The 112,507-nt window shown below is 65.8% G+C and carries 108 protein-coding genes, 2 tRNA genes, 1 pseudogene and 1 other annotated feature (2 of these 112 running past the window's edge); of the genes and pseudogenes, 47 read left to right on the top strand and 64 right to left on the bottom strand.

Going from position 1 to position 112,507, the window contains the following annotated elements; all coding sequences use genetic code 11:
• Together LWE61_RS02525 and LWE61_RS02520 are read left to right on the top strand one after the other, a co-directional pair.
• Positions 1-666, top strand: partial view of a helix-turn-helix domain-containing protein gene (locus tag LWE61_RS02525; RefSeq protein ID WP_234148424.1) — the 3' portion only. Its footprint begins 309 nt before the window's first position; 666 of the gene's 975 nt are visible here — the last part of the coding sequence; its start codon lies off the left edge, out of view; the stop codon is at positions 664-666.
• A gap of 158 nt (positions 667-824) precedes the next feature.
• Positions 825-900, top strand: a tRNA-Val gene (locus tag LWE61_RS02520).
• Between the two features lie 58 nt (positions 901-958).
• Here the strand turns inward: LWE61_RS02520 and LWE61_RS02515 are convergent.
• Positions 959-1,716 (bottom strand): IS5 family transposase gene (locus LWE61_RS02515; RefSeq protein WP_234148423.1). Its coding sequence is split into 2 segments (ribosomal slippage): positions 959-1,383 and positions 1,383-1,716, totalling 759 coding nucleotides; the frame shifts between segments, so codons are not numbered across the junction.
• Between the two features lie 455 nt (positions 1,717-2,171).
• Positions 2,172-3,335 (bottom strand): citrate synthase, encoded by a 1,164-nt coding sequence (locus tag LWE61_RS02510; protein ID WP_234148422.1) that lies wholly within the window; start codon positions 3,333-3,335, stop codon positions 2,172-2,174.
• Between the two features lie 37 nt (positions 3,336-3,372).
• Between LWE61_RS02510 and LWE61_RS02505 the strand changes: the two genes are divergently transcribed.
• Positions 3,373-4,452 (top strand): DUF2332 domain-containing protein, encoded by a 1,080-nt coding sequence (locus LWE61_RS02505; RefSeq protein WP_234148421.1) that lies wholly within the window; start codon positions 3,373-3,375, stop codon positions 4,450-4,452.
• A gap of 144 nt (positions 4,453-4,596) precedes the next feature.
• Here LWE61_RS02505 and LWE61_RS02500 read toward each other — a convergent pair whose 3' ends face one another.
• Positions 4,597-5,169, bottom strand: coding sequence for a TetR/AcrR family transcriptional regulator (locus LWE61_RS02500; protein WP_234148420.1), 573 nt, complete (start codon positions 5,167-5,169; stop codon positions 4,597-4,599).
• A gap of 116 nt (positions 5,170-5,285) precedes the next feature.
• Here LWE61_RS02500 and LWE61_RS02495 point away from each other — a divergent pair, with 116 nt between their 5' ends.
• The gene (locus tag LWE61_RS02495) at positions 5,286-7,316 is read left to right on the top strand and encodes a molybdopterin-containing oxidoreductase family protein (protein WP_234148419.1); all 2,031 of its coding nucleotides are present in this window, start codon (positions 5,286-5,288) and stop codon (positions 7,314-7,316) included.
• Positions 7,317-7,557: 241 nt separating this feature from the next.
• Here LWE61_RS02495 and LWE61_RS02490 read toward each other — a convergent pair whose 3' ends face one another.
• A complete protein-coding gene (locus tag LWE61_RS02490; protein ID WP_407696184.1) occupies positions 7,558-8,694 on the bottom strand; it encodes an aldose epimerase family protein in 1,137 nt (378 codons plus the stop codon).
• A gap of 8 nt (positions 8,695-8,702) precedes the next feature.
• A complete protein-coding gene (locus tag LWE61_RS02485) occupies positions 8,703-10,331 on the bottom strand; it encodes an alpha-N-arabinofuranosidase (RefSeq protein ID WP_234148417.1) in 1,629 nt (542 codons plus the stop codon).
• A 233-nt stretch (positions 10,332-10,564) separates the two neighbouring features.
• On the opposite strand from LWE61_RS02485, the gene LWE61_RS02480 reads away from it, so the two are divergent.
• On the top strand, positions 10,565-11,638 hold the full coding sequence (locus tag LWE61_RS02480) for a phosphotransferase family protein (RefSeq protein ID WP_234148416.1): 1,074 nt from the start codon (positions 10,565-10,567) through the stop codon (positions 11,636-11,638).
• 31 nt (positions 11,639-11,669) lie between these two features.
• Positions 11,670-12,989, top strand: a complete 1,320-nt coding sequence (locus LWE61_RS02475; RefSeq protein WP_234148415.1) for an acyl-CoA dehydrogenase family protein — start codon at positions 11,670-11,672, stop codon at positions 12,987-12,989.
• Between the two features lie 326 nt (positions 12,990-13,315).
• On the opposite strand, the gene LWE61_RS02470 is transcribed toward LWE61_RS02475, so the two are convergent.
• The 14 genes from LWE61_RS02470 to LWE61_RS02405 form a co-directional block, all read right to left on the bottom strand.
• Entirely contained in the window at positions 13,316-14,197 is an 882-nt protein-coding gene (locus LWE61_RS02470; RefSeq protein WP_234148414.1) for a helix-turn-helix domain-containing protein, read from the bottom strand.
• A 324-nt stretch (positions 14,198-14,521) separates the two neighbouring features.
• Positions 14,522-15,307 carry an enoyl-CoA hydratase-related protein gene (locus LWE61_RS02465; protein WP_234148413.1) on the bottom strand — a complete coding sequence of 262 codons (786 nt, stop codon included), beginning with the start codon at positions 15,305-15,307 and terminating at the stop codon, positions 14,522-14,524.
• The gene (locus LWE61_RS02460; protein ID WP_234148412.1) at positions 15,304-16,464 is read right to left on the bottom strand and encodes an acetyl-CoA C-acetyltransferase; all 1,161 of its coding nucleotides are present in this window, start codon (positions 16,462-16,464) and stop codon (positions 15,304-15,306) included. The genes LWE61_RS02465 and LWE61_RS02460 overlap by 4 nt, the downstream gene beginning before the upstream one ends.
• Before the next feature lie 2 nt (positions 16,465-16,466).
• Positions 16,467-17,255 carry an enoyl-CoA hydratase/isomerase family protein gene (locus tag LWE61_RS02455; RefSeq protein WP_407696177.1) on the bottom strand — a complete coding sequence of 263 codons (789 nt, stop codon included), beginning with the start codon at positions 17,253-17,255 and terminating at the stop codon, positions 16,467-16,469.
• Positions 17,246-18,328: a phosphotransferase gene (locus tag LWE61_RS02450; RefSeq protein WP_234148410.1), complete on the bottom strand. Its 1,083-nt coding sequence runs from the start codon at positions 18,326-18,328 to the stop codon at positions 17,246-17,248. Before LWE61_RS02450 ends, LWE61_RS02455 begins: the two co-directional genes overlap by 10 nt.
• Positions 18,325-19,515: an acyl-CoA dehydrogenase family protein gene (locus LWE61_RS02445; protein ID WP_234148409.1), complete on the bottom strand. Its 1,191-nt coding sequence runs from the start codon at positions 19,513-19,515 to the stop codon at positions 18,325-18,327. The genes LWE61_RS02450 and LWE61_RS02445 overlap by 4 nt, the downstream gene beginning before the upstream one ends.
• The gene (locus LWE61_RS02440) at positions 19,512-20,276 is read right to left on the bottom strand and encodes an SDR family NAD(P)-dependent oxidoreductase (RefSeq protein ID WP_234148408.1); all 765 of its coding nucleotides are present in this window, start codon (positions 20,274-20,276) and stop codon (positions 19,512-19,514) included. The genes LWE61_RS02445 and LWE61_RS02440 overlap by 4 nt, the downstream gene beginning before the upstream one ends.
• 33 nt (positions 20,277-20,309) lie before the next feature.
• Positions 20,310-21,425 carry an NAD(P)-dependent alcohol dehydrogenase gene (locus tag LWE61_RS02435; protein ID WP_234148407.1) on the bottom strand — a complete coding sequence of 372 codons (1,116 nt, stop codon included), beginning with the start codon at positions 21,423-21,425 and terminating at the stop codon, positions 20,310-20,312.
• Positions 21,426-21,448: 23 nt separating this feature from the next.
• Complete coding sequence (locus tag LWE61_RS02430) at positions 21,449-22,246, bottom strand: SDR family NAD(P)-dependent oxidoreductase (protein WP_234148406.1); 798 nt, start codon at positions 22,244-22,246, stop codon at positions 21,449-21,451.
• A gap of 27 nt (positions 22,247-22,273) precedes the next feature.
• Positions 22,274-22,699, bottom strand: a complete 426-nt coding sequence (locus LWE61_RS02425; protein WP_234148405.1) for a GFA family protein — start codon at positions 22,697-22,699, stop codon at positions 22,274-22,276.
• Entirely contained in the window at positions 22,696-24,174 is a 1,479-nt protein-coding gene (locus tag LWE61_RS02420) for an aldehyde dehydrogenase family protein (RefSeq protein ID WP_234148404.1), read from the bottom strand. Before LWE61_RS02420 ends, LWE61_RS02425 begins: the two co-directional genes overlap by 4 nt.
• A complete protein-coding gene (locus LWE61_RS02415; protein ID WP_234148403.1) occupies positions 24,171-25,046 on the bottom strand; it encodes a helix-turn-helix transcriptional regulator in 876 nt (291 codons plus the stop codon). Before LWE61_RS02415 ends, LWE61_RS02420 begins: the two co-directional genes overlap by 4 nt.
• Complete coding sequence (locus LWE61_RS02410; RefSeq protein ID WP_234148402.1) at positions 25,046-26,296, bottom strand: cytochrome P450; 1,251 nt, start codon at positions 26,294-26,296, stop codon at positions 25,046-25,048. The genes LWE61_RS02415 and LWE61_RS02410 overlap by 1 nt, the downstream gene beginning before the upstream one ends.
• A gap of 14 nt (positions 26,297-26,310) precedes the next feature.
• Positions 26,311-28,551 carry a TonB-dependent receptor gene (locus LWE61_RS02405; RefSeq protein ID WP_234148401.1) on the bottom strand — a complete coding sequence of 747 codons (2,241 nt, stop codon included), beginning with the start codon at positions 28,549-28,551 and terminating at the stop codon, positions 26,311-26,313.
• Between the two features lie 250 nt (positions 28,552-28,801).
• Between LWE61_RS02405 and LWE61_RS02400 the strand changes: the two genes are divergently transcribed.
• The 6 genes from LWE61_RS02400 (at position 28,802) to LWE61_RS02375 (ending at position 38,596) form a co-directional block, all read left to right on the top strand.
• Entirely contained in the window at positions 28,802-30,349 is a 1,548-nt protein-coding gene (locus LWE61_RS02400) for an acyl-CoA synthetase (protein ID WP_234148400.1), read from the top strand.
• A gap of 197 nt (positions 30,350-30,546) precedes the next feature.
• Positions 30,547-31,764, top strand: a complete 1,218-nt coding sequence (locus LWE61_RS02395; protein ID WP_234148399.1) for an efflux RND transporter periplasmic adaptor subunit — start codon at positions 30,547-30,549, stop codon at positions 31,762-31,764.
• Positions 31,761-34,997, top strand: coding sequence for an efflux RND transporter permease subunit (locus tag LWE61_RS02390; protein ID WP_234148398.1), 3,237 nt, complete (start codon positions 31,761-31,763; stop codon positions 34,995-34,997). The genes LWE61_RS02395 and LWE61_RS02390 overlap by 4 nt, the downstream gene beginning before the upstream one ends.
• On the top strand, positions 34,994-36,460 hold the full coding sequence (locus tag LWE61_RS02385) for an efflux transporter outer membrane subunit (protein ID WP_234148397.1): 1,467 nt from the start codon (positions 34,994-34,996) through the stop codon (positions 36,458-36,460). Before LWE61_RS02390 ends, LWE61_RS02385 begins: the two co-directional genes overlap by 4 nt.
• Positions 36,461-36,511: 51 nt before the next feature.
• Entirely contained in the window at positions 36,512-37,201 is a 690-nt protein-coding gene (locus LWE61_RS02380) for a winged helix-turn-helix domain-containing protein (protein WP_234148594.1), read from the top strand.
• Between the two features lie 3 nt (positions 37,202-37,204).
• On the top strand, positions 37,205-38,596 hold the full coding sequence (locus LWE61_RS02375) for a sensor histidine kinase (protein ID WP_234148396.1): 1,392 nt from the start codon (positions 37,205-37,207) through the stop codon (positions 38,594-38,596).
• Between the two features lie 149 nt (positions 38,597-38,745).
• On the opposite strand, the gene LWE61_RS02370 is transcribed toward LWE61_RS02375, so the two are convergent.
• The 10 genes from LWE61_RS02370 to LWE61_RS02325 all read right to left on the bottom strand — a co-directional run bounded on the left by LWE61_RS02370 (position 38,746) and on the right by LWE61_RS02325 (position 47,934).
• Complete coding sequence (locus tag LWE61_RS02370) at positions 38,746-39,261, bottom strand: thioredoxin family protein (RefSeq protein ID WP_234148395.1); 516 nt, start codon at positions 39,259-39,261, stop codon at positions 38,746-38,748.
• Positions 39,262-39,331: 70 nt separating this feature from the next.
• Positions 39,332-40,159, bottom strand: a complete 828-nt coding sequence (locus LWE61_RS02365; protein ID WP_234148394.1) for a CmcJ/NvfI family oxidoreductase — start codon at positions 40,157-40,159, stop codon at positions 39,332-39,334.
• Positions 40,156-40,812 (bottom strand): peroxiredoxin, encoded by a 657-nt coding sequence (locus LWE61_RS02360; RefSeq protein ID WP_234148393.1) that lies wholly within the window; start codon positions 40,810-40,812, stop codon positions 40,156-40,158. Before LWE61_RS02360 ends, LWE61_RS02365 begins: the two co-directional genes overlap by 4 nt.
• A gap of 26 nt (positions 40,813-40,838) precedes the next feature.
• A complete protein-coding gene (locus LWE61_RS02355; RefSeq protein WP_234148392.1) occupies positions 40,839-41,477 on the bottom strand; it encodes a 3'-5' exonuclease family protein in 639 nt (212 codons plus the stop codon).
• Positions 41,478-41,646: 169 nt separating this feature from the next.
• Positions 41,647-42,978, bottom strand: a complete 1,332-nt coding sequence (locus LWE61_RS02350; RefSeq protein WP_234148390.1) for an LLM class flavin-dependent oxidoreductase — start codon at positions 42,976-42,978, stop codon at positions 41,647-41,649.
• Between the two features lie 243 nt (positions 42,979-43,221).
• Entirely contained in the window at positions 43,222-43,965 is a 744-nt protein-coding gene (locus tag LWE61_RS02345) for an ABC transporter ATP-binding protein (protein ID WP_234148389.1), read from the bottom strand.
• Positions 43,962-44,855, bottom strand: coding sequence for an ABC transporter permease (locus tag LWE61_RS02340; RefSeq protein WP_234148388.1), 894 nt, complete (start codon positions 44,853-44,855; stop codon positions 43,962-43,964). Before LWE61_RS02340 ends, LWE61_RS02345 begins: the two co-directional genes overlap by 4 nt.
• A 13-nt stretch (positions 44,856-44,868) precedes the next feature.
• Positions 44,869-45,987, bottom strand: coding sequence for an ABC transporter substrate-binding protein (locus LWE61_RS02335; protein ID WP_234148387.1), 1,119 nt, complete (start codon positions 45,985-45,987; stop codon positions 44,869-44,871).
• 3 nt (positions 45,988-45,990) lie between these two features.
• Positions 45,991-46,968 carry a TauD/TfdA dioxygenase family protein gene (locus LWE61_RS02330; protein ID WP_234148386.1) on the bottom strand — a complete coding sequence of 326 codons (978 nt, stop codon included), beginning with the start codon at positions 46,966-46,968 and terminating at the stop codon, positions 45,991-45,993.
• 39 nt (positions 46,969-47,007) lie between these two features.
• Positions 47,008-47,934, bottom strand: a complete 927-nt coding sequence (locus LWE61_RS02325) for an aldo/keto reductase (protein ID WP_234148385.1) — start codon at positions 47,932-47,934, stop codon at positions 47,008-47,010.
• Between the two features lie 416 nt (positions 47,935-48,350).
• Here LWE61_RS02325 and LWE61_RS02320 point away from each other — a divergent pair, with 416 nt between their 5' ends.
• The 7 genes from LWE61_RS02320 to LWE61_RS02290 all read left to right on the top strand — a co-directional run bounded on the left by LWE61_RS02320 (position 48,351) and on the right by LWE61_RS02290 (position 55,437).
• Positions 48,351-50,687, top strand: a complete 2,337-nt coding sequence (locus LWE61_RS02320; protein ID WP_234148384.1) for a TonB-dependent receptor — start codon at positions 48,351-48,353, stop codon at positions 50,685-50,687.
• A gap of 74 nt (positions 50,688-50,761) precedes the next feature.
• The gene (locus tag LWE61_RS02315; RefSeq protein WP_234148383.1) at positions 50,762-51,850 is read left to right on the top strand and encodes an LLM class flavin-dependent oxidoreductase; all 1,089 of its coding nucleotides are present in this window, start codon (positions 50,762-50,764) and stop codon (positions 51,848-51,850) included.
• Between the two features lie 33 nt (positions 51,851-51,883).
• Positions 51,884-53,146 (top strand): sulfite dehydrogenase, encoded by a 1,263-nt coding sequence (soxC, locus tag LWE61_RS02310; protein WP_234148382.1) that lies wholly within the window; start codon positions 51,884-51,886, stop codon positions 53,144-53,146.
• Positions 53,139-53,816 (top strand): c-type cytochrome, encoded by a 678-nt coding sequence (locus LWE61_RS02305; RefSeq protein ID WP_234148380.1) that lies wholly within the window; start codon positions 53,139-53,141, stop codon positions 53,814-53,816. Before soxC ends, LWE61_RS02305 begins: the two co-directional genes overlap by 8 nt.
• 115 nt (positions 53,817-53,931) lie before the next feature.
• Positions 53,932-54,786 (top strand): NADPH-dependent oxidoreductase, encoded by an 855-nt coding sequence (locus LWE61_RS02300; protein ID WP_234148379.1) that lies wholly within the window; start codon positions 53,932-53,934, stop codon positions 54,784-54,786.
• 131 nt (positions 54,787-54,917) lie between these two features.
• Entirely contained in the window at positions 54,918-55,100 is a 183-nt protein-coding gene (locus LWE61_RS02295) for a hypothetical protein (RefSeq protein WP_234148378.1), read from the top strand.
• A 10-nt stretch (positions 55,101-55,110) separates the two neighbouring features.
• On the top strand, positions 55,111-55,437 hold the full coding sequence (locus tag LWE61_RS02290) for an antibiotic biosynthesis monooxygenase family protein (RefSeq protein WP_234148377.1): 327 nt from the start codon (positions 55,111-55,113) through the stop codon (positions 55,435-55,437).
• Between the two features lie 862 nt (positions 55,438-56,299).
• Here LWE61_RS02290 and LWE61_RS02285 read toward each other — a convergent pair.
• From LWE61_RS02285 to LWE61_RS02255, 7 genes are all read right to left on the bottom strand, one after another.
• Positions 56,300-56,629, bottom strand: a complete 330-nt coding sequence (locus tag LWE61_RS02285; protein ID WP_234148376.1) for a hypothetical protein — start codon at positions 56,627-56,629, stop codon at positions 56,300-56,302.
• A gap of 70 nt (positions 56,630-56,699) precedes the next feature.
• Positions 56,700-57,047, bottom strand: coding sequence for a hypothetical protein (locus tag LWE61_RS02280; RefSeq protein WP_234148375.1), 348 nt, complete (start codon positions 57,045-57,047; stop codon positions 56,700-56,702).
• Positions 57,048-57,359: 312 nt separating this feature from the next.
• Positions 57,360-58,175 (bottom strand): ferredoxin--NADP reductase, encoded by an 816-nt coding sequence (locus LWE61_RS02275; protein ID WP_407696176.1) that lies wholly within the window; start codon positions 58,173-58,175, stop codon positions 57,360-57,362.
• Positions 58,172-58,660, bottom strand: a complete 489-nt coding sequence (locus LWE61_RS02270; RefSeq protein WP_234148373.1) for a hypothetical protein — start codon at positions 58,658-58,660, stop codon at positions 58,172-58,174. Before LWE61_RS02270 ends, LWE61_RS02275 begins: the two co-directional genes overlap by 4 nt.
• Before the next feature lie 283 nt (positions 58,661-58,943).
• Positions 58,944-59,144 carry a TonB-dependent receptor gene (locus LWE61_RS02265; protein WP_234148372.1) on the bottom strand — a complete coding sequence of 67 codons (201 nt, stop codon included), beginning with the start codon at positions 59,142-59,144 and terminating at the stop codon, positions 58,944-58,946.
• A 13-nt stretch (positions 59,145-59,157) separates the two neighbouring features.
• Positions 59,158-59,772, bottom strand: coding sequence for a hypothetical protein (locus LWE61_RS02260; RefSeq protein WP_234148371.1), 615 nt, complete (start codon positions 59,770-59,772; stop codon positions 59,158-59,160).
• Positions 59,773-60,583: 811 nt separating this feature from the next.
• Positions 60,584-61,093 (bottom strand): hypothetical protein, encoded by a 510-nt coding sequence (locus LWE61_RS02255; RefSeq protein ID WP_234148370.1) that lies wholly within the window; start codon positions 61,091-61,093, stop codon positions 60,584-60,586.
• 533 nt (positions 61,094-61,626) lie between these two features.
• Here LWE61_RS02255 and LWE61_RS02250 point away from each other — a divergent pair.
• Complete coding sequence (locus tag LWE61_RS02250) at positions 61,627-62,259, top strand: tyrosine-type recombinase/integrase (RefSeq protein ID WP_234148368.1); 633 nt, start codon at positions 61,627-61,629, stop codon at positions 62,257-62,259.
• Positions 62,260-62,334: 75 nt separating this feature from the next.
• Here LWE61_RS02250 and LWE61_RS02245 read toward each other — a convergent pair whose 3' ends face one another.
• From LWE61_RS02245 to LWE61_RS02210, 9 genes and pseudogenes are all read right to left on the bottom strand, one after another.
• A complete protein-coding gene (locus LWE61_RS02245; protein WP_234148366.1) occupies positions 62,335-62,736 on the bottom strand; it encodes a type II toxin-antitoxin system VapC family toxin in 402 nt (133 codons plus the stop codon).
• 3 nt (positions 62,737-62,739) lie between these two features.
• On the bottom strand, positions 62,740-62,973 hold the full coding sequence (locus LWE61_RS02240) for an antitoxin (RefSeq protein WP_234148364.1): 234 nt from the start codon (positions 62,971-62,973) through the stop codon (positions 62,740-62,742).
• Between the two features lie 151 nt (positions 62,974-63,124).
• Complete coding sequence (locus LWE61_RS02235) at positions 63,125-64,606, bottom strand: SulP family inorganic anion transporter (protein ID WP_234148363.1); 1,482 nt, start codon at positions 64,604-64,606, stop codon at positions 63,125-63,127.
• Entirely contained in the window at positions 64,603-64,728 is a 126-nt protein-coding gene (locus LWE61_RS20535; RefSeq protein ID WP_267961542.1) for a hypothetical protein, read from the bottom strand. The genes LWE61_RS02235 and LWE61_RS20535 overlap by 4 nt, the downstream gene beginning before the upstream one ends.
• Positions 64,674-64,729 (bottom strand) — a sequence feature (sul1 is cis-regulatory element that is thought to sense ions involved in sulfur or methionine metabolism; They are found in Alphaproteobacteria). Its footprint overlaps the gene before it by 55 nt.
• 61 nt (positions 64,730-64,790) lie before the next feature.
• Positions 64,791-64,976, bottom strand: a pseudogene (locus LWE61_RS02230) (IS5 family transposase); the annotation flags it as partial.
• A 130-nt stretch (positions 64,977-65,106) separates the two neighbouring features.
• The gene (locus LWE61_RS02225; protein WP_234148362.1) at positions 65,107-65,454 is read right to left on the bottom strand and encodes a c-type cytochrome; all 348 of its coding nucleotides are present in this window, start codon (positions 65,452-65,454) and stop codon (positions 65,107-65,109) included.
• A 114-nt stretch (positions 65,455-65,568) separates the two neighbouring features.
• A complete protein-coding gene (locus tag LWE61_RS02220; protein ID WP_234148361.1) occupies positions 65,569-66,090 on the bottom strand; it encodes a GNAT family N-acetyltransferase in 522 nt (173 codons plus the stop codon).
• Positions 66,087-66,575 carry a response regulator gene (locus tag LWE61_RS02215; RefSeq protein ID WP_234148360.1) on the bottom strand — a complete coding sequence of 163 codons (489 nt, stop codon included), beginning with the start codon at positions 66,573-66,575 and terminating at the stop codon, positions 66,087-66,089. The genes LWE61_RS02220 and LWE61_RS02215 overlap by 4 nt, the downstream gene beginning before the upstream one ends.
• Before the next feature lie 25 nt (positions 66,576-66,600).
• Positions 66,601-67,614 (bottom strand): L-lactate dehydrogenase, encoded by a 1,014-nt coding sequence (locus LWE61_RS02210; protein ID WP_234148359.1) that lies wholly within the window; start codon positions 67,612-67,614, stop codon positions 66,601-66,603.
• Positions 67,615-68,022: 408 nt separating this feature from the next.
• Between LWE61_RS02210 and LWE61_RS02205 the strand changes: the two genes are divergently transcribed.
• Genes LWE61_RS02205 through LWE61_RS02195 form a run of 3 tightly spaced genes read left to right on the top strand, consistent with a single transcriptional unit; the run spans position 68,023 to position 71,488 of the window.
• On the top strand, positions 68,023-69,093 hold the full coding sequence (locus tag LWE61_RS02205) for a sensor histidine kinase (RefSeq protein WP_234148358.1): 1,071 nt from the start codon (positions 68,023-68,025) through the stop codon (positions 69,091-69,093).
• Positions 69,090-70,145 (top strand): L,D-transpeptidase, encoded by a 1,056-nt coding sequence (locus LWE61_RS02200; protein ID WP_234148357.1) that lies wholly within the window; start codon positions 69,090-69,092, stop codon positions 70,143-70,145. Before LWE61_RS02205 ends, LWE61_RS02200 begins: the two co-directional genes overlap by 4 nt.
• A complete protein-coding gene (locus tag LWE61_RS02195) occupies positions 70,142-71,488 on the top strand; it encodes an APC family permease (protein WP_326490593.1) in 1,347 nt (448 codons plus the stop codon). The genes LWE61_RS02200 and LWE61_RS02195 overlap by 4 nt, the downstream gene beginning before the upstream one ends.
• A 5-nt stretch (positions 71,489-71,493) precedes the next feature.
• On the opposite strand, the gene LWE61_RS02190 is transcribed toward LWE61_RS02195, so the two are convergent.
• Positions 71,494-71,772, bottom strand: a complete 279-nt coding sequence (locus tag LWE61_RS02190; RefSeq protein ID WP_234148354.1) for a DUF1971 domain-containing protein — start codon at positions 71,770-71,772, stop codon at positions 71,494-71,496.
• A gap of 137 nt (positions 71,773-71,909) precedes the next feature.
• On the opposite strand from LWE61_RS02190, the gene LWE61_RS02185 reads away from it, so the two are divergent.
• The gene (locus tag LWE61_RS02185) at positions 71,910-72,629 is read left to right on the top strand and encodes a 1-phosphofructokinase family hexose kinase (RefSeq protein WP_234148353.1); all 720 of its coding nucleotides are present in this window, start codon (positions 71,910-71,912) and stop codon (positions 72,627-72,629) included.
• Here the strand turns inward: LWE61_RS02185 and LWE61_RS02180 are convergent.
• From LWE61_RS02180 to LWE61_RS02170, 3 genes are all read right to left on the bottom strand, one after another.
• Positions 72,598-73,020: a tyrosine-type recombinase/integrase gene (locus LWE61_RS02180; RefSeq protein WP_234148351.1), complete on the bottom strand. Its 423-nt coding sequence runs from the start codon at positions 73,018-73,020 to the stop codon at positions 72,598-72,600. The two genes, LWE61_RS02185 and LWE61_RS02180, sit on opposite strands and share 32 nt — an antisense overlap.
• 22 nt (positions 73,021-73,042) lie before the next feature.
• Entirely contained in the window at positions 73,043-74,095 is a 1,053-nt protein-coding gene (locus LWE61_RS02175) for a tyrosine-type recombinase/integrase (protein ID WP_234148349.1), read from the bottom strand.
• A 201-nt stretch (positions 74,096-74,296) separates the two neighbouring features.
• Positions 74,297-74,388 (bottom strand) — tRNA-Ser (locus LWE61_RS02170).
• Between the two features lie 298 nt (positions 74,389-74,686).
• Between LWE61_RS02170 and rpsM the strand changes: the two genes are divergently transcribed.
• The 4 genes from rpsM (at position 74,687) to rplQ (ending at position 77,271) form a co-directional block, all read left to right on the top strand.
• Positions 74,687-75,055, top strand: coding sequence for a 30S ribosomal protein S13 (gene rpsM / locus LWE61_RS02165; RefSeq protein ID WP_234148347.1), 369 nt, complete (start codon positions 74,687-74,689; stop codon positions 75,053-75,055).
• Positions 75,056-75,137: 82 nt separating this feature from the next.
• Positions 75,138-75,527 (top strand): 30S ribosomal protein S11, encoded by a 390-nt coding sequence (rpsK, locus tag LWE61_RS02160; protein ID WP_234148345.1) that lies wholly within the window; start codon positions 75,138-75,140, stop codon positions 75,525-75,527.
• A 118-nt stretch (positions 75,528-75,645) separates the two neighbouring features.
• Positions 75,646-76,710: a DNA-directed RNA polymerase subunit alpha gene (locus LWE61_RS02155; protein WP_234148344.1), complete on the top strand. Its 1,065-nt coding sequence runs from the start codon at positions 75,646-75,648 to the stop codon at positions 76,708-76,710.
• A 135-nt stretch (positions 76,711-76,845) separates the two neighbouring features.
• Complete coding sequence (gene rplQ / locus LWE61_RS02150; RefSeq protein WP_234148343.1) at positions 76,846-77,271, top strand: 50S ribosomal protein L17; 426 nt, start codon at positions 76,846-76,848, stop codon at positions 77,269-77,271.
• A 241-nt stretch (positions 77,272-77,512) separates the two neighbouring features.
• Here the strand turns inward: rplQ and LWE61_RS02145 are convergent, their stop codons facing one another.
• A complete protein-coding gene (locus tag LWE61_RS02145) occupies positions 77,513-78,322 on the bottom strand; it encodes an IclR family transcriptional regulator (RefSeq protein ID WP_234148342.1) in 810 nt (269 codons plus the stop codon).
• 173 nt (positions 78,323-78,495) lie between these two features.
• On the opposite strand from LWE61_RS02145, the gene LWE61_RS02140 reads away from it, so the two are divergent.
• The 5 genes from LWE61_RS02140 (at position 78,496) to LWE61_RS02120 (ending at position 84,866) form a co-directional block, all read left to right on the top strand.
• Positions 78,496-80,079 (top strand): acyl-CoA synthetase, encoded by a 1,584-nt coding sequence (locus tag LWE61_RS02140; RefSeq protein WP_234148341.1) that lies wholly within the window; start codon positions 78,496-78,498, stop codon positions 80,077-80,079.
• A gap of 148 nt (positions 80,080-80,227) precedes the next feature.
• On the top strand, positions 80,228-81,454 hold the full coding sequence (locus LWE61_RS02135; RefSeq protein WP_234148340.1) for an FAS1-like dehydratase domain-containing protein: 1,227 nt from the start codon (positions 80,228-80,230) through the stop codon (positions 81,452-81,454).
• A gap of 140 nt (positions 81,455-81,594) precedes the next feature.
• Positions 81,595-82,839, top strand: a complete 1,245-nt coding sequence (locus LWE61_RS02130) for a CaiB/BaiF CoA transferase family protein (RefSeq protein WP_234148339.1) — start codon at positions 81,595-81,597, stop codon at positions 82,837-82,839.
• A 45-nt stretch (positions 82,840-82,884) separates the two neighbouring features.
• Positions 82,885-83,811: an SDR family NAD(P)-dependent oxidoreductase gene (locus tag LWE61_RS02125; protein WP_234148338.1), complete on the top strand. Its 927-nt coding sequence runs from the start codon at positions 82,885-82,887 to the stop codon at positions 83,809-83,811.
• Positions 83,812-83,906: 95 nt separating this feature from the next.
• Positions 83,907-84,866, top strand: a complete 960-nt coding sequence (locus tag LWE61_RS02120) for an alpha/beta hydrolase (protein ID WP_234148337.1) — start codon at positions 83,907-83,909, stop codon at positions 84,864-84,866.
• Between the two features lie 53 nt (positions 84,867-84,919).
• On the opposite strand, the gene LWE61_RS02115 is transcribed toward LWE61_RS02120, so the two are convergent.
• The 4 genes from LWE61_RS02115 to LWE61_RS02100 form a co-directional block, all read right to left on the bottom strand.
• Positions 84,920-85,372: a MaoC family dehydratase gene (locus LWE61_RS02115; RefSeq protein WP_234148335.1), complete on the bottom strand. Its 453-nt coding sequence runs from the start codon at positions 85,370-85,372 to the stop codon at positions 84,920-84,922.
• A gap of 78 nt (positions 85,373-85,450) precedes the next feature.
• A complete protein-coding gene (locus LWE61_RS02110) occupies positions 85,451-85,990 on the bottom strand; it encodes a GFA family protein (RefSeq protein WP_234148333.1) in 540 nt (179 codons plus the stop codon).
• Between the two features lie 4 nt (positions 85,991-85,994).
• Positions 85,995-87,848 carry an acetyl/propionyl/methylcrotonyl-CoA carboxylase subunit alpha gene (locus LWE61_RS02105; RefSeq protein ID WP_234148331.1) on the bottom strand — a complete coding sequence of 618 codons (1,854 nt, stop codon included), beginning with the start codon at positions 87,846-87,848 and terminating at the stop codon, positions 85,995-85,997.
• Positions 87,849-87,853: 5 nt separating this feature from the next.
• A complete protein-coding gene (locus LWE61_RS02100) occupies positions 87,854-89,455 on the bottom strand; it encodes a carboxyl transferase domain-containing protein (protein ID WP_234148330.1) in 1,602 nt (533 codons plus the stop codon).
• A gap of 233 nt (positions 89,456-89,688) precedes the next feature.
• Here LWE61_RS02100 and LWE61_RS02095 point away from each other — a divergent pair, with 233 nt between their 5' ends.
• Positions 89,689-90,060: an STAS/SEC14 domain-containing protein gene (locus LWE61_RS02095; protein WP_234148329.1), complete on the top strand. Its 372-nt coding sequence runs from the start codon at positions 89,689-89,691 to the stop codon at positions 90,058-90,060.
• A gap of 116 nt (positions 90,061-90,176) precedes the next feature.
• Here the strand turns inward: LWE61_RS02095 and LWE61_RS02090 are convergent, their stop codons facing one another.
• Entirely contained in the window at positions 90,177-91,025 is an 849-nt protein-coding gene (locus tag LWE61_RS02090; RefSeq protein ID WP_234148328.1) for a thioesterase family protein, read from the bottom strand.
• Between the two features lie 111 nt (positions 91,026-91,136).
• On the opposite strand from LWE61_RS02090, the gene LWE61_RS02085 reads away from it, so the two are divergent.
• The 11 genes from LWE61_RS02085 to LWE61_RS02035 all read left to right on the top strand — a co-directional run bounded on the left by LWE61_RS02085 (position 91,137) and on the right by LWE61_RS02035 (position 102,127).
• Positions 91,137-92,471: a CaiB/BaiF CoA transferase family protein gene (locus tag LWE61_RS02085; protein ID WP_234148327.1), complete on the top strand. Its 1,335-nt coding sequence runs from the start codon at positions 91,137-91,139 to the stop codon at positions 92,469-92,471.
• Positions 92,472-92,567: 96 nt separating this feature from the next.
• Positions 92,568-93,245: a GntR family transcriptional regulator gene (locus LWE61_RS02080; RefSeq protein ID WP_234148326.1), complete on the top strand. Its 678-nt coding sequence runs from the start codon at positions 92,568-92,570 to the stop codon at positions 93,243-93,245.
• Between the two features lie 73 nt (positions 93,246-93,318).
• The gene (locus LWE61_RS02075) at positions 93,319-93,900 is read left to right on the top strand and encodes a cysteine hydrolase family protein (RefSeq protein ID WP_234148325.1); all 582 of its coding nucleotides are present in this window, start codon (positions 93,319-93,321) and stop codon (positions 93,898-93,900) included.
• A gap of 41 nt (positions 93,901-93,941) precedes the next feature.
• The gene (locus tag LWE61_RS02070; protein WP_234148324.1) at positions 93,942-94,241 is read left to right on the top strand and encodes a hypothetical protein; all 300 of its coding nucleotides are present in this window, start codon (positions 93,942-93,944) and stop codon (positions 94,239-94,241) included.
• 314 nt (positions 94,242-94,555) lie between these two features.
• A complete protein-coding gene (locus tag LWE61_RS02065) occupies positions 94,556-95,764 on the top strand; it encodes an FAS1-like dehydratase domain-containing protein (RefSeq protein WP_234148323.1) in 1,209 nt (402 codons plus the stop codon).
• A gap of 26 nt (positions 95,765-95,790) precedes the next feature.
• Positions 95,791-96,954 (top strand): CoA transferase, encoded by a 1,164-nt coding sequence (locus tag LWE61_RS02060; RefSeq protein ID WP_234148322.1) that lies wholly within the window; start codon positions 95,791-95,793, stop codon positions 96,952-96,954.
• A 3-nt stretch (positions 96,955-96,957) separates the two neighbouring features.
• A complete protein-coding gene (locus tag LWE61_RS02055) occupies positions 96,958-98,154 on the top strand; it encodes a CaiB/BaiF CoA transferase family protein (protein ID WP_234148321.1) in 1,197 nt (398 codons plus the stop codon).
• A 94-nt stretch (positions 98,155-98,248) separates the two neighbouring features.
• A complete protein-coding gene (locus LWE61_RS02050) occupies positions 98,249-98,956 on the top strand; it encodes an SDR family NAD(P)-dependent oxidoreductase (RefSeq protein ID WP_234148319.1) in 708 nt (235 codons plus the stop codon).
• 4 nt (positions 98,957-98,960) lie between these two features.
• Positions 98,961-99,905 (top strand): NAD(P)-dependent oxidoreductase, encoded by a 945-nt coding sequence (locus tag LWE61_RS02045; RefSeq protein WP_234148317.1) that lies wholly within the window; start codon positions 98,961-98,963, stop codon positions 99,903-99,905.
• Complete coding sequence (locus LWE61_RS02040) at positions 99,868-100,806, top strand: SMP-30/gluconolactonase/LRE family protein (RefSeq protein ID WP_234148316.1); 939 nt, start codon at positions 99,868-99,870, stop codon at positions 100,804-100,806. Before LWE61_RS02045 ends, LWE61_RS02040 begins: the two co-directional genes overlap by 38 nt.
• A 52-nt stretch (positions 100,807-100,858) precedes the next feature.
• On the top strand, positions 100,859-102,127 hold the full coding sequence (locus LWE61_RS02035) for an MFS transporter (RefSeq protein WP_234148315.1): 1,269 nt from the start codon (positions 100,859-100,861) through the stop codon (positions 102,125-102,127).
• A 124-nt stretch (positions 102,128-102,251) separates the two neighbouring features.
• On the opposite strand, the gene LWE61_RS02030 is transcribed toward LWE61_RS02035, so the two are convergent.
• The 5 genes from LWE61_RS02030 to sseA all read right to left on the bottom strand — a co-directional run bounded on the left by LWE61_RS02030 (position 102,252) and on the right by sseA (position 107,292).
• A complete protein-coding gene (locus LWE61_RS02030; RefSeq protein WP_234148314.1) occupies positions 102,252-102,833 on the bottom strand; it encodes a GNAT family N-acetyltransferase in 582 nt (193 codons plus the stop codon).
• Between the two features lie 102 nt (positions 102,834-102,935).
• Complete coding sequence (locus tag LWE61_RS02025; RefSeq protein ID WP_234148313.1) at positions 102,936-103,760, bottom strand: FAS1-like dehydratase domain-containing protein; 825 nt, start codon at positions 103,758-103,760, stop codon at positions 102,936-102,938.
• A gap of 228 nt (positions 103,761-103,988) precedes the next feature.
• Positions 103,989-104,774 (bottom strand): TorF family putative porin, encoded by a 786-nt coding sequence (locus LWE61_RS02020; protein ID WP_234148312.1) that lies wholly within the window; start codon positions 104,772-104,774, stop codon positions 103,989-103,991.
• Between the two features lie 449 nt (positions 104,775-105,223).
• On the bottom strand, positions 105,224-106,450 hold the full coding sequence (gene metC / locus LWE61_RS02015) for a cystathionine beta-lyase (protein WP_234148311.1): 1,227 nt from the start codon (positions 106,448-106,450) through the stop codon (positions 105,224-105,226).
• Entirely contained in the window at positions 106,447-107,292 is an 846-nt protein-coding gene (gene sseA, locus LWE61_RS02010; RefSeq protein WP_234148310.1) for a 3-mercaptopyruvate sulfurtransferase, read from the bottom strand. The genes metC and sseA overlap by 4 nt, the downstream gene beginning before the upstream one ends.
• Positions 107,293-107,751: 459 nt before the next feature.
• Between sseA and LWE61_RS02005 the strand changes: the two genes are divergently transcribed.
• Positions 107,752-108,405: an SgcJ/EcaC family oxidoreductase gene (locus LWE61_RS02005; protein WP_234148309.1), complete on the top strand. Its 654-nt coding sequence runs from the start codon at positions 107,752-107,754 to the stop codon at positions 108,403-108,405.
• Here LWE61_RS02005 and LWE61_RS02000 read toward each other — a convergent pair.
• Both LWE61_RS02000 and LWE61_RS01995 read right to left on the bottom strand, forming a co-directional pair.
• Entirely contained in the window at positions 108,293-109,090 is a 798-nt protein-coding gene (locus tag LWE61_RS02000) for an inositol monophosphatase family protein (protein ID WP_234148307.1), read from the bottom strand. The two genes, LWE61_RS02005 and LWE61_RS02000, sit on opposite strands and share 113 nt — an antisense overlap.
• On the bottom strand, positions 109,077-110,420 hold the full coding sequence (locus LWE61_RS01995; RefSeq protein WP_234148306.1) for a TldD/PmbA family protein: 1,344 nt from the start codon (positions 110,418-110,420) through the stop codon (positions 109,077-109,079). Before LWE61_RS01995 ends, LWE61_RS02000 begins: the two co-directional genes overlap by 14 nt.
• Before the next feature lie 134 nt (positions 110,421-110,554).
• Between LWE61_RS01995 and LWE61_RS01990 the strand changes: the two genes are divergently transcribed.
• Positions 110,555-110,962 carry a hypothetical protein gene (locus tag LWE61_RS01990; protein ID WP_234148305.1) on the top strand — a complete coding sequence of 136 codons (408 nt, stop codon included), beginning with the start codon at positions 110,555-110,557 and terminating at the stop codon, positions 110,960-110,962.
• Positions 110,963-111,065: 103 nt separating this feature from the next.
• On the opposite strand, the gene nudC is transcribed toward LWE61_RS01990, so the two are convergent.
• Positions 111,066-111,974 (bottom strand): NAD(+) diphosphatase, encoded by a 909-nt coding sequence (gene nudC, locus LWE61_RS01985; RefSeq protein WP_234148304.1) that lies wholly within the window; start codon positions 111,972-111,974, stop codon positions 111,066-111,068.
• Positions 111,971-112,507: the 3' portion of an A/G-specific adenine glycosylase gene (locus tag LWE61_RS01980; protein WP_234148303.1), read on the bottom strand. The gene runs 513 nt beyond the window's last position; only the last 537 of its 1,050 coding nucleotides appear in the window; its start codon lies off the right edge, out of view — the gene reads right to left on this strand; the stop codon is at positions 111,971-111,973. Before LWE61_RS01980 ends, nudC begins: the two co-directional genes overlap by 4 nt.

The raw sequence follows: 112,507 nt of genomic DNA, 5'->3' as shown, positions 1-112,507 counted from the left end.
GCGATGCTGCACCTGCCGTTCGAGCGGCTGCTGTGCGAACCGGCGCTGTCGGACATCGGGCTGGCGCTGTGCATGCTGGCGCGCGAGGGGGTGCCCCCGGCGGTGCTGCACGACATCGGGCGCGAATCGGACACCGCCCGGCTGGAGGAATTGAGCGCCGAGGTGCGGCGACTGGCGCAGACCATCGACCGGCTGACGCGGGACGACCAGGGTGACGGCGGACCGCGCCTGCGCGACATGGAGGCGGACTATGCGCCCCCGGCCGCAGGCGGCAAGGCGGGCGAGCGGTCGCGCAAGGGCAGCGCGGGCGGGACGACGGCCACCCGATCAGAGATTCGCACCCTGCTCCAGGTCCGGCGGATGCGCGACCGCTTCCTGCCCGGCGAACTGTTCGCCGATCCGGCGTGGGACATGATGCTGGACCTGATGGGCGCCCGGCTGGACGGCAAGGCCGTGTCGGTGTCCAGCCTGTGCATCGCCGCTGCCGTGCCGCCGACGACGGCGCTGCGCTGGATCTCCCAACTGACGGAACGGGGCATATTCCAGCGCCGCAACGACCCCGCCGATGCGCGCCGCGTCTTCATCTCCCTGTCGGACGAGGCGGCGGAACGGCTGACCGGCTGGTTCGTCGCGGTGCGACAGGCGGGCCTGCGCTTTACGGGGTGACGGGTCGGCCGGCGTGCGGGCATGGGTGAAGGGTTATAGAATAGCGGGCTTGTAGGATATTTGGAGAGAGACGGATTCGGCGTCGTAGCGCCATGGCTCCACCCAGACCGGCCTTGACCGGGTCCAAAAACGCCTTAAAAGCCCGCACATCCCTGCGGGGGCGATTAGCTCAGTTGGTAGAGCGCCTCCTTTACACGGAGGATGTCGGCGGTTCGAGCCCGTCATCGCCCACCATTCCCGGTCAGAACCGCGAACACCCGGAACCGTGATGCTTAGGGTCAGGACTCACTGATCAGAGCCAGAAGATGACGGTGGCGGCGGGGGCGATGGGGGAAAAGAAGGCTGTCGGACATCGATCATAGCGTGTGGCGACGCGGCGCCAGTCCTTCAGGCGTCCGAACATGATCTCGATGCGACTGCGGCGTCTGTACCGGCGTTTGTCGTATTTGACGGGCTGGAGCCGGGATTTTCGGCCCGGGATGCAGGGTTCGATACCCTTCGCCTGCAAGGCGTCCCTGAACCAGTCGGCGTCATAGCCCCGGTCGCCCAGCAGCCAGCGCGCCTTTGGCAGGTCGTCCAAAAGCGCTGCCGCCCCTGTGTAGTCGCTGACCTGCCCAGCGGTCATGAAGAAGCTGAGCGGCCGGCCATTGGCGTCAGTGACGGCGTGAAGCTTCGTGTTCATACCGCCTTTCGTGCGACCGATCAGGCGCCCGAGATCCCCTTTTTAACCCGCAGGCTCGATGCCGTGCGGTATGCCTTCAAATAGGTCGCATCGATCATGACCGTCTTCGGATCGGCACCCTCGGCCGCCAATCCTTCCATCATGTGGAGGAAGACGCCGATCTCGCCCCAGCGCTTCCAGCGATTATACAGCGTCTTGTGCGGACCATAGTCCTTGGGCGCATCCCGCCAGCGCAGCCCATTGCGATTGACGAAAACGATGCCGCTCAACACCCGCCGATCATCAACGCGGGGCTTGCCGTGGCTCTTGGGGAAATAGGGCCGCAGACGCGCCATCTGCTCGTCCGTCAGCCAGTACAGGTCGCTCATTATCACTCTCCTCACGGAGCCTGAATCAGATCGCGCCTCTCACATCAATGGGGCCTGACCCTAAATCACAACCCGGATAAGCTATCGTAACAATAGAAAAATCTGACGAATTCGGTGAAATCTTCATGGGTTTTCACGCTTTCGATGATACGCAGGCGATGCCGTTTCGCCCTGTTTCCTCCACAACGTCCGAACCCATGATGTCAGATTCAGGGTTTCCTGTCCGGGCCGGGTTACTCAAATTATAGGGCGCGCCTCTGGAGCGGCTGATAAACCTGTCCTGCCGGGATTTTCCGGGTGCGATCCAGTCACTCGACCCGTCGGTCCTCCCCCATTTTCACCGACAATCATCAGCAGCTTGCGATCCCTGCGAAAATCGGATCAGGCTCGGGACCGATACGGGAGCCTGACCGCGACATATCTTTCGACTGCCTCTTCATACCAGAGAGGGTCGATTATGGCGCAAGCGGTTCCGGGCCGACGTAGCGCGCCCTGGGCCGGATCAGCGTGCGGCTCTCGCCCTGCTCCACCGCATGCGCGATCCAGCCAGCGCACCGGGCGGTGGCAAAGATCGCGAAGGGGGCGTCTTCGGGCAGGCCCAGCGCATCGCAGGCGGCGATCATGGCGAAGTCGATATTGGGCTCGGCGTCGCACAGCAATCTGGCCATGGCCTGCAATTCGGCCAGAGGCCGGGGCACCTCAAACCGGTCAAGCAGCGCCCTCGCCCTGATATCGCCCAGAGGATAGAGGGGGTGCCCGAAGCCGGGAAGATGACGATCCTCGATCAGGCGTCCGCGGGCGGCCTCCTCCGTCCCATGCATTTTCGCTTCGGCCAGGAATCGCCGCACGACCGCGCTTTGCCCGCCATGGCGCGGTCCCGACAGCGCCGAAAGGCCCGCCAGCACCGATGCGGCCAGCGACGCACCCGTCGCCGCCGTCACGCGGGCGGCAAAGGTCGATGCGTTCAACTCATGATCGGCGACCAGCACCAGCATCCGCCGGATGAGGTCGGCCGCCGGGCCGGTCGCCGCCTGCCCCCAGCCCGTCGCCAGACGCTGATGAATCGGCCCGTCCCCGCACAAGCCGGACGCGGCGTCGGCCACGATGTCGAGCAGCAGCGCGGCCTCTGCCGCCACCATGGCCGCACGCGCACCGGGCATCGGCGGCGCTGTCGCAACCCGGTCCGCCAAGGCATGGAAAAGGCGGTGGCGGACGTCGGCGTGGTCGCTGGGAGGGGGTCGCGGTGCATCCGGTCGGGCATGGTCATCGCCCCCCAGCAACAGTCCGGCGACCTGTTCCAGCGTATGATCGTCCGCCAGTCGCGCCGCGTCCCGGCCACGGTAGTAAAGCCGCCCGTCCCGTACCGTCGTGATGGCTGAGGCCAGTACCGGTTCCCCCCAAGCAATGGCCGCCGACGCGACATCCGCCAGCTTCCGGCTGCGCCCCTGCCGTGCGGCGAGAGCATCGACATCGAGGGCGCGATAGAGACTGCGGCGGCTGTCGTCCGGATGCACACGCACCTGCACATGGCCCCGGCTGACATAGGCGTAGAGCGTCTGCGCCCGCACGCCGAGGCGGGTACGCGCCTCTGTTGCGGAGATCCATTCTTCCGGTTTCATATTGATTATGTTTATCAAGATTGATGAGCCTCTGTCGATGACCGATCTGTGCCTCCGTCATCACAAGGAGGCGAGCGTGGGCGAACATCTGGCGAAGGCCATTCATTTGCAGGCACAGGCCTGTGCGGACCTGGGCGCGCCCTTCAGCGCCGCCATCCTCCGCCATGCTGTCGCCGATGTGGAAGCCGGGGGCATCGTGGCCGGGCTGCTGACGCCCTGGAACGGGGTTGCGGTTGCCGATCTGGTCCGCGACGCGGTTGCGCTCCGATTGCTGGCGGCGCTGCACTATCTGGTGCTGGACGGACGCGCGCCGGCCCTTGCGGCACAATATCCGTCGAAGGGCCATAACCCCGACAGGGCATGGGCGGCCGCACAGGCAGCCCTCGCCGCCTCAGCCGACGCGGTCGCAGCGATGCTGACCCATGAGCCGCAAACCAATGAAGTGCGCCGGTCGGCCTGTATGCTGGGCGGTTTCCTGACCATCGGGCAGGAGACGGGCCTGCCCCTGCGCTGCTTCGAGCTGGGCGCGAGCGCCGGACTCAACAGCCTGTGGGATCGGTTCCGCTATGATATTGGCGGGGCGACATGGGGCGACCCGCTGAGTCCCGTGGTCCTGCCCTGCCGCTGGGACGGCCATGCGCCGTCGCTGGCGGCGGCGCTGACCGTCATCGAACGCTATGCCTGCGACCGGCGACCCGTCGATCTGCGCCGACCGGACGACGCCGTTCGCCTGCTGTCCTACTGCTGGGCGGAGCAGCATGAACGCATGGAACGGCTGCGGGCGGCGATCGCGCTGGCGCAGGCATCGCCCGTCGACGTCGACGCCTGTCAGGCGGCGCAGTGGGTTGCCGGAGCGGTCCCCAGGGACGGTACAGCCACGGTCGTTTTCCATTCCATCGTGTGGCAATATATTCCGGCGGCCGAGCAGGCCGCCATCCTTGCGACGATGCACGCCCATGCCGCCACCGCAACCGCGCACGCCCCGTTCCATTGGCTGCGGATGGAGCTGAGCGAAGCGGCCGGGCAGTTTGAGCTGCGCCTGTGGGACTGGCAAAGCCGTGGGGATCGGCGGCTGGCCGTCGTCCACCCCCATGGCGAATGGGCGCGCTGGTGTTGACGGAGGGCCGGCAGGTGGACAGATCGCGCCACCAATCGGCCAGACTGCACGGTAAGGATGGAGGAAGCGACCGACCCGGACCTGGGGACCGGGGACCGGGGCAACCGCCCGGTTCCTGAAGCAGAAAGCCCGGTGTCCGGTCCGCTACGCCGCGCTGTTCCCGCCTCCGTCCACAATCTCCTGCATCGCCTGTGCAGCCCATCTTGCCGAGGCGGGCGAGATATTGCCTGCGGCCAGTCCGTGGACCTGAAAGGTCAGCCCGGACATCAGGGCAAACAGCGTATTCGCGCGCCCGTCCGCGTCCGGTGGGCCAAGCCATTGTGCGAGCGGAGCGATCATATGTTCCTGCCAGACCCGCACCGCGACATCGCGCGATTCAGGGTCGGCCAGCGCGGACATCAGCATGGCGGTGATCCGAACATTGCTGTCGTCGTGGATGAGCCGCATCATCGTCTCGCCGAAATTCGCCTTCTGCCAGGTGAAGACCGAATTGGTGCGGACAGTCTCAACCAGCGCGGCTTCGAACAGCGCGGCCTTGGTCCCGAAATATCGGACGGGCAGCGATGACGCCACGCCCGCGCGGGCGGAAATATCGCGCAGACCGGCCTGCGCGTAGCTGAGCCTTCCAAAAACCTCGACGGCGGCGGCGAGGATGCGGGCGCGGGTGCGGACAGGATCGCGCCGCCGATCCTCCGGTTTCAGCTCTGCAATGGCCATCCGCCATCCCTATCGCGCGATTCCGCCCCGAACAAGTAAGCCACTGCTCTTTTATATTGAGCAACCGCTCACTTATGATAGCCTGCCCGCAAAGAGACGACGACCGAGGGAGAGAGATGCCCCATATTACGCGCACCCATTGCCGCATCTGCACCAACCAGTGCGGCATCGCCGTCGCCACCGAGGGCGACCGGATCGTGCAGGTCAAGGGCGACTTCGCGCATGACCTGAGCAAGGGATATACCTGTCCCAAGGGCCGGGCGGTCGGTCGGCTGCATCATCATGACCGGGCCATATCGGCGCCATGGATGATGCGGGGCGATGACCGCGTGACGATGGACTGGGATGCCGTCCTCGACGATCTGGCCGTACGGCTGCGCGCCATAATCGACGACCATGGTCCCAACGCGATAGGATTCTACTTTGGCAGCGGGCTGGGCATGGATGCGGCCGGTTTTCGCATGGCCGAGTCCTTTCATCGCGCGCTGGGCTACCCGCCCAAATTCTCGCCGCTGACGATCGACGGCACCGCCAAGGTGCTGGTCAGCAGCCTCGTCGGCGGCTTTCCGGGCCTGTCCGGCAAGACCGACAATGAGGCGGTGGAGATGCTCCTGTATGTCGGCGTCAATCCGATGGTCAGCCACGGCCACAACACCGGCATGTTCAGCCCGCCGACCTGGATCAGGGCCATCGCCGGGCGCGGCGAACTGTGGACAATCGACCCGCTCCGCACCGAGACCGCCGCCTATTCCACCCGGCACATCGCGCCGCTGCCCGGCAAGGATTACGCCATCCTGGCCTGGCTGGTGCGGGAGGTGATCGACGCCGGCCCGCTGTTCGCCGCGCAGCCCGTCCAGGGTCTGGACACCCTGCGCGCGGCACTGGCGGGTTATGACCGCGCCACCGCGGCCCGTGTCGCGGGCGTGGACGAAGAGGAACTTGCCGACCTGCTGGATGCGGTGATGCGCTTTGGCGGCGTCACCGTGGAAACCGGCACAGGCGTCACCATGTCAGAGGGCGCCAATGTGACGCAGTGGTTCGCATGGCTGCTCAACATCCTGACCGGGCGCATGAACCGCAAGGGCGGCGTGTGGTTCCACCCCGGCTTCATCACGCAATTCGACAGTTTCGAACTGCCGCGCATGGACAATCCCTTCACACCCGGCGCGCCCACCATGCCGGAGGTGAACGGCCTGATCGGCGACTGGCCCTGCGCCGCGCTGGCGGGGGAGATAGAGGCCGGCAATATCCGGGCGCTCATCAATCTCGGCGGCAGCCTCGTCCGTTCCTTTCCCGACGCCAATGTGCTGGTCCCCGCCCTTCGGAAACTCGACAGCTTCGTCACGTTCGAAGTGGTCGAGAATGAGACGACGGCCCTGTCCACGCATGTCCTGCCGACGAAGGACCAGACGGAACGGCCCGATATTTCACTGTGGGATACGCTGTGCGGCAGCCTGTCGATGCTCTATTCACCCGCCGTGGTGCCGCCGATGGGCGAGCGGCGATCGGCCTGGTGGATCCTGTCGCAGCTCATGACGCGCATGGGGCTGGAGACGCCCGCCGACCTGCCCGAAAGCGACCGGGTTGCGGGGGCGGATGACGCCATGCTGGCGCGACAGATGGCAGGCGCGCGCTGCACCTTCGAGGCATTGAAGGCGGCGGGCACAATATCCCGGCCGCTGGAGTTTCCCGCCGCATGGGTCGACCGGCATATCGAGCGGATCGGCGGGTGGATCGTCGCCCCGCAACCGCTGGTGGCGCTGTGGGCGCGGACCCGTGCGGCCGACGAGGCGCGAGGCGGGCCACCGCCGCTGAGCTTCATTCCCCGTCGGCAGCGGCGAAAGCTCAACGCCTCACTCTCCTTCCTCGGCAGTCCGGCGGACATCATCCTGCATCCGCGCGACGCCGCCGCGCACGGCATCGCCCATGGCGACCGGGTGCGCGTGACGACGGATAGCGGCGCAATCATCCTGATCGCGAATGTGACCGACACGATCCGGCCCGGCGTCGCGTCCATCCCGCATGGCCATGAAGGCGCGAACGTGAACCTGCTGACCAGCGTGCAATCGGTGGATGCGATGACGGGCATGGTGCTCTATTCCGGCATCCCGATTGCCATAGAGAAGGGTGAGCCGGTGGAGGCGTGACATCGCGGCGGGCTGTCCGGGCGATGATTGAGGGCTGAGGTTCCCTGCTGGCGATCCGGCGATCGCCCATACCGGTCCCGCGCCGGTCAGGCCGTCACCATCCGCGCGTCACCGCTTCACCGCCAGCACCGCGCCATTGGGGCAGACGGAGCCACCGAGCCTGCCGCCCAAGCGGGGACAGAATGGTGCAGTGTGCCGGTCTGGCGACCTGTAGCGCGTTGGGCAGGCACCACCCCTGACTCTAGCGCCCTTTCGCGCCGGGAAAGAATTTATAGACCATGCGGTTGCTGTAGGTCTGGCCGGGGTTCAGCCGGACGCTGCCGAAGTCCGGGCGGTTCACCGCGTCCGGAAAAGCCTGTGGCTCCAGCACGATGGCGTCGCCCTGTCGATACAAGCCGCCGGACTTGCCGCTGGTCGTCGCGTCGAGGAAATTGCCGGAGTAGAATTGCAGGCCGGGCTGGTTGGACCATAGCTCCATGGACCGGCCCGAATGGGGATCGCTCACCCGCGCCATCATCTGCATCGCGCTGGGCGGCGTCCGCGAGACGACCCAGTCATGGTCATAGCCCCGACCGATCCCGATCTGTGCGTCGGCCATGGTGCGAACCCGCTCCCCGATGCGATGCGGCGTGCGGAAATCGAAGGGCGTGCCCGTCACGTCGCGGAACTCACCCGTCGGGATCAGAGTCGCATCGACCGGCGAATAGTGGGCGGCGGGAATGGTCAGGACATGGTCCATCGCGCTGATCGGGGAGCCTTCGCCCCCCAGATTCCAATAGGCATGGCTGGAGAGGCTGACCACCGTCGGCCGGTCCGTCGTCGCGCCATAGTCGATGCTGAGCTGGTCCTTCTCGTCCAGCCGGTAGACCACGGTGCTGTCCAGCCGCCCCGGAAAACCCTGATCGCCATCGGGACTGACGTAGCGCAGCGTGACCGCCGCAGCGTCCGGGGTGGAGGTGGCGCCCACCACCTGCCAGACGACGGTGTCGAAGCCGCCCTTGCCGCCATGCAGCGCATTGGGTCCGTCATTCAGCGTGACCCGGTACGCACGACCGTCCAGCGTGAACGCGCCGCCCGCGATCCGATTGGCCACGCGCCCGACGCTGGCGCCCATGAACTGCCGTTTGGCCAGATATTCGCCCAGCGTGGCATGGCCGAGCGCGATGTCGGCCTTGCTTCCCTTGGCATCGGGCAGGATGACCGACTGGATCGCCGCGCCATAGGTGATGATCGTCGCGGAGACGCCATGCCGGTTGGTGAGGGTGATCGCCTCCACCCCATGGCCATCCGGCATGGTGCCGAACGGACGGCGTGCGATCTCCGTCGCGGATGCAGGCTGTGCGGCCAGCAGCGCCGCAGCCAGTACGACCTGTTTCATCATCCGCCTCACTCCTGAACCTGCACCACCGTGACGGACTTTGGCGGCAGGCGCAACGTCAGCCTGCCCGCCGTCGCCACCGCCCTGAACGGCACCGGACTCACCGCCTGGGGCGCGTCGAAGCTGTTGACCGCGTTGACGGTGGGCGCGGTCAGCATGTCCCCCACGGCGGCGGTGGCCGTGACGCCCGGAATGGCGACGTCGATCTCCGCCGGGCGGTTGGGATCGACATTGGTCACGGCCAGCCAGACCTTGCCGTCCGCACCCTTCGCCGCGATGGCGTCCACCCGTGGCAACGTCACAGTGTCGAACCGGTAGCTGCCGGCGGAGAGGGAAACGGGCAGGAAACGCGCATCCTGGAACGGCACATACATTCTGTAGACATGGTAGGTGGGCGTGAGCAGCATCTTCGCGCCATCGGTCAGGATCATCGACTGGATGACATTGACCATCTGGGCGATGTTGGTGAGGCGCACACGGTCCGCATGGCGGGCGAAGATGTTGAGGTTGAGGGCGGCGGCGATGGCGTCGCGCACCGAATTCTGCTGGCGCAGAAACAGGAAATTCTCGCCCTGCGGCCGCAGCCACAGCCCCCATTCGTCGACAGCCAGCGCCACCTTCCTGCCCGGATCATATTTGTCCATGATCGCCGAATGTTCGCTGAGCATATCCTCCATCTTGAGGGTGCTGGCGAGCATCCCGGCATAGTCCTTCTCGCCGAACTCGACAGAACTGGCCATCATCGGCAGGGGCAGGCCAGTGTAATAATGCAGGGACAGCGCCTGAATGTTCCAGCTATGGCCGGTGCGCTCCTTCCACGCCTTCATCACCGCCTCGGTATAGGCGGTCTCGCCCAGCCCCTGCCCCACCGCGACCCGGATCATCGGGGACTTGGCGGGCTTGATGAAGCTTTCGACCTGATCGGGATGATGGCTTTTCGTGAAGGTGGCGAACAGCTTCATCTTCTCGACATAGGCGTCGGCGCTCATCCCGCCCCCGCAACCCCAGCTTTCATTGCCGAGGCCGAGATATTTGATGCGAGAGGCTGGCTTGCGGCCGTTGGCGACCCGCTCCTGCCCCAGCGTGGTGGGCAGTTCGACAGTCATATATTCGAACCATTCGGCCGCCTGCTGCGGCGTGCCGCTGCCGACGTTGACGGAGATATAGGCCTCGCTGCCGATCTGATCGACGAAATCCAGGAATTCGTTGGTACCGAAGCTGTTCGGCTCGATCACATTGCCCCACTGGTTGACGTGGGAGGTGCGGCGCGGGCCGACGCCGTCGCGCCAGTCATAGGCGTCGGCAAAGCAACCGCCCGGCCAGCGGACATTGGGAACCCGCAGCGCCTTCAACGCGGCGACGACATCGCTGCGGATGCCCCGCACATTGGGGATTTTGGAATTTTTGCCGACCCAGACGCCGCCATTGATGCCCTCGCCCAACTGCTCGGCGAACTGGCCGAATATGTCGCGGCTGATCGTCGCGCCGGGCTGGTCCGCTCGGATCGACAATCGCGTCGGGTCGGCGGGCTGGGCAACCGCCGCCGAAGCCGTGGCGGCGAGGAGGATGCCGCCGATCATGGCGGAAAGGCGAGTCTTTTTCGATACCCGCGATGCGTTGGTCCCGTCCGTTGCCATCGGCAAATCCCTCTCCCTGTCGCGCCGGGCGACGATCCGGCCGCACGCAATAATGTATATATTATTTGTCTGAGTAATTATACGTTGTCAAGGCGTGCGCGCGCCGTCACCTCCTGTCCGTCCATCTCGCTTATGGCCCGGATTCTATCGAATGGCGGGTTGAGGCACCGGGGTTACGACTGACACAAAGGGGGCACGAACCCAGTCAGATCATCGGGACACAGGAGAGCGGCATGGCGGACAATGGCGTGGGCGAAACGCTCGACAGCTTTGATGGCCTGTTGCACTGGCCAGCCCTCAGCGACTGGATCGAGGCGCAGCCGGACGTGCCCGGACAGGGACCGGTGACGGCCGTGGCAAAGATGGCGGCGGGCCTGTCCAACGCCGTTTTCCTGCTGCACCGGGGCGAGACGTCGATCGTCCTGCGCAGGCCGTCGAAGCGCGCAAAGCCGCCCAAGAGCAACGAGACGATGCTGAAGGAGGCGCGCATATTGCGGGCGCTGGACGGCAGCACCGTGCCCCACCCGGAACTGTACTCCGTTTGCGATGACGAGAGCGTCACCGGGGCCTGCTTCTACCTGATGTCGCCGCTGGAGGGCATGGCGAAGTCGGGCGCGCTGGAAGGCGACTATGCGACCAACCCGGTCTGGCGGCGCGCCATGGGCGAGGAACTGGTCAAGGCGGCGGTGGCGCTGGGGAAGGTGGATTATGCGGCGGTCGGCCTCTCCGACCTCGGCAAGCCGGAGAACTGGCACGCCCGGCAGGTCGAGCGGTGGCGGTCGCAGCTGGAAGGCTATGCCGCGACCCCCGGCTATAATCCGAGCGACCTGCCCTATTTCGAGGAGGTCGGCCGCTGGCTGTCGGACAATATCCCGGACAACCAGCGCATCGGCATCGTGCATGGCGACTTCCAGTTTCCCAACGTGATGTTCTCACTCAAGGCGCCGAAGATTTCCGGCGTGCTGGACTGGGAGCTGACGTCTCTGGGCGACCCCCTCATGGACCTCGGCTGGATCTTGTCGAGCTGGTGGGAGGATGGCGACCCGGAGGGCAAGGGACCGATGGTCACGCCGTGGGACGGCTTCCTGTCGCGCGCCGAACTCATCGACCTCTATGGCGCGCTGAGTGGCCGGGATATGAGCTGCATCCCGTGGTATTTCGCCCTGTCCTGCTACAAGCTGGCCTGCCTGCTGGAAGGCACGACCGCCGCGTGGAAGGCGGGCAAGGTTCCCGACAAGGTCGGCGCGTCCGTCCACGCCTATGCGACATGGCTGACCACCAAGGCGCGCCGCGTCGCCTTCCCCTGAACAGTTTCAAACATGATGACGAGGTGGTGAAATGGACTTTTCGGTCGATCCCGAATTCCAGGAAAAGCTGGACTGGATGAGCACGTTCGTGCGCGAGAAGGTGGGGGCGATGGACCTGTTGTTCCCGCAAGGCAGCGAGCAGTTCAACACGAAGAACAAGGTCGCCCGCCATATCGTCAAACAGCTCCAGCAGGAGGTGAAGGACAATGGCCTGTGGGCCTGCCACCTGACGCCGGAGATGGGCGGCAAGGGCTATGGCCAGTTGAAGCTGGCGCTGATGAACGAGCAACTGGGCCGCACGAGCTGGGGTCCGGTCATCTTCGGCTGCGCCGCGCCCGACACCGGCAATGCGGAGATCGTGGCCATGTTCGGCACGGACGAGCAGAAGGCGAAATATCTGCGCCCGCTGCTCGATGGCGAGATATTCTCCACCTACGCCATGACCGAACCGCAGGCGGGGGCCGATCCCAAGGAGTTCACCTGCCGCGCCTGGCGTGAAGGCGACGAATGGGTGATCGAGGGGGAGAAATGGTACGCCTCCAACTACAAGAACTCCTCCTTCGTCATCGCCATGGTCATCACCAACCCGGACAATGCACCGCATGAACGGATGAGCATGTTCCTGATCCCGTCGGACACGCCCGGCATCATCGACGTGCGGGACGTGGCGGGCATGAACGACCCGGCGGACAATGGCCATCACGCCTATCTGCGCTTCGACAAGGTGCGGGTGCCGCTGGACGCGATGCTGGGCGGCCCCGGCGAGGGGTTCAAGCTGGCGCAGGCGCGGCTGGGCGGCGGGCGCATCCATCATGCGATGCGGGTCGTCGGCCAGTGCCAGCGCGCCCTCGAAATGATGCAGGAGCGCGCGGTGTCCCGCCGCACGCAGGGCCGCCCGCTGGGCGACCATCAGCTGGTCAAGGCCGACATCGCCAACTCCGCCATGGAGCTGGAGATGTACCGCCTGCTGGTGCTCAAGACCGCATGGCTGATCGACACCCAGCCGCATGGCGCGGCGCGGATGCACATCGGCATGAGCAAGGTGGCGATGGCGCGCGTCTATCATGACATCGTGCGCCGCGCGGTGCATCTGCATGGCGCGCTGGGCACCACGCATGAGACGCCGCTGGCCAAGATGTGGATGGGCATCCCCATGCTGGACGTGGCCGACGGGCCGACGGAAGTGCATCAGGTCCAGATCGCCAATGCGCTGCTCAAGGCCACCACGCCCGCCGAGGGCCTGTTCCCGTCCGAACATATCCCCACCCGCACGGCGAAGGTGCGGGAAGAATGGGCCGAGATTCTGGCGGAAGCGGAACAGGCCGTGGCGGTGCGGGAAGCCGCTGGATAATCATCTGGTCCGGGCGTCTGCATGGGCGCCCGGTGGCTGCGCCGGCGGGGGATGACGATAGATTGACCCACCTCGTCATGGCGAGCGTAGCGGAGACATGACGATTCAGAGGACAGTCATCCCATTCTGGTAATGGCAACAGATGATGGGGAAATCGTGGGCAACCCGGCATCCATCCGCCGCCCCTGCGCGCGAGGATAGCGCCTGCCTGTCGGGGACGCTACGCCACCCCGACGGTCGCGGTTATCCTGCCAAGGTTCCGGTCCTGCCGTTCATCGACGGGTAGCGGCTCTGCCACCACCAGCCGGGAGCGACGGCGCCGCCGCTCAATGCCGGACGCCGCGCTTTCGATGGGTGCTCGGCGGCTCGCCGAACTGCTCGCGGAACGCGCGGTTGAAATGGCTCTGGCTGGTGAAGCCCAGCATCTCCGCGATGACCGCGATGGACATGTCGCCCTGGCACAGGATCTGCTGCGCCCGATCCAGCCGCGCCTTGAGCAGATATTGGTGCGGCGACAGTCCCACCGCACGCTTGAACACCCGGCAGAAATGGGACCGCGTCAGGCCCGCCAGTTCCGCCAGTTCGTCAAGGCTATGGTCCGCCTCCGGCTTGCGCGCGATGGCGTTCAGGACGTTGTGGATGCGGTAGGAGGAGAAGGAGGAGGTCGGGAACTCCGCCGGTCCCGCGCTCGACGGGCCGCGCATCATATGGGCCTTGAGCGCGTCGATCAGCGCGGCGACATAGGCGTCCCGCCCGTCCGACGACGGCTTGTAGAGTTCCGCCAATATCTGCCGCGCCAATGCCGCGCCCAGCGGGTCGGAAAAGGCGAAGTGCATCTTGCCGAAATGCTCCAGTACCGAAGCGGCGCGCACATCGTCCCGGTCGATGCTGAAGGTGACGACGTCCAGTTCCCCGTCCACCAGCCAGCGCGTCGGCATGGTCGCGGGCACGATGGTCGCGGCGCCGGGAAAGGATGTCGTCTCGCTCCACCCGTCCCGGTCCCATGTCCGCACATTGGGCTTGCCGCCCAGATGCACCACGAACAGCGGTTCGGGCAGGCCGGGCAGGGTGTAGTTGCCGACGAAGCTGCGCCAGCGGGTGAAGCGCCAGCGCCCGTCGGACGAGGACACGGCCATTTCCGGGCCGCGTTGCAACGTGTCGGCGATGATCGCTTCGGAATGCCATGGCGGCGGCGGCGCGATCAGCATGGGCGGACCTGCACCGCCGGAACGGACGGCCTATGATCGGCCGCCATCGGATGGCCCCGGCCCTGTGTGGAAATCCTCACCTGCAACCGGGCCGCTCCTTGTATCTCTGGTCCCTGCGGCACCCTTATATCCTGCATCGCGGCCAATGCCTCGCCAAAAATTCGGGCCATTTTCCGATATGTCCCGGAGTATCCGAAACACCGACCCGTGGAGAGCGGGGAGGACGCACAGGCGACGGACGCAGCCCATCCCATGGCGATCCGCCCCGGTCTTTCGATGCTGCATTGTCCGAACCGTCGACCGTGGGGGCAAGCGGAAGGTCTTCTATCGCCCCCGCCATTCCGGCACTCGCTTTTCCGCAAAAGCCGCCGGTCCCTCAACATAATCCTCCGACGCCAGCATCGCGGCCATCGCCGGATAGGACCATTGCTCGACGATCGCCTGCTCGATCGGCGCGGTCTGGCCCCGGCGCACCGCATCCTTCGTCGCGCGGATCGACATGGGGCTGCACGCCAGTATCTCGCCGGCCCAGCGCCGCGCCAGGGACAGCAGGTCGCCATCCTCCGCCACCTCGTTCACGAAGCCCAGCACCAGCCCCTGCGCGGCGGAGAGGCGGCGGCCGGTGAGCAGCATCCCCATCGCCCGTTTCAGGCCGATCTCGCGCGGCAGCCGCTGGATGCCGCCGCCCAGCGCGGCCAGCCCCACCTTCGCCTCCGGCAGGGCGAAACTGGCGGTCGCGGACGCCACCACGATGTCGCACGCCAGCGCCAGTTCGAAGCCGCCGCCCATGGCCACGCCATTGACCGCCGCGATCACCGGCTTGTCGAGATCGAAGCGCGCGGTCAGCCCCGCAAAGCCGGTGGGCGGGTTGGTGAGGCCACCGCCCGCCGCCTGCTGCTTCAGGTCATGACCCGCGCAAAAGGCCTTCTCCCCCGCGCCGGTGATGATCGCCACCCATTGGTCCGGGTCGGCGGCGAAATCGTCGAAGATCGCCTCCAGCTCGTCATGCGCCTCTGCGCTCAGCGCATTATGCACTTCGGGCCGGTTGATGGTGACGATGGTCAGCCGCCCGTCCCGCTCCACCCCGACATGACGCCATGGCACGGTCACAGCGCCTCGACGATGGTGACATTGGCGATGCCGCCGCCCTCGCACACCGCTTGCAGGCCATAGCGCAGGCCCCGCGCGCGCAGGCTGTGAATCAGGGTCGTCATCAGCTTCGTTCCCGTCGCGCCCAGCGGATGGCCCAGCGCGATGGCACCGCCATTGACGTTGAGCCTGGCCGGGTCCGCGCCCAGCGCCTTCGTCCAGGCGAGGGGCACGGGCGCAAAAGCCTCGTTCACCTCATACAGGTCGATGTCCTCGATCCGCATGCCCGCCCGTTCCAGTGCCCGGCGGGTCGCGCCGATCGGCTCCTCCAGCATGATGATCGGGTCGCCGCCCGTGACGGTCATGTTGACGATGCGGGCGATAGGGGTCAGGCCATGGTCCCGGATCGCCCGGTCGTTCACGACCAGCGCAGCCGAGGCCCCGTCGCAAATCTGGCTGGCGTTGGCGGCGGAAATCACGCCCCCTTCGGTGAGCAGCTTCACCGAGCCGATGCTGTCGAGGGTCGCGTCATAACGGATGCCCTCGTCCCGGTCATGCACGCCGCCCTCCACCGCCAGCGGCACGATCTGGCCGTGGAACGCCCCGGCCTGCGTCGCAGCAGCGGCCTTGCGGTGGCTGTCCAGCGCGAAACGGTCGAGCGTGTCGCGGTCGAAGCCATATTTGGCGGCCAGCATCTCCGCCCCCTCGAACTGGCTGAACGTCTCGACGCCAAAGCGTTGCTTGATGCGGTCGCTGAACGGGCCGACGCCCACCCCGTCACGTTCATGATAGGAGATGTTGGTGAACATGGGCACGCGCGTCATGCTCTCCGCCCCCGCGGCGATCACCACGTCCTGCGTGCCGGACATCACGGCCTGCGCCGCGAACTGCACGCATTGCTGCGAACTGCCGCATTGCCGGTCCACGGTCACGGCGGGAACGCTGACCGGCAGGCGGGAGGAAAGGACGGCGTTGCGGGCAAAGGCGAATCCCTGCTCCCCCGCCTGCGTCACGCAGCCCAGCACCACATCCTCCACGGCGGCGGGGTCGATGCCGCTGCGGTCCACGACGGCGTCCAGCACCGCCCCGCCCAGATCGGCCGGATGCCAGTCGGCCAGCGCGCCCTTGCGACGGCCGCCTGCGGTACGGACCGCCTCTACGATATAGGCTTGTGCCATGGTCATGCTCCTGAAAAACGGGGTGTGCGTCGGCCGGCGAAGGCGGTGACGCCCTCCCGGCAATCCTGTGTGCCGCCCATCGCGGCGATGGCGCGCGCCTCCGCTTCGAGTTGCGCCTCCAACGGGGTGTGGGAACTGGCGAGGAGGAGCGCGCGCGCCTCGGCCACTGCAGCGGTCGGCGCGGCGGCGAGCGCCCGCGCCTCGGCCAGACCCTCGGCCGGCAGGTCGGCGGCGACACGGGTGACGAGGCCGATGGCGGCCGCCTCCTGCGCGCCGATGCGCCGGTTGGCGATGATGATCTCCTGCGCGCGCCGCACCCCGACCAGCCGGGGCAACAGCCAGCTCATGCCCCCATCGGGCGAGAGGCCGACACTGCCATAGGCGGCGGTGAAATGCGCGGTGTCGGCGGCCAGCACGACATCGCCGATCAGCGCGAGGCTCAGCCCCGCCCCCGCCGCCGGACCATTGACCAGCACCAGCAGCGGCCTGGCCATCCGCATCAGGCGGGCGATGGCGAGGTGCAATGTACCCGCCAGTTCGCTGAGGTAGGCGGGGATGCCCTGCCCCGCCTCCGCAAAGACGGACAGGTCGCCGCCGCCGCAGAACAGCTTGCCAGCGCCGGTCAGCACCACGCAGCGGAGGGACGCATCCTGATCGCAGACGATCGCGGCGCGCAGCAGCCCGCGCGCCATCGCCATGTCGACGACATTGCCCACCGCCGGGCGGTTCAGTGTGATCGTCGCGATGGGGCCGTCAATGTCGAGGAGGACGGGATCGCCGCTCACCGGCACCGCTCCATCGCTGCCCGCGCCAGGGCCACGACACGGGGATAGGCCGCCGCCCGCTCCCGCGCATGGGCCGATGCCGCCGTCCCCCGGATCACCCGCCCCCTGATGCCGTGGAAGATCGCGGCGAGGCGGAAGAAGTTGAACGCAACGTAAAAGTCCCAGTCGGCGATCTCGTCGCGCCCCGTGCGGGCGCAATAGGCGGCGACATAGCTGGCCTCGTCCGGGATGTTGAGCGCCACCAGATCCGCCCCGCCCAGCCCCGCCACGATGTCCGGCGGCATCTGGTACATCATCGCATGATAGGCGAAATCCGCGAGGGGATGGCCCAGCGTGGACAACTCCCAGTCGAGCACGGCGATGACGCGCGGCTCGGTCGGATGAAAGATCATATTGTCGCAGCGGAAATCGCCATGGACGATGCCCGTGTCGTCCCCCGCCGGGATGTTCGCGGGCAGCCATTCGACCAGCGCGTCCATGTCCGCATCGTGCCCGGCGTCGGCATCACCGCGATATTGCTCCGCCCAGCGCCCGATCTGCCGCGCAAAATAATTGCCCGGCTTGCCATAATCCTCCAGCCCCAGCGCGCGATAGTCGAGGCTGTGCAGGCGCGCGATGGCCGCGTTCATCGCGTCGAAATAGGCCGGGCGATCCTCCCGCGCGACACCGGGGAAGGTCGCGTCCCAGAAGATGCGCCCCTCCACCATCTCCATCACATAGAACCAGCTCCCGATCACCGCATCGTCGGTGCACAGGCCAAAGACCCGCGCGACCGGAAAGCCCGTGCCATGCAGCGCGCCCAGCACCCGCGCCTCCCGCTCCACCGCATGCGCGCCTTTCAGGATCGCGCCCGGCGGCTTGCGGCGCAGGACGTAACTGCGCGCCGGCGTGATCAGCTTGTAGGTGGGGTTGGACTGGCCGCCCTTGAACTGCTCAACGGTCAGCGGCCCGGCATAGCCGTCCACATGGCCTTCCATCCAGCGGGCCAGCGCCGCCTCGTCGAAGCGATAGGCGTCGCGCACCGGGGTCGTGCCCGCGTTGGCGTCCTGCGTCAGGGCGTCGTTGGAGGGCGCGCTCATGCCTGCGCCGCCTTCCAGTCGCGCTTGATCTTCTTGGCGAGCGACCATTTGTGGACCTCCGTCGGGCCGTCATAGATGCGGAAGGCGCGGATTTCCCGGAACACCTGTTCCACGATGCTGTCGCTGGTCAGGCCGGACCCGCCCATCACCTGAACGCAGCGATCCGCGACGCGCATCAGCGCCTCCGACACCGCGACCTTCGCCATGGAGCTTTCCGCACCGCCCGGCGCGCCCGTGTCCAGCACGTCAGCGCACCAGTCGATCATCAGTTCGGCCTGTTTCAGGTCGATGAGATTGTCCGCCAGCAGGAAGCCGACGCCCTCATGGTCGATCAGCACCTTGCCGAAGCCATGCCGCCGGTTGGCATAGTCGGTCGCGATCTCGTTCGCGCGGATGCACGCCCCCAGCCAGCGCATGCAGTGGGAGAGGCGCGCGGGGGCCAGCCGCACCTGCGCATATTGGAACCCCTCGCCCGCCTGCCCCAGCATCTGGTCGGCGGGCACGCGCAGGTTGCGGATGTCCACCACCGCATGGCCGCCGGGCATCGAACTGTCGAGCGTGTTGGGCACATGGACGACCCGGATCGCGGGATCGGGCAGGTCGACGAGGAACATGCAGGCCCCTTCGTCAGCCTTTGCCATCACGATGCCGACCTGCGCGCCCTGTGCGCCCGTGATGAACGCCTTGCGCCCGTCGATCACCCAGTGATTGCCATCGGGGCGGCATGTCGTCTGCATCATCGACGGATCGGAACCCGCGCCACCATCCTCCGCCGGTTCGGTCATGAAGAAGGCGGAGCGCGCCTCCCCCGCCACCAGCGGCTTCAGGAAACGGTCCTTGATCTGGGCGCTGCCCACCTTGCCGAGCAGATACATATTGCCTTCATCGGGCGCGGCCGTGTTGCAGGCCAGCGGTCCCAGCGGGGACAGGCCCGTCATGCGCAGCACCAGCGCGGTCTGCCGCTGCGACAGGTGCCGCCCGTCCGGCAGGATGTGGGGGCTGACCACCCCGGCGTCGCGCGCCAGCCCGCGCAGTTCCGCCACCAGTGCGTCGGTCGGGCAGTCATGATGGTCCCGACGCGGATCGCGCTCATAGGGGGCCACGACCCCGCGCACGAACCGCTCCACCCGCGCGGCGATGTCCCGCACCGTCTCCCCATCGACTCCGCCGGTCAGGGGCGCGCTCATTTCGGCGCCATGCGGATCGCGCCGTCGAGGCGGATGACCTCGCCGTTCAGCATCGGGTTGGCGACGATATGTTCGACCAGCGCGGCAAACTCGTCCCCCTCGCCCAGACGGTTCGGAAAGGGCACCTGCGCGCCCAGCGAGTCCAGCACATCCTGCGGCAGCGTGCCGAGTTGCGGCGTGCGGAAAATACCCGGCGCGATGGTCATCACCCGGACGCCCAGCCGCGCGAACTCCCGCGCCACGGGCAGGGTCATGCCGACGATGCCGCCCTTGGACGCCGCATAGGACACCTGCCCGATCTGCCCGTCATAGGCCGCCACGCTGGCGGTGTTGACGATGACGCCGCGCTCCTCCGGCCCGACCGGCCCAGCGCCCTGGAGCCGCGCCGCGAACTTGGACAGCATGTTGAAACTGCCGACCAGATTGACCGTCACGACCCGCGTGAAATCGGAAAGCGGCATCGCCTTGCCGTCACGGCCAATGATGCGTGCGGGCGCACCGATGCCCGCGCAATTGACAAGGATGCGGGCCTTCCCATGCAGGCCCTCGGCCTCGTCCAGCGCGGCCTCCACCGCTCCTTCGTCCGTCACGTCCAGCCGGATGAAATGCCCGCCGATCGCGCTGGCATGGGCGCCCCCCAGATCGGGGTTGAGGTCGAGGATGGTGACCTTTGCCCCCGCCTTCGCCAGCCGCGCCGCCGTCGCCCCGCCCAGCCCCGATGCGCCGCCCGTGACGATCGCCGCCAGTCCTTCGATGTCCATCTTCGTCCTTTCGCTATGCCGCCGCCGTCCCCGTCAGGGGATCAGCACGGCCTTGATGCAGTCGCCGCGATGCTGCGCCGCGACGGCTTCGTTGATGTCGGCAAGGGGGTATGTCTTCACCAGCCGGTCGAAGGGGAAACGCCCCGCCCGGTGCAGCGCGATCAGTTCCGGGATGAAGCCATCGAGGTCGCTGTCGCCCTCGATGATGCCCATGATCCGGTGGCCGAAGGTGATGAGCGAGGCGAGGTTGATCGCCACGCTGCTCTCCGGCCTGGGCGGAACCCCGACGAGGCCCAGCAGGCCATGGCTGCCCAGCGACGCCAGCGCCGCCTCCACCACCGGCTCCCGCCCGCTCGTCTCCAGCGCAAAATCGACACCGGCGGGCCGGATCGCGCGGATCGCCGCCGCCACGTCGCCGCCCGCACCGCCATCCAGCGGGTCGATCACATGGGTCGCGCCCAGTTCCAGCCCGATCGCGCGCCGCGCCGCCACCGGTTCGACCAGGATGATCGTGGCGCAGTCCCGCACCGCCGCCGCCATCACCGCCGCCAGCCCCACCGGCCCGCCGCCGAAGATCGCGATGGAGGAACCCGCCGGGCAATCCATGGAGCGCAGGACCGCCCCCGCCCCGGTCTGAAGCCCGCATCCCAGCGGTCCCAGCAGTTCGAGCCGGAGCCCTTCCGCATCCACCTTCACCAGATTGCGCTCCTCCGCCACGGCATAGGCGGCAAAGGAGGACTGGCCGAAGAAGCTGGCCGACAGCGCCCGGCCGTCGCGGCTGAGCGCGCTGCTGCCGTCGGACCGGGCGCCCGCATAGTTCAGCACGGGGAATTGCTGGCAATAGGAGGGCAGATCCTCCGCGCAGCGCGGGCAATGGCCGCAACTGCTGAACCCGATGACCACCGTGTCGCCGGGCTTCACCTTGGTCACGGCGGACCCGACCGCCTCCACGATGCCCGCCCCCTCATGCCCCAGCACGGCGGGCAGGGGGATGGGGATGAACTGGTCGCGCGCGACCAGATCGGTGTGGCACAGCCCCACGCCCATGATGCGGACCAGCGCCTCATGGGCGCGCGGTTCGCCGATCTGGACCGTGGCGACGGTGAAGTCGGCATGGGGCGCCTCGGCAATGGCGGCGATGATGTCCATGAGCCTTCGTCCTTCCTTCTGTGTCAGGCCGCGGTGTAGCCGCCGTCCGCGATGAACTCCGACCCGGTGATGAAGGCGGCGGCGTCGCTGGCGAGGAAGGCGACGAGCGGCGCGATGTCGCGCGCCTCGCCCAGCCGTCCCATGGGAATGAGCTTTGCCCACGCCGCCAGGGCGACGTCGGGCGGGATGATGGCGCCGTCCGCGTCGCGCGGCGGTTCCCAGTCGGCGCTGAGGTTGGTCGCGACCGGTCCCGGCATGACGCAGTTCACGCGGATGCCGCTGCTCGCCAGTTCGGTCGCCACCGCCTTGGACAGCGCCCGCACCGCGCCCTTCGTCGCGCTATAGGCGGCAAAGGCGGCCCCGCCGACCTTGCCGTAGATGGAGGAGACATTGACGATAGCGGTCGTCGCCGCACCCTGCGCCAGCCCCGCGCGCAGCAACGGCAACCCGCCCTGCATGCCCAGATAGACGCTCTCCACATTGATCCGCTGCTGGCGGCGCAGGATGTCGATGCCCGCCTCCGCAAAGGGACTGGCCATCATCACGCCCGCATTGTTGACGAGGATGTCGAGACGGCCATGGCGCGCCTCCACCGCCGCGAACACGGCGGTCCAGTCCGCCTCCGAGGCGACATCGTGGCGCAGGGCTATGATCCCCTCGCCCAGCCCATCGGCCACCGCCTGCACGCCGTCGCCATTGATGTCGGTCAGGATCAGCGTCGCGCCGAGCGCATGGAACTGCGTCGCGATCTCGCGGCCGATGCCGGACGCCGCGCCGGTGACAATCGCCACCTTGTCTTTCAGGTCATGGATGCTGGTCATGGGAGCCTTCTCACAAAAACAGGGGCGTCAGATGTTGGATCGGGGAAAGCGCGTGGGGGCGAGGACGGGCAGCCAGGACAGCGCGCTGTCGCAATAGGCTTCGGCATCGGGCCGCACGGCAGCGAAATCATCCATCGTCCCCGCCTTCACGATCACCATGTCCGGCAGCGCCTCCGCCACGGAGATGATGGGGGAACCGCAATCGGGGCAGAAATGGCGGGCCACGCCCTTGCCGCTCTCCCCCCGGTCGGCAAAGATGCGGGTCTCGCCGCTCTGTTCATAGGCGGCGGCCGGAATGGCGCAGACGACGGAAAAGGCGCTGCCGCCCTGTTTCTGGCAATGGCGGCAGTGGCAGACCGCCGTCAGCAGCGGCGCGCCCGAAAAACGGTATCGCACCTGCCCGCACAGGCATCCGCCCGATTGGGCGCCGTCATGGGTTTCGGTATCGCTCATAGCGCCATCACCACCGATTTGGGTTCGAGATAGGCGTCCAGCACCTCCGGCCCGTTCTCCCGGCCGATGCCCGACATCTTCATGCCGCCAAAGGGGAAGGCGGGGTCCGCCAGCATGATGCAGTTGACGAAGACGGTGCCCGCCTCGATCCGCTCTGCGGAAAGATGCGCGGTAGCGAGGTCGCGGGTCCACACATGGGCGGCGAGGCCATAGGCGCTGTCATTGGCCAGCGCGATCGCCTCCTCCATGTCGTCGAACGGCGTGGCGGCGAGGACGGGACCGAACACCTCCTCCCGTGCGATCTCCGCGTCGGGCGGCACGTCGCGCAGCAGGGTGGGGGCGAAATAATGACCCCTGCCCGGCAGTTGCGGGGTCGCTCCGCCCACAGGGCCGACCGCCTCGATCCCCGCCGCCCGTGCGCGGGTGGTGAAGCCTGTCACCTTCTCATGCTGGCGCGCGCTGATGAGCGGCCCCATCAGGCTGGCCCGGTCGCTGCTCGCGCCCATCACCTGCCCCGCGCCGACGGCCGCTATCCCCTCCAGCACCTGCTCATAGACGGAGCGATGGACATAGAGGCGCGTGCCCGCATAGCAGACCTGCCCGCTGTTGAAGAAACAGCCCATCGCCGCCTGCGGGATCGCCTGCGACAGGTCGGCATCGGCGCAGATGATCGACGGCGACTTACCGCCCAGCTCCAGCGTCACCCGCTTGAGGTCGGGGACGGAGGCGGCGAGGATGGACTGGCCCGTGGCCGTCGATCCGGTAAAGGCGACCTTCGCCACGTCGGGATGCCGCGCCAGCGCCGCGCCGGTCGCGCCGTCGCCGGTGACGACCGACAGCACGCCGGCGGGAAAGCCGACCTCCCGCGCCATCTCCGCCAGCCGCAGCGCGGTCAGCGGCGTTTCCGGCGCGGGTTTCAGGACGACCGTGCACCCGGCGGCCAGCGCGGGCGCGATCTTCCACATGGCCAGCACGATGGGGAAATTCCAGGGCGTGATCGCGGCGACGACGCCCACCGGTTCCCGGCGGGTATAGACATGATAGCGGCCCGGCGAGGCGCTCAGCGTGCCCGCCCGCCCCGCCAGCTTGCCCGGCCATCCGGCATAGCTGCGCAGCCAGGCGATGGCGGCCGGAATATCGACCGTTTCCGTGATCGCGATCGGCTTGCCGGTGTCGAGGGATTCCAGCGCGGCGAGGCGCGGCAGCTCCGCCTCCATCGCATCGGCCAGACGGTGGAGCAGCCGCTCACGCGCCAGCGGGGGCAGGTCGCGCCAGGCCGGGTCGCGAAACGCTTTCTTCGCCGCCCCGACGATGGCGTCGACATCGGCCGCGCTCGCCACCGGAATATCGGCGAAACGCTCCCCCGTGCAGGGGTCTTCATCCGCCAGATGACGGTCGGCCCGCAACAGGTCGCCCCCCGCGCGCAGCGAAAGGTCGGGCAGGACAAGGTCGGCAAAGCCCGCTTGCATCGTCATTGAACGGTCCTTCCCCGCTTGCGGAAATCGCTGGGCGGCTCGCCGGTAAATTGCCGGAAAGCGCGCGTGAAATGGCTTTGGCTGGTGAAGCCCAGGAAATCGGCGATGGTGGCCAGCGCCATGTCGGACTGCACCAGCAGGTGCTGCGCCCGGTCGAGCCGCGCCTTCATCACATATTGATGCGGCGACACGCCCGTCGCCTTGCGGAAGATGCGGCAGAAATGGGAGGGCGTGACCCCCGCCTGCGCCGCCATCTCCTCCAGCGTGTGATTGTCCTGCGGGCGCTGCTGGATGCGGCCCATGATATGGTGCAGGCGGTAGGCGGAGAAGGCCGTGACCGGAATCTCCTCCTGCGCCGGGGGGTTAGGACCGCGCAGGATGTGCGCCTTCAGCGCATTCACCATCGCGCCCACATAAATGTCCCGTTCCGGCGAGGCGGGGGCATAGAGTTCCGCCAGCACCTGCCGGGTCAGCGCCACGCCCAGCGGATCGGAAAAGGCGAAGCGCATACGCCGGAACTGGTCGGCGGCGGGCGCGGCGTTCAGGATTTCGGACGACATGCTGAGCGTCACCACGTCCAGTTCGCCATCGACCAGCCATCCCGTCGGCTGGCCTGCGGGAACGATGGTCGCGCAGCCGGGGACGCTGTGGATCTCACTCCACCCATCCCGGTCCCATGTCTTGACCAGCGGCTTGCCCGCGATATGCACGGTGAAGGCGGGATCGGGCAGCGGCGGCAGGCTGTAGCTGCCGACGAACTGGCGCCAGCGGCACAGGTGCCAGCCCGCCGACTCCGAACCCAGTTGCACGTCGGGCAGGCGGCCCAGCGCGTCGATGATGATCGCCTCATTGGTCTCGCGCGGCTGCACCATCAGGACGGCACCATCCTGACGTCGAGATTCTTGAGGCCGTTGATGAAATTGGACCGGAAACGGCGCGGCGGCGCGACCACCTCGAACCGCGCCACCGTGTCCGCCAGCAGCCCGAACGCGACCCGAAGCTGCATCTCCGCCAGCCGCGATCCGACGCAGACATGCTGTCCCGCGCCAAAGCCCAGATGCTGGATATTGCCACGCCCGACATCGAAACGGTCGGCGTCGGGAAAGACGCTCTCGTCCCGATTGGCCGCGATATACCACATCACCACCTTGTCGCCTTTGGCGATCCGCTGCCCGCCGATCTGCGTGTCGGCGGTCGCGGTGCGGCGCATGTGCATGACGGGGCTGGCGTGGCGCACCATCTCTCGCACGGCGGTCTTGAGCAGGTCGCGGTCGTCCCGGATGCGCTCCCATTCGCCCGGATGGTCGGAGAAGGCGCAGACGCTGTGGCTCAGCGAATTGCGCGTCGTCTCGTTCGCGCCGACGAGGGCGAGGATGAAATTGCCGAGGAACTCGCGGAACGCCACCGGCTGCCCGTCGACCTCCATCGTCGCCAGCAGGGTGCCGAGGTCGGTGCCGGGGCGGGCGCGCCGGTCCTCGAACAACCCCTGCGAGAAGGCGATGAACTCCGCCATGATCGCGCCCATGGCCTCCAGCGACTGGCGGAAATCCGGGTCGTCCTCACCGACGAACGCGTTGGTCCAGTCATAGAGCTTGACCCACATGTCCGTGGGCAGGTCGAACAATTCGCACAATGTCAGCAGCGGCAGCGGCGCGGACAGCAGGGGTACGAGGTTGACCGCCTCGCCCAGCGGAATCTGCGTGATGAGGTCAGCGCACCGTGCCGCGATCCGTTCCTCTATGCCCGCCAGCCGATTGGGGGAGACGGCGGGCATGATGAACTTGCGGTAATTATTGTGCAGCGGCGGATCGAGGGAGATGAAGGGAACCCCGATCGCGCTCTCACCGGCGCCGGTGAGGCCGACCTCATTCTCGTTGAAGATGCGGTGCCCGCCATTCTCATGCGCGGAGGAAAAGAGGTCGGGCCTCTTCGACACCTCCACGATGTCGGCATAGCGGGTCAACGCCCAGAAGCCGCTGCCATCGCTCTCCGGGTTCCAGTACACCGGCTGCTCCTGCCGCAGGCGGCGGAAGACATCATGGGGGACATGATCGACATAAAGGTCGGGGTCTTTCAGGTCCGTGACCGGGAAATCCGGGGGAGTGATGGCGGCGGCTGTCATGGCGCTCCCCTCCTTCAGAAGCTGAACCGTGCGCTCACGCCATAGGTGCGCGGCGTGGACGGGATCAGGAAGTTGTAGGGGAAGCCCGCTCCGCGCAGGTCGAGGCCATAGCTGTACACCTCCCGGTCGAAGAGATTGTTGACCCAGGCGCGAAGCTGCACCGGGCCATGCTCCAGCACCAGCGCGGCATTGACCTTGGCATAGCCCCGCTGGAGCAGCTCCGCATTATTCTGCGCCGTGCCGACCGCATTCTTCGCGTTGAAGGGCGAGAAGAACTGGCGGCTGAAATAATTGACGCTGGGCGAGAAGGTCAGCGCGTCCGACCCGGTGTCGAAGATCTTCCAGTCGACGCCCGCCTGACCGGTCCAGCGCGGCGCGAAGGGCAGGTCGTTGCCGGACAGGTTCGTGCCCTGGAGCGTCAGCTCCTTGTAGATGGCGTGGAGATAGCCGCCCGACGCGTTGAGGACGAGACCGGGCGCGATGCGCAGGCTGGCCTCCACCTCGCCGCCATACACCTCCGACTTGGGCGCGTTGACGAGGAAGGAGACAGGCCCCGGCCGCGTGTCCTGCACCTGCTGGTTGGTGTAGTCATAATAGAAACCGGCGGCGGACAGGGTCAGCCTGTTGTCCAGGAACCGCCCCTTGACGCCCGCCTCATAGGCATTGACCCGCTCCGGCGCGATATAGGTGATGCCGACGGAGGAGGTGTAGCCGCCACCGTTGAACGCGCCGGACCGATAGCCGCGGCTGTAGCTGGCATAGACCAATGTGCCGCCGTCGAACGTGTAGCTGAGCGCCGCACGGCCCGTCAGCGCATTATTCTGGCCGTCGATGGCATAGCGCGCGGCGGGGTTATAGGCGCAGGTGCCCGCAACGCCCGCACAGGGCACGGTCGTCGCCAGCGGCGTCATCGCACCGTTCACACTGCCCGCGAACAGATAGGCATAGCCATCGTCGTAGCGCGCCCGGTCCCAGGTGTAGCGCGCGCCCAGCGTCAGCACGAGCTTGTCGGTCAGATTATAGTCGCCCTGCAGGAAGGTCGCATAGGACCGCCGCGTCTGGCGATAATTCTGGAAGAACCCGCCATCGACGCCGGGGGCCAGCGCGCTGCCGATGTCGAAGCGATTGTCGGTGACGACCCGGTCCCAGCCATAGAAGACGCCGCCGACCAGCTTCAGCCGGTCGCCATCATAGTTGAGCCGGGCCTCCTCGCTGAACTGGCGGAAGTTCGACCGCCAGTTGATGTTGAGCACGTCGAGCGGCGATCCGTCCGATGCCTGCTGCAAATCCTGGCTGCCGCCGTCGTAGGAGGTGATCGAGGTGACGGTGATCTGCGGCGTCAGTTCCAGCGCGACATTGGCGGCGACACCCCAGGCTTCCGTGCGGTTGAGGCCGAGCCGGTTCTCGTTGACCTCGAAGAAGCCGACGCCGGAACGGAACGGCAGCAGGCCATGGACCGCCGCCTGCGCGCCCCGGTCACGTCCGGCATAGGCCCTGATCTTGATGTCGAGCGGGCCATTGCCCGGCCGGATGCGCAGGGACGCACGGCCTTGCAGCGTATCGACGCTGTTGCCGTCCCGTCCCGACCCGGAGACATTGCGGATCTGGCCGTCGCCCTTTTCATAATTGCCCGCAATGCGCAGGCCCAGTTCATCCTCGACCAGCGTGGTTTCCACCGCGCCCTGCACCTTGAGCGTGTTGAAATTGCCATAGCCCACCTCGGCATAGCCGTTGGTGTCCTTCAGCTTGGGCGCGCGGGTGATGAAGTTGATCGCGCCGCCCGTGGTGTTGCGCCCGAACAATGTGCCCTGCGGCCCGCGCAGAACCTCGATCCGGTCAAGGTCGAACAGGCCCATGCCATGGCTGGTCCGCGCGGCGATATAGACGTCGTCGATATAGACGCCGACCGGCGAGGCCTGATTACTGTTATATTCGTTGGCGACGCTGATGCCGCGCAGCGAGAAATTGGGCTGGGTGCTGCCATAGGGGCTGCTGACCTGAAGGTTGGGCACCGCGGTCGCCAGCGATGCGCTGTTGCTGATGCCCTTGTTCGCCAGGGTGTCGCCGCCGATCGCGGAGATGGCCAGCGGCACGTCGAGCAGCGACTGCGAACGGCGCTGCGCCGTCACGACGATGTCCTGCTTCCCCGCGTCCGCCTGCGCTTCGGCCTGCGGCGCCTCCTGTGCGAACGCCGGGGCGGCGGTGCCGCACAGCAAAGCCGCCACGATGGCGCGACTGGTGATCCGGTGAATCATAACCTCTCCTCCTGCAACTATCGCGACCCTCAGGGCCGTCGGTGTCTATGAGGATGGGTTTAGGGGAGTGGCGGGCAAAAGGCTTTACACAGGACTATCGCCGCTTTTGACATTTCTTGCGCTCGCCTTGCATCGGCAACGCCCTTCCGGCTTCTAACCCCCGACAACGCCATCACGGGCATCGCCCGGAATTTTCGGCGCAAAATTTCGGCAGCGGCGGCCCAGCCCCGCGCCCACAGGAGAGGTTATCATGCACCCCTTGCACCATGCGGCATCCCATCCGACGAAAGCGGCCTGCATCATCGCGGAGACGGGCGAGACGCTAAGCTATGATGCGCTGGACCGGGCGTCGAACCGGGGCGCCCATCTCCTGCGCGCGCTGGGTTTGCGCCGGGGCGATGTGGTCGCCACGATGCTCGACAATGAAAGCGCGATTTTTGAGATCGCCTGGGCGGCGCAGCGCAGCGGCGTCTATCTCACCAGCATCTCCACCCGACTGACCGCCGCCGACACCGCCTATATCGTGGCGGATTCGGGCGCGCGCCTGCTGATCGTCTCGGACCGGCTCATCCCGCTGGCGCGTGAGGCGCTCCAGTCGCTCTCTTCCGCCCCGTCCCCCTCCCCCGTCATCGCCTATGCCACCAGCGCCGCCGCGGACGGGTTCGCAAGCTGGCGGCTGGGGTGCGGCGAACAGCCGGACACCCCCATCGCCGATGAAAGCCCCGGCACGGACATGCTCTATTCCTCCGGCACCACCGGCAGGCCAAAGGGCGTCAAGCCGCCCCTGCCGGAGGGCGCGCTCGACGCCAGCACCCCGCTGCTGGAAATGGGGCGCGCGCTCTATGGCATGGACGGCGACACCGTCTATCTCTCCACCTCGCCGCTCTATCATGCCGCGCCGCTGCGCTGGGCCATCACGGTGCAGCGGCTGGGCGGCACGGTCGTCGTCATGACCAAATTCGATGCGGAGCAGGCGCTCCGGTTCATCGAAGACTATCGGATCACCCATTCGACGTGGGTGCCCACCCATTTCATCCGCCTGCTCAAGCTGCCCGACGCGATCAGGGCGCGCTATGACCATCGCTCCCTGAAAGCCGTCATCCACGCCGCCGCGCCCTGCCCCGTGCCGGTCAAGCAGGCGATGATCCAGTGGTGGGGACCGATCATCCACGAATATTATTCCGGCACCGAGACATGCGGCATCACCGCGCTCAGTTCGGAGGAATGGCTCAGGAAGCCGGGGTCGGTCGGCCGGGCGGTGCTGGGCGTGGCCAGGATCGTGGGCGAGGATGGCCGGGAGCTGCCCGTCGGCCAGACCGGCGACGTCTATTTCGCGGACGGGCCGAAATTCGAATATCACAAAGACCCGGCAAAGACCGCGAAGGCCCATAATGACCGGGGCTGGGCGACGCTGGGCGACATCGGCCACCTCGACGAAGATGGCTATCTCTTCCTGACCGACCGCCGCAACTTCATGATTATCTCCGGCGGGGTGAACATCTATCCGCAGGAGATCGAGAACCTCCTCGTCACCCACCCAAAGGTCGCGGATGTCGCCGTGGTGGGGGAGCCTGACGACGAGATGGGGGAGCGGGTCGTGGCGGTGGTCCAGCCCGCGCCCGACGCCAGCCCCAATGCCGCGCTGGCGCAGGAACTGAGCGACTTCGCGCGCGCCGCGCTGGGCGGCGTCAAGACACCCCGACGGTTCGATTTCAGGAGCGAACTGCCCCGCGAAGCCACCGGAAAGCTGCTCAAGGCGCGGTTGATCGCGGAATATAGGGGACAGCGGCCAGCCTGACCCGGCCCGCCTGACTTTGCGAGCCTGACTCCTCCCGCCTGACCCGGTCGCCTGACTCCGGCCCGGCGGGAGCGTCATTCCCGACCCCCGCCCGCCCCCTCCCGCCAACATGACGAAAATGTAATGTGCCCGTTGGGCTGCCGACAGGTGACTCTTCGTATCAGCGGATCAACTGCCCTGATCGAAAGTGCATCCCCGTGTCCGACATCGCCACCCTCCCCCCCGGCAAGACCCTTCCCCGGAAACAGCAAATCCGCCTGCTCGCCATCGCGGCGGGGATCGCCGTCCTGCTCTATGCGCTGATCGCGCTCGTCTCCTGGCTGATGCAGCCGGTGCCGCCGGTGGAGGAGAAGACCCCGGCGGGCGCCTTCCGCCCCACGACGGAGCAACGGCGGCAACTGGGTACGCAGGTGATCGGCACCGGACTCGACCCCAATGCGGTGCAGGCGACCGGCCTGATCGCGGTCAATGGCGACCATAGCACGCCGGTCCTGCTGCCCGTGTCGGGCCAGATCGGGGAGGTCTATGTGCAGGCGGGCCAGCATGTGGCGCAGGGCCAGCCGCTCTTCTCCATCCGCTCCACCGATTTCGTGGAGGCGCGCAACGCCATGCTGGCGGCCGCCGCCCAGCGCGCCACCGCCGCCGCGCAGCTCCAAACGGCGCAGCAGAATGCGACGCGCCAGCAGGCGATCTTCCAGACCGCCGGTGGTGCGGAGAAGGATTATCGGCAGGCGCAGGCCGACCTGATCGCCGCCCAGTCCGGGATGCGCGCCGCCGATGCCGCCGCCGCCGCGTCCCGCGACCGTCTCGCCATCCTCGGCAATCCGGCGGGCGGCGCGTCGATGACCAGCGTCTATCGCTCGCCCGTGTCCGGCACCATCGCCAGCCGCGATGTGGCGCCCGGCCAATATGTGACCGCGGGCGGCTCCGCCCCGCTGATGACCATTTCCGACCTGTCACGCGTGTGGCTGGTCGCGCAGGTGGCGGAGAATGACGCGCCTAACGTGCGGGTCGGCGACACGGTGCAGGTCACGACCCCTGCCTGGCCGGGCCGGGTGTTCAGCGCGACCATCGACAATGTCGCGCCCGAACTGGACGCCGTCACCCACCGCCTGCCGGTGCGCGCGACCGTCGCCAACCCCGACCTCGCCCTGAAGCCGCAGATGTTCGCCAGCTTCTCCATCCGCCGCCGCACGGCGGGGTCCGCGCTGCTGGTCCCCTCCACCGCCGTGATCCATGAGGGCGACAGCGCCCGCGTGTGGGTGGTAGGCCGCAAGGGCCTGTTGTGGACCCGCCTCGTCACCGTGGGCGACAGCGCCAATGGCTATGACACCATCGTCAGCGGCCTGAAGCCCGGCGAACGCATCGTCACCACCGGCGCGATCTTCGTCAATGAAGCGGGGCTGGGCGCATGAACGGGCTGGTCGGATTTGCGCTGCGCCAGCGCGTCCTCATCATCATCTTCCTCGTCGGCATGATCCTGGCGGGGGGGATCGGCTTCTACAACCTCAATATCGAGGCCTATCCCGACCCCGTGCCGCCGATGGTCGAACTGCTGACCCAGTCGCAGGGCACGTCGGCGGAGGAGATAGAGCGCAACGTCACCACGCCGATCGAGATCGCCATCGCGGGCATCCCGCACATCACGGCGGTCCGCTCCATCTCGCTGTTCGGCCTCAGCGACATCAAGATCCAGTTTTCCTACGACGTCGATTACCAGATGGCGCAGCAGATGGTGCTGGGCCGCCTCGGCCAGTTGAGCGGCACGCTGCCGCCCGGCGCACAGCCGCAAATCTCGCCCACCAGCCCGATTGGTGAAATCTACCGCTATCGCCTGCGCGCGCCCGCCGGTTATTCGGTCATGGACCTCAAGACCTTGCAGGACTGGGTGCTCCAGCGCCGGTTCAAGCGCATCCCCGGCGTGGTGGACGTCACCGGCTGGGGCGGCAAGCTGCGCAGCTATGAGATCAGCGTCGATAACGGCCGCCTCAACGCCCATGGCGTGACGGTGCAGCAGGTCATCGCCGCCATCGGCAAGTCGGACGGCAATGTCGGCGGCCAGACGATCAACTTCGGCCCGCAGGCCGCCATCGTGCGCGGCATCGGGCTCATCCAGTCCACCGACCAGATCGCCAACACCATGGTCGCCAACACCAATGGCACGCCCGTCTTCGTGCATGACGTCGCCACGCTGAAGATCGGCAACAGCCCCCGGCTCGGCATCGCGGGCGAAGGCTATGACAACGACGTCGTCATGGGTGTCGTCCTGATGCAACGCGGCGCCCAGTCCATGCCCACCATCAAGGCGGTGCAGGACGAGGTGAAGACGATCAACACCACCAACATCCTGCCTCCCGGCGTCAAGCTGGAGCGCATCTACGACCGTTCCGACCTCATCACCGTCACCACCCACACCGTGATGCATAATCTGGTCGAGGGCATCGTCCTGATCTTCATTCTGCAATGGCTGTTTTTGGGCGACCTGCGCTCCGCCATCATCGTGGCGGTGACGATCCCCTTCGCCCTCGCCTTTGCCGTCATCATCATCGTGGCCAAGGGGGATAGTGCGAACCTGCTGTCGGTGGGGGCGCTCGACTTCGGCCTCGTCGTGGATGCCAGCGTCATCATGGTGGAAAATATCTATCTCCACATGGTCCGCCGGTCCGAACTGATCCATCATGGCAAGAGCCACGCCAGCTTCGCCACGCGCTTCTCCAGCATATTGCAGGCGTCGAGCGAGGTCAGCCGCGGCATCTTCTTCGCCGCCGCGATCATCATCACCAGCTTCCTGCCGCTGTTCACCCTGACCGGGGTGGAGGGCCATATCTTCGGCCCGATGGCGCAGACCTATGCCTATGCCATCATCGGCGGCCTGATCGCGACCTTCACCATCTCCCCGGTGCTGTCCGCGATGTTGCTGCCCGACAAGCTGTCGGAGGCGGAGACATGGATCGTGCGCAAGATGCGCGCCGCCTATGCGCCCGCCGCGTCCTTCGCGCTGGCCAACAAGCTGCTGACGATGGGCGGGGTGGTGCTGCTGTTCCTGACCGCCATCGTCGCGGGCCGGTCGCTGGGCATCGAGTTCCTGCCGCATCTGGAGGAGGGCAACATGTATATCCGCGCCTCCCTCCCCGCCTCCATCTCGCTGGAGGCCGGACAGCCGACGGTGAACGCCATCCGCGACATCATCGCCAGCTACCCGGAGGTGGCGAAGGTCACGTCCACCCATGGCCGCCCCGATGACGGCACCGATCCCACCGGCTTCTTCAACGCCGAATTCTACACGCCGCTGAAACCCTTCGACGAATGGCCCAAGGGCATGGACAAGGAGAAGCTGACCACCGAAATCCAGCAGCGGCTGGAGCGCAAATTCCCCGGCATCGACCTCGAATTCTCACAATATATCGAGGATGGCGTGGAGGAGGCCTCGTCCGGCGTGAAGGGCGCCAACAGCCTCAAGATCTTCGGTCCCGACATGGCCACGCTGCAAAAGATCGGCGGCCAGATCATGGCGCAGATGCAGAAGACGCGCGGCATCGTCGATCTGGGCGTGTCCAACCCGCTGGGCCAGCCGACCGTGCGCATCGACGTGGATCGGGTCGCGGCCGCCCGCTACGGCCTCGATCCCGACGATGTGAACACCACCATTCAGGCCGCCGTGGGCGGTCAGGAAGCGGGCGACCTGTATGAGAAGGGCACCGATCGCCACTTCCCCATCACGGTCCGCCTGCAAGGGGGCCAGCGCGACAGTCTGGAGGCGCTGCGCCGCATCACCATCGGCGCACCGTCTCCGACCGGCGATGGTCAGGTGCAGGTGCCGCTGGCCGAAGTGGCCAAGGTCAGCCTGACGTCTGGAGCGTCGTTTATCTATCGCGAGCATCAGGAACGCTATGTGCCGATCAAATTCTCGGTCCGTGGCCGCGATCTGGGCGGTGCGATCGGCGAAGCGCAAAAGCGCATCGCGCAGAACGTCACCCTGCCGGCGGGCTATCACCTGGAATGGGCGGGCGAGCTGGCGAACCTGACCAACGCGATCAACCGCCTGTCCGTGGTCGTGCCGATCAGCCTGGGCCTCATCCTCGTGCTGCTCTACGCCAACTTCATGTCGCTGACCGACACGCTGCTGGCGTTCAGCGTGATCCCGATGGCGATCATCGGCGGCGTGGTGGCGCTGGCGGGCACGGGTACGGCCTTCTCCATCAGCGCCGCCATCGGCTTCGTCGCCCTGTTCGGCATCGCGGTGATGGACGGCATCCTGGTGGTGACGACGTTCAACCAGTCGATAGACGATGGCGCAACCCGCAAGGACGCCATCGCCATCACGGTGCAGAAATGCCTGCGCCCGGTGGTGATGACCTGCCTGGCCGCCGCCATCGGCCTGCTGCCCGCCGCGCTCTCCACCGGCATCGGCAGCCAGGTGCAAAAGCCCCTCGCCCTTGTCGTCGTCGGCGGCATGACGCTGGCGCCGCTGCTCATCCTCCTCGTCCTGCCGGTGCTGATCGCCCGCTTCTCCCGCCATGCGGGACCGGACGGGGAGGAGAGCGGGGAGATCCAGCCCGACCTCGACGGACCGGAATCCGAACCTGCGCCGCGGCGCAAGCCCGCCCGCGACGACGACCACGCCAATCCAGACATGGTGCCCGCATGACCCGCTTTTCCCGCCGATCCCTGTGGCTTGCCGCCCGCCCCGCCGTCCTGATGACGCCCCTGCTTCTGGGCGCCTGCGCGATGGGGCCGCAGCATCCCACGACCCCGATCTCGCTCCCGTCCCCCGTGAGCGAGACCACCATCGCCCCCCTCAACGGTACGGCCCAACATGTCGTGCCGGGGGCGATGGTGGACCCTCAATGGTGGCATGGCTTCGCCAGCCCGGCGCTCGACGCGCTGATCGACCGGGCGCTGGCCGCCAACACCGACATCGCCACGGCGGAGGCGAACCTGCGGCAGGCGCGCGAGGGGGCAAAGGCCGCCAATGGCGCGCGCGCGCCGCAAATCGACGTCGGCTATCAGGCGGAACGGCAACGCACGTCGGATGCGCTGGCCAACAACCTGCATGACGACAACCTCTATCTCTACACGCTCCAGACCGCGCAACTGTCGGTCAGCTATCCGCTCGACCTGTTCGGCGGGCTGAAGTCGCAGGCGCTGTCCGCCCGCGCCAGTGCGGAGGTCGCCGCCCATCGCCGCGACGCCGCGCGCACCATGGTCGTCGCCAATCTCGTCACCGCCGTCATCCAGCACGCCCAATATACGGCGCAACTGGTTGCCGCACGGGAAAGCGTGGCCAATGGCCGTTCCATCCTCGACATGCTGCTGAAGCGGCAGAAGCTGGGCGACATCGGCGGGGCGGAGATCGCGGCGCAGCAGACGGCGCTGGCCACAGCGGAAGGGGCCATCCCCGCCCTCGTCCGCGCGACGGATCACCAGCGCAGCCAGATCGCCATGCTGACCGGCGTCGCGCCAGGATCGGCATTGCCCGACCTGCCCACCCTCGAACAGCTTCGCCTGCCCGCGGAATTACCCGTCGGCCTGCCCGCGCAGATCGTCGCCAACCGGCCGGACGTGCGGGCGGCGGAGGCGCAGGTGCGCGGCGCGGGCGCGGACGTGGGCGTCGCCATCGCCGCACGCCTGCCCGCGCTGCAAATCACCGGGACCGCCGGCGGCATGGCGCAGAGGTTCGGCGACATGTTCATGGGCGACAATCCCTTCTTCACCCTGATCGGCGCGATCACCCAGCCGCTGTTCCACGGCGGGCAACTGCTCCACAAACAACGCGCGGCGGAGGCGGCGCTGGACGCGGCCAAGGCGCAATATCGCGGCGCGGTGCTGACCGCTTTCGGCGACGTGCAGGATGCGCTGACCGGCGTGACGACGGACGGCGCCGCCCTCGACGCCGCCACCCGCGCCAGCGACGCGGCGGAGCGCAACCTGGACTTCACCCAGCGCCAGCTCGAACTGGGCGGGGTCGGCACATTGTCGCTGCTCAACGCCAGCAACAGCGCGGCGCAGGCGGCGGCGCAACTGGTGCAGGCGCGCGCCGCCCGGCTGATCGACACCGTCGCCCTCTATCAGGCGGTCGGCGGCGGCGTCGCGGCAAGCAAAGGCGCCTAGGTGCGGCGCATGGCCCATGATAAGGAGCCAGCATCGACCGAGGGGAATGGCATGGCGGGCAAGATACTGGTCGCGGAAGATGACAGCGCGACCGCCCATTATGTAGTGTCGGGCCTCAAGGAGCTGGGCCATAATGTCGATCATGTCGACAATGGCCGGGAGGCGCTCTTCCTCGCCACCGACGGCAGCTATGACGCGGTGGTCCTCGACCGCATGTTGCCGGGGATGGAGGGGATGGCGGTGCTACAGGCCCTGCGCGCCGCGCAGATCGACGTGCCAGTGCTGATCCTCTCCGCGCTGGGGTCCGTGGACGACCGGGTGGCGGGCCTGACCGCCGGGTCGGACGATTATCTGGTCAAGCCCTTCGCCTTCGCCGAACTGTCCGCCCGGCTCGACCGGCTGCTGATGCGGCGGCGGCAGGCGGGGATGGAGGTGCAGACGCGCATGACCTGCGCCGACCTCTCCCTCGACATGCTGTCGCGCGAGGTGCGGCGCGGCAGCCGCCAGATCGAATTGCAGCCGCGCGAATATCGGCTGCTGGAATTCCTCCTGCGCCATCAGGGGCAGGTGGTGACGCGCACCATGTTGCTGGAAGGGGTCTGGGACTATCATTTCGATCCCATGACCAACGTGATCGACGTGCATATCAGCCGCCTGCGTCGCAAGATCGATCAGGAGGACGAGACGCCCCTGATCCACACCGTCCGCGGGGCCGGTTATCGGATGGGCGCGGCGGGATAAGCCATGCCGCCGCCGCTGACCTTCCCCGCCCTGCGGCCCCTGCTCCGCTCGGCCCATTTCCGCTTCCTCGCCCTGATCGTGGTGATCGAGCTGTGTCTGGTCGGCGCGATGCTGGTCGTCGTGTCGCAGGAACTGCACAGCGCGGTCGATGCGCGGGACGAGAGTGTCGCCAGCCAGCGGCTCGCGGACCTGATCGACGATGCGCGGGACATGACCCTGCCCCGCTTTCGCCACGACCTGCTCGCCCGGTTGCGCAGCCCGTCCAACCGGGGCGACATCATCGCGCTGGCCGACCGCGACAATCGCATCGTCGCGGGCAATGTCACCCAATGGCCCGCCGCGCTCGACCGGGGCGGCAGCGTCCGCTGGCTCATCATCCGCGTGCCCGGCGCGGCGGAGGAGCGGCGCTACGCCATCGCGGTCCAGCCCGTCTATGGCAGCTATCGCCTGCTGGTCGGCCACACCAACCAGCGCAGCGATGCCCTGCGCGAATCCATCACGGATGCGGCGCTGACCTCCCTCCTCATCGCTCTGCCCCTCGCCCTGCTGGGCGCATGGCTGGCGGTGCGGGTGATCGAGGGGCGGGTGGAGCGGATCGACGCCACCGCCGCCGCCGTCGCCGCCGGTCGCCTGTCCGACCGGGTGCCGCTGGACGGGTCGGGCGACAGTTTCGACAAGCTGGGCGCGCGGGTGAACCAGATGCTCGACCGCATCGGCGCGCTGGTCGAGGAATTGCGGGTGCTGTCGGACAGTCTGGCGCACGACCTGCGCTCTCCCATCATGCGGCTGCGCGCCCGCATCGACCACGCCATCACCGGCGACCATCGCGACGCGGACTGGCCGGAGGTGCTGGCGAGCGTCAGCCTGGAGGCGGAGCGGCTGCACCTGATGCTCTCCAACGCGCTCGAAATCTCCCGCGCGGAGGCCGGGCTGGCGCGGCGGCAGATGGCGATGCAGGATCTCTCCCTGCTGATGGCCGACATTGCCGACCTCTACGAACCGCTGGTGGAGGAGCATGGCCGCGCCCTCCACCTCGACACGCCCGCGCCGTGCATGGCGCTGGTCCACCGCGAGATGCTGACCATGGCGATCAGCAACCTGATCGACAACGCGCTGAAATATGGCGCGGGCACGATCACCGCCTCGGTCCGGCGGGAGGGGGACGAGGCGATCATCACCATTGCGGATCAGGGCGACGGATTCGCGCCGGATCAGGAACAGGTCGCGCTCAGCCGGTTCGGACGGCTGGACAATGCGCGCAGCAAGGAGGGCGCGGGCCTCGGCCTTGCGCTGGTCGAATCCACGGTGCGCATGCATGGTGGCGCGTTGCGGTTCGACCGGCGCGACGGCGCCTTTCACATCCGCGCGGCGATCCCGGCGGCCCCCGACGGCTAAAGCGTGATGGTGTCAGATTGACCCGCTTCGTCATTGCGAGCGCGGCGAAGCCATGACGATTCAAGGACAAACCATCAGGCTCTAAACCCCGGAAAGGTCAGCGTCTGACAGGCACGTTTCTGAAAAGGCGCCGCGCAGGACGCTGCCCGTCAGATCCATTGCGCCAGCCAGTCGGCCAGCGCCTGCGGCGTCATGTGACGCGCGTCCGACAGGGCGAACAGGCGCCCCTCGTTCAGCAGCTTGTCGGTTTTCGGATCGACGACCAGCACGGCGGGAACCCCCTTCACCGCGGGCACGCCATAGCGGCGGGCGATCTGGAGATTCTTGTCCAGCCGCCCCACATCGACGGTGACGACGACATAATGTCTGGCGAGGAACGCCTTGACCTCCCGCAGTTCCAGCACGCCCGCCAGCACCCGGCAATCCGGGCACCAGTTGCCGCCCAGGTCGATCAGCAGCTTCTTGCCCTGCGCCTTCGCCTTTGCCTTCGCCGCCGCGACCTGCCGGTCGGCATCGGCCTTCTCGTCATAGGGCAGCGGCAACGGCTGGGGCAGCGCGTCAAGGCTGGTCACGGACACGCGCGGCGCGGGCACCGCCCCGGCCTCCGCACCGATGGCCAGAAAGGGCAGGACGGCAAGGGCAAGCGACAGGATGCTACGGTTCACGACAGGCTCCGATGGATGGGGAAAGGGCCGATGGGTGGGGAAAATAGTGTCGCCGGATCGGCGGGGTCGGTCAATGCGCTGCGCCCGCGTCCAGCCACAGGACCAGCGCGCGCACTTCTATGCTCTGCCGTTCCGGCGCGGCGCGCGGGCTGGCGGGGTCGTCGAACGCGCTATGGGCCGCAAAGCGCGCGACCCCGCTTTCTTCGGAATCATAGCCCTTGATGAGGATCGCCTCCGCCGGGGTCAGGCGCGGGAAATAATACCAGCGTTGCGCCGCGTCGAAGGCCAGCGAATAGGTCTCCCCCACCCGGTCGCGATAGACGAGGTCGGACGGGATCAGGTCTTCCGCCCGGATCGACCGGGCATCGCACAGCGCCAGCGGCGACTTCTCCACCGGCCGCCCGATGGGACGCCACAGGTTGACGATGGCGAAGCGCGATTCCAGCAGCCGGTCGGCATCCAGCCCCCGCGCCCTCAGTTCGCGCGCCGCCCGGTCCGGCCCGGATCGCGCGGTGAAGTCGTTGTGCGTCCGCTCCACGGGCGGGCGGATGCCCGCATCCCCCGCCGCCCGCGCCGCGCTGCGGATATTATGGTCGAACGCGATGACGAGGGCCGCGCCCGTCGCCCCGGCGATCAGGCCTTCCACCTCGCGATAATAGACGGAGCGGATCGCGTCCTGATCCCCGAAATCGGCAAACACGCTGGGCCGATCGAGCAGGGCGAACCCCTCCCCGTCCAGCGACAGGCCGGCGGCGAGGGGCCGCGCGTCCCGGATCACCACCGGCTGCGGATCATAATCGCCTGTCCGCTGCGGCACGCCCGGCGGCGGATCATATTGATAGGCGACCGGCCGCCCGTCCATCGGACGCAGGAAGTGGAGGGCGGCCAGCCCGGTCATTCCGCCGCTTCCGCCGTCTTTGGCTGCGGCTGCGCCACGGTGCGCAGATAGGGCTTATGTTCGGTCCATCCGCCGGGGAAGAGGGCGCGCGCCGCCTCGTTATCCACCGACGGGACGATGATGACATCGTCGCCCGGCTGCCAGTCGGCGGGGGTCGCGACCTTGTGCGCGTCGGTCAGTTGCAGGCTGTCGATGGTCCGCAAAATCTCCTGGAAATTGCGCCCGGTGGAGGCGGGATAGGTGAGGGTCAGGCGCAGCTTCTTCGCCGGGTCGATCACCAGCACGGTGCGCACGGTGGTCGTGTCCGACGCATTGGGATGGATCAGGTCGAGCAGGCCGGACACCGCCCGATCATGGTCGGCGATCAGCGGGAAGTTGAGCGCGGTCCCCTGCGTCTCCGCAATGTCGCGCGCCCAGCCTTCATGGCTGTCCACCGGATCGACCGAGAGGCCGATGACCTTGACGCCGCGTCGCTCGAACTCCGGCTTCAGCCGGGCGACCGTGCCCAGTTCGGTCGTACAGACGGGCGTATAGTCGCGCGGGTGGGAGAAGAGCACGACCCAGCTATCGCCCGCCCAGTCGTAGAAGGTCAGGCGACCCTCGGTCGAATCCTGGGTGAAGTCGGGCACGATGTCGGCAAGCTTGAGTGACATGTCATGTCTCCTTGTGGGCGAGAGAATCAGGCGGCCAGTCCGGCGATCCATTCGGAAGAGGATGGCCAGTCGGAAAAGCCTGGCCGGTCCGAAGACACTGGCCGCTTCGAAGAACTTGCCCGACCGGGGGAGGATGGCGCATCCCGCCGCAGCAGGGGATCGGACGCGGACGGCGTCAGGGCCTCCAGCCGGTCCAGCACCGTCCACAGCCACAGCGCATCGTCCGCCGCCCGGTGGCGCGCCGCGCACTGGCGGTCGGCGTGACGCTGCGCCGCGAGGATATGCTCGGTGGTCGTGCCCAGCCTGTCGAACAGGGTCGCGGCGGTGGTGACCGGCGACGGGCCGGGACGCCCGGCGGCCTGCGCCAATATGTCCCACCATGCCCCGTCCAACGCGCTGTCCGCCACCACGGGCCGCCCGTCGATCCGGTCGATCAGCCGGTCCAGCACCACGGCGGCGGGCAGGCCATCACGCGCGATCCGGTCGCGACCGATGCCATGGATCGCCTCTGCCTCCGCTGTCCAGTCCCAGCCATGCCAGTCGCCATGCGGGCGGATCAGCCAGGAGACAGGGCCTTCGGGACCGCACAGGCCGACCTCGATGGGATAGGACCGGCCGTGACGGGGCAAGCAGCTCGCTTCGAAATCAATCGCAACATAATCCATTGGCCGTCGTCCCGATTACCGATCTCTGCCGATCCCTTGGATGCCCCTGTCGCCCGTCCGTTTTCCTTATGCTGATGGAATAGGCCCGTGACGCGGCCATGGCGCGATAGAATTTCTATCTTATCCTACTAAATTACTAGAGTATTCACGCCATCGGCGCCCGACCCGCTCAGTCGCCAGGGAAAAAGCGGTTGGCCGGGCGCTGGAGGCCGAGATGATCGCGCAGGGTCGTGCCGTCATATTCGGTGCGGAACAGGCCGCGCCGTTGCAGTTCGGGCACCACGCCGCCAGCGAAATCCTCCAGCCCGCCCGGCAGCCAGGGGAACAGGATGTTGAAGCCGTCCGACCCCCGCTCCTCCAGCCACGCCTCCATCTCGTCCGCGATGCTGTGCGCCGTGCCGACGAAGGACAGGCCGGAATAGCTGCCCGCCTTCGCCGCCAGTTCGCGAATCGTATAGCCCCGCTCCCGCGCCGCCTCGACGATCTGCGCCCGGCCCGACTTGCTGGCGTTGCTTTCCGGTATTTCCGGCAGCGGCCCGTCCGGGTCATAGCCGGAGACATCATGGCCCAGCCCGATGGAGAGCGAGCGGATGCCGCTGTCATAATGGACGAGGCTGTCGAGGTGGGCGCGCTTCGCCTGCGCCTCCTCCACCGTATTCCCCACCACGACAAAGGCGGCGGGCAGGATCTTGAGGCTGTCGGGGTCCCGGCCAAGGGCGGTCATCCGGTCCTTCACATCGGCATAGAAAGCCTTGCCGCTGTTCAGCGAGCTGGCGGAGCCAAAGATGACCTCCGCCGTTTCCGCCGCCAGTTGCCGCCCCGTCTCCGACGCGCCCGCCTGCACCGTCACCGGCCAGCCCTGTATGGGCCGGGCGATGTGGAGCGGCCCGCGCACCTTCAGATACTCGCCCGCATGGTCGAGGATGTGCAGCTTGTCGGGGTCGAAGAAGACGCCGCTGTCCACGTCGCGGATGAAGGCGTCATCGGCCCAGCTATCCCACAGGCCCGTCACCACATCATAGAATTCGCGCGCGCGGGCGTAGCGCCGGTCATGCTCCAGATGGTCGTCCTTGCCGAAATTCAGCGACGCCTCCGGGTTGGAGGTGGTGACGACATTCCACCCGGCCCGCCCCCCGCTGATATGGTCGAGCGAGGCGATGCGCCGGGCGATGTGGAACGGCTCGTCATAGGTGGTCGATGTGGTGGCGATCAGGCCGATCCGCTCCGTCACCATCGCCAGCGCGGACAGCAAAGTCAGCGGCTCGAAGGAGGTGACGGTATGGCTGCGCTGCAACGCCTCGATCGGCATGTTGAGCACGGCGAGATGGTCCGCCATGAAGAAGGCGTCGAACTTCGCCGCCTCCAGCCGCTGCGCCGCCTTGACGATCAGGGGAAGGTTGAAATTGGCGTCGGGCATCGCGCCGGGATAGCGCCACGCGCCGGTGTGGATGGAGATAGGGCGCATGAACGCGCCGAGGTGCAACTGACGGGGTCGGCTCATGCGGATGATGTCCTGGCGGGGCTATCGAAAGCAACGGGCATGTGGCGCACATCCTCCATTCCCGTGCAGCCGTTCAGGTGGGGCTGGTCCACCGGGGTTACAACAGGGCGGGGTGTGGCAAGAGCGGGGCACCGACCGCGCGGCGATAGAGGGAACCGACAGGGGCCAGTGCAACTGCGGGCGACGCGGCCACCCCGCCAGCACTGGTCAGACCCGCCTGCATCGTCCCGTCAGCGCCTGCCCTTACCCCTGCGCCCGTTCCCGTTCGCCATGGCCGACGCCGGTGTCGCTCCTGACCCCGAACAGGGCGAGCAGTTCCTCCTCCAGTTCCGCGAACCGCTCGCGCCGCGCCTCGCCCTCGGCGGGCAGGTTGACGGTGATGTCGCGGTGGATGCGGCCATCCTCCAGGATGACGATCCGGTCGGCCAGCTCGATCGCCTCCGCCACGTCATGCGTCACCAGCAGCACGGCGGGGTCATGCGACACGCGCAGGCGGCGGAGCAGCGCATGCATACGGATGCGGGTCAGCGCGTCCAGCGCGCCGAACGGCTCGTCCGCCAGCAACAATTGCGGTTCGCGGACCAGCGACCGGGCGAGCGCCACCCGCTGCTGTTCGCCGCCGGACAGTTCGTGCGGCCACGCCTCCTCGCGCCCCGCCAGTTCCACCTCGGCCAGCGCCCGGCGACCCCGTTCGCGCGCATCGGGACCGCGCAGGCCCAGTACGACATTGTCCAGCACCGGCTTCCACGGCAGCAGCCGCGCATCCTGAAACACAACCGAAATGCGATCAGGCACGCTATACTCGCCCTCGCCCTCCGCCTCATGGTCTAGGTCCGCGAGGGCGCGCAACAACGTGCTCTTGCCCGACCCGCTGCGCCCCAGCAGCGCGACGAACTCGCCCTCCTGTATGTCGAGGTCGATGCCGTTGAGGATGCCCTTGAGCGTGAAGCGGCGGGTGAGACCGCGGATGGAGACGACCGCGCTCATGCCGCCAGCGTCCTGCGCCAGCGGAGCGCGCGCCCCTGCACCAGCCGCACCAGCGCATCCGAACCCAGGCCCAGCAGCGCATAGACGATCAACCCGACCAGCATCACGTCGGTCTGCGCATAGTTGCGGGCCAGCGTGACCATATAGCCGATGCCGCTGGAGGCGTTGAGTTGCTCCACCACCACCAGCGCCAGCCAGGAGGCGGTGACGCCGAAGCGCAGGCCCAGCAGCAGGCCGGGCAGCGCGCCGGGCAGCACCACATGGCGGATGAACTCCAGATGGGTCAGGCCCAGCGTCTCCGCCAGTTCCACCTGCTTGATGTCGATGGCGCGCAGGGCGTTGTGGGTGTGGACATAGATGGGGACGAAGACGGTGACGGCGATCACACTGACCTTCATCACCTCCCCGATACCGAACCACAGGATCATGAAGGGGATCAGCGCCAGCACGGGCACGCCGCGCTTCAACTGCACCACCCCGTCGATCACATAGCCGCCGAGCAGGCTGAGGCCCGACAGCAGCGCCAGCACCAGCCCGACCCCGCTGCCCAGCAACAGGCCCTGAAAGGCGCGCCAGGCGGAGATGGCGAGATTATCCTGCAACCGTCCGGTGCGCACCAGGTCGACGGCGGTGTCCACCGCCACCCACGGCGCGGGCAGGGTCCGCGGGTCGAGGAAGCCGGTGTAGGACAGCACCGACCAGTAGAGGACGAGCAGGAACGGACCCAGCGCCCATCCAAAGCGCGACGCCTTCTCCAGGCCGAGGCGACGCCCCGACCCGGCGGACGACGGGATCGCCCGGCGCGGCGTTTCAGGGCGCGCCGTCACGGCGGGCGGCGGCGCGGTGAGCGCGCTGCCGGCGTTGGCGTCAATTGCGGTCAGGCTATTCACGATGGCATGTCCTTCATCGTGCCGCGACCGTCGCGGGGACGGTCGCCAGCGGTTCGAAACGGGGATCGAACAGGGTGGCGGCATCGAAACGGGGCCGCCCGGTCTCGGCGGAGAGGAGGTCGATCGACTGCTGCTGATAAGCGCGGGCCTCGCGCCAGTCGGACGGCAAGTCTATGTCGCCCGCCGCATCGACGATCAGCCGGGCATCGGCCGCGGGCAGGCCCTGATGCTGTTCATAATAGCCGCGCGCCAGCTCCGCCTTGTGCGTCTGCTGCCATTGCTGGGCCTTGACCCAATAGCGGATATAGATGGCGAGCGCGGCCGCCTTGCCGGGGTTTTCCAGCGTGCTGACCGGGACATAGGACAGGGCGAGGTCGTCGCGGAACGGCGGGTGGGGCAATGTCTTCGCGCCGTCGCGGCCGAACTTGCGGACATAGCGTTCGGCCACGATCCCGCCGCCGATGGGGGCGACATCCACCTCGTTACTCGCCAGCGAACTGGTATAGACATCGCCGCCGATGTTGGAGGGCAGCTCGACCAGCTTTACATCCTTGTGCGTCAGGCCCAGCGCCTTGAGCGTCTGCACCACCACCTGGCTCTGCACCTGGCTGGGGCTGAAGGCGATGCGCTTGCCGCGCAGATCCTCGATGCGGTTGATCCCGGCCTTCGGCGCGATGCCCAGCACATAGGCGGGATGGTGGAGCGGGTCGCGCCGCTGGCGGATGGCGATGATGCGGACGGGCAGGCCGATCCAGGTCGCATGGATGGGCGGCACATTCGCCCCCACGCCCACGTCCAGAGCGCGCGCATAAAAGGCCTCGGTCACGTCCGGCCCGCCGGTGATCTCCGCCCAGCGGATGGTGAAGGGCAGTTCCTTGTCCCAGCCATTCTGCTCGAACACCCAGCGGGTAACAGGATCGCCGACGACCAGAACGGTGTCCTTGCCGACCTTGGTGGGCAGCGGCGCGGTCAGCGCCAGCCCGCCGTTTTCGCCACCATTGGCACCGGCACCGGAAGCCTCCACGCCCCGATTGGGCGCGAAGAGGAACAGGAGGGCGATACTGATCGCCACGAACCCCGCCAGCCCATACAGGCCCCACGGCGTCCGGCGGCCCTTGCGCGATATGGCCATGGATCAGCCCAGCACGTTGAAAAGTTCGCCTTCGATGGCGCGGCTGCGGAACCCGTCCGGCCCCTCCGTCAGGTCGCCCGCCACGGTGATGCGGCGCACCGCGCGCGGCAGGTCGAACTGGGCATAGTCGATGGGTCCGGCGTGGGCGACCGACTGGTTGTCCCACACCACCAGCGAATGTTGCCGCCAGTGGAAGCGCACCTGATATTCGGGCCGCGTGACTTCGTAGAAGAGCAGGTCGAGCAGCGCCTGGCTTTCCGGCTCCTTCAGCCCCACGATATGGCTGACCGTGCCGGGGTTGAGGAACAGCAGCTTCTCGCCCGTCTCCGGGTGGACGCGCACCAGCGGATGGATCGCGACGAACGGCCCGGTGGAGCGCCCGTCGCGGCGAACCTTGCCGCCGTTCAGGTCATAGCTGCTGGTGCGATGCACCGCCTGCAACCCGTCGACCAGTCGCTGGATCGCGGGCGACAGGCCGCGATAGGCCTCGACCAGATTGGCGAACAGCGTGTCGCCGCCATAGGGCGGTATCTGCACGCCATACAGGATGGAATAGCGGTTGGGGTTGGCGACAAAGGTGATGTCGATATGCCATCCCTTGTAATCGCGAGGCGGCTGGCGGCCCGGCGGCGCGCTCTCCGCCCGCTCGCGCCGGGTGCGATATTCCTCGACCGACCGTTCCCAGATTTCCGGGTGATCCTCCAGTCCCTCCGCGATGGGATGGGCGGGGGTCAGCGGGCCGAACGCGCGGCCAAAGGCCTTGAGCTGGTCATTGTCGATGCGCTGGTCGCGAAAGAAGACGACCCGCCAGTCATGCAGCGCCCGCTGGATGTCCGCCGCCTGCGCGGGGGTGATCGGTTGGCTGAGGTCGATACCGTCGATCTCCGCCCCGATCGTGGGCGTCAGCGGCGTGACGGCCAGATGATCGTAGGTGAAGCGATCGCGCGGACCGTCCGCGATCAGGGTGCTGGAAAGGCTCATGCGGGTCGTCCCGTTTCGGTGGAGGGCTGGATCAGGCGGTCAGGCGACCGGCTCCGGCGGAACCTGCGCCAGCCGGTCGGCAGGGTAGCGGGTGCCGACGGTGGAACCGCGCACATAGGCGGTTTCCAGTTCCTCCAGCGTCGCGGTGTCGAGCACGATGTCGTTGGCCGCCCAGTTGGATTCCAGATGGGCGATATGGCGCGTGCCGGGGATGGGCACCACGTCACGGGACAAGACCCACGCCAGCGCGACCTGCGCCTTCGTCACGCCCAGACGCTCCGCCACACGCTCGATCACCTCACGGCGACGGGCGTTGGCGGCGATGGCCTCCGGCTCGAAGCGGGGATGCTGGTTGCGATAATCGTCCGCCTCGGTCACTTCCGCGCCGGCGAGGAAACCCCGGCCCAGCGGGCTGTAGGCGACGAAGCCGATGCCCAGTTCGCGGGCGGTCGGCAGGATCTCCACCTCCACGTCGCGGGTCCACAGCGAATATTCGCTTTGCAGGGCGGTCAGCGGATGGACGGCATGGCCCCGGCGCAGTTCGTCCGCGCTGGCTTCCGACACGCCGACGGCGCCGATCTTGCCTTCCGCGACCAGACGGCCCAGTTCACCCACCGATTCCTCAATGCCGATCTGCTTGTCGATGCGGTGGAGATAATAGAGGTCGATCCGCTCGACGTTCAGCCGGGCGAGGCTGGCCTCCACCGCTTCGCGCGGGGAGACGACCGGACCGTCGGCGCCATTGGGCCGGTGGACGAACTTGCTGGCGATGACGACCTGGTCCCGCTTGCCGGCCAGCGCCTGACCCAGCAACTGCTCATTATGACCCTTGCCATAGCCGGTGGCGGTGTCGAAGAAGGTCACGCCCAGTTCGATGGCGCGGTGCAGGGTCTTCACCGACTGCGCGTCGTCCGCCCGGCCATAGCTGTGCGAAAGACCCATCGCGCCATATCCCTGGCGGCTCACGGTCAACTGTCCCAGACGCGGCATCACACGAAACTCCCGAAAATATACGGCCCTCGACCGAGCGCCTGCCCTTGAGGCTGCGCCCGCCCGGCCCGACGGTAAACGTAGAAAAACTTGGGATACAGCTATAATTCCTATTATATAAGTAGATAATGTCTGCAATCGGATGTCGGACGCGCCGGAAATTCAATCAACCATATGATAAATATGTATTTTTATGGATTCCGTCCGCAACATCTCTCCATGACGCAGGGACCGGAAAGTCGTCATGAACCCTCCCGCACATTAAATCCTATTGACCTGATATGATTTATTGGAAATTTGGATGTCATGAAGCCGATCGAGGATGGGACGGCCCGGCCGATTCCGTCCGGCCCGCTTCATCGCATTCCGATAAAATCCAAGGGGTCGAGTTGATGCAATATTCCTATCGTGCCGCTCTGTTACTGGCGTCGGTGGCCGTGCCTGCGGTCGCCCTGTCGTCGGGCACGGCATGGGCCGCCGACGATGCGGCCTATGCCGCCCAGCGCACGGCCCCGGCAGACGATGGCGCCGAGGCCGACGCGGCGGGCGGTGAGATCACCGTGACCGCGCGCCGGCAGGAGGAGAATGCGCAGGACGTCCCCATCGCCCTGTCCGTCATCGGCGGCGCGTCGCTGGAACGGACGGGCGGCTTCACCCTGTCCGACATCCAGGTCCGCACGCCCAGCTTCTCCGCCTATAACAGCAACCCGCGCAACTCCTCCGTCAGCGTGCGCGGCATCGGCATTTCGTCGGCGTCGGACGGCCTCGACACCTCGGTCGGCGTCTATATCGACAATGTCTATCTGGGCCGCCCCGGCATGGCGCTGGCCGACCTGATCGACGTCGAGCAGCTGGAGGTGCTGCGCGGGCCGCAGGGCACATTGTTCGGTCGCAACAATTCGGCGGGCGTGCTCAACATCACCACACGCAAGCCGGAATTCACCTTTGGCGGATCGGCCGAACTGCAACTGGGCAATTATGGCTATCATCAGGAACGGATCAGCCTGACCGGCCCGATCCTCGACGATGTGCTGGCCTTCCGCGTCACCGGCTTCAACACCCACCGCAACGGCGTACTGCCCAATATCAAGACGGGCATTGCCGGCAACAGCATCGGCCGCTCCGGCTTTCGCGCGCAATTGCTGTTCAAGCCCACGCCGAACCTCAGCATCCGCCTGATCGGCGATTACAGTCAGGAAGACGACACCTGCTGCGTCAGCGCGACCAAGCTGGTGCTGCCCGCCAGCCTCAGCGCGACCACCGGCCGCACCCTCGCGACGCTGGCCGGTCTCGGCTATGTGCCCACCGGCAATCGCAGCGACACCAGCAACAACGCCACGCAGAACATGATCACCGACCAGAAGGGCCTGTCGCTTCAGGCTGACTGGGACTTCGGCTTTGCGACCCTCACCTCCATCTCGGCGTGGAAATATTGGCATTTCGACCCGTTGCAGGACAGCGACGGCACCCCGCTCGACATCATCCAGGTCAATGTCGCCACCACCAAGACGAACCAATATTCGCAGGAACTTCGCCTCGCCTCCAACGGCAAGGGTCCGTTCAGCTGGCAGGTCGGCGGCTTCCTGTTCCACAACCGGCTGCGGGACCGGTTCATCCTCAACCAGTTCGGCTATGACGCCAGCGCCTTCTACACCAACTACGCCCGCAGCGCGAACCCCAACGCGGCGGCCATCACCATCGCGCCCGGATCGCAATATCTGGACAATGTGGACACCACGGTCGACAGCTTCGCCGCCTTCGGACAGGCGAATTACGAGATCGTGCCCGGCCTGACCCTGACCGGCGGCATCCGCTACACCAAGGATAAACGCTGGGGCAAATCGCTGACCTCGATCAACGGCACGCCCAACCCGGCGACCTCCATCCCGTTCGACTATGACGTGACGGTCAAGAACGACAATGTGTCCTACCTGCTGAGCGCCGCGTACAAGATCACGCCGGACGTGCTGGTCTATGGCTCATACTCCACCGGCTACAAGGGGTCGGGCCTCAACCTCAACAGCGCGGTCAGCGCCGGTACGCCGCTGGTCCTCCAGCCGGAAAAGGTCCGCAACTGGGAAGCGGGCATCAAGACGGAGCTGTTCGACAAGCGGCTGACCTTCAACATCGCCGGTTTCTGGACCGAACTGACGGGCCTTCAGGCCAATATCACGCCGACCAACGGCAACCGGTCCTATCTCGCCAATGTCGGCAACGTCCGGTCGCGCGGGTTCGAGGTGGACGGCACCCTGCATGTGACGCCGCAGTTCACCCTTTCCGGCAGCGCATCCTATAATGACGCGATCTACACCAGCTACCCCAACGCCCCCTGCTCGGTCGGCGTGACCGGTCCCTGCGACCTCACGGGTCGTCCGCTGTGGCAGGCGCCCAAGTGGATCGCCAACGGCATCGCCGACTATCGCATCGACCTGGGCGGTGGAAAGACGGTCTATACCGTCGGCCAGTTCAGCTACCGCTCCGGCACCTTCGGCGCGGCGGATGCCGGTCCCTATACCCGTATCAAGGGCTATGCGCTGGCCAACCTGCGCGTCGGCACGACCTTCCAGGATGGCAAGTTCGACCTGTCCGCCTGGGTGAACAATATGTTCGACAAACGCTATTTCCAGAATCTCTCCACCACCCAGATCGTCGGCGCATCGGCCTTTGCCTATGCCGGACAGCTTGGCGCGCCCCGCACCTGGGGCGGCACGTTGCGCGTGACCTTCTGACCCGACCGGGGAGGAGCGGACACGCCCCTCCCCGCCCCGTCCTTTCCTCCACCCTCTTCACGGGACATCCCGATATGAGCACCGAATCCGAATTTCTGTGGTACATCCCCAACCAGATCCAGCCCGGCCATCGCGGCGACACGCAGGAGGCGGATCATAACACGCTGGCGACGCTGACCGGCCACGCGACCGCGCTGGAACAGCATGGCTGGACCGGGGCGCTGATCGGCACGGGCTGGGGTCGTCCTGACACGCTGACCGTCGCCACGGCGCTGGCGGCGCGGACCACCACCTTCGAACCGCTGATCGCGATCCGGCCAGGCTATTGGCGCCCGGCCCATTTCGCCTCCTCCGTCGCCACGCTCGACCATCTGACCGGGGGCCGGGTGCGGATCAACATCGTGTCGGGGCAGGACAATCTCGCCGCCTATGGCGACAGCGAGGGCGACCAGGCCCATCGCTACGCCCGGACGAAAGAGTTCATGCGCCTCACCCGCCGCCTGTGGACGGAGGAGAGTGTGTCCTTCGACGGCGCGCATTTCCAGGTCAGCGATTCCACCGTCGTCCCCCGCCTTCACCCGCACGGCGACCGGCTGCATCCCAAGCTCTATTTCGGCGGGGCGTCACCAGCGGCGGAGCAAGTGGCGGCGACCGAGGCCGATGTGCAGCTCTTCTGGGGTGAACCGCTGGAGGGCGTGGCCGATCGCATCGCCCGTCTGAAGGCGCTGAGCCGCGATCTCGACCGCGACCTGCCGCCGCTGCAATTCGGCCTGCGCATCACCACGCTGGTCCGCGACACGACGGAACAGGCCTGGGCCGATGCGGAGGCCAAGGTGGCGAAGATGGCGGAGAGCCGGGGCGGCGATCCCGACCAGCACCGCCGCGCCACCGCCGTGGGGCAGCAGCGCCTGCTCGACCTGCACACGCGCGGCGACGTGCTGGACGACAATCTCTACACCGCGCCCGGAAAGTTCGGCGGCGGCGGCGCGGGCACGACATGGCTGGTCGGCTCGGCAGAGGATGTCGCCCGCTCGCTCCGCAAATATCGCGATCTGGGCATCACCCAGTTCGTGCTGTCCGACACCCCCTATCTGGACGAGATCGCCCGGCAGGGCGACCAGTTGCTGCCGCTGCTGCGTAACCCGGAACTGGTGGGCGCCTGACCATGGCCACGACGCCGCTATCGGGAGGCAGGCATGGCCCGAACAACCGGTAACGGCGGCGAGGACGAGCGGGTCGCCGGTGGCGGCCTGCTCCACCGCCGCGCCTTCCTCGCCACCGGGGCGCTCTCCATGGGCGCACTCGGCACGATAGCGCGTGGCGGCACACCGCCCGCCTCCATGGCCGCGCCGGGCGGTCCGCTCTCCGGCTATGGCGCGCGCGCATCCGCGTCGGACACGATCCAGCGCCGGCTGCCCGCGCGCATCGACTTTCCCGGCACCGGATCGTCCCGCACGCCGCTGGACCGGCTGGAGGGGACGATCACCCCCAATGGCCTGCATTTCGAACGGCACCATAATGGCATCCCGGACATCGACCCGCTGGCGCATGATGTGCTGGTCCATGGACTGGTCCAGCGCCCGCTCGTCTTCCGCTACGAGGATCTGCTGCGCTATCCGATGGAAAGCCGCATCCTCTTCCTGGAATGTTCGGGCAACAGCGGCGCGCTGAACGCCGTCAAGCCGGCGCAGGTGGATGCGGGCCGCCTCAACGGCCTGCTCTCCTGCGCGGAATGGACGGGCGTTCGCCTGTCCACCTTGCTGGACGAGGCCGGGTTGCTCCCCGAAGCCCGCTGGGTGCAGGCGGAGGGCGCGGACGCATCCGGCCATGTCCGCAGCATCCCCCTCGACCTCTGCCTCGACGATGCGCTGATCGCCCTGTTCCAGAATGGCGAGCCGATCCGCCCCGAACAGGGCTTTCCCATGCGCCTGTTCCTGCCCGGCATAGAGGGCAACGCCTCGGTAAAATGGCTGCGGCGGCTCAAGCTGATGGCCAAACCCGCCTACAGCCGGGAGGAGACATCCAAATATTCCGACCTGCTGCGCGATGGCCGGGCGGAACTCTTCTCGCTGCGCATGGGGGTGAAGTCCGTCATCCTCAAACCCTCCTTGGGGCTGGACCTGCGCGGGCCGGGCTATCAGGAGATCAGCGGTCTCGCCTGGACGGGCCGTGGCCGCATCCGCTCCGTCGAGGTTTCGGCGGACGGCGGCAAGAGCTGGGCGGAGGCAGCGCTGACCGAACCCGTCCTGTCCAAGGCGCTGACCCGCTTCCGCATCCCCTGGCAATGGGACGGCGGCCCCGCCACGCTGATGAGCCGCGCCACCGACGAAACCGGCGCGACCCAGCCGCTGCGCGCCGACTGGCTGGCCAAATATGCGCCTGGGCAAGGCTATCACAACAACAGCATCCAGAGCTGGCATGTCGATGCCGCCGGGCGGGTGAGCCATATCTATGCCTGACCTGCGCCGCGCCACCCTCCTGCTCGCCGCCGGGTTGCTGGCCGCCTCCGCCCTGAGCGCCGCCAGCCTTGGCGCGCCCATCCTGAGCACGCCTGCGTCTGGCACCCCTGCCCTTGGTGGCCCTGCCCTGAGCGCCCCCACCCTCGGCGGCTCTGCCCCCGCGGCCGGGCCACGCCTCGGACGGCCCGCCACGCCCGCCGGGATCGCCGCCATCGACATCAGCATCGGCGCGGACGGCGCGGGTCTGCCCAAAGGGTCCGGCTCCGTCGCGGAAGGGCGCGTGAGCTTCGCGGCGCGCTGCCTTGCCTGCCATGGCGAGGCGGGCCTTGGCCCGGACGGGGGCGCCGTGGCCGACCGGCTGACCGGCGGCGTCGGCACCATCGCATCGCCCAGGCCCATCCGCTCCGTCGCCAGCTACTGGCCCTACGCCCCGCCGCTATTCGACTATATCCGCCGCGCCATGCCGCTCGATTCCCCCCAGTCCTTGAGCGATGACGAGGTCTATGGCCTCGTCGCCTATCTGCTGTCGGTGGACGGCATCGTCGGGCGCAATGCGCGGCTGGACGCGAAAAGCCTGCCGCGCGTCGCCATGCCCAACCGGGGCGGCTTCGTCGAACTCATCCCCCGCCAGTTCGACGGCAATCTCGACCGGACGATCCGGGACCGCTGACCCCATCCACCCCAGCCCCGACAGGCGCACCGCTCACAGGCCCATCCCTCACAGGCCCATCCCTCACAGGCCCCACCACCGACAGGCCCACCCTCCCACAGGAAAGAGCATCGCCATGGCCACCACCGCCCCCCTCCGCCCCGAAGCGACCGCCGACCGGCTCGGCGCACGCCTCACCGAACGCTATCGGGACGAACGGGACAGCCCGATTGCGTGGAACGAGACGCTCGACACGCTGCTCGCCCATCGTTCGGTGCGCGCCTATCGGCCCGATCCGCTGGCGGAGGGCACGGTCGAACTGCTGGTCGCCGCCGCCCAGTCCGCCTCCACCTCCTCCAACCTCCAGCCGTGGAGCGTGGTCGCGGTGACCGACCCGGCGCGCAAGGACCGGCTGGCCGCGCTGGCGGGCAACCAGCAGCATATCCGCGACGCCCCGCTCTTCCTCCTTTGGCTGGTCGACCTCAACCGGCTCCAGAATATCGGCGCGCGCGAGGATACGCCGCCACAGGCGCTCGACTTTCTGGAGAGCTTCCTGCTCGGATCCGTCGATACCACGCTGGCCGCCCAAAACGCCGTGGTGGCGCTGGAATCGCTGGGGCTGGGCGCGGTCTATATCGGCGGCATCCGCAACAAGCCGGCGGAGGTCGCCGCCGAACTCGGCCTGCCGCCCCATGTCTTCGCGCTCTTCGGGCTGGTCGTCGGCCATCCCGATCCCGCCGCTCCCGCCGCCGTCAAGCCGCGCCTGCCGCAGGAGGCCGTGCTGTTCCACGAGCAATATGGCGCACCCGACGCGGGCCGGGGCGCGCAGGACGCGTATAACGCCCGGCTGCGCACCTTCCAGCAGGAACAGGGCCTGCCGGAGAAGGACTGGACGGCCATCGTGGCCCAGCGCATCCGCGGCGTGGACTCGCTGGCGGGGCGGCATGTTCTGCGCGATGCGCTGACCGGCCTCGGCTTCGGCCTGAAATAGGCGGCCGCACCCCCGCGCCGATGACCACCGCATCGCCAGAGCGCGCGCGGGGACCACGCCCCTTTTCACCACTCCGTTGAACATGCGCCGTCCTCATCCGTTTCACAGGACAGGCAGAATGGAGCAAAGCCATGGAAGGACATCAGAAAACGCCGGCCAAGGACCAGTCCGACAGGCCACAGGACACGCCGGACGCGGGCGCGGAGGGCACGACGGAAGGCCGGGAACTGACCCCCGAAGAGCGCATCATCCTCGGCGAGACGCGCGACCCCAACCCCCTCGCCCCGCCCGGCAACGCGCAGGCGGGGAGCTGAGCCGCCCGCCATGTTCGTCGCCGTCTACTGGTGGCGCGTCCACCCCGGCAAGGAGGCGCAGTTCCGCGCGGCATGGCGACGCGGCACCGACCTGATCCGGGAACGATATGGCAGCTATGGCTCCCGCCTGCACCGCGACGCGGACGGGCGTTTCGTCGGCTATGCCGAATGGCCGGACGAGGCGACATGGCGCGCGGCCTTCGACGCCAAGATGGTCTATGACGACCCCGAAACCCGCGCCGCCTTCCTCGACGCCATCGCGGAAGTGCCGCCGGACGCGGACCCGATCTTCACGATGACAGTGGTGGAGGATTTGCTGGTGCGGCGGGGTGGGTGATGGCCGATTTCAGACTGTCCGGTCATCGGCAGGGATACGGCAATAGCTGCCATTCCGCTTCATGGCATGGCATTGTGCGGGGGGACTGATAGCTGCCGGCCCGCTGACGACCAATTCAGGTCGTTCAGGAGCAGCCCTCGCTCTTCCCAGAGCGGACATAAACAGCCGGCGTTCCATCTGCTGCTATGAGGCTGAGCCGCCCGCCAAAGTCTTGGGGAGTTCGCACTTTTCGCGGATTGTCCGAACTCTCTGTGAGAAGCGGCCAGAAATAACCTGTGCCCGGACCTTGCACGAATTTATAACGTCCATCTGCCGATACCTTCAGTTGAAGGGCCGGATGTACCGTCAAGCGGTAGCCTTCCTTATAGGGTTCGGCGACATAGCCCAGTGAACGTCGCGTTCCATCCAGAATGCGTATCGTGCCAGCTTGAACAGCAAGAGCGGGAGCGCCATTAGACACATAGCATCCCCATACCAACCTTTGATCGATGGGGTCGGGACGTAGGAACATCGCCCCTAGAAGAGCCAATGTGGCGAGAGGGATCATAATGATCCCCCACCCGATAGCTTTAGCCTTTAGCGGTACGTCTCGAAAAAGCGATGCTGCCATTCGAGCAGTATGCCAAGGCTCACGGTAATCGTCACGACACAACGTCAGCTATGCGCTCTTTTTAGCCACAACCAGACAGTCCCCTTCCCACCCGTCCGCGACATCTGCGCCGCATGGCGAGGGGAGGTGATCGCCCGAATGCTGCCCGTCCGATTTCCGCTCGCGCGAGATCGTCCGCCGGAACGACGCAGAGGGGTGGGAAGGGGACTGTCTGGATTTAGGGAAGAAGTCGCACAAAGCGGACACGTCGCTTTAGATGCCGCCACCTGAGAAGAGCGCGTAAATCAGACAGGCCATGAGTGTCGCTATCATCCAAATCAACAAGCCGACTACAGCGCGTTGGGACCGAAGTACGCCGAACCGGAATGCTATTGTCGGAAGAATGACGCCAGCAAGAAGAAAACCGAGCGGTCCGTAGCGATACCAAAGCTCCTGCTCACGGCTGGAGTACGGTCCATGAGAGAAGCTGAAAGCCAAAAGGCCAATCAAAATAGCGTTGATTCCCAGCATCACATAAACACAACCAATGCCGCCGGGCTTTTCAGCCACCGCGACTTCCCCGGACTGCTCAATGATGCTCATGCATTCTAGCCTTCCGGCGTCTGGTTTTTAGGCTTCATGGCAGGCCGGGTCATTGCCCGCAACTGGTCGGTTAGGTAGTAACTGACGACGCCAAACCGGAAGCGATCAGCGCCAGCCCTACGAATGCGATGACAAGAGAAAATGTCTCCATGGGCATCGACATGAAGCGGTTGATCGCAGGATACCATAGGCGCTGACCAAGATGCTTGGGCTTCGCCCGCTCTATGCGCTTTTTGTTCCAGCGCGTCCCAACAGTCCAATTGATCGCTGCTGCTGCGATGAATGAAATGCCCCAATACCACATGCGATCTTGAAGGAAGGGCGCACCTGCTTGGAGGATAAGTCCAAACACAACCATGGTCAGGAGGACGATGACCATGGTCACGTATCCTTTGCCGGTCCACCATGCGATAAACATCTGCCCCTCCTAACCGGATACCCTTCGCGCAGCATAGTTTGCACGTCCGCTTTCGGGCAACCCATCACGAGGTTCAAGTGGCAACAACTGGTCGGCGACTGACTAGCGGCTTTCGTGTCACCGACGATGCCGTGGAAATATGAACGAACGGCGGGTTTCGGGAAAGTGAAATAGGCACCGGAGCGGCGAAAAGTGGCGCAAAGCCGCCGCAACCCGCCTTCCACCCCCAAACAAAAACCCCCGCCATCACTGGCGAGGGTCATCGTCAGGCCATCGGCCCTCTTTCCACTAAGGCCTACCGCCCCGTCGCACTCACCCGACGAAGGCTCGCTCGACCACATAAGTGCCGGGCTTCGCGTTCGACCCTTCGTCGAAACCGCGTTCCTCCAGCATGGCGGACAGATCCTTGATCATCTCCATGCTGCCGCACATCATGAAACGGTCATGTTCGGGGTCCAGCACCGGCTCGCCCAGCGCGGGGGTGTCGAACAGGCCGCCATTCTCGATCATGGTGGTGATGCGGTCGCGGCGATAGAAATCCTCGCGCGTGACGGTGGGCAGGTAATGGAGCTGCAACAGCGCCTGGTCCTGCACCAGCGGATCGCCCGCCAGCTGGCTGGTCAGTTCCTCGCGATAGGCAAGGTCGCTGACCCGGCGCACGCTGTGGACGACCACCACCTGCTGGAACAGATCATAGATGTCGGGGTCGCGAATCACGCTCAGGAAGGGCGCGAGGCCCGTGCCGGTGGACAGCAGGAACAGGCGGCGACCGGGGATCAGCGCGTCGGACACCAGCGTGCCGGTCGGCTTGCGGCCCAGATAAATCTGGTCGCCCGGCTGGATCTTCTGCAACTGCGACGTCAGCGGGCCATTCTCGACCTTGATCGACAGGAATTCGATCTCGTCGGAATAGGAGGGGCTGGCGATGGAATAGGCGCGCAGCAGCGGCTTTTTCTCGCCCTGCAGGCCGATCATCACGAATTCGCCGGAGCGGAAGCGGAAGCTGGGCGGCCGGCTGACGGCAAAGCTGAACAGATGCTCGTTCCAGTGGCGGACCCAGTTGACGGTCTGGACGGAGAGGGATGCGGTCTCTTCTAACATGGCCGCGTCCTGTATCTGGTCGATCATTCGCCGTCCACTCCCCCGCCGATACGATTTATTAGGCTGTTGGTAGGGCCGCTATCAGCGCCGCCGGGCCGGGGGTCGAGGGGGAAGCGGGCGTGGGTCAGGATCGCGACCGCCGTCAGCGCGCGGCGCAGGACGGGCGCGGCCTGTGCACAGACCAGCAGCGCGACGGCGCCATGCGCCTGCTCCACCCGGTCGGTCGCATAGAGGTGGAGGGTGGCGAGGAGGATCGCCTCCGCCTCGCTGACCTGCGGGCATCCCATCGCGCCAAAGCCCAGCTTGTCCAGCCCGTCGCGGTTCAGCACCATCATCGCCATGTGGAAATGGGGCAGCATCGCGTCGAGGTCCGACCGGGCGAAACCGGGGGCGAGGACCGACGGCGGGCAGCGGCACTCCGCCATGCTCTGGGTCCAGCCGCGCATGGACCAGACGAGGAACCGGCTGCCCTCGTCCAGCGCGCCGACGGGTCGGTCGAGATAATCATACATGGGCAACCTTCCTCCGGATCGGCCTTCGCAGGAATTGCTAATGCGAATGACTCGCATATTTCGTAAAGGGATCGGGGCGGGCTTGCAACACCCTTTTGGTTGGTCATGTTGTAAGGAAGGGCACCCCGTCACAGGGTTGGGCAGCACCCCCGCCTCCTTACCCAGAAGGAACGGACGATGACGAAATTAGGCTGCCCTCACCCAAAGGCCTGCCGGGGACCGCCCGGGTTTCGACGGAGGGAGGGGAAGGAGGCGGACGATCACCGCCCCCTTCCCGCACTCGTCAGAAGTAGAAGCGCACGCCCGTGGAAATGGTGCGCCCCAGCAGGGACTGGGCGACCAGCACGCCCGATGCCGGAATGGAAGCCGAATAGACATCGGTCAGCGCGCGGGTATCGAACAGGTTCGACACGTTCAGCGACAGCACCACCTGTTCGACCGGCCCGAGCTGAAAGAAGGCGTTGACGGTGGCATAGCCGGGCATCCTGAGCTGGTTCTCATCCTGCGCATGGCTGGCGGTGGTGCCGACGATGCATTCGGGGAAAGCCCCTCGGTGGCTCTAAGGTGCCGGCTTGTTTGCTATGTTCCGGTGGCAATGATTGGCGGTCCCCGGCCCGCGTCGCGTTCGAACCGAGCGCGATCGTTTGGGGCAACTCCCTTTGCTGCTGAGCATAAACTTCTGCTAGCGCTTGATTTGTGATTGTCGCTGCCGCGCCCAGGAAGTCCAATAAGCCGCCACCTGTCGTTCGGCTCGCCTTCTTTTGCGCGAGGTAGGTGGCATAGGATATGAAGTGGCTAGTTTCCGTCCGCTTCAGTTTGCCATTCCGGATTTCGGATGTTCGCTGCTCAAAGCCATCGGGGCCTGACGGCGTCCACTGAAATAAGCTAAATCCCTTATCCTCAGCCGTGACTATGAGAAATCCGTCTCGCGAGAGGGCCACAGCCCTATCAGCTAGCGCAAAAGAGAGGCTGTTGTTGACCAGCAGGTCGATTTTCATCGCAACTGGAGCGATCGGCGCGGTATTCGGTACGTTCTCGAAATAAGTGGTCGCTTCGAGCCGCAGTCCAGGAATTATCCAGCGGACATCGATCAGACGAGCTGGCGCGAACAAGCCTCCCTTATGAAACCATGATCTGCCTACCAGCGTGGTCCAGATACCCCATCGCTCCTCCAAAACTTTCGGATCATTATCGGTCTTCGGTGAATCCGCACTGCGGACTGAGACGATTCGACTAGACGAGGAGTCGCGAGCAGCAGCTGAAATTCGCGTCAGAGCCTCGCAAATTGAAGCGTCAGCAGTAGATCGGCGTGCACAATATAGAGAAGCTTGGTTCTCAACCTGCGCTGCGGCACCGGTCGACCACAAACTCACGACTATGAGAATTGCCCGAAAGATCATTTGCTCTCCCCAAATTCCCGAAGGCGCAACGGCCCTGCGTTTTCTATAGATTAGAGAAGCAGAAACTTAAACTGGCCAAGCTCGATATGATCGGAGACGGTTGCCAGCGTGATAACGTCCTTGGATTTCACACCGAGGGTCGAGAGCATCATCGGATCGGCAGAAATAGGCGCGGGTCTGGCCCGGCGGGCTGAAGCGACCCGAATGACTGCTGTTGCGAACGGTTTCGGGCGCTTGCGTACGAAAGCCTCCAGTGCAGGAACCCGCGCGGCCCCCGCGCTGGTTTATGGGTAAAACAGCTTTGGGATGGTTCTGTCGGGTAAGCGCTGCCGACCAAGGAGGGCCGCTGCTCTCCCGATTGACGTGATTTCTTGCGGTGTCGGATTGTTGGAGGTGTTCGTTGTAAAGGTCGGTGCGCCCTGTGCTCCGCTTAATTCTGGGAAAGGCATGTGCGGGGTCATCGGCCAAAGCACCATGGGCGTGGCCAGAGTGCTGTCTTTGTGAAAAAACTCTCAGTCCGGCTTTACCGAGACTCGTGCAATAGGCCGAGCCAGCTAAGGGGCCGAAGGAGATGCACATAGACAAGAGAATTCATATGGTAGTCCTTATCATCGCTGCCCGTCAGTCTGGCGCAGAATTGCTTGTCGGTCACGCCTGAATGGGCTTCCACGTTCACGGCGTTGAGGACCGAAACCCATTCGATTTCCAGCATGTCATCGTGACCTGCGGAAAGGAGCAGATGCTGGGCCAGAGTAATCCACAGGCTCCCTGAATGCTCTAACAGATCCTTCCCTACCTTGGTTATGTGCAGAAATCCTTTCCGGTGGCGGGCGAGCTTGGCGGCCAGCAGCAAATCATGCAGAATGGCCAGTGGCGGGAAGTCATGTTCGTTCAAAACTTTATTGATCGCGTAAAGCTCTTCGGCGGTGTAGCCAGGCCAATTGAAGGCTGCAGCGGCCCAAGTGACGAAGTAGCGCTTTATCGCCCTGTTGGGCGTGAGGCCGATCGGACCGACTTCGGCAAGATGACGCAATGTGAGCAGAGCCGCTCGATGGAGGGGGATAGCCCCAACTGCGGGGCGTCAGCGGCTGGGGCCTGAAACTCGATCATCGTGACACGGCTTCTGCCGCGCCGGGGACCTAGAGACAAGAACCGACTAATGAGTTCCCGTGGCGCTGCTGCGCTGTGCCATGTCTTGGAGGGCGACGCAGAAAACCGGACTGACCGTCGCCGGAGACGAAAAATCGGCGGTTGAGTGTCTTGCAAGGGGCAAGTTGTATGCAGGTTCAACGTCGCCGATCGCCTGATTTTGGCCGTAAAATCTGGATTTGGTGACACGCCCGCATCATCAGTCATGGGAGGAATGCACCCCTGGAAACCCTGGTGGTTGGTTTACATAAGTTCGATTATGTTCGTTATAGACGAACGATTCTATCTTTCTCTAAACCGCATCTTCGCCATGACCCACACGTCATCAACCTTGGCTGACCCGACGCTAGTCAAGTTCGATAGCATTTTATCAGCTTTGCCGACGTATCGTACCCGTTCACTATTAGGCGAAGTCTGATGGGATATTCGGAGTTTGATCCTGCTGCCAAAGAGCGGCCGGCATGGAATGCGGGACGCAAGGTCGGTGCAAAGAAGGCTTTAAAGCCGCGCCAGATTTGGGCGGTTCGCTTTTTTCTGGATCAGAACCGCCGCGTCAGGGATCGCGCCCTTTTCGATCTGGCCATCGACAGCAAACTACGCGGTTGCGATCTCGTCAAAATGAAAATTGGCGACATTGTTTGCAATCATGAAATTCGTCATCGAGCGATCGTCGTCCAACAAAAGACAGGGCGTCCGGTGCAATTCGAAATTATGGACAATGCTCGTGCGAGCCTCTTGAAATGGCTCGAGCTGAGGGGCGGAAGCATCGACGATTACGCGTTTCCAAGCCGGACTGATCACGCTGACCATATGAGCACGAGACAGTATGCGCGTCTTGTGGACGAATGGGTAACGGGTATTGGTCTGCCCAGCGAGGATTATGGCACGCATTCCATGCGGCGAACGAAGGCCTCCATCATTTATAAGGCAACCGGCAACCTGCGGGCCGTACAGATTCTTCTTGGCCACACCAAGATCGAGAGCACGGTCAGATACCTTGGTGTCGATGTGGAGGACGCATTGGCCCTGGCAGAGGGAACGGAGATTTGATTGCTGGAGGCCCTGCTGCCGGCGATGGACAACCAAGCAGCAACGGTCCCGCTTGTGTCGAACCCTTAGTATTGCTCAGGCGTCCCGCAGCCAGTTTACTATGGCAAGGCCTGTAACACGCTCGAACTCCCGAACATTGTCAGTCACGAGCGTCGCACCTAAACTGAGCGCATGCGCGGCTATGAGCATGTCATTCGCCCCGATGGGTGTTCCGCGCCGCTCAAGATCGGCGCGCAGTCGCCCATAGTGAATGTCAGCCTCGTCGCCCAGCGGAAGGGTCGGTAGCAATTCGAGTATATCTTCGAGTTGGGCGGTCAAGCGGGGCGACCCGCGCCGTTCAGCGCCGTAACGCAGCTCACCCGCAACTACGATACTGGTCGCGATCTCGGCTTCACCAACCTCAGCGATGCGTGATGCGATCACGCCTTGAGGATGTCGGATCAGATCCGACAGGATGTTCGTATCCAGCAAAAACATGATTTAGAATGCGAAGGGTTCGGCTGGCAGATCGTCGATCAGCCCAAAATCATCCTCGATTGGCGATAGCCTCTTCAGCCGCGCAAGCAGCGAGGACGGGGGCGCCGGTTCGATTATGATGCGGGAGCCCTCCTTGCGCATGATTGCATCTTCTCCCGGGAGTTCGAACTCACGGGGGATGCGGACCGCTTGGCTCCGACCGTTTTTAAACAGCTTCACATGGCGCTCGATGTTCATTTCGACTCCTCTGCATATGCCTTAGCATATGCCATTGAGGGTGGCAAGACGCGGATCGCAATGAAAGCGGACGGTCCGTACCCGGGAACTGGAAAATCTACGATTAACGACTGGGATGGGTCGAGTCTGTCCGCTTGGCCAGACCGTCCTTTCAAGCGATAGGACTGCCGACCGTTGGCGCCAGACGGTCTACCAATATGGAACTGGCCTGATTGAGCCCGATGACCTCCACGGCGATGCCATGATGGCGCATCTTGGTCACTACATCCTCTAGCGCACCGACGGCGGTGACGTCCCAGAGATGGCTGGCGGTAAGGTCGATGCGGACATGTCTGGCCGTATCGCGCAGGTCGAACCGGTCAGCGAAAATATCCGCGCTGGCGAAGAAGATCTGGCCGGTGACGATGTAGGTGCGTGTGTCGCTGCCCTCATCATGTTCGGCCCGCACGTCCATCAGTCGCGTCACCTTGAAGGCGAAGAAGACGCCGCTCAGAAGCACACCGACCGCAACGCCCGCCGACAGGTCGTGGGTCGCGACAGTGACGATGACCGTCGCCACCATCACCACTCCCGACACCTTGGGATGCCGGGCCAGATCGCGGATGGATCCCCAGGAGAAGGTGCTGGCTGACACCATGATCATGATCGCGACGAGGGCCGCGACCGGCACCTGCGCCACCCATGGTCGCAGCGGCACCATCACCAGCAGCAGGAAGACGCCGGCGACAAAGGTGGAGAGCCGACCGCGCCCGCCATAGCGGACATTGCCCACCGTCTGCCCGATCATGCCGCAGCCCGCTATGCCGCCGAACAGCCCCGCCGCGACATTGGCGAGGCCGAGGCCCGTGCATTCACGCGCTTTTGAACTGGTCGTCTCGGTGAGATCATCGACGACGCTGGCGGTCATCATGGATTCAAGGAGGCCCACCGCTGCCATGGCCAGCGCATAAGGGGCGACGATACGCAGCGTCTGCCAATCGAATGGAACGCCGGGCAGCGTAAAGGCCGGCAACGAGGCGGGCAGGCGACCGAGGTCCGCGACCGTACGGATCGGCATGGGGATGGCAATGCTGATCGCGGTCAGGATCAGGATGCAGATCAGCGGCGAAGGGATCGCCGTCGTGATGCGCGGCGCCAGATAGATGATGGCGAGGCCACCCGCGATCATGGCGCAGCTGTGCCAGGTGACACCCACCATCTGCGGCACCTGCGCCGAGAAGATCAGGATGGCGAGGGCGTTGACGAAGCCCGTGCGCACCGACCGGGAGACGAAGCGCATCAGCACGTCGAGTTTCAGCAGCCCGAACGCGATCTGCAACAGGCCCGCCATCAGCGTGGCCGCCAGCAGATATTGCAGGCCGTGGGCATGGACGAGCGCGGCCGCGACCAGTGCCACGGACCCGGCAGCGCCGGAGATCATGGCGGGTCGCCCGCCGGTAATGGCGATGACGATCCCGATCATGAAGGAGGCGAACAGGCCGACCTCCGGGTCAATGCCCGCCACGAAGGAGAAGGCGATAACTTCCGGAATCAGGGCGAAGGTGCCGACCATGCCGGCAAGGATATCGCGCCGGGTGTCGCCCGTACTGGTGAACCATTCGGCGCGGTAGCGCGAAAGAGAGCTGTTGTTCATGGATGAAAACCGACGATGGTCGCAGGGAATGGCGCGATGAGGATCGGGCGGATTGCCCTGCGACATACGTTGTCCGGCGGATCGGCGGCCGGAATAGCCACCCGGAATTTCACCGGGTCCATGCGAATGGCCGTTTCCTAGCGTGGTGCGTGCAAGAGCGCAATTGTGGCGACATGGCTCAGGTGCCCGAGATCCCCTTTTTAACCCGCAGGCTCGATGCCGTGCGGTGTGCCTTCAAATAGGTCGCATCGATCATGACCGTCTTCGGATCGGCACCCTCGGCCGCCAATCCTTCCATCATGCGGAGGAAGACGCCCATCTCGCCCCAGCGCTTCCAGCGATTATACAGCGTCTTGTGCGGACCATAGTCCTTGCCGCCCCCCTTTTGTCTAAGGGTCTAAAAGCGGACTTGCGGGAGCGAACGCCGCTGGGCTGGCGAAAAGGAGATCTGATCTCATTAAGCAGCCTCCCGGGTTGGCATGAAAGGGCGGATTAGGCCGTTACTCCATCGGCGAAAAACATGCGGCCATTGCAGCTTTGTCGGACGAAGGCTTGGCACAGGGATTGAGACCCTCAAGATAGCCGACGATTTCGTTAATCTGCTGCGGTGTTAGTTTGAACAGAGGCATATTGCGATGACCCACATGTAGGCCCTTAAGGAATGATTCCCGCAGGGCATCGACAGGATAGCGGCGATACAAGGAACGAAATGTCGGCGCGTTTGGGTTTGTGCTGACGCCATCCGGTCCTGTTGCGTGACAGCCTGAGCATTTCTGGTCGACAAGCTGACGACCTCCATCGACAGGGGCGGCCGAACCGGCACCTGCCAAAGCGAGCACTCCGCTCATGAGCCCCAGGCACTGGGTTCGAAATCTCATTCGATGGTGTCCTTGCATGCTATGTCGGTGAGTTTTTGCTGGGCTAGCGGTCCCCGCGGCCGCCGGTCGAACCGCGTCTGCCTATCATCGGCGCCCAAGTGTGCGGCTGACCAACATCAGCGTGGAATCGCCGGGATACTCAGTGGCGATAAAGCCTTGGTCGCACTCGACCTCGATAGCGGCATGGTTGTCCCGACTCTCGATTGCTTCCAGCGTCCGCAACCCGATTGTCTCAGCGTAGCGCGCAATATGGGCCAACAACGCCCAGCCTATGCCTTGGTCCTTATAATCGGCGCGGATTGCAATCGCCACCTCGCCCTTCTCCAAGTCGGCGCCGTAAGCCAGCATTGCAGTCGCAACCATCCGGGACTGGTCCCGTGTGAACACAAGAAAGCTGTCGCTATTGGGTAGTGGGCATTCAAGCATCGTAATCTGCTCCTGGCTCACTTCCCTGATAACGCTGAGAAATCGAAACCTAAGATCCACGGGGGTGACATGGGCAAAGAAAGCCTTGATCGTCGGGCCATCACCGACGTGTGCGCGTCGGACATGAAAATGGGCGCCGGATCGGGTCGTGATCGAGGAGTCATCGTCCGATTGCGTCATGTCGTTTCCTCTGAGATTTGGCGGCGGCTTGTGTTCGGCCCGACGGCGCTTTCCAGCCCCACCGGCTTTCGTGTTCGACGAAGTGCGTGGGGAATGGCAGCGCTTGCTTTGGATCTGACCAAGGACAGGGCGTCGATCAGCTGCGCCCGCCTAAATGGCTTGATCACCAGTTCGCTCAGCGGCACGCCATAAGCCATCCATTCGGCCGCAGTCGACGAACTGGTGTAGACGACTGGCATAGTCGATGCGTGCAGCCGGGCGCGGCGACCGACATTCCATCCCGTCGGGCCGCGGCCAAGGCGCACATCTGTCACGATGCAATCAATATGCCCGTCATCCGTCGCTATGCAGTTGAGGGCTTCCACGCCGTTGTTGGCCAGCATGATGTCAAAGCCTGCATGTTTCAGCATCTCGGCAACCGGTGTCCGCACAGACTGTTCATCCTCTACGTAGAGTAGGAGCTGATGTTTGGGATCGACCGCCATGGAACTTTGCCTTTCGAGCGTCGGCTTACTCAGATGTCGTACGGCTTCTCGCTTCGTCGCGGAGCCAGGCTACTTCGTTCGATTGCGGCAGCTTGGCCTCCCAGACCTGAGCCTCGACCACGCCCTGAATTGTTAACGAGGACGATCGAAGCGCCGCAGCCTCTTCGGCATTGAGGAGCGGCGCTAGAACCTGCTCCACACCGTTTGCGCCGATGATGCAGGGCATGCTGATCGCAATTTCGTCAGCACCAGCGATTCCGTGCATGAGGGTCGAAATCGGTAAAACCGCGCGCTCGTTGCGGATTATTGCCTCGCAAATCCGAACGATGGCTGTCGCAATGCCGAAGGAGGTATACCCCTTGCCAGACACGATCGAATAGGCCGATTCACGCACAGCTTTCGCGACAGCGACGGTGTCAAGTATCGGGCGATCGGTCTGAAACTCCTGCAAGGGAATCCCGCCGATACGGACCGCAGAAAAAATCGCCACTTCGCTATCGCCATGCTCGCCCAGCACAACGGCATCCACAGCGGACGCTGCGACATTGAAGTGCGCGGCAAGCATTTGCCGCAGCCGGTTTGAATCGAGCAGCGTACCGGTTCCGAGGATCTGGTTGGCGGGAAGGTTGCCAGCGTTGAACGCTATCGCTGTCATTACATCGACGGGGTTGGCCGCGATCAGTAAAATGCCATCGAACCCCGCAGCGTCGAGTTCATTGACACAGGCCCTCACGATTTGCGCGCTAAGCGCAGCCACAGAAAGACGGCTTTCAGCCCCATGGGTCGCAGCGCCTGCGGTGATGACAACTACCTTTGCGCTCGAGGCATCGTCATATGTGCCTGCCCAGATGCGTGACGGTCTTGCCAAGGCGTTGGCATCCGACAAATCCGCAGCTTCGGCAGATGCCAACGCATGGTTGTCGTCGATAAGCACGATCTCGGGAAAAAGGCCGCGTAGCATCGTGGCGTAGGCCGCCGTTGCGCCGACATGCCCCGCACCGATTATTGCTATCCGATCCGTTGGTTCTTTGACGGTCATTGGCTGGCATCCGGGGGAATAGCCCGCCAGCTCGTTCCCGGCGGCTTGATCATCGCGCAGCCGCATGTTCGGCATTTGCCAACAAACAGCCCGGCTTCCCAGTGCGTGCCCCGCGGATCCACCGAATGACGGCCGAACAATGTGTGGAGGCTCATAGCGACATTCTGAATCTGGTCATGGCATGGCTCCGCCTTCAGGCGAGAGCGCTACCGTCCCTCGGTCACAGGATGCCTGTTTCAAATCGGGTGATGTGCCTTATATACCATGGCGAGATCGGATGACCTAACGACACCTCCAATCAATTAGGCGGACTGCTCAATCAGGTGTAGAAGGATTTCACCATCGGTCCTCCTGGCTCGTCGGTGGCTGAGAGTCTCACGCTCCCGCCCGACGGAGCGAATGTTTGACATGAAACAGTTCGAGAACCTCGAAGACGCCCAGACCCTCGCGCTCGCGATCGTAGATACGATCCCCGAGCCGTTCCTTGTGCTGGACGACAGCTCCTTGGTCATGGCGGCAAGTCGATCCTTTTATGAATGTTTCAAAGTCGACGCAGCCCAAACTCGCGGGCGATCCCTATTCACTCTTGGCGACGGACAATGGGACATTCCGGCGCTGCGCCATCTGATAGCAACGATCATTCCGGGACAACCCGCGATGGAGGGCTTCGAAGTCGAGCATCACTTTCCAGCGATCGGGCACAAGATCATGCTGCTGAACGCTCGGACTGTAACCTATGCAGGCAAAGACACTGCCAATATTCTGCTGGCGTTTCAGGATGTGACCCTCCGGCGCCAGATCGAGCAAGAGAAGGCTGCGCTCAATGCGCAGACCGAACATTTGCTCGCCCAACAGCGCATATTGTTCCAGGAAATGCAGCATCGGGTCGCCAACAGTCTACAGATCATCGCCAGCATTCTCACGCTCAAGGCGGGTTCCGTGACGTCGGAGGAAACGCGCCATCATCTCGAGGATGCCCGCGAGCGCGTCATGTCCGTGGCCGCAGTACAGACGCACCTCAATGCATCCGAAGGCATCGACCGCATCGAAGTCGGGGCCTATCTGGCGAAACTCGGCAGCGGCCTTTCGGCATCCATGATTGGTGAGGGAAGACCGATTGTGCTCGATGTCGTCACGGACGAAAGCATCATTGCTTCCGCCGACGCCATCAGCCTGGGATTAATCGTCACAGAGCTCGTCATCAATGCGATTAAATATGCCTTTCCGACTCCCCGACCCGACGCCCGCATTCTGGTTCATTATGAGGTGCAAGGCAGTGACTGGTCACTGACAGTTTCGGACAATGGCGAAGGCAAGACCAGTGATGTGCCGCCAAGCAAAGGTGGTCTGGGCACCGCAATCGTCAAGGCACTCGCGAAGCAACTTGACGCTCGGATAAGCAGCACATCGACCGCCGCGGGGCTGTCGGTCGCAATTACCCGCGCGACGTTTGTTGCCCGACTTCCCTACGCGGCATGAGCGCGCTGGCAGGTCGCCTTCCCAGCAATCATGTTCACTTTGCAGCAGGCGTCGGCCACTACCGCCGCAAAGCTATAATATGGGCGCTCGGCGCATTCCTCATCAGCTCGGCCTATGCCGCAGCGAACGCTCAGGCGCCTATCCCCGTTGACGGACCGATTGAGCATCTGAAGGCCGGAGAATATATCTGGGCGCCCGAGATTGCACCGGATGGCCCAGTCACCATCATCGTCAGCCTCAAGACCCAGCGCGCCTACGCTTACCGGAACGGAGTGCCGATTGGCGTATCGACCGTGTCGACGGGCAAGGCCGGCCACGACACTCCAACCGGAATATTCACGATCCTGCAGAAGGAGGTCGATCACAAATCGAACCTCTATGCCAACGCACCTATGCCGTTCATGCAGCGCCTGACCTGGACGGGCATAGCGATGCACGCGGGCAACCTGCCCGGCTATCCTGCCTCACACGGCTGCGTCAGGCTGCCACTCGCTTTTGCCAAGCTGCTGTTTGAGGTCACCAAGCTAGGTCTCACCGTGGTCATCACCAATGATCCGCTGGCACCGGAGGTGCTCGGGACGCCGCCAATTCTCACGCCGCCCGGCGCAGAGCAAACTCCTGCGCGAACGGCCTACCGCTGGCAGCCCGAGCGTTCCCCCACCGGGCCGCTCTCGATCGTAGTCAGTGGCCGCGATCGCCGCATCGTCGTAATGCGGCGCGGCGTCGAGATTGGCTCGAGTGGCATCGACATAGACGGGGCGGTTATCACGACTGAAGCCTTCACCTTCGCAGGCCTCGATGGGACACGCCTTCGCTGGCTGCGCCTTCGTTTGCCTGGGCAGGCCAATGAGACGACCGAAATGCCTGTTTCCGAGCGCGCGCGTGGGCATATGCCCGAAGCCTTTCGGCTCCTTCTTGCCGGGGCACTCGTTCCCGGTTCCACTTTGCTTGTAACACGCGACTCCCTTCGCAGTGGGGGCACCGGCAAGGAGCTCACGCTGTTCACAGCTGAGGGCTCTGGCACCGGGACTACTAGCGATCCCAGGAAGTGACTGAGCTTAGGCGTGCCATTGGTGGCGGACAGCTTCTGCTCTATGGTTTAGGCTCCATGCTGGGCACAGGCATCTATGGTCTCATCGGCAAGGCGGCCGGGACCATGGGTAGCGCCGTGTGGATGGCATTCCTCGTCGCCATGGTCGCCGCTCTGCTTACCGGCATCAGCTATGCGTCGATCGCGTCGCGCTACCCCAAGGCCGGCGGTGCGGCTTACGCGACGCAGCGGGCTTATGGTGCGCCGTGGTTGAGCTACCTGGTCGGACTGACCGTCCTTAGTTCCGGCCTCGCCTCGATCGCCACACAGGCGAAGGTCGTGGCAGAGAACTTGAATACGCTCGTCGGGTTCGACTTCGGGTTTTCCGTTTTATCCAGCCCGGCAGAGATATTGCTTATCGGCGTCGTGTTCCTTCTGCTTTTGAGCGGGATCGTGTTTCGGGGCATCACGACATCGGTTTGGGTGAACACAGCTTTCACGGTGGTTTCCGCATTCGGGTTGTTACTTGTAATCGCGGTGGGCGCCCGTTTCTGGGGCCAGGCCGATCTATTCGAAGTCCCTAAAATGCCTGGAAATGCTCATGGCGATCTCACGCTCGGGCTGCTCCTACAGGGATCGATCCTGACGTTCTTCTCATTCCTTGGGTTCGAAGACATGCTCAACGTCGCGGAAGAGGTAGAGCGTCCCGAGCGCAACATGCCGATCGGCATCATTGGCGCGATGCTCACCGCATCGGTGATATACATGGCTGTCGCGATCACAGCGGTCTCCGTCGTGCCTTGGGCTGAACTTGCCAGCGCGCCGGGCCCGCTAAAACTCGTCGTTGAACGAGCCGCTCCCTGGTTTCCAGCAGTTGGATTCACCGTCATCACGATTGCGGCCGTTTCGAACACGGCCCTGGTGAACTACGTGATGGGCTCGCGGCTGCTTTACGGAATGGCCCAGCAGGGACTGATCCCGGCCGTTCTGGGAACGGTCCATAGCCGACGCCGCACGCCGCACATCGCCATTGGGGCGCTGCTGGTCGTCGTTGTCGCGATGCAGTTCGTTGGGGACATAGCTCAGTTGGCAAGCGCCACGGTGCTGCTGCTGCTGGTCGTGTTCGCGCTGGTCAACGCTGCGCTGATCGTCCTCAAGTTGAGGGAAGGCGATATCCCTGGCTGCTTCAATGCGCCAATCGTCGTTCCGGTGTTGGGTGTCCTGATCTGCCTCGCGATGATAGCAGCGCGGATAGTGCAGGCCGACTGGTATGGACCAGCACTGACCCTCGCTCTCCTGGTCGCGATCATGGTCCTTTATTTCGTCACGGCGAAGGCAAAGACGCTAAGCACGGCGAAGATATGAAGATATCACTCCCTGTGACGAGGCAGGTGATCGAAGAAGTCGACCTGCATTTCCATCGGGCCTATCGGTTCGACGAAGTGGGTCTGTTCGGGCAGAATGACCGCTGGCGCGCCAGGCGTGACCAGGATTTCGCTGGCCGGCTCCAAAATGGTGAGCTTGAGCGTTCCGCGAAGAACGCAAATCAGGCCCCACGTTCCCGCCTTCGTGCGGTGGTCGCGTCGCAGGGCCTTCGGCAAGGTCACTTCATCGAAGATCGGCGTGGACCGGTAAGGCTCATCAAGCATGTTCATGTCCTTCGTCACCGCCAGCAAGAAGCAGTAGCGGAACACCCGTTAGCAATCAGCAGGCTCGGTCAAGCTCCAAGGTGCTCGGCCCAGTTCGCCCAACGCTACAGGCAGCGCCAGAACGGCAAAGGATCGATATGAAAAACATTGCCACCCTGACAATGAATCCCACGATCGACGTGGCCTACGAAGTGGATCAAATGGTCCATACTCACAAGATGCGCACGGTCGCGGAGCATTATTGCCCCGGCGGCGGGGGCATAAACGTAGCGCGTGTCTTCGTACGTTTGGGCGGTAATGCACGGTGCATCTACTTGGCCGGCGGTGCGACCGGTGACGCATTCGACGGCTTGGTGGATCTGCACCAGCTGGTCCACTCCCGTATTAGGATTGCAGGGCATACGCGCATCGCAACGTCCGCTCTCGAGCATGAAACCGCAAAAGAATATAGGTTCACACCGCAGGGTCCCACGGTCAGCGAAGCCGAATGGCGAACCTGCCTGGATCTGATGGACGATGTGAACTGCGACATCATGGTTGCGAGCGGATCGTTACCGAGAGGCGTGCCGGCAAACTTTTACGCGCTCGTAGCAGCACGGCTGCGGCGCCGCGGCATCGGGATAGTGCTCGACACGTCAGGCCCGGCATTGCGTGCGGGCCTCGCTGAAGCAGGCGGAGTCCTCCTCGTTAAACCAAGTCAGGGCGAGCTTGCCCAACTGGCTGGCCGAGAGCTTCTTTCGACGGAGGCGATCGCGGAAGAGGCGATGGCCATCGTGGCGCGCGGAGAGGCGAATCTCGTCGCGGTGAGGTTGCCGCGCCCGACCACTAGACGAGCTCTATCAACCGGCGCTGAATAACGCGGTCGCCCTGAATATAGCGTTCGGTCGTAGCGAGATTCTTGTGCCCAGCCAGTTCCTGCACATCGCGCAGACTGCCACCCACCTGAGCCAGTGATCGGGCGGCCAAGGTGATCATGGTGCGTCGTCCGCTGTGCGACGAACAGCCGTCCATGCCGATTTGGCGGAACTGAACCGCGAACCAGTTCACCACGGACTTCGCCGTCATATGATCGCCGCTTTCCGATCGACACACCGGCCCATGACGCGGACATCCCAGCTCGACATGCAGCCGCACCAGCGCCGCGCGCAACTCGGCGTGACAAGGCACCCGCCGCCCCGAACCCATTTTCGCGATGCTGCGGCTGACCTCGATGCTATCTGCGATGTTGCCGCCGGCATCGCCCAGCATGGACCAGTCGAGCCCAGCGATTTCACAGGCGCGCAGTGCATTCTCCCGCCCAGTCTCTGAACGTCGAGCGAAAGCCGTGCACGGTGATGTCGTCGCGGTCCATGCGCTTAAGCAGCTGGGACATCGCCATATCGGAAAACTGCCCCCCGCGTGGTGCAACGAAGACGAGCTTGTCGGACACAGCCGTTTTGGGCCGGACGCCTTGCAGAACACCCAAAGCCGCATCAGACAGCGGCACCTCATGCTGAGTCCCTGCCTTCATGCGCTCGGCTGGCACTGTCCACAGCTTTCGTTCAAAATCCACCTCGCCCCAGGTCATGCCCCGCGTTTCGCCCGAGCGGGCCGCAGTGAGGATTGTAAATTCCAAAGCCCGAGCCGCGACGGCCGGCCGGTCAGCGAGCACGCGCATGAAGCCGGCAATCTCACCAAAGGGCAGAGCGGCGTGATGCTTCGCCGAGGCCTTCGATTTTTTGGGCAACAGCAACTCCAGGTGCCCGCGCCAGGCAGCCGGGTTATCGCCACTACGCAGCCCCTTTACCTTGGCCGCCTCCAGCACGCGTTGTACGCGCTGCTGAACACGGGAGGCCGTCTCAGCCTTAGTCGTCCATATAGGCTTCAGGACAGCCAGCACATCTTCTGTTGTGACATGCGCCACCGGGATCGCCCACAGGGAGGTGGCATAGGTGACAAGAGTGTTGCGCCACTGCTGGCGGTGCTTGGGATTCTTGAACCCCTCCTCGAGGCTATCGATCAGGTCGATCGCAGCCTCGCCAAACGTCACCGGCGGCCGTTCCGGCTTGTCCGCCTTCTGCACCAGTCGCGCCTTTTGCGGATCGATCCCCTCCTGCACCAGTTCACGCACAACAGACGCCTTCTCGCGTGCCTTGGCGAGAGTTACGTCCAGATCCGACCCCAGCCCCATTTCACGACGCTGGCCGTTCATGCGAAAAATATAGACCCAGGAGCGAGAGCCGCTCGTCCGCACGCGCAGATGCAGCCCGCCGCCGTCGGAATAGATGCCGGGTTTGGTCAGACTCGCAATTTGACGGAGGTTGAGTTTGTTGCGTGCGCGCATAAAGTCTCCTGGACAGGCCATATCGGGGTCCGGGATTGGCATTCAAGCCATAAAACTCGCCATAACTCCAGCGCTGGTCTGACGCGAACGAACGCGATCAGCAGCGGTCTGAAAAAACAACAAAACCCGCTGATTATCAACGGGTTCGAGCATACTTAGCTGTTCGGGAAGGTTCGCGAAAAAACGCCATGACCGAGGATTTGGCGGAGACGGAGGGATTCGAACCCTCGGTGCCGAATTCTCAGCACGACGGTTTAGCAAACCGTTGGTTTCAGCCACTCACCCACGTCTCCGCGCCTGCCACCTGGCTAATAACGGTGGGCAGGAGCGCGGCTATAACGAGGGCTTTGCGGCTTGGCAACGCCCCACTGACGCGAAAAACGACCATCGCCACAAACATCTTCGTCGCAAGCGCCGGTCTGGGGCCGTGTTGCTTGACAGTGTCCGCGACTCACTGTAACGGCGGCCCTTCCCGAATAGACCGGATGGACGGCGCGCCCTTTGTTTGTGCGTCGCCCTTTTTGTGTTCGGGTCATCTACGCGCTGAGATGGGGCCTCGCCAAGGCCCTGTGGAGCAGGAGACTTATCACAATGGCACGTATTGCGGGCGTAAACTTGCCCACCAACAAGCGCGTTATCATCGCGCTCACCTATATCCATGGCATCGGTCGCAAGACCGCCGTCGACCTCGCCACCAAGCTGGGCATCGACCATAGCCGTCGTATCCAGGATCTGTCCGACGCCGAAGTGCTGTCGATCCGTGAAGCCATTGATGGCGCCATCACCGTCGAGGGCGACCTTCGCCGCCAGACCGCGATGAACATCAAGCGCCTGATGGATCTCGCCTGCTATCGCGGCCTGCGTCATCGCAAGGGCCTGCCGGTTCGCGGTCAGCGCACGCACACCAATGCGCGCACCCGCAAGGGCAAGGCCAAGCCGATCGCCGGTAAGAAGAAGTAAGCCCTAAAGGCCCTTCTTCTTCACGGGCCGCGCCGTGCGGCAGCGGCCCGGACCAACCAGTTTCGAGTAGGATATAGAGCAGATGGCACGGGAACCTCAGCGGCTTCGCAAGCGCGAACGCAAGAATATCTCGGCAGGCGTCGCACATGTGAACGCCAGCTTCAACAACACCATGATCACCATCACCGACGCCCAGGGCAATGCGATCAGCTGGTCCTCCGCCGGCATGATGGGCTTCAAGGGTAGCCGCAAGTCCACGCCGTACGCGGCGCAGGTCTGCGCAGAAGACGCTGGCCGCAAGGCAGCGGAACATGGCGTCCGCACGCTGGAAGTCGAAGTGAAGGGTCCGGGTTCGGGCCGCGAGTCGGCTCTGCGCGCGCTTCAGGCGGTGGGTTTCACCATCACCTCGATCCGCGACGTGACGCCGATCCCGCACAACGGCGTCCGCCCGTCCAAGCGCCGCCGCGTCTAATCAGGCCGCGGAATTGCGGCGCGCTGGAACCGTCCGGCGCGCTGCTGCTTCATTCTGAATGGCCGGGGTCGTTTCGCGGACCAGTCCGCTGCCTCCGCCACATTTCCAGGGGACGTACATGACTGTCAATATGAAGAACTGGCAGGAATTGAAGAAGCCCAACAGCCTGGAGGTCAAGGCTGGCGGCGATGGCCGCCGGAAGGCGACCTTCGTCGCGGAGCCGCTTGAGCGCGGTTTCGGCCTGACCCTCGGCAACGCGCTGCGCCGTGTGCTGCTGTCGTCCCTCCAGGGCGCGGCGATCACGTCGATCAAGATCGACAATGTCCTGCATGAATTCTCCTCGCTCGTGGGCGTGCGCGAAGACGTGACTGACATCGTCCTGAACGTGAAGCAGATCGCGCTGCGCATGGAAGGCGAAGGCCCCAAGCGGCTCCAGCTGTCCGTGACCGGCCCTGCCGAAGTCAAGGCGGGCGACATCGCCGTGTCGGGCGACATCGAGATCATGAATAAGGATCTCATCCTCTGCCATCTGGACGAGGGTGCGAGCTTCAACATGGAACTGACGGCCGACGTCGGCAAGGGCTATGTCCCCGCCGTCGCCAACCGTCCGATCGATGCGCCCATCGGCCTGATCCCGGTCGACGCCCTCTACTCGCCGGTTCGCCAGGTCGCCTACAAGGTCGACAATGCGCGCGTCGGCCAGGAACTGGACTATGACAAGCTGTCGCTGACCGTCGAAACCGACGGCACCGTCACGCCGGAAGACGCGGTGGCCTATGCCGCCCGCATCCTGCAGGACCAGCTCCAGCTGTTCGTCCACTTCGAGGACGCGCTGCCTTCCGCCACACCCAGCGTCGGTGGCGTGGCCGCTGCACCCTCGTCGGAAGGCGAAGGCGACACGAACCAGATCAACCGCTATCTTCTCAAGAAGGTGGACGAGCTGGAACTGTCGGTCCGTTCGGCCAACTGCCTCAAGAACGACAACATCATCTACATCGGCGATCTGGTCCAGAAAACCGAAGCCGAGATGCTGCGCACCCCCAATTTCGGCCGCAAGTCGCTGAACGAAATCAAGGAAGTGCTGTCGTCCATGGGCCTGCGCCTGGGTATGGACATCCCCGGCTGGCCGCCGGAGAATATCGAAGAGATCGCCAAGAAGCTGGAACAAGAGCTGCTTGGTTAAGAGGTTCGGGCCGGGGCAATGCTCCGGCCCGCTCTTCTGACGGGGTACGGGCGGCGCCCCTGATTGCCGCCTGGACTGGGGAACCGGCCGTCGCTCGACGACCAAACGGCCCCTTTACGAACGAAGGAAAGAGATATGCGTCATCGTTATGGCGGCCGTAAGCTTCAGCGGACCTCGGCCCACCGCATCGCGCTGCTGCGCAACCTGTCGGCCGCGCTCATCAAGCACGAGCAGATCCTGACCACGACGCCCAAGGCGAAGGAGCTTCGCCCCTATGTCGAGAAGCTGATCACGCTGGCAAAGCGCGGTGGTCTGGCCAACCGTCGTCTGGCCCATGCGCGCCTCCAGGACGACACCCAGCTGGTCAAGCTGTTCGAGGTTCTGGCCGAGCGTTACAAGGACCGCAGCGGCGGTTACACTCGCATCGTCAAGGCCGGTCTGCGCAAGTCGGACATGGTGCCTGTCGCGATCATCGAACTGGTCGACCGTGACGTCGACGCCAAGGGCCAGGACAGCGGTCCGGTCCAGACAGCGGACGAGGACGCGTTCGAAGCGGCATAAGCCCTTCGCGGCAACCCCGCAGAGCATAGAAAGGCCCCGTGGCGACACGGGGCCTTTTTTGCGTTTGGGGCCAAAGGTCGGGGCGTTCGGGAGGGGGGGGGGGAAGCACTTGAGACGCGAAGCCCTGCCCTGCCCTGCCCTGGTATGGTACGGGCGCAGGCTGTGAGGCAGATAGGCCGGGTGGCGGACCGATCGGGGACGACTGCAAGACAAGCCCGCCCCGTCCACACTTCCCTTTTGCTCAGCGCGGGAGGTCGGCCCCCAATTGCTCCGAAAGGGCGCGGGCGGCGGTCAGGAGCGCGCCGCCCAGTTCCATTCCGGTGCGGCGGTGCGCGTCACCGATGCCGATGGCGACAAGGGCGTGGCTGGGCCGTCCGCGCGACTTCCACACCGGGGCGGCGACAACGGTGACACCGGCGATATAATTGCCCGCATCGACCGCAAACCCCTGAACAGAGGTCTGGGCGACCTGTTCGCGCCACACCTCGAAACTGGGCGCGTCGTCCCAGCGCAGAGTGGCGAAGCGCGCCTGTAGCTCCGCCTCCGGGAAATCGCCAAAAGCGGCGAGACAGCGACCGGTCGCGCTGATGAGCGCGGGAAAACGGCTGCCGATCTGGGTGGAAAGCTGGAAATTCTGGCCGGACTGCGAGAGGGCGACCACGACCATATGATCGACGCCGACGATCTGCACGCCCAGCATCGTTACGTCGAAGCTGTGGCACAGGCGGTCGAGGATGGGCTGCGCCAGATCGTTGAACTGGTTACGACGCAACCACTGTCGGGCGAGGGTCAGGACACCCGCCTCCAGCGCATAGCGTTTGGTGTCGGCGTCGAAGGCGACCAGTTCCTCCGCCACCAGCGCGCGCAGCACATAGAGGCAGGTGGAGGGGACGAGGCCCAACTCGCGGGCGATCGCCTGAACCCCCAGCGGCGTCTCGCTCTTGCCCAGCAGGCGCAGGACGGCGGCGGCGCGGCTGATGGCGGGTGCCTTGCTTGCCTCCACCGTGCGGGAGAGAGTCGTGCCCGCCGGTTTGTCCGTTAGTTCCGCCATCATCCCCGCCCCGTCGTTTCAACATGACCAACCGAAACGCCCTTATCATCGTTCAATATGCAGAACAACATTCAATATTTACAACGACCGGAGTCGCATGGCATAGGCTGCACCGTCCCGGAAGAGCGCCGATGGCGAGTCCGGGCAGGGTTTGAGAGGACAGCGACAGGCCGATGACGAAACTCACCGACTATTCGAGCTTCGCCGATGCACAGGCGCACGCCAGTTCCGCAGGATTGTGGGAGCTGTTCGACGGCGACCGGGACGTGCTGAACATCGCGAACGAATGTATCACCCGCCACGCAGACGGCACCGGCCGCGCGGCCGTGCGGATCGCCCATGCCGATGGCGCGGACGAAATCCTGAGCTTCGACACCATCTCCGCCGGCGCGGCGCAGTTCGCCCACTGGCTGGACGAGCAGGGCATCACGCCGGGCGAGCGCATCGCCTTCATGCTGGAGCCGTCGCTGCCCTTCTATGTCTGCCTGTTCGGCGCGATGCAGACCGGCGCGATCTCCGTGCCTTTGTTCACGCTGTTCGGTCCCGACGCGCTGCGCCTGCGCGTGGGCGACTGCAAGCCGACGCTGCTCATCACCAACGCCGAAAAGGCCGAGCTGGCGCGCGGCGCGGTGAACGAGGACGGCAACCCCCGCGTCGTGATCGCGGATCAGGGCCTGCTGGACGAGATCAAGCGGTTCCCCACCAGCTACCAGCCGAAGACCAAGGCCAATGACATGGCCGTGTTCCAGTACACGTCCGGCACCACGCGCGAACTGCCCGAAGCGGTCAAGCACAGCCACAGGACGCTGGTCACACTGATGTTCGCGGCGCTGTACGGCACCGGCATCCGTCCCGGCGACGAGTTCTTCTGCCCGTCCAGCCCCGCGTGGGGCCATGGCCTGTGGCACGGCACGCTGGCGCCGCTGGCGCTGGGCGTCACCACCGGCACCTTTGCCGGGCGCTTCGACCCGGTGCGGCTGCTGAAAGCCCTGTCGGACTACAAGATCACCAACATGTCCGCCGCCGCGACCCATTATCGCATGATGAAGAACAGCGGAAAGGGCGGCGACTACCGCTATGCCTTCAAGAAGCTGTCCTTCACCGGCGAGCCGATCGACCCGGCGACGCTGGAGTGGATCGACGAATATTTCAAGGTTCCCGCCTGCTCCATGTACGGCACGACCGAAATCGGCGTCGTGCTGGTCAACTATCCGGGCGCGAGCGATTTCCATGTCAAGCCCGGCTCGCTGGGCAAGGCGGTTCCGGGCCAGCGCCTGGAAGTGCAGCGCCCCGACGGCACGATCACCGATCCCGGCGAGATCGGCGAACTGATGCTGTGGCGCGGTGGTGGCTGGATGACCACCAAGGACCGGGCCAAGACCGACGAGGACGGCTATTTCTATCATTGCGGCCGCGCGGATGACGTCATCATCTCCGCAGGCTGGACGATGAGCGCGGTCGAGATCGAGAACACCATGCTGCGTCATGAGAATGTTCTGGAGTGCGGCGTGATCGGCGTGCCGGACGAACAGCGCGGGCAGGTGGTCAAGGCGTTCGTCGTGTCCAACGTCGAGGGCAGCGACGCGCTGGTCAAGGAATTGCAGGCCTTCACCCGTGAACGGCTGGCCCAACATGAATTTCCGCGTATCGTGGAGTTTGTGAAGGAACTGCCGAAGAATCCGGCGGGCAAGGTGCATCGCAAGATGCTGCGCGATCAGGAAGCGGCGAAGGCAGCGGCGGCAAAGGCGACCGCCTGAACCATCATCGTCATCCCAGCGAAGGCGGGATCTTGGGCGGTAGGCGGAGTGCCTCACCGATGGAGACCCCGGCCTTTGCCGGAGTGACGAATGGGCCGCTGGATGCCATTTAGAAATTTGTAGACGGTTTAGACAGGAGACTGAGAAGATGGCCGATACGGCAGCAAAAGCAGGGGCGAAATTCCCCAAGATCACCGAGGAAGGTCTCGCCGACCTGCGCAAGCGCATTGGCGTCAAGATCGAGAACACGGTCGAGCCGTGGAACTATGAAGCGACCCGCGACGGTATCCGCCACTACGCGCACGGCATCGGCGACGACAATCCATTGTGGACCGACCCGGAATATGCCGCGAAGACCAAATATGGCGAAGTCGTGGCGCTGCCCAGCTTCCTGTTCACCACCAGCCGCATCGTGTCTGGCTACTGCGGCGGTCTGCCCGGCGTGCACGCCATGTGGGCGGGCGCCGACTGGACCTGGATCAAGCCCGTCCTGCGCGGCGACACCATCCGCACCGAAGCCTATCTGAAGGATCTGATCGGCCACGAGACGAAGTTCGCGGGTAAAGCCTATCAGCAGATCTATCATGTGGACTTCTTCAACCAGCATGGCGAGCAGGTTGCCGAGTGCGACAGCTATGTCTTCCGCACCGACCGTGACGAAGCCCGCGAGCGCGGCTCCAAGTACACCGAGGCCCGCGAAGAGTTCGCGGAAGCCGGTAAGGCCGGCGCCCGCTTCTCCGAGGAGCAGTTGCAGGAGTGGTTCGACCTCTACCGTAACGAGGAAATTCGCGGCGCGACGCCCCGTTACTGGGAAGACGTCAATGTCGGCGACCAGCTGCCCAAGATGATGAAGGGCCCGATGACCGTCACCGGCTTCATCGGCTATGCGCAGGGCTGGGGCGGCCTCTACATCCGCACCAACAAGCTGCACTTCCAGCTGATCGACGCGCATCCGGGCCTGGGTATCCCCAACAAGTTCGGCATCAAGGACGTGCCGGAGCGCGTTCACTGGGACGACGACTTCGCTCGCGAAGTGGGTACGCCCGGCTCGTACGACTATGGACCAGAGCGTTGCAGCTGGCTGACCCACCACGTCACCAACTGGATCGGCGACGATGGCTTCCTGACGAAGTCCAAGTGCCAGATCCGCCGCCACAATCCGGACGGCGACGTGATCTTCATCGACGGTGAGATCACGCGCAAGTTCGAGGAGAACGGCAAGAAGTTCGTCGAGATCCAGCAGAAGGCGACGACCCACCGCGGCGAACTGTCGGCCTTTGGCACGGCGATTGCCGAGCTGCCCAGCTCGGGCGGATCGCATTCGCTGGTTTTGCACTTGGGGGGGGGGGGGTTGGCCCCCCCCCCGACACGCTGACCTTGTTTCAGCGCCCATCCCATTTCGCCGATCGGGACGGCGGACGGGTTCTGAAACAAGTTCAGGGTGATACAAGACCAGGATGACAAGGGGAAAGGCGAGCAAATCGCCAACCCTGCCCCCCGTTAAGGCAAGACAATATGCCTGTTTCCGAGAGTGATGCGAACCCTGTAGCTGGCCCGGTTGCCGGCGCATGGGCAGGCCCGTTGCAGGGCGTCAAGGTGCTGGATTTCACGCGCGTGCTGGCCGGTCCCGCCGCGTCCCTCGCGCTGGCCGATCTGGGCGCGGAGGTCATCAAGATAGAGCCGCCGGGCACGGGCGACGAGACCCGCTCCTTCCCCCCCTTTCGCGAGGGGGAAAGCCATTATTATATCGGCAACAACCGCGGCAAGAAAAGCATCGTCATCGACCTGAAGACGGAGGCGGGCGTCACGCTGGCCAGGGATCTGGCGGCGCAATGCGATATTGTGGTCGAGAATTACCGGCCCGGCGTGATGGACCGGCTGGGGCTGGGCTATGAGACGCTGGCCGCGATCAATCCGCGCCTGATCTATTGCGCCATTTCCGGGTTCGGCATGACCGGCCCGCTGCGCGACCGCCCATCGTTCGACATCGTGGCGCAGGCCCTCTCCGGCGTGCTGAGCGTCAATGGCGAGCCGGGCCGGATGCCCGTCAAGCTGGGCCTGCCGATGGGCGATCTGGTCGGCGGGATCAACGGGCCTATCGGCATCCTCGCCGCGCTGTACGAGCGGGAGCGAACGGGGCGCGGGCGGCTGATCGACGTCAGCCTGATGGACGGGCTGATCGGACTGCTCGGCTATATCGCGCAGCTTCCCTTCTTCACCGGCGCCAACCCGACGCCGCAGGGGTCGCAACATCCCAACCTCGTCCCCTATGGCAGCTTTCCGGCCAGCGACGGCGCGATCATCATCGCCTGCCTGACCAACAGTTTCTGGGCGAGGATCTGCGACGCGCTGGGTTTCCCGGAAGCGGGACCGGACCCGCGCTACGACACGCTGGAGAAGCGGCGCGACATTCGCGCGCAGATCAACGGCATGATCGCGGAGAAGACGCAGACGAAGACGGTGGACGAACTGGTCGAGCTGTTCACCGCCTATCAGGTGCCGCACGCCCCCATATTGGGCATACAGGAGGCGCTGGCCCAGCCGCAGACGATCGCGCGCGAGATGGTGGTGGAGACGGAGCACAAGACGCTGGGCCGCATCCCCATCGTCAACCGCCCGATCAAATTCGTCGACGCGCCCCAGCCCGTGCCGACCGCCCCGCCGGTGCTGGGCGAACATACGGATGCCATATTGCAGGAACTGCTGGGCTTGGCGGCGGAACGTATCGCACAGTTGCGCGCGGACGGGATCGTCGCCTAAGAGGCAGCCAACAGTCCTGTTGACTAGTGAAGAGGAAGCCTCCCCATGTCCCAGCCCGATAGCCGGTTGCGTTTCGACAATCGCGTTGCCGTCATCACCGGCGGCGGGCGCGGGCTGGGCCGGGCCTATGCGCTGTTGCTGGCGGAGCGGGGCGCGAAGATCGTCGTCAACGATCCGGGGGCCAGCCTGTCCGGCGACGCGACCGAGGAAGGCCCTGCCGAGGCGCTGGTGCGCGAGATACGGGCGCTGGGCGGCGAGGCGGTCGCCAACACCGACAGCGTGGCCACGCCCGAAGGCGGCAAGGCGATCATCCAGTCGGCGATCGACGCCTTCGGCCGCATCGACATCCTGATCCACAGCGCGGGCAATGTCCGCCGCGCGCCGCTGGCCGAGATGGCCTATGAGGATTTCAACCTCGTCCTCGACGTGCATCTGCGCGGCGCGTTCCATGTGGTGCGCGAAGCCTTCCCGATGATGCTGGCGCAGGATTATGGCCGCATCATCCTGACCAGTTCGATCAACGGCCTGTATGGCAAGTCCAACAATGTGAACTATGCCATGTCCAAGGCCGGGCTGCATGGCCTGTCGCAGACGGCGGCGATCGAGGGGCAGAACAACAATGTCAAAAGCAATGTCATCATCCCCGCCGCGGTGACGCGCATGTCCGACGGCATCGACACCAGCCAGTTCCCCCCGATGGAGCCGGAGATGGTGGCCCCCGCCGTCGCCTGGCTGGCGCATGAGGATTGCAGCGTGTCCGGCGAGATGCTGGTGGCGATGGGCGGCCGGATGGCGCGCGCCTATGTCGCGGAGACGCCGGGCGTGTATCAGCCGGAGTGGACAGTGGAGGATGTAGCGGCGCAGATCGGCCCGATCCGCGATACCACCGCACCCCTGCTCTTCCCGCCCGTGCCGGACGGGCAACTGGAGCATCTGCTGTATGGCTTCAAGATGATCCGCGACGCGGGCTAAGGGGCCCTTCGCGCGCGGAACCATTTGCGCGGGGCGATGGACAGGCTCCGACCTCCGCTATAAACCCATACAAATAGGATGTAGGGGAGACGGGCGTGCGATATTGGGCGGTGGTGGCGAGTGCGGTTCTGGCCCTATCTCTGGCGGGTCCGGGCAGCACGGAGGAGGTGACGCCGGTCGCCGCCGACCTGAAGTACGAAACCACCACCCTGTTCGGTCTGGAGGCGCATCGCCTCTGGCCGGGCCGCGCGCCGGGCGCGACATCGGACGCACCTGACGAGACACCGGTGCTGACCGTCTTTCGCCCCATGCGGGGCACGGAGAATGGCACGGCGGTCATCGTCGCGCCCGGTGGCGGCTATATGGCGCTGGCGGGTGCGCATGAAGGGCGGCAGGTGGCGGACTGGTTCGCGTCGCGCGGCGTCACCGCCTTCGTCCTGCGCTATCGCGTCGGTCCCAAGGCGCGGCTGCCGCTGCCGCTGCTGGACGGCAAGCGGGCGGTGCGTTTCGTGCGGGCCAATGCGGCGCGGCTGCGGATCGACCCCGACCGTATCGGCATGATCGGCTTTTCGGCGGGCGGGCACCTGACCGCGACGGTCGCGGGCGAAGGCGATGCGGGCAAGCCGGGCGACGCCGATCCCGTCGAGCAGGCGGCCAGCCGGCTGAGCTTCGCCATATTGGCCTATCCGTGGCTGAACGGCACCGTGCCAGACGCGCAGGGCAAGTCGCAATATTGCCAGTTCACGCGCGCGGAGTGCAAGGCGGCGGACTATGCTCGCTACCGCCCCCTGAACAGCGTCACCGCCGCTTTCCCGCCGACCTTCCTGTTCCACACCACGACGGACAGCCTCGTCTCCCCCACAGGCAGCATCGAGCTGTATCAGGCGCTGCTGGCCAACAAGGTGCCGGTGGAGATGCATGTCTTTGCACAAGGGGCGCATGGCGTGGGTCTGGGCGGGTCCGACCCCGCCCTGTCGCGCTGGCCCGACCTGCTGGACCAGTGGCTGCGCGCGCAGGGACTGTTCGCGCGGAAGCCGGTCGCACCCAAGCCGTAAGGCCGGGGACCGTTATTGACGGGGAGGACAAGCGCCCTCCCCCACGCCTGATCTCAGGCCCCGACCTTCTTCAGCATGGCCATGCGCAGGCATTTGCACACCACCTCGTCCCGCTGGTTGAGCAGTTCGTGGGAGAAGGTGACGACACCCGCGGTGGGACGCGACTTGCTCTCGCGCAGTTCCACGATCTCGCTGGTCGCGCGGAGCGTGTCACCGAGGAACACCGGCTTGGGATGCACCAGCTTGTCATAGCCCAGGTTGGCGATCAGCGTGCCCAGCGTCGTGTCGCTGATCGTCAGGCCGATCATGAGGGCAAAGGTGAAGGTGCCGTTGACGAGGATCTGGCCGAATTCGGACGCTTTTGCCGCCTCGACGTCGATATGCAGTGGCTGGGGATTGTGGGTCATGACGGAGAAGAGAAGATTGTCCGTCTCCGTCACCGTGCGACGGATGTCATGGGTGAGCCGGTCGCCCACGGTCCATTCGTCGAAATGCTTGCCTGCCATATGATTGCTCCCTGAAAATGCGGTGCGATGCGTGAGAAGGAGGGGCGTGAGAAGGAGGGGCGTGAGGATGACGGGCGGTCAGTCCCCGGCCCGGCGATCGCGATGCTGGCGCAGGCCCAGCCCCTCGTCCGTCGGCACATAGCGCAGCGTGCCGATCACGCGCAGGTCGCCGCCGCCATGGTCGAGCGGGTGACGCTGCCCGTCGACCACCGGCACCTCCGCAAAATCGAAGGGGCTGAGGCCGTCGATGCAGGCCGCGTTGATCGCATATTGGCTGGGGTCGAAGCGACGCTGGTGATGGGTGTAGACGCCGCAGCGGCTACAGAAGTAATGGCGCGCCGTGCCGGTGTTGAAGCGATATTCGGTGAGCAGGTCGTCGCCCGCCGTGATGGTGAGGCCGGCGGTGTCCGCGAACAGGATCACCGCGCCGCGCATCCGGCAGGCCGAACAGGTGCAGCGGATGGCGTCGCTCAGCGGCCCGGCGAGCTGCGCCGTGAAGCGCACCCCGCCGCAATGGCATTGGCCCGTGACGGGGCCAGGGCCGGTCGCAGGGCCACTAACCGAACCCGCGACGGGGCCGGGGCCGGGGACCGGGCCACTGTCCTGTTCGCCGGACATCGCCCTAGGCCTCGTCCGCCGCCTCGATCCGCACGAGGAGCGCGTCCACCTGCACCTGCGCACCCGCGCTGGTGTTGAGTTCCGCCACCACGCCGTCGAACGGGGCGGTCAGGCTATGCTCCATCTTCATGGCTTCGAGGGTGAGGAGCTTCTGCCCCTTCACCACCGCGTCGCCCGCCGCGACCTCCACCGCGATGACGCGGCCGGGCATGGGGGAGAGGATCGCGCCGGAGGAGGCGCCGCCCGCCGCTTCGCCTTCCTTGCGCCACAGCGTCAGATCCCAGGTCTGGCCCTGCGTGCTGTAGCGGACCGACGGCTGGGGATGGGGGTCGCCCGCGGCGCCCAGTTCCACCTCGACCGGATCGCCATCGAGCGCGAACCACGCCGTCCGCCGGGGCGGCGCGTTGAGGCGGAAGCCCAACGGCTTGTAATCGGGCACGAGGTCCATCGCCGCCCAGCTCAGCCCCTCTGCCGAGGGGGTGGGCACGGCCGCCATCTCTTCGCCGTCGCGACCGATCAGGCCGGTATCGACGTTGCCCGCCACGAAATCGGGATGCTCCAACGCGTTGACGAGGAAGGAGGCGTTGGTCTTCACCGGCCAGACGACCGAATCCGCCATCAGGTCGCGCAGCAGCTCGCGCGCGCCGTTGCGATCGTCGCCGCGCGCGATGACCTTGGCGATCATCGGATCGTAGAAGGGCGAAATCTCCGCCCCCTGATAGACGCCCGTGTCGATCCGCGCGCCGTCGCGACCGGCATCGCCCAGTTCGAACAGCTCCAGCCGACCGATGCTGGGCAGGAAGCCCTTCGCCGGGTCTTCGGCATAGAGGCGCGCTTCCATCGCCCAGCCGGTGATGCTGAGGTCTTCCTGCTTCTTGGGGAGGGGTTCGCCCGACGCGACGCGGAGTTGCCATTCGACCAGATCGACGCCGGTGATCTCCTCCGTCACCGGATGCTCGACCTGCAATCGCGTGTTCATTTCCATGAACCAGATGCGGTCGGCGCGCAACCCTTCGGAACCGTCCGCGATGAATTCGATGGTGCCCGCGCCGACATAGTCGACCGCCGCCGCCGCCTTGACCGCCGCCGCGCACAGGTCCGCGCGGGTGGCTTCGTCCATGCCGGGCGCGGGGGCTTCCTCGATCACCTTTTGATGGCGGCGTTGCAGGGAGCAGTCCCGCTCGAACAGATGGACGATATTGCCATGGGTGTCCCCGAACACCTGCACCTCGATATGGCGGGGGCGCTGGATATATTTCTCGATCAGCACATGGGCGTTGCCGAAACTGGCCGTCGCCTCACGCTGGCAGGAGGCGAGCGCGTCGATGAAGTCCGGCGCGGCCTCGACCAGCCGCATACCCTTGCCGCCACCGCCGGCAACCGCCTTGATGAGCACAGGATAGCCGATCTCGCCCGCCCGTTCCGCGAGGAAGGCGGGTTCCTGATTCTCGCCCATATAGCCGGGGGTGACGGGCACGCCCGCGTCCGCCATCAGCTTCTTGGCGGCGTCCTTCAGGCCCATCGCCGTGATGCTGGACGGGTTGGGGCCGACCCAGACGAGGCCAGCGTCGATCACCGACTGCGCAAACTCGGCATTCTCCGACAGGAAGCCATAGCCGGGGTGAATGGCCTGCGCGCCGGTCGCCTGCGCGGCGGCGAGGATCTTCTCGCCCACCAGATAGCTTTCGCGCGTCGGTGACGGGCCGATATGCACGGCCTCGTCCGCCTCCCGCACATGGAGCGCGTTGGCGTCCGCGTCGGAATAGACGGCGACCGTGCGAATGCCGAGGCGGCGCGCGGTGCGGATGATACGGCAGGCGATTTCGCCACGATTGGCGATGAGGAGGGACTGGATCATCGCAATTACATCCTGAACACGCCGAACGCGGGGCGATCGGCTATCGGGGATTCGAGGCTGGCGGCAAGGGCGAGGCCCAGCACGTCGCGGGTCTGCGCCGGGTCGATGACGCCATCGTCCCACAGGCGCGCGGTGGCGTAATAGGGGTTGCCCTCATCCTCATATTTCTGGCGGACGGGGGCCTTGAAGGCTTCGGCCTCCTCCGGCGACCATTTTGCCGCGTCACGGTGGACGGTGGCGAGGACCGACGCCGCCTGCTCCCCGCCCATGACGGAAATGCGCGCATTGGGCCAGGTGAAGAGGAAGCGGGGCGAGTAGGCGCGGCCGCACATGCCATAATTGCCCGCGCCGAAACTGCCGCCGATCAGCACCGTGATTTTCGGCACGGTGGCGGTGGCGACCGCCGTCACCAGCTTCGCACCATGTTTCGCGATCCCCTCCGCCTCATATTTGCCGCCGACCATGAAGCCGGAGATATTTTGGAGGAAGAGGAGCGGGATGCGGCGCTGGCACGCCAGTTCGATGAAATGCGCGCCCTTGACCGCGCTCTCGCTGAACAGCACGCCATTGTTGGCGAGGATGGCGACCGGCTGGCCCCAGATATGGGCAAAGCCGCAGACGAGGGTGGTGCCGTATAGCGCCTTGAACTCGTGGAATTCCGACCCGTCGACCAGCCGCGCGATCACCTCATGCACGTCATAGGGCGCGCGGACATCGTCGGGGACGATGCTGTACAGGTCTTCGGCGGGATATTTGGGGTCGCGGGATTCGCGCAGGTTTACACCGGGGTCGTGCGGCTTGCCGAGGGTGGAGACGATGTCGCGCACGATGGTCAGCGCATGTTCGTCATTGTCGGCGACATGGTCGACCACGCCGGACTTGCGGCCATGCAGGTCGCCACCACCCAGATCCTCCGCACTGATGACCTCGCCCGTCGCGGCCTGCACCAGCGGGGGGCCGGCGAGGAAGATGGTGCCCTGGTTGCGGACGATCACCGTCTCGTCCGACATGGCGGGGACATAGGCGCCGCCCGCCGTGCAACTGCCCATGACGCAGGCGATCTGCGGGATGCCCTTGGCGGACATGTTCGCCTGATTGAAGAAGATGCGACCGAAATGCTCGCGGTCGGGAAAGACCTCCGCCTGATGGGGCAGGTTCGCGCCGCCCGAATCGACGAGGTAGATGCAGGGCAGGTGGTTGGCCTCCGCAATCTCCTGCGCGCGCAGATGCTTCTTGACCGTGGTGGGGTAGTAGGTGCCGCCCTTCACCGTGGCGTCGTTGCACAGGATCATGCACTGGCGCCCCGACACCCGGCCGATGCCCGCGATGACGCCCGCGCCGGGCACTTCGTCGCCATAGAGACCGGTTGCCGCAAGCTGGCCCACCTCCAGGAAAGGGGAGCCGGGATCGAGCAGCCGTTCCACGCGGTCGCGGGGCAGCAGCTTGCCGCGCGAGACATGGCGGTCACGCGAAGCCTTGTTGCCGCCCAGCGCCGCCGTGGCGACCCGATCCCGCAATTCCGCCGCCAGCGCACGGTTGTGCGCGGCGCGGGCCTGCGCCTCCGGGCTGTCCGGGTTGAGCGTGGTGGGGAGGACGGGGCCGCTCACAGGGCCGCTCCGGCCCGGAGGAGATGGATAGGGCAGAGACTGCAAAGGGTCATGATTCGGACGGTTCCCGACAGTTGTCGTGACAAGATAGGCCCTGCATTGGCGCGGTCCACAGGCTTTGGCAATGGATGAAACGAACGTACGTGCGTTTAATGGCGGGGCGGTCACGGCTGACCGCGCCCTTAGCATTTTGGCAAGGCTTGTCCGGCAGAGGAACAGGCGGAGCAGCCGCCATGTACAATATTATATTTCGCCCTGATCTCAATCTGTTGGACATCCGTTGGGCGGGTCCGTTCACCCCGGACGCGGTCGGCGCCTATGCGCGCGACGTGGCGAGGCAGTTCGGCCAGAGCGGCTTTCGGCCCGGCTATCGGCTGCGCATGGACATGACGCACAGCGGCACCCAGCCGCAGGAGGCCCTGCCCCGCTTCGCCACCAGCTTCGCCGCCTTTCCCAAGGCCAGCCGCATCGCGATCATCACGCCCAGCGCGGTGACGCGGATGCAGGTGCGGCGCGAGATGCAGCAAAGCTATCGGCGCATATTCGCAACCGCGGACGAGGGACTGGCGTGGTTGCTGGCCGAGGAGGACGGCGGCGGGGCGTAGGGGGTTCCCTCGCCAGAAGCCGGTTTCGGTCCGATGGCATCGGCCCGGCTGCTTCAGCTTTTTGTGACGTATCGCGCTTTCCGGGGCAGCGGATGATTCCACGGCCCCGCCGGACCCTAGATAAAGATCGCCACCACCTGCCGCGCGGACAGCAGGGGCACGCCCTCCGCGTTGAACACGCGCATGTTCTGGATGGAATAGCCGTCCGCCGCCGCCTCGCTGGACGACCAGACGAGGTGCCAGCCGCCGCTTTGCGCCAACGGCTGGTGTACATCCACCGACCAGCTCAGCGTACTGACCGGCGCGGGCTTGGGGAAATGGGACATGGCGGCGCAGGGCAGCGCATCGGCCATGGCGAGCAGCGCGGTGATCGGGTCTTCCCCCGCATCCTCGCGGAACCGCACCCAGACGGCGAATTCGGGACGGCCGTCGCTGCGCGCCCCCCCCTCCTCGGCGCTCGCCCCCCCTTCGAACAGGCGCGTGCCGGCGGCAAAGCGGAATTCGAACTGGCCGAGGAAACCCTTCAGCGGCTTGGACGTGCGGTGCAGCGGTTCGCAGGCGTCGGGCGGCGGCACGTCCATGCGCGGGCTATAATCATGGGCGATGGCGCTCTCGCGCGGACCGGCGAAGGAGAAGGTCGCGCGGGCGGCCAGGCCGTCCTCGTTCCAGCAGTCCACCCCGACAATGGCGGAGGAGCGCCCGCGCCGCAGCAGCGCCGGGCGGAAGGACAGCGGACCCGTCGTGGGACCGACAAAGGTGAATTGCGCGTTGCGGAGCGGGCCGAGGTCGCCATGGGCGCGGCGGATCGCGGCGTGGGACAGCGCCGCCGTCATCCCGCCGAACAGAGTCCGGCCCTGCGCCCAGAGTTCGGGCGCCTCGATGCGATACGCCTCCGCATCCGCCTCTCCCCCTTCGGTAAGGCGGTAGGGAGCAAGGGTGGCGATGGTGTCGTGCAGGCTGGCCATGGCCTCCGCATGCGACGTGACGCCCCCCGCCGTCAATGACGATGAAATGGCGGGTTGCGGGCGCAGTGTAAAAATATATAATGCATTATTCCTGTTCCGTTGCGAGATGTCATGAGCCACCAGCCCCCCAGCGCCTCCTCGGTCGATGCTTCCTCACCTGCCCTGTCGGACATCGCCGTTCCGGCGGGCCAGCCGCTGCATGGCAAACGGGTGATCGAACTGGGCACGATGGTCGCCGCCCCCTTTGCGACGCATATCCTCAGCCAGTTGGGCGCGGAGGTCATCAAGGTGGAGCCGCCGACGGGCGACACCACGCGGGCGCTGGTGCGCGGCGGGCCGAGCGGCACGATCATCGCCTATAGCCATGGCAAGAAGGGCATGTGCATCGACCTGTCGAAGCCGGAGGGGCTGGCGGTCTTTCACCGCCTGATCGCCACCGCCGATGTGTTCATCCACAATCTGGCCCCCGCCTCCGCCCGCAAGCTGGGCGTGGCGGCGGAGGATTGCGCGCGGATCAACCCGGCGCTGATCCATTGCCATGTGCGCGGATATGCCCATGGCCCGCAGGAGGATGACCTGGCCACCAATCCGGTCGCGGAGGCATCGACCGGGGTGATGGACGACCATCGCATCAACGGCCGGCCCAGCCGCCTCGGCCCCAGCTATCATGACCAGTTCGCGGGCACCTATGCCGTCATCCGCATACTGGCGACGATGATGAACCCCGCCGCGACGGCGGACGACCGGCGCATCGAGATCGGCCTGTACGAGACGGGCCTGCACCTCGCCGCGCGCGATCTGGCGGGGGTGCAGCTCAAGACGCAATTGCTGGGGCGGCCGGAGAAGGAAGCGGGCGGCGAGTTCGCCATGCCCGGCTATGGCAGCTATGAGACGGCGGACGGGCGCTGGCTCTACCTGCTGGTGCTGACCGACGCCCATTGGGTGAAGCTGACGCAGGCGCTGGCCATGCCGGAAGCGGGCGACGCAGACCTCGCCAAGTTGCGCGATCGCAAGAAACAGCGCGACCGGGTGGAGGCCGCCGTGCGCGCGGCGGTCGGCGCGCTGGACTATGGCGATGTGGCGGCGAAACTGCGCGCGGGCGGCGTGGGCTTCAACGAGGTGATGCCGCTGGAGCGGGTGCTGGACGCGCCCCAGGCGCGCACGGTCGGCAAGCTGCGCGATGTGCGCTTTCGCGGGCTGGATTTCGAGGTGCCGGAATTTCCGGGACGCCGGCAGGCGGCCGAACCCGGCCTGCCGCCGCCGGAACTGGGCGAGCATAGCGCGGAACTGCTCGCCACGCTGGGCTATGACGCGGCGGCGGCGGCGGCGTTGCTGGCCGGGGGCGCGGTGAAGGTCGCGGGGGCGGAGGAATTTGCCTGGGCGCCGGTGCGCGACAAGGCGGCGCGCGACGGGACCGCCGATGCTCCGCAAAGCCTTCCGGCCTGACGTGCCTCTTTCGAATGGCATCGGCAACGCTTATGCATCCTGCACGATCCATCTGTCAGCGATGGGCCACCAAGGACATGCGGAGCAGTTGAGCCTATGCAATTTCGGACCAAGGAGGAGCAGGTCGCGGATTATCTGCGCGAGGGCATCATCGCGGGGCGCTTTCCGCGCGGCACGCGGCTGAAGCAGCAGGAGATCGCGACCTTGCTCCAGACCAGCATCACGCCGGTGCGCGAGGCGCTCAAGCTGCTCGCCGCGGAAGGCTATGTGAACGGCGACAGCTATCGCGGGGCGACCGTCGCGCCGTTCGACATCACCGCGACGAACGAGATGCTGAGCCTGCGCATCCTCCTCGAAACGCAACTTGTGCGGGGCGCGGTGGAGAATGCCAGCGCCGCCGACCTCGACGAACTGCACAAGCTGGACGCGGAGTTCAGCCGCGCCATCCAGGCGGGCGAGAATGAGGCGGCGCGCGCGGCCAACTATCGCTTCCACCACCGCATGTTCGAGATCGCGAACATGCCGCAAACGCTGCATTTCGTGCAGATACTCTGGGCGCGCTACCCCTTCGACCTCATCAACCGGATCGGCGGCCGGGTGGGCCGGGCCGCGAACGAGCATGAGGAATTGTTGCAGGCCTTCATCGCGTCCGACGTGGGCGCGGCCCTGCTGGCGACGCGGCGGCATATCGAATCGGGCTGGCTGGAACTGGAGCGCGCCATGCAGGCGCAATCGGCGGCGGACGCCTCCGCCGGGCTGGCCGCCCCGTCCTAGAGTGTTCCCTGATCGAGCGGAAACACTCTTCTCTTTGGATTGCATTTTCACGACCACATAGAGAGGTGCCCCGATGACACAGTCCCTTTTCCTCGTCATGGATATGATGAACGACATCGTCCACGAAGAGGGGTTCGGCAAGGCCGGTTACGGCGTGCAGGTGAAGCAGCGCAACGTGCTGGCCAACACCGCCGCCGCCATTGCCGCCGCGCGGGCGGCGGGCGTGGCCATCGGCTATGTGCGGGTCGGCTTCTCCGCCGATTATCGGGAAGCGCCGGAAGTCTCCCCCATCTTTTCCGGCGCGCGCAAGAACCAGATCTTCCAGCTCGGCACATGGGGGACAGAGGTGCATGAGGCGCTGGCCCCGCAGCCGCAGGACTTCGACATCGTCAAGCATCGCGTCAGCCCCTTCTATGGCACCGCGCTGGAGCCGATCCTGCGCGCGAACCGGATCGAGCGGCTGGTCCTGTGCGGCGTGTCCACCAATGGCGTGGTCCATTCGGGCGCGCGCGACGGGCATGACCGGGATTATGAATGCATTATCCTGGAGGATTGCTGCGCGGGCGTGACGCCGGAGGAGCATCGCGACGCCATCGCCTGCCTGGGCCGCTACGCCCGGATCGTGCAGAGCGGGGAGTATGACTGGCAGGGCTGACCCGCCCCACGCACCGGACCAATGAGAGGAGATGAGGGGGCATGATGGACGGAATAACGGCCAGCCCGCTGACCCTGACCCTTGCGCCCATGATGGGGGCCTATCCCTGCCTCTCCGCCGCCGGGCTGCCACGGGGGCGCGGCGCGGCGGCTCCTGTCCGACCTTGCCGATCATCGGTGGCCCTGCCGTGCGTGGGGGCCGTCGCCATCCTGTTCGGGGCGAGAATATTGGCTTTTCATCCCCTCTGGCGGTCCCCGGCGGAGGTCACCATGTCCGCCGTCGCGGCGTGGTGGGACGTGGAGGGCGCGGATATGCTGGCGTCGCCCGCCCTCCTCACCTGATTGTTTGCCCGCCCTGGCTCCGTCGCACCCATCCGGGTGGCCACCGCCATCGGCGCGATAGCGAGTGTATAATCTGATCGCCGTCGGGCTTTTTGGCCATGGCGCCTGACCACCGGTCCCGCCGGCCCTTTCCGCCCTTATTCCATCCCCACCCCATCCCTGAATGACAACAGGCCGACAAATTTGCGCGGGACGCGCTTGACCCATCGCAAAATAATGCATTATGCATGATGTTACAGATTATCGAGGGCGACCCCATGCGCCCGACAGCAAACCGGACGCAGGCCATGCGCCCCACGAGGAGTTAGAGAGAGATGAGCACCGCGACCGTCGAAGCCGATGTCGGCCACGCCCCCGCCGAGGGAAAGATCACCAAGGAAGCGATCAAGGCCGCCGAGAATATGATCGGCATGCAGTTGCGCCCTGAAGGCCCCTATTTGCAGGACGCGACCGAGGACACGATCCGCAACTTCTGCAACGGCATCGGCGACCTCAACCCGCTGTACCGCGATCTGGAGGTGGGCCGCCTGACCCGCCATGGCGGCATGCTGGCCCACCCCAACTTTCCGATGGCGTTCGGCTGGGTCGGTCGCACCCGCTGGGGCCTGCCCGGCGTGCATGGCTTCTACGCCGGGAACGACTGGGAGATGTTCCGCCACATACGCCCCGGCGACCGGCTGACCGCGATCGAGCGCGTCGTGGGCGTGCAGGTGAAGGAGAGCGAATTTTCCGGCACGCTGGTGCTGCAATATGTCGAGGCCAGCTATTACAACCAGCGCGGCGAACTGGTCGCCCGCACGCTGGGCACCTGCACCCGGCACGAGCGCAAGGCGGCGCGCGACACCGGCAAATATGACGGCATCAAGACGCATGAATATACGCCCGCGGAGTTCGAGCATATCGACGCCGCCATCCTGAACGAGGAAAAGAATATCCGGGGCGGCACCGTCCGTTACTGGGAGGAAGTGCAGGAAGGCGAGGAATTGCCGGAGATCGTGCGCGGCCCGCTGTCGCTGATGGACACGATGGGCTTCCTCGTCGGTTGCGGCCGTGGCCATACCCATGGCGTGATCTTCAAGAATGCGGTCAAGCATCCCGGCCATTTCTTCCGCAACCCGGAAGCGGGCGGCGGCATCGAATATACCGGCATCGGCCACCACCGTGAATCCACCGCCAAGGAAGTCGGCGTGCCGGGAGTCTATGATTACGGCCCGCAGCGGTCGGCGTGGATGGCCAGCCTCGTCACCAACTGGATGGGCGACGCCGCCTTCCTGAAGCGCGTCCGCACCCAGATGCGCCGCTTCAACACCATGGGCGACTGCACCTGGGCGCGCGGCAAGGTGACGCGCAAATATGTGAAGGACGGCCATGCGCTGGTCGACATCGAGATCCGGGGCGAGAACCAGCGCGGCGAACTGACCACGCCCGGCCTCGCCACGGTCATCCTCCCGTCGCTCGACCCGAATATCAAGGTGTTCGTGGACGGGTCGAACCTCGACCTCGACCTGCCGGTGGTGCGCTGAAAACGGCTGGCGGGCAGGACCAGAGCATGTCGAACACGTCCCTGACGACCGGCCCCCTGAGCGGCCTGCGCGTCATCGTCAACGCCACGGGCGTCGCGGCCCTTTACGCCGCGCGCCTGCTGGGGACGATGGGGGCGGAAACGATCCTGCTGGAACCGCCCGCCGGTTGCCCGCTGCGCCGCGAGGGACCGTTTCTAGACGAGGCGGGGCAGGCGAGCGCCCTGTTTGCCTATCTGGCGGCGGGGGCGCACAGCCTGATCTGCGAACTGGATACGGACCATGGCCGGGCGATGCTCGGCGGGCTGCTCGCGCAGGCGGATATCTTCATCGACGATACGGTGCTGGCCGGGCGACAGGCGTCGGGACTGGACGAGGCGGCGGTCGCGGCGCGGCACCCGCAGTTGATCCATGTCTCCGCCCTGCCCTTTGGCGCCCATGGGCCAAAGGCCCACTGGACGGCGGAGGACATCATCCTCCAACATGCATCGGGCGAGGGTAATCTGCTGCCCAACGGCCTGTCCATCGAACTGTTTCCCCACCGCTCCCCGGTCAAGATCCACGGCCATTTCGCCAGCCTGCAGGGGGGCCTCGCCGCCGCATTGGGCGCGCTGGCGGCGCTGTGGGCGCGACCGGAACAGGGCGGGCAATATGTGGATATTTCCAGCCAGGACGCCACGCTGGCGGTCGGCGCCTTCGCCATCCAGCGGCTGGGCGACGGCTCTGTCGAGCATCGGGTGGAACGGTCGTTCCGCTATGGCGGCGTCATCCCCTGCGCGGATGGCCATGTCGAACTGCTGACGCTGGAGCAGCGGCAGTGGGACGGGCTGGTCAAGCTGCTGGGCGAACCCGACTGGGCGCTCGACCCCGCGCTGGCGGACTCGCTGGAGCGCAGCCGGCAGGGTCCGGCGATCAACGGCCATATCCGCGCATGGGCAGGGTCGCGAAAAGTGGAGGACATCGTGCGGGAAGGGCAGAAGCTGAGCGTCCCGCTCGCCAAATATTACAGCCCGGCTGAAGTGGTGCGCGACCCGCATGAGAGGGTGCGCGGCCTGTTCCAGCCGGTGGATGTGGCGGGCGTCGGCCTGCTGGACATGCTGGTGTCGCCCTTCCATGTCGACGGCGCGCCGCTGGTGCTGAATGGCGGCCCGCCCGTGCTGGGCGACTATCGCCGCGCGACCGTGGGAGCCTGAGCCATGGCGAAACCCCTCAGCGGCATCCGCATTGCCGATTTCACCGTGCATAACGCCGGCCCCTTCTGCACCCATCTGCTGAGCCAGTTGGGCGCGGAGGTCATCAAGGTGGAGAGCGCGATGCGGCCCGACGCCTTTCGCAAGCCCCACCCCGTCTATGGCCGCATGGGTCCGGCGACCTTCGATCAGGTCGCATCGACCAAATTGTCCGTCCGCATCAACCTGAAGAAGCCGGGCGGCATCGCGCTGGCGAAACGGCTGGTCGCGGTGTCGGACGTGGCGGCGGAGAGTTTCCGGCCCGGCGTGATCGGGCGGCTGGGCCTTGGCTATGACGCCCTGCGCGCGGTGAAGCAGGACATCATCATGCTGTGCGTGTCCTCCTCCGGCCAGAGCGGACCGGATTCGCATTTCGCGGGCTATGCGCCGCTGTTCGGGGCGTGGGGTGGGCTTGGCGAGATGACCGGCTATGCCGATGGCCCGCCGGTCGAGATGCGCCATGTCATGGACCATACGGTCGGCATGAACGCCGCCGTCGCGACGCTGGCCGCGCTCCAGCGGCGACGCGCGACGGGCCGGGGCGGGCTGGTCGACGTGTCGGCGCGGGAGGTGGCGTCGTCGCTGCTGGGCGAGGCGCTGTTGCTGGCGGCGGCGGGGCAGCAGCCGCATCGCAGCGGCAACGACCACCCGCGCATGGCGCCGCATGGCGTCTATCCGGCGGCGGGGGAGGATCGCTGGATCGCGATCGCGGTGGGCAGCGATGCCGGGTGGCGATCGTTCGCAACGCTGATCGGCGCGGCGGAGCTGGCGGACAACCCGCGCTTTGCCACCGAACCGCTGCGCCACGCCAACCGCGCGGCACTGGACGTCATCGTATCCCAATGGACCGCCACCCTGCCCGCCGAGGACGCCGCCGAGCGGTTGCAGGCGGCGGGCATCGCCGCCCACGCCAGCTGGACCACGCCGGAGATCGCCGCCGACCCGCATTTGCGGACACGGCGCGCCATCGTGGACGTGGCGGAACCGGACGGCAAGGAACGCGCCGCCGTCGGCGTGCCCATGCGCCTGTCGAAGGGGGCGGAGATCGGCATCGAGCGCGGCACGCCCAAGCTCGGCGAGCATGAGGATTATGTCTATGGCGACCTGCTGGGCCTGACACGGGCCGAACGACAGGCGCTGGCGGACGACGAAAGCATTTACTGACATCCGCATCCGGGCAAGGATGGACGGACAAGAGAGAGGAACGACAAGCGTGGTCACTATCCCGATAAGCGCCCCGCCCCGACTGGATGGCCAGGTGGCCTTCGTCACCGGCGCAGCGGGGGGCATCGGCAAGGAGATCGTGCGCGCCTTCGTCGAACAGGGCGCAACGGTGATCGCCACCGACCTGGCGGAGGCCAATCCGTTCGCGGGGCAGGCGCAGGTCGACTATCATCGCTATGACGTGACCAGCGACGCGGAGACGGACGCCGTCATATCCGCCGTGCTGGCGAAGCATGGCCGGGTGGATTCGCTGGTGCTGTGCGCGGGCGCTATCTCCAACCTGTCGCTGGCCGACGCCAGCGATGCGGAATGGGAAAAGATGTACCGCGTCAATGTGATGGGCGCGGTGAACCCGCTGCGCCGCCTCTATCCGGTGATGGTCGATCAGGCGTTCGGCAAGATCGTCGCGCTCGGTTCCATCGCGGCGAAGATCGGCGGCGTGCAGTCCGGCCCCGCCTATGTCGCGGCCAAGTCCGCCGTGCACGGCATCATGAAATGGGTCGCCAAGTCGGGCGCGGGCAAGGGCGTCTATGCCAATATCGTCGCCCCCGGCCCGGTCGAGACGCCGATGTGGGACGCCTGCACCGACCGCGCGCCGCCGTCCCCCCATGGCAGCGTGCCACTGGGCCGCTACGGCCAGCCGGAGGATATTGCGCAGGGCATCCTCTTCCTCTGCTCGCCGCAGTCGAACTGGATCACCGGGACCACGCTCGACATCAACGGCGGCATGTTGATGGATTGAGATGATGGCGGACACAGGAATACAGGCAGGGATATTGGGCTTCATCGGCCTGGGCGTCATGGGTGGCGGCATGTGCGGCAATGTCGTGCGCAAGCATGACGGCGTGGTGCAGGCGTTCGACATGAACGCGGAGGCGCTCGCCACACAGGTCGCGAACGGGGCCGTCGCGGCGGCATCTGTCGCGCAACTGGCGGCGGCGGCCGGGGTCATCTTCCTCTCGCTGCCCGGCGGCAAACAGGTCGCGGCGGTGGGCGAGGAGATCGCCGCTCATGCCGCGCCCGGCACCATCGTCATCGACCTGTCCACCACCAGCGTCGCGGAAGCGCGAAGCGTGGCGGCGCGGCTGGCGGAAAAGGGCCTGCACTTCGCCGATGCCCCCGTCGCGCGCACGCGGCAGGCAGCCATCGACGGCACGCTGAGCATCATGGTCGGCGCGCCCGACGACCTGTTCGCCCGGATCGAGCCATTGCTGCGCCACATGGGCAGCGACGTCACCCATTGCGGCGATGTCGGTTGCGGGCAGGTGGTCAAGCTCATCAACAACACGCTGCTGTTCGAGCAGGTCGCCGCCATTGCCGAAATGATGGTGGTGGCGGAACGGGCGGGCGTCGCCCCGGCCCGGCTGGTCGAGGCCATATCACTGGGATCCGGCGACAGTTTCGCGCTGCGCAACCATGCGCTGAAGGCCATGGTGCCCCGGCAGTTCCCCGAAAAAGCCTTTCCCGCGCCCTATGTGCTGAAGGATATCGGCTACACCATCGAACTGGCCGAAAGCATGGGCGTGAACCCAGCCCTGCCCCGCCTCGCCGCCACCTATTATCAGGCGGCGATCGACCGGGGCATCGGCCAGAAATATTTTCCCGCGATCATAGAAGTCATCGGCACACACGCCAGCGGGACCGGAGAGGATAATGAAGCTGAACCTGCGCGAGGTCACGACCGGGCTTAAATTCCCCGAAGGCCCCATCGCCATGCCCGACGGCTCCCTGCTGGTCGTGGAGATAGAGGGCACGCGCCTTGTCCGGGTGCAACCCGACGGACGGCAGGAGACGGTCGCGGTGCTGGGCGGCGGTCCCAATGGCGCGGCCATCGGACCGGACGGCAAATGCTATGTCTGCAACAATGGCGGATTCAACTGGGTCCATCAGGATGATGGCTATCACCGCCCCCATGGCCGCGCCGACGCCTATACCGGGGGCAGCATCCAGCGGGTCGACCTGGACAGCGGCGCGGTGGAGACGCTCTACACCCATTGCGACGGCAACCCGATCATGGGGCCGAACGACATCGTCTTCGACGCGGACGGCGGCTTCTGGTTCACCGACCATGGCAAAAGCTATGATCGGCTGATGGACCGGGGCGCGGTCTATTATGCGACCATCGATGGCGGTTTCATCCGGGAGGCCGCCTTCCCCCTCATCACCCCCAATGGCGTCGGCCTCTCCCCCGATGGGCAAACCCTCTATGTGTCGGAGACGGAGACGGGGCGGCTGTGGGCGTGGCCGATCATCGGGCCGGGCGAACTGGCGAAGGCGCCATGGCCCTCCCCCGCCGGTGGGCGCTTCATCGGCGGGCCGACCGGATACCAGCGGTTCGACAGCATCGCGGTGGAAGCGAACGGCAATATCTGCGTCGCCAGCCTCGTCGCGGGCGGTATCAGCGTCTTTTCGCCCGACGGCGGGCTGATCGAATTCTGGGAAGCGCCCGAACCCTATTGCACCAACATCTGCTTTGGCGGGCCGGATATGAAGACGGCCTATATCACCCTGTCCGGCTTTGGCCGGCTGGTCGCGCTCGAGTGGCCGCGCGCGGGCCTGCCGCTGGTGCATCAGGGGTTTGTCGCGGCGTGAGACGGGCAGGATGATGTCGTGACGAGGTGAGAGCAGGGTGACAGGGGAGGGGATGATGGAAACACGGCCATTGCGTGCCCATGCGCGGATTCTCGTCTCCTCGCTGGTCGGGACGGCGGTCGAATATTATGACTTCTTCATCTATGCCACCGCCGCCGCACTGGTGTTCGGCCCACTGTTCTTTCCCGGTGAGAGCGCCGCGGCGCAGACGCTTCTGTCCTTCATGAGCTTCGGCATCGCCTTCATCGCCCGGCCCATTGGCGCGGTCGCGTTCGGCCATTTCGGCGACCGGATCGGGCGCAAGTCCACGCTGGTCGTCTCTCTGCTGCTGATGGGCGGCTGCACCCTCGCCATCGCCTTCCTGCCGACCTATGCGCAGGTCGGGTGGATTGCCCCCGCGCTACTGTGCACGCTGCGCTTCGGGCAGGGCTTTGGCCTCGGCGGCGAATGGGGCGGGGCCGCGCTGCTGGCCATCGAAAATGCCCCCAAAGGTTGGGAAGCGCGTTATGGCGCCGCACCGCAACTGGGCGTGGCGGTGGGGTTTTGCGCGGCAACGGGGGTGTTCCTGATCCTGGGCGGCCTGCTGTCGGACGCGGATTTCCTCGCCTGGGGCTGGCGCATCCCCTTTCTGGCCAGCGCCATCCTCGTCCTGCTGGGCCTGTGGATCCGGCTGCGCATCGCGGAAACGCCAGAGTTTCGCGCCGCGCTGGACAAGGAGCCGCCCCATGCCGTCCCCTTTGCCGCGCTGATGAGCCACCATTGGGGGCTGGTGCTGGCGGGCAGCGCGGGGGTGGTGTCGACCTACGCGCTCTTCTACCTCGCTACCGCCTATGCGCTGGCGCAGGGGACCAGCGTCGGCGGCTGGCCGCGCGCGACCTTCCTGACGATCCAGATCCTCGCCAACTGCTTCTATGCGGTGGGAATCGTGCTGGCGTCGATCCACGCCGACCGGACCAGCGCCGCGCGGACCATCGCAGGCGGGTCGCTGGTCACGGCGGCGCTGGGGCTGGTCTTCTCGCCCGCGCTGGCGGCGGGGTCGCTGCCGCTGGTGACGGCGATGCTGTGCGCGGCGATGCTGACGCTCAGCTTCAACAATGCGCCGCTGGGCCGCTGGCTTTCGCAACTGTTCCCGGTGCGGGTGCGCTACAGCGGCGTGTCGCTGGCCTTCAACGCGGGCGGGATCGTCGGCGGCGCGCTGTTGCCCATCGCCGCGCAGGGGATGAGCGCGGCGGGTGTCGCCCATTATACCGGCCTGCTGTTGACGGCGGCGGGGCTGATGACCTTCGTGGGCGTGAAGCTGGCACGACCCGCCGCTCCCTAGAGTCGGCCCCGTTCAAGTGGCACGGGCGCTCTCGCCCATCTTCCAGCGGCCGTGCAAGCGGAGCGTCGGGCGATGACGTACACCGCCACCGATCCCGCATGAAACGAGCAAACATCAGGCCGCGTCAACCCTCGCCCGCGAGCCGCCGCTCCAGCCCCGCCTTCACACCCCGCCACTCGCTGTCGATGATGCTGAAACGGATCGAGTTGCGGATACGGCCGTCGGGCATGATCCGTTCGTTACGGATCAGCCCCTCCTCCACCGCGCCCAGCCGCAGGATGGCGGCGCGGGATTTGGCGTTCAGCTCGTCGGTGGTGAACTGCACCCGGATCAGGCCCAGTTCTTCAAAGGCATGGCGCAGCATCAGCAGCTTCGCCTCCGTATTGACGAAACTGCGCTGCCAGGAGGCGGCAATCCATGTGTGGCCGATCTCCGCCTGGCGATGGGTCCGGTCCAGCTTCCAGAAGCGCGTGCTGCCGATGACCCGGTCGCCCACCATGGTCACGAAGGGGATGACACTCCCCTCCTCCCGCCCGCGGATCGCGGTGTCGATATAGGCGTCCACGGTCGCCGGGCCGGGGACGTTGGTGACGCGCAGGGTCCATAATTCTCCGTCGGCGGCCGCGGCCAGCAGCGCGTCGCGATGCTCCCGGCCCAGCGGCGCGAGGGTCACCCGCGCGCCTTTCAACAGAATAGTGCCGTCCATCCGCCCGCGTCCTCCCCGGTGAGGCCCGCCCCCTACCAGCGGTGCGGGGCGGTGTGAACCGCGCAACCGGGAACAAGCTATCCCGGTCGGGCGATGCGCGCCTCAGACGGTAATGGTCGCCACCATGTTGCGGGTGCCGCCCTGCTGGGTCCAGACATTCGCCCCCGTCTCCGTCTTCTCCCCGCAGACATGGAGCGGCATGCCGTCGAAGGCGGGCACCTGCCCCCGGAAATCGAAGCCGGTGATCGGGGCGTCAAGATGGCTCGCCGCCAGCCCGGCGAGCAATGTCGCCTGCAACGGGCCATGGACGACCAGCGCGGGATAGGCCTCCTCCCCCATCGCATAGGGCCGGTCATAATGGATGCGGTGGCCGTTCATGGTCAGCGCGGAATAGCGGAACAGCAGGACCGTGTCGGGCATCATATCGCGCCGCCATGGCGCGTCCGGCGCATCGCCGGCCGGGGCGAGGGCGATGGAGCCGGGCGCGGCGGCCTCCCGATAGACGATGTCCTGCTCCTCCACGACCGCCAGCCCCTGCCCGCCGGACAGTTCATGCCGGACCGTGACGAAGACGAGATCGCCGCTCTTCCCGCTCTTCGCCTTCACGTCGAGGATGGTGGAGGTGCGCGTGACAGCCTCTCCCACCAGCAACGGCTGGCGGAACGACAGGCGGCCGCCCGCCCACATGCGGCGGGGCAGGGGTACGGGCGGCAGGAACCCGCCCTTGGCCGGATGCCCGTCGACGCCCAGCCCCTCCGGCGGCTTCACGTCCCAGAAATAGAGCCAATGGTGGAGCAGCGGCAACGGCGCGCCATCGGCGGCGGGCGCATCGCCCAGCGCGGAGGACAACGCGTTGGTGCGGGCCGCGTCCAGCCGGTCCGAAACCGTTTCGCTGCGGCCGATCCAGTCGGAGAAATCTTCGCTCATGCTCTGTGTGGCTCCCGCTTCGGGCAGCCCTCGTGCGCCCTGTTTCTGGCAGAGAGACTTAGCGATGCGGGATATTATGCACAATGCATTTTCATGAAAGACGCAAAGCTATGCTCGGTTTCCCGAAGATCCGCCACCGGAACCCAGCCACCGAAACGGGGAATGGCGGACATGCAAAAGGGGCCGCAGCTTGCGCCACGGCCCCTCCTTGCAGTCAGTCGAGTGCGATCAGAAAGCCGCAGCGACCGAGAAAACCACCGTGCCGTCAGCGCCCGCGCCTTCGCGCAGCGACGTACCGCCGCCGTTGCGGAAACGCTTCGGAACGTTGGTGTTCACATAGTTCACGCCAAAGGTCAGCGCCTTGTAGGTGGCCGATGCACCGACGCTATAGTCGATGATGTCTGCCTTCGTCTGGGTGCTGAACGCATCCGCAACCGTGCCGCGCAGCGCGCCGTTCGAGGTCCAGCCGAGGTGAGCGGTCGCCTTCAGCGGGGTGCTGGGGATGCCGACCGAACCGTCAGCCCACAGATAGGTGTTGTCGTACCGCTTGCCGTTGAACAGATAGGCGTCCTGCTTTGGCGCCCATGCGATACCGGCCTTCGCCCAGACGGGGCCGACCGTGCCCGACACCGATGCATAAGGCTCGATGATCTCGTTGGCGGCGAGACCGGCAACCTTGTTCGGGTAGACGTAGTAGGTGAAGCCGACGTCGCCGGTCAGGCCGGGGATGATTTCCTTGGAGAAACCGCCGATCAGGTCGATCTCGGTGCCCTGCGCGAAGGAGATGCTGGAACCCCAGACGCCCGCGTAGAAACCGGAGGTGTGGGTCACGGTGAACGAACCCTGGACCGCGAAGTCCTCCGAGGACTGCGACAGACCGCGGAAGCGATAGTCGGAAACAACAGCGCCGCCGCCGGTAATGGTCAGGCCGAGGCCGTCGTCGTCCTGCGCCATGGCGGGAGTCGCGAGGGCAACAAGAGCGAAGGCCGAAAGGCCGAGAATGGACTTACGCATGGGTTAATCTTCCCCTTAACTTGGATGAATGCGATCGTCCCACCTGCGTTGACAGGACAGTCGCCGCCTTTTTCCGCATCTCTATTCGGATGCGTCAGGGCAATCCGCTCCCTCAACAAGCGGGAATGTGCCCCCGCATGGTGCGGCGCACAAGCAAATTATGTCTGTATCATTGCTTGATTGTTACTGATGTTGCCATATTGCAACAGAATGTTGAGCGGCTTTCCGAGGGTGGACACACAGCCGCAAGCCCCCGGAAAACCCCGGATTTGCGCGCAAAATCAGGATGGCCGGGGACAGCCGAAAGTCGCCGCGCGCGCCCTGTCGCGGGGCGACAACATGTTGGTCAGGGCCGGGAATATTGCCGGTCGAGCAGGCTGGCCACGCCGCCTGCACGCCGATGGGACAGGCGGAACGCGCAGGATCGGAGGCCCGCGACCGCTGGCCGTTCAGCCCGCCATGGCATCCCGCCAGACGGCAAGGCCGCGCTCCAGATCGGCGATCAGGTCGTCCGGCTCCTCCAGCCCGATGTGCAACCGCACAAGCGGACCGGCAGCCGTCCAGGGCCGGGCCGTGCGATGCTTCTCCGGGTCGACCGGCAGCGCCAGGCTCTCGAACCCGCCCCAGCTATAGCCGATGCCGAACAGCGCCAGCGCGTCGATGAAGGCCGCCCGCTCCGCCTCCCCCCCGCCGGCGAGATGGAAGGAGAAGAGGCCGCTCGATCCCTTGAAATCCCGCGCCCATTCGGCATGGCCGGGACAGGAGGGCAGTGCGGGGTGCAGCACGCCCGCAACCTCCGGCCGGGCGGCGAGCCATTGGGCCACCGCCAGCGCGCTCGTCCGGTGCCGCTCCAGCCGCACCGACAGCGTGCGCAGTCCGCGCAGGGTGAGCGCCGCATCGTCCGGGCTGACCACCTGCCCCAGTCCATAGGCGCGCGCGCGGATGCGCGGCCACCAGCGCGCATTGGCCGTCACCGACCCCATCATCACGTCGCTGTGCCCGACGATATATTTGGTGCAGGCCATGATCGAAATATCCACGCCCAGCGCCATGGCGGGCAGGTAGAGCGGCGTCGCCCAGGTATTGTCGATCAGCGTGACGATCCCCCGCGCCCGCGCCACCGCGACGATGGCGGGAATATCCTGCACCTCGAAGGTCAGGCTGCCGGGGCTTTCCAGAAAGATAGCGGCGGTGCGGTCGGTGATGAGGTCCGCGATACCGGCCCCGGCCAGCGGATCATAATAGACCACCTCCACCCCGAAATCCGCGAGCAGGCCGTTGCACATCGACCGGCTGGGGTCATAGGCGCTGTCGACCATCAATATCTGGTCGCCCGGCTTCAGGATCGCCAGCAGCGCACCCGCAATGGCCGCTACGCCGGAGGGGTAGAGCATGGTGCCCGCCGCCTCCGGTTCCAGCCCGGTCAGCGCATCGGCCAGCGCCCATGTCGTCGGCGTGCCGCGACGGCCATAATAGAACGCCTCATGCGTGTTCTGCCCGGCGCGGCGCAGATGGGCCACATCGTCGAACAATATGGTTGAGGCGCGCCACACCGGTGGGCTGACGATGGCGCCGGGGCGATCCGGCATCCGCGTCCATTCCGGCTTGCGCCCCGCGCCGACCAGCCGCGTGGCGGGCGACAGGGGGCCGCCGTCCTTCTCGTCGGCGCTGCTCATGCCGCGCCCGTCGCCTTGGGCAGGGCGGGGTCCGCGCCCCATTCCGACCAGCTTCCATCATAGAGGGCGACGTGCTTCGCCCCCAGCAGCGCCGCGCCGAAGGACAGGGTTGCCGCCGTGATGCCGCTGCCGCAGGTGGTGATGATCGGCCGGTCCAGCGCGACCCCGGCGTCGGCAAAGATCGCGCGCAGTTCGCCCCCGCGCTTCCAGGTGCCGTCGGCATGGAACAGGCGGCTGTAGGGAATATTCCTCGCGCCCGGCATATGACCCGAAGCCAGATCCGCGCGCGTCTCCGGTTCCTCGCCGGTGAAGCGACTGGCGGAGCGGGCATCGACCAGTTGCGCGGCCCCTGTCCGCAGCGCCTCCGCCACCTGATCCTTGCTGCGGTAACTGCCGTCGTCCTGCGACACGGTGAAGGCGCGCGGGGCGGCGGTGGCCGTCGTTCCACTTTCGATGGGCCGTCCCTCCGCCTGCCACTTGGCCAGCCCGCCGTCGAGGATGGCGACCTCGCGCGCGCCGAACAGGGTGAACATCCACCATGCACGGGCCGCGGTGTGGTGCGGGCTGTTGTCGTAGAGGATGATCCGGCTGTCATCGCCCAGCCCCAGCGCGGCCATCCGGCTCGCGAATGTCTCCGCCGATGGCAGGCTGTTGGGCAGCGGGTTGGTGGCGTCAACCAGATCGGTCAGGTTCAGGTAGAGCGCGCCGGGAATATGCGCCGCCGCATAGTCCGCCGCCGCGTCCCGCCCCGCTTCGGGCAAGAAATAAGTGGCGTCCACCACCCGCACGTCGTCCGCCCCTATCTCCCCGGCAAGCCAGTGCGTCGAAACGAGCAGGTCCATGCGAATCTCCGGTCGGCAGGCGTAACTATCGCGCAAATGCATAGGCTTGGGGCCGGGGGCTTGGCAATGCCAGTGGCGGGAGACTGGCGGGGGATGCGAAACGGATGGGAAGGAGCACCGACTTATCCACACCGATCCACAATATTATGCAGGAAATTGCACCCTGTATGCAAAATCCGCTTGGGACGACTCGGCGGGCATGAGAGCATGTTGGAACCGGAAGATTGCGAGGGACCAACGGCCCCTCCCCAGTCCGCCAGGCCGCCGCAAATCCTGGGATTTGTATGGAAATGGCGAGGATGGACGGGACGCACGGGCGGCATGAGCGCGCAGACACTGCGACCGCCAGCCGCCACAGATCACCGGACACGGGGCAACCCTCCGCTCGTCTAGGGCAGAGGCCCAGTGAGTGGGGGCCGGTGGCGACACCGGCCCCCATTATCGTGGGGGTTACCGTCGATGGCGCGTGGAAACGCGCCGGTCGGCTGGCGATCGCTGGTGAATGGCGGCACCACCCGGCTTTCCCAGGAGGTGCCCATGCCCCAGATCGACCGGCCGGAAGATGCGCCCGGTGCCTTTCACGATGTCTGGAACGCCCATGACATGCAGGCTTTCGGCACCCTGTTTCACGACGACGCCTCTTTCGTGAACCGCTTTACCCATCATGGGCGCGGCGTGGAGGCCATTATCGCGCTCCATGCGCCTCTCCACGAGACGATCTACCGGGACTCGCATCGGGAGAATATGCTGATCGACGCGACCCCCATTCGGGACGATGTCACGGTCGTCCATTTCTGGAGCCGTCGCCATGCCGGACCGGCGCATCCGGCTGGCCCACATGCGGTCGACACCCTGATCCTTGCGGTGCTCACACGGAACGAGGGGAAGTGGCATATTCAGGCGCCGGAAAATGTCACGCTGACCGATCCCCGCACCGGCGAAAATCTGTTGAGGGCATGGCGCCACGAGCCTGCCCCACGCACCCTCCCGATCACTCCCCTCACCCGTCCCGCAAAATCCCCAGTGCCCGCTCCCGCAACCGCGCCACCGCCGCATCATGGATGGCGGGCGCGCAGCACAACATGCCCAGTGCGACCGGCTTTTCCCGGTTGAAGATCAACCGCTGGCCCAGCGCGTCCGTCACCACCGCGCCCGACTCCTGCGCGATCAGGGACGAAGCCGCGATGTCCCATTCCGCGCCCCAACGGACAGTGGCGACCAGATCCGCCTCGTCCGCCGCCACCATCGCCATGCGCAGCGCGATGCTGTTGGGCTTGAACACGGTGGCGAGGTCCGCGTCCACGCGCGGCAACTGGTCGGCGGGAACGCGCGCGCCGGGCAGTTGCGTGCGGGTGCTGGCGCGCAGGGCCACGCTGTTGCGGGTCGCGCCCTGCCCCTTCGCGGCCAGCCACAGCTCATCGCGCGCCGGGGCGGCGAGCGCGGCCAGCATGACCTCGCCCTGATCGACCAGCGCGACGGACACGGCCCAGCCGGGCCGCCCGCGCACGAAATCGCGGGTGCCGTCGATGGGGTCGACCAGCCACAGCCGGTCCGACCCCATGCGGACGGGGTCGTCCGCGGTCTCTTCCGACAGCCAGGCCGCATCCGGGGCCAGCGCGCCCAATGTCTGCTTCAGATGCTCGTCCACCAGCAGGTCGGCGTTGCTGACCGGCTGGCCCGGCACCTTTTCCCAATGACGCAGGGCCGTATTATCCACGCCCCAATAGGCCATGGCGCGCGCGCCCGCCTCGCTCACCGCCGCCGCGAGCGCATCCAGCGTAACGTCACGCCCCGGCAACGGTCATCCCGTCGATGCGCAGCGTGGGCACGTTAATGCCATAGCGGAAGTCGAGGTCATTGGCCGCGACCAGATGGCGGAACATGTCCTTGAGGTTGCCCGCGATGGTGATCTCCGCCACCGCGCCGGTCGTCGCGCCATTCTCGATCAGAAAGCCCGCCGCGCCCCGGCTATAGTCGCCGGTCACGCCATTGACGCCCTGCCCGATCAGTTCGGTGACATAGAGGCCGCGTTTGATGTCGCCCATCAACTCGCCCGGACCGATCTCCCCCGGCACCATATGGACGTTGGAGGCGCTGGCCCCCGGTGACCCACCGCCGCGCACGGCATGGCCGGTCGGCTCCAGCCCCAGTTGCCGCGCCGATGCGCTGTCGAGCAGCCAACCGGTCAGCACGCCCCGGTCGATCAGCGCCCGTTCCGCCGTGGGCAGCCCCTCGCCGTCGAAGGGGCGCGAGCGCAGCCCCCGTTCCCGACGCGGGTCGTCGAGGATGGTGATGGTTTCGGGCAGGATCGCCTCACCCAGATGGTCGAGCAGGAAACTGGACCGGCGGGTGATCGCCGGGCCGACGATGGCGCCGATCAGATGTCCGACGAACGAATTGCCGATGCGCGGGTCGAAGATGATCGGCATCGGCCCGCTCTCCACCCGTTTCGGGTTCAGGCGCGAGACGGCGCGATGCCCGGCGCGCAGGCCGATGGCGTGGCTCTGGTCCAGATCCTCCAGATGGCGCGCGCTATGGCTGGCATAGTCGCGCTGCATCGTCTCGCCCGCACCGGCCAGCACACTGGCCCAGGTCGAATGGCTGGTGCCGGCATAGGCGCCCGCAAAGCCGTGGCTGGTCACCAGCGCGACCTGCGACCGGCCATGGCCCGCGCCTGCACCCTCGCTGTTGGTGACGCCGGGGACGTCGCGCGCGCTATCCTCCGCCTCCAGAGCACGGGCACGCAGGACCGCCGGTTCCGGGTCGGCCTCGTCGGCGATGTCGAGGTTGGCGGGGCGGCCGCGCATCAGCCGGTCTTCGGGTGCGAGGCCGGACCAGGCATCCTCCGGCGCTTCCTTCGCCATGGCGATGGCGCGGTCGACCAGCGTGGCCAGCGTCGCCGGGTTCATGTCGGACGAGGAGATGGACGCCGACCGTCGCCCCACGAAGACGCGCAGCGAGACATGCTCGGACTCGGACCGTTCCACATCCTCCAGCGCGCCAAGGCGGACGGACACCTGCGACGAGGCATCGCAGCCATAGACCGCTTCCGCCGCATCCGCCCCCGCAGTCCTCGCAGCGCTCACCAGCGTTTCGGCGCGATCCTGGGCTTCGTCGAGGCTGAGCATGGTGCGGGGGCATGTCCGTTGGGAAAGGGGAGCCAAGGCACTTAGCGATTGCGGGGGGTGGGTGCAATGCGTGGGGGGAGCGTGAAGAAAACCCAATCATATCTTACATCCGCAATCCACCATATCTGGATATTATGAACCTGAAAGCGATCTTCGGAAGCGACGACACAGACATGGGCTTGGCCATCGCGCTCCTGCCATTTGCCATGCTGATAGCTGTGGGTATGTTCCTGACTTTCGGGCGGCGCTCGGCACCGCCTCCTGCGCGTGCATGGACAGGCTGTTTTGTTTCTACCGGCTCACCCAGTGTCAAATTTGACGGAACACAACTCAGCTTTGCGCAAACCGGCATGGCCTCAATGCGCTATCGCATGGCACTGCAAAAATATGGCACAATCGCGATTGAAACCGACCCTGCCGTTCGCCTTGTCCGGCAAAGGGATCGAACTTTACGGTTCGCACTGCGGAACGATGGCCCAACTTATGCGATGCGGTTGGTTCATGTCGTCGAAGGCAAAGCCTATGGCGTCCACAAACTCTAGGATTTCGAATATATAGAGATTCGCGCAAACGACGATTCACTACACGCCTTTAGAACAACCAAGTTTGCCGATTACCGGTCGACAAACAAAGAGGCGTCAAACCCTACTCCTCCACCCACGCCCTGAGCAGATGATGCGCGATCGCCACCGGGAAGGGCGCGAGGAAGGGCGCGCCCTCCGCCCGTGCAAGGCCCGCGCGCACGCCCGCCTTGTCCACCCACATCGCATCCTCCAGTTCGGTGGTGTCGAGGGTGATCTCGCCGCTCTCCACCGGGGCGATGCAGGCGATCATCAGCGAGGAGGGAAAGGGCCATGGCTGGCTCATCACATAGCGGACGGCGGTCGTGCGCACGCCCGCCTCCTCCCACAGTTCGCGGGACACGGCCTCCTCGACCGTCTCGCCCGGCTCCACGAACCCGGCCAGCGCGCTATACTGGCCCGCCGCGAAACGCGCCTGCCGCCCGACCAGCACCCGGCCCTCATGCTCCGCCAGCATGATGACGACGGGGTCGACGCGCGGGAAATGCTCCGCGTTACATTGCCCGCATTTGCGCGACCAGCCCGCACGGACCGGGGCCGTCATCCCACCGCACGCCGCGCAAAAGCCATGCCGCGCATGCCAGTCAACCAGAGCGCGCGCCGCGCCGTACCGAGCCAGTTCGTCGGCATCCAATTGCTGCTGCAATTCCCAGAGGCCCGGCATGCGGTCCGCGCCATGCGGCAGGCTCTGCTTCCTGACCGCGACGAACAAAGGCCCCGCCGCGTCGGTGCCGAGCAGCGTATAATCCTCCACCGCCGCATCGGCGGGCACCGGGGCGGTGGCCAGCCGCCCCGCCTCAATCACCGGCGACAGGCCGTCGAGGATCAGGAGCCTCGCCGCCGGATCGGCGAAGGCCGCCGCCAGCCGAACCGGATCGCCGCGCAGCGGGTCCATGCGGTCGAGCGTCGCACCCGCAAACCCCAGCGTGGCAGCCACCACGGGCCGTACCAGATCGACATCAGCCACCGTCATTCTCCCTCAACAACCTCGACCGCGCGCGCAAACAGGGTGGGCAATCCCGCCTCCGCCAGCCGGTTGATCGGCCACCATTGGCCCTCGTCGCCCAGAAACTCCGGCGGATCGCCCGCCACGACCACCCGCGCCACATGCAGGTCCAGCGCGAAATGGCTGAAGACATGGCGCACCGGCGCCCCTGCCCAGCGCCACTCCCCCGCGAAGGGCAGTTCCCGTTCCCGCTCAACGCTCCAGTCCGATCCCGGCAGCGCGCGCATACCGCCCAACATGCCCTTGCCCGGCCGGCGGACCAGCCAGAGGCTGCCCGCCCGCTCGATCCACCAGGCGCTGCCATTGCGCAGCGGCTTCGCGGCCTTGGCGGCCTTGACCGGAAAGGACGCCGCATCGCCGGTCGCGGCGGCGCTGCAATCGGGGCGCAGCGGACAGGGCAGGCAGATCGGGTTGCGCGCGCTGCACAGGCTGGACCCCAGGTCCATCATCGCCTGCGCGAAATCGCCGGACCGGGCATCCGGCGTGATCCGATCGGTCGC

The sequence above is a fragment of the Sphingobium sufflavum genome, assembly GCF_021403115.1.
GTDB lineage: Bacteria > Pseudomonadota > Alphaproteobacteria > Sphingomonadales > Sphingomonadaceae > Sphingobium > Sphingobium sufflavum.
The sequence above is the reverse complement of the archived record's forward strand: the minus strand, read 5'-3'. Positions and strand labels throughout refer to the sequence as shown.

Bases quoted from the DNA above. Each gene is read 5' to 3' on its own strand.
- LWE61_RS02400 (WP_234148400.1), top strand. From the start codon at position 28,802: ATGCACCCCTTGCACCATGCGGCATCCCATCCGACGAAAGCGGCCTGC.
- LWE61_RS02485 (WP_234148417.1), bottom strand. From the start codon at position 10,331: ATGGCAACGGACGGGACCAACGCATCGCGGGTATCGAAAAAGACTCGC.
- LWE61_RS20535 (WP_267961542.1), bottom strand. From the start codon at position 64,728: ATGGACCCGGTGAAATTCCGGGTGGCTATTCCGGCCGCCGATCCGCCG.
- LWE61_RS02125 (WP_234148338.1), top strand. From the start codon at position 82,885: ATGTCCCAGCCCGATAGCCGGTTGCGTTTCGACAATCGCGTTGCCGTC.
- LWE61_RS02090 (WP_234148328.1), bottom strand. From the start codon at position 91,025: ATGGCCAGCCTGCACGACACCATCGCCACCCTTGCTCCCTACCGCCTT.
- LWE61_RS02425 (WP_234148405.1), bottom strand. From the start codon at position 22,699: ATGAGCGATACCGAAACCCATGACGGCGCCCAATCGGGCGGATGCCTG.
- LWE61_RS02215 (WP_234148360.1), bottom strand. From the start codon at position 66,575: ATGGCGGTCGATCCCAAACATCAGCTCCTACTCTACGTAGAGGATGAA.
- LWE61_RS02145 (WP_234148342.1), bottom strand. From the start codon at position 78,322: ATGGCGGAACTAACGGACAAACCGGCGGGCACGACTCTCTCCCGCACG.
- LWE61_RS02265 (WP_234148372.1), bottom strand. From the start codon at position 59,144: ATGCCCGGCTATGCCACCGTCAACGCCTTCTTTCAGCTCGGGCCGGTC.
- LWE61_RS02490 (WP_407696184.1), bottom strand. From the start codon at position 8,694: ATGAAACAGGTCGTACTGGCTGCGGCGCTGCTGGCCGCACAGCCTGCA.
- LWE61_RS02030 (WP_234148314.1), bottom strand. From the start codon at position 102,833: ATGGACGGCACTATTCTGTTGAAAGGCGCGCGGGTGACCCTCGCGCCG.
- rpsM (WP_234148347.1), top strand. From the start codon at position 74,687: ATGGCACGTATTGCGGGCGTAAACTTGCCCACCAACAAGCGCGTTATC.
- LWE61_RS02295 (WP_234148378.1), top strand. From the start codon at position 54,918: ATGGAAGGACATCAGAAAACGCCGGCCAAGGACCAGTCCGACAGGCCA.
- sseA (WP_234148310.1), bottom strand. From the start codon at position 107,292: ATGGACCTGCTCGTTTCGACGCACTGGCTTGCCGGGGAGATAGGGGCG.
- LWE61_RS02240 (WP_234148364.1), bottom strand. From the start codon at position 62,973: ATGAACATCGAGCGCCATGTGAAGCTGTTTAAAAACGGTCGGAGCCAA.
- soxC (WP_234148382.1), top strand. From the start codon at position 51,884: ATGGCCCGAACAACCGGTAACGGCGGCGAGGACGAGCGGGTCGCCGGT.
- LWE61_RS02180 (WP_234148351.1), bottom strand. From the start codon at position 73,020: ATGCTGGGCGATGCCGGCGGCAACATCGCAGATAGCATCGAGGTCAGC.
- LWE61_RS02335 (WP_234148387.1), bottom strand. From the start codon at position 45,987: ATGGCCATATCGCGCAAGGGCCGCCGGACGCCGTGGGGCCTGTATGGG.
- LWE61_RS02085 (WP_234148327.1), top strand. From the start codon at position 91,137: ATGAGCCACCAGCCCCCCAGCGCCTCCTCGGTCGATGCTTCCTCACCT.
- LWE61_RS02185 (WP_234148353.1), top strand. From the start codon at position 71,910: ATGAAAAACATTGCCACCCTGACAATGAATCCCACGATCGACGTGGCC.
- LWE61_RS02005 (WP_234148309.1), top strand. From the start codon at position 107,752: ATGGCGCGTGGAAACGCGCCGGTCGGCTGGCGATCGCTGGTGAATGGC.
- LWE61_RS02450 (WP_234148410.1), bottom strand. From the start codon at position 18,328: ATGAGCGCGCCCTCCAACGACGCCCTGACGCAGGACGCCAACGCGGGC.
- LWE61_RS02190 (WP_234148354.1), bottom strand. From the start codon at position 71,772: ATGCTTGATGAGCCTTACCGGTCCACGCCGATCTTCGATGAAGTGACC.
- LWE61_RS02035 (WP_234148315.1), top strand. From the start codon at position 100,859: ATGATGGAAACACGGCCATTGCGTGCCCATGCGCGGATTCTCGTCTCC.
- LWE61_RS02320 (WP_234148384.1), top strand. From the start codon at position 48,351: ATGCAATATTCCTATCGTGCCGCTCTGTTACTGGCGTCGGTGGCCGTG.
- LWE61_RS02380 (WP_234148594.1), top strand. From the start codon at position 36,512: ATGGCGGGCAAGATACTGGTCGCGGAAGATGACAGCGCGACCGCCCAT.
- LWE61_RS02065 (WP_234148323.1), top strand. From the start codon at position 94,556: ATGAGCACCGCGACCGTCGAAGCCGATGTCGGCCACGCCCCCGCCGAG.
- rpsK (WP_234148345.1), top strand. From the start codon at position 75,138: ATGGCACGGGAACCTCAGCGGCTTCGCAAGCGCGAACGCAAGAATATC.
- LWE61_RS02210 (WP_234148359.1), bottom strand. From the start codon at position 67,614: ATGACCGTCAAAGAACCAACGGATCGGATAGCAATAATCGGTGCGGGG.
- LWE61_RS02430 (WP_234148406.1), bottom strand. From the start codon at position 22,246: ATGACCAGCATCCATGACCTGAAAGACAAGGTGGCGATTGTCACCGGC.
- LWE61_RS02135 (WP_234148340.1), top strand. From the start codon at position 80,228: ATGGCCGATACGGCAGCAAAAGCAGGGGCGAAATTCCCCAAGATCACC.
- LWE61_RS02235 (WP_234148363.1), bottom strand. From the start codon at position 64,606: ATGAACAACAGCTCTCTTTCGCGCTACCGCGCCGAATGGTTCACCAGT.
- LWE61_RS02305 (WP_234148380.1), top strand. From the start codon at position 53,139: ATGCCTGACCTGCGCCGCGCCACCCTCCTGCTCGCCGCCGGGTTGCTG.
- LWE61_RS02200 (WP_234148357.1), top strand. From the start codon at position 69,090: ATGAGCGCGCTGGCAGGTCGCCTTCCCAGCAATCATGTTCACTTTGCA.
- LWE61_RS02115 (WP_234148335.1), bottom strand. From the start codon at position 85,372: ATGGCAGGCAAGCATTTCGACGAATGGACCGTGGGCGACCGGCTCACC.
- LWE61_RS02220 (WP_234148361.1), bottom strand. From the start codon at position 66,090: ATGACGCAATCGGACGATGACTCCTCGATCACGACCCGATCCGGCGCC.
- metC (WP_234148311.1), bottom strand. From the start codon at position 106,450: ATGAGCAGCGCCGACGAGAAGGACGGCGGCCCCCTGTCGCCCGCCACG.
- LWE61_RS02070 (WP_234148324.1), top strand. From the start codon at position 93,942: ATGATGGACGGAATAACGGCCAGCCCGCTGACCCTGACCCTTGCGCCC.
- LWE61_RS02275 (WP_407696176.1), bottom strand. From the start codon at position 58,175: ATGATCGACCAGATACAGGACGCGGCCATGTTAGAAGAGACCGCATCC.
- LWE61_RS02475 (WP_234148415.1), top strand. From the start codon at position 11,670: ATGGACTTTTCGGTCGATCCCGAATTCCAGGAAAAGCTGGACTGGATG.
- LWE61_RS02110 (WP_234148333.1), bottom strand. From the start codon at position 85,990: ATGTCCGGCGAACAGGACAGTGGCCCGGTCCCCGGCCCCGGCCCCGTC.
- LWE61_RS02140 (WP_234148341.1), top strand. From the start codon at position 78,496: ATGACGAAACTCACCGACTATTCGAGCTTCGCCGATGCACAGGCGCAC.
- LWE61_RS02205 (WP_234148358.1), top strand. From the start codon at position 68,023: ATGAAACAGTTCGAGAACCTCGAAGACGCCCAGACCCTCGCGCTCGCG.
- rplQ (WP_234148343.1), top strand. From the start codon at position 76,846: ATGCGTCATCGTTATGGCGGCCGTAAGCTTCAGCGGACCTCGGCCCAC.
- LWE61_RS02385 (WP_234148397.1), top strand. From the start codon at position 34,994: ATGACCCGCTTTTCCCGCCGATCCCTGTGGCTTGCCGCCCGCCCCGCC.
- nudC (WP_234148304.1), bottom strand. From the start codon at position 111,974: ATGACGGTGGCTGATGTCGATCTGGTACGGCCCGTGGTGGCTGCCACG.
- LWE61_RS02345 (WP_234148389.1), bottom strand. From the start codon at position 43,965: ATGAGCGCGGTCGTCTCCATCCGCGGTCTCACCCGCCGCTTCACGCTC.
- LWE61_RS01995 (WP_234148306.1), bottom strand. From the start codon at position 110,420: ATGCTCAGCCTCGACGAAGCCCAGGATCGCGCCGAAACGCTGGTGAGC.
- LWE61_RS02080 (WP_234148326.1), top strand. From the start codon at position 92,568: ATGCAATTTCGGACCAAGGAGGAGCAGGTCGCGGATTATCTGCGCGAG.
- LWE61_RS02300 (WP_234148379.1), top strand. From the start codon at position 53,932: ATGGCCACCACCGCCCCCCTCCGCCCCGAAGCGACCGCCGACCGGCTC.
- LWE61_RS02280 (WP_234148375.1), bottom strand. From the start codon at position 57,047: ATGTTTATCGCATGGTGGACCGGCAAAGGATACGTGACCATGGTCATC.
- LWE61_RS02270 (WP_234148373.1), bottom strand. From the start codon at position 58,660: ATGTATGATTATCTCGACCGACCCGTCGGCGCGCTGGACGAGGGCAGC.
- LWE61_RS02505 (WP_234148421.1), top strand. From the start codon at position 3,373: ATGACCGATCTGTGCCTCCGTCATCACAAGGAGGCGAGCGTGGGCGAA.
- LWE61_RS02175 (WP_234148349.1), bottom strand. From the start codon at position 74,095: ATGCGCGCACGCAACAAACTCAACCTCCGTCAAATTGCGAGTCTGACC.
- LWE61_RS02405 (WP_234148401.1), bottom strand. From the start codon at position 28,551: ATGATTCACCGGATCACCAGTCGCGCCATCGTGGCGGCTTTGCTGTGC.
- LWE61_RS02500 (WP_234148420.1), bottom strand. From the start codon at position 5,169: ATGGCCATTGCAGAGCTGAAACCGGAGGATCGGCGGCGCGATCCTGTC.
- LWE61_RS02390 (WP_234148398.1), top strand. From the start codon at position 31,761: ATGAACGGGCTGGTCGGATTTGCGCTGCGCCAGCGCGTCCTCATCATC.
- LWE61_RS02360 (WP_234148393.1), bottom strand. From the start codon at position 40,812: ATGTCACTCAAGCTTGCCGACATCGTGCCCGACTTCACCCAGGATTCG.
- LWE61_RS02480 (WP_234148416.1), top strand. From the start codon at position 10,565: ATGGCGGACAATGGCGTGGGCGAAACGCTCGACAGCTTTGATGGCCTG.
- LWE61_RS02375 (WP_234148396.1), top strand. From the start codon at position 37,205: ATGCCGCCGCCGCTGACCTTCCCCGCCCTGCGGCCCCTGCTCCGCTCG.
- LWE61_RS02435 (WP_234148407.1), bottom strand. From the start codon at position 21,425: ATGGACATCATCGCCGCCATTGCCGAGGCGCCCCATGCCGACTTCACC.
- LWE61_RS02495 (WP_234148419.1), top strand. From the start codon at position 5,286: ATGCCCCATATTACGCGCACCCATTGCCGCATCTGCACCAACCAGTGC.
- LWE61_RS02225 (WP_234148362.1), bottom strand. From the start codon at position 65,454: ATGAGCGGAGTGCTCGCTTTGGCAGGTGCCGGTTCGGCCGCCCCTGTC.
- LWE61_RS02285 (WP_234148376.1), bottom strand. From the start codon at position 56,629: ATGAGCATCATTGAGCAGTCCGGGGAAGTCGCGGTGGCTGAAAAGCCC.
- LWE61_RS02415 (WP_234148403.1), bottom strand. From the start codon at position 25,046: ATGGTGCAGCCGCGCGAGACCAATGAGGCGATCATCATCGACGCGCTG.
- LWE61_RS02250 (WP_234148368.1), top strand. From the start codon at position 61,627: ATGGGATATTCGGAGTTTGATCCTGCTGCCAAAGAGCGGCCGGCATGG.
- LWE61_RS02075 (WP_234148325.1), top strand. From the start codon at position 93,319: ATGACACAGTCCCTTTTCCTCGTCATGGATATGATGAACGACATCGTC.
- LWE61_RS02440 (WP_234148408.1), bottom strand. From the start codon at position 20,276: ATGGACATCGAAGGACTGGCGGCGATCGTCACGGGCGGCGCATCGGGG.
- LWE61_RS02470 (WP_234148414.1), bottom strand. From the start codon at position 14,197: ATGCTGATCGCGCCGCCGCCGCCATGGCATTCCGAAGCGATCATCGCC.
- LWE61_RS02155 (WP_234148344.1), top strand. From the start codon at position 75,646: ATGACTGTCAATATGAAGAACTGGCAGGAATTGAAGAAGCCCAACAGC.
- LWE61_RS02020 (WP_234148312.1), bottom strand. From the start codon at position 104,774: ATGCGTAAGTCCATTCTCGGCCTTTCGGCCTTCGCTCTTGTTGCCCTC.
- LWE61_RS02420 (WP_234148404.1), bottom strand. From the start codon at position 24,174: ATGACGATGCAAGCGGGCTTTGCCGACCTTGTCCTGCCCGACCTTTCG.
- LWE61_RS02460 (WP_234148412.1), bottom strand. From the start codon at position 16,464: ATGGCACAAGCCTATATCGTAGAGGCGGTCCGTACCGCAGGCGGCCGT.
- LWE61_RS02365 (WP_234148394.1), bottom strand. From the start codon at position 40,159: ATGACCGGGCTGGCCGCCCTCCACTTCCTGCGTCCGATGGACGGGCGG.
- LWE61_RS02290 (WP_234148377.1), top strand. From the start codon at position 55,111: ATGTTCGTCGCCGTCTACTGGTGGCGCGTCCACCCCGGCAAGGAGGCG.
- LWE61_RS02315 (WP_234148383.1), top strand. From the start codon at position 50,762: ATGAGCACCGAATCCGAATTTCTGTGGTACATCCCCAACCAGATCCAG.
- LWE61_RS02060 (WP_234148322.1), top strand. From the start codon at position 95,791: ATGTCGAACACGTCCCTGACGACCGGCCCCCTGAGCGGCCTGCGCGTC.
- LWE61_RS02130 (WP_234148339.1), top strand. From the start codon at position 81,595: ATGCCTGTTTCCGAGAGTGATGCGAACCCTGTAGCTGGCCCGGTTGCC.
- LWE61_RS02105 (WP_234148331.1), bottom strand. From the start codon at position 87,848: ATGATCCAGTCCCTCCTCATCGCCAATCGTGGCGAAATCGCCTGCCGT.
- LWE61_RS02510 (WP_234148422.1), bottom strand. From the start codon at position 3,335: ATGAAACCGGAAGAATGGATCTCCGCAACAGAGGCGCGTACCCGCCTC.
- LWE61_RS02410 (WP_234148402.1), bottom strand. From the start codon at position 26,296: ATGACAGCCGCCGCCATCACTCCCCCGGATTTCCCGGTCACGGACCTG.
- LWE61_RS02330 (WP_234148386.1), bottom strand. From the start codon at position 46,968: ATGAGCCTTTCCAGCACCCTGATCGCGGACGGTCCGCGCGATCGCTTC.
- LWE61_RS02350 (WP_234148390.1), bottom strand. From the start codon at position 42,978: ATGAGCCGACCCCGTCAGTTGCACCTCGGCGCGTTCATGCGCCCTATC.
- LWE61_RS01990 (WP_234148305.1), top strand. From the start codon at position 110,555: ATGAACCTGAAAGCGATCTTCGGAAGCGACGACACAGACATGGGCTTG.
- LWE61_RS02045 (WP_234148317.1), top strand. From the start codon at position 98,961: ATGGCGGACACAGGAATACAGGCAGGGATATTGGGCTTCATCGGCCTG.
- LWE61_RS02245 (WP_234148366.1), bottom strand. From the start codon at position 62,736: ATGTTTTTGCTGGATACGAACATCCTGTCGGATCTGATCCGACATCCT.
- LWE61_RS02040 (WP_234148316.1), top strand. From the start codon at position 99,868: ATGAAGCTGAACCTGCGCGAGGTCACGACCGGGCTTAAATTCCCCGAA.
- LWE61_RS02095 (WP_234148329.1), top strand. From the start codon at position 89,689: ATGTACAATATTATATTTCGCCCTGATCTCAATCTGTTGGACATCCGT.
- LWE61_RS02055 (WP_234148321.1), top strand. From the start codon at position 96,958: ATGGCGAAACCCCTCAGCGGCATCCGCATTGCCGATTTCACCGTGCAT.
- LWE61_RS02355 (WP_234148392.1), bottom strand. From the start codon at position 41,477: ATGGATTATGTTGCGATTGATTTCGAAGCGAGCTGCTTGCCCCGTCAC.
- LWE61_RS02445 (WP_234148409.1), bottom strand. From the start codon at position 19,515: ATGAGCGCGCCCCTGACCGGCGGAGTCGATGGGGAGACGGTGCGGGAC.
- LWE61_RS02025 (WP_234148313.1), bottom strand. From the start codon at position 103,760: ATGAGCGAAGATTTCTCCGACTGGATCGGCCGCAGCGAAACGGTTTCG.